At 64.4% G+C, this 86352-nt stretch carries 80 protein-coding genes and 2 pseudogenes; 26 read left to right on the top strand and 56 right to left on the bottom strand.

What is annotated here, in order from left to right:
* The coding region (locus tag AXW67_RS32765; RefSeq protein ID WP_245315713.1) for a reverse transcriptase domain-containing protein at positions 1 to 581 on the bottom strand (581 nt) is incomplete at its 3' end.
* 977 nt (positions 582 to 1558) lie between these two features.
* On the opposite strand from AXW67_RS32765, the gene AXW67_RS32760 reads away from it, so the two are divergent.
* On the top strand, positions 1559 to 2884 hold the full coding sequence (locus AXW67_RS32760) for an ABC transporter substrate-binding protein (RefSeq protein WP_245315797.1): 1326 nt from the start codon (positions 1559 to 1561) through the stop codon (positions 2882 to 2884).
* A gap of 399 nt (positions 2885 to 3283) precedes the next feature.
* On the opposite strand, the gene AXW67_RS32755 is transcribed toward AXW67_RS32760, so the two are convergent.
* The 3 genes from AXW67_RS32755 to AXW67_RS32740 form a co-directional block, all read right to left on the bottom strand.
* On the bottom strand, positions 3284 to 3877 hold the full coding sequence (locus tag AXW67_RS32755; protein WP_082908122.1) for a histidine phosphatase family protein: 594 nt from the start codon (positions 3875 to 3877) through the stop codon (positions 3284 to 3286).
* Between the two features lie 189 nt (positions 3878 to 4066).
* A complete protein-coding gene (locus tag AXW67_RS32750) occupies positions 4067 to 4354 on the bottom strand; it encodes a hypothetical protein (RefSeq protein WP_063681251.1) in 288 nt (95 codons plus the stop codon).
* A gap of 596 nt (positions 4355 to 4950) precedes the next feature.
* Positions 4951 to 5892, bottom strand: coding sequence for a LysR family transcriptional regulator (locus AXW67_RS32740; protein ID WP_051310931.1), 942 nt, complete (start codon positions 5890 to 5892; stop codon positions 4951 to 4953).
* Positions 5893 to 6020: 128 nt separating this feature from the next.
* On the opposite strand from AXW67_RS32740, the gene AXW67_RS32735 reads away from it, so the two are divergent.
* Together AXW67_RS32735 and AXW67_RS32730 are read left to right on the top strand one after the other, a co-directional pair.
* Positions 6021 to 6959: a ring-cleaving dioxygenase gene (locus AXW67_RS32735; RefSeq protein ID WP_063681255.1), complete on the top strand. Its 939-nt coding sequence runs from the start codon at positions 6021 to 6023 to the stop codon at positions 6957 to 6959.
* Positions 6956 to 7582, top strand: a complete 627-nt coding sequence (locus AXW67_RS32730; protein WP_063681249.1) for an alpha/beta hydrolase — start codon at positions 6956 to 6958, stop codon at positions 7580 to 7582. The genes AXW67_RS32735 and AXW67_RS32730 overlap by 4 nt, the downstream gene beginning before the upstream one ends.
* 331 nt (positions 7583 to 7913) lie before the next feature.
* Here the strand turns inward: AXW67_RS32730 and AXW67_RS32725 are convergent, their stop codons facing one another.
* The 7 genes and pseudogenes from AXW67_RS32725 to AXW67_RS32700 all read right to left on the bottom strand — a co-directional run bounded on the left by AXW67_RS32725 (position 7914) and on the right by AXW67_RS32700 (position 14838).
* Positions 7914 to 9410 (bottom strand): ABC transporter substrate-binding protein, encoded by a 1497-nt coding sequence (locus AXW67_RS32725; RefSeq protein ID WP_063681248.1) that lies wholly within the window; start codon positions 9408 to 9410, stop codon positions 7914 to 7916.
* Positions 9411 to 9464: 54 nt separating this feature from the next.
* A pseudogene (locus tag AXW67_RS32720) lies at positions 9465 to 10194 on the bottom strand (oligopeptide/dipeptide ABC transporter ATP-binding protein); the annotation flags it as partial.
* Between the two features lies 1 nt (position 10195).
* Positions 10196 to 10474: ATP-binding cassette domain-containing protein (locus AXW67_RS44510; protein ID WP_245315798.1), on the bottom strand; the 279-nt coding region annotated here is incomplete at its 3' end.
* Complete coding sequence (locus AXW67_RS32715; protein WP_027554847.1) at positions 10474 to 11487, bottom strand: ABC transporter ATP-binding protein; 1014 nt, start codon at positions 11485 to 11487, stop codon at positions 10474 to 10476. The genes AXW67_RS32715 and AXW67_RS44510, both read right to left, overlap by 1 nt.
* 2 nt (positions 11488 to 11489) lie before the next feature.
* Entirely contained in the window at positions 11490 to 12383 is an 894-nt protein-coding gene (locus tag AXW67_RS32710) for an ABC transporter permease (RefSeq protein WP_063681247.1), read from the bottom strand.
* On the bottom strand, positions 12380 to 13330 hold the full coding sequence (locus AXW67_RS32705) for an ABC transporter permease (protein WP_027554845.1): 951 nt from the start codon (positions 13328 to 13330) through the stop codon (positions 12380 to 12382). Before AXW67_RS32705 ends, AXW67_RS32710 begins: the two co-directional genes overlap by 4 nt.
* An 86-nt stretch (positions 13331 to 13416) precedes the next feature.
* Positions 13417 to 14838: an amidase gene (locus tag AXW67_RS32700; protein WP_063681246.1), complete on the bottom strand. Its 1422-nt coding sequence runs from the start codon at positions 14836 to 14838 to the stop codon at positions 13417 to 13419.
* Between the two features lie 121 nt (positions 14839 to 14959).
* Between AXW67_RS32700 and AXW67_RS32695 the strand changes: the two genes are divergently transcribed.
* On the top strand, positions 14960 to 15847 hold the full coding sequence (locus tag AXW67_RS32695) for a LysR substrate-binding domain-containing protein (protein WP_063681245.1): 888 nt from the start codon (positions 14960 to 14962) through the stop codon (positions 15845 to 15847).
* A gap of 12 nt (positions 15848 to 15859) precedes the next feature.
* Here the strand turns inward: AXW67_RS32695 and AXW67_RS32690 are convergent, their stop codons facing one another.
* The 15 genes from AXW67_RS32690 to AXW67_RS32620 all read right to left on the bottom strand — a co-directional run bounded on the left by AXW67_RS32690 (position 15860) and on the right by AXW67_RS32620 (position 31038).
* A complete protein-coding gene (locus AXW67_RS32690) occupies positions 15860 to 16795 on the bottom strand; it encodes a carbohydrate kinase family protein (RefSeq protein WP_063681244.1) in 936 nt (311 codons plus the stop codon).
* A 5-nt stretch (positions 16796 to 16800) separates the two neighbouring features.
* The gene (locus AXW67_RS32685) at positions 16801 to 18453 is read right to left on the bottom strand and encodes an FGGY-family carbohydrate kinase (protein WP_063681243.1); all 1653 of its coding nucleotides are present in this window, start codon (positions 18451 to 18453) and stop codon (positions 16801 to 16803) included.
* Positions 18454 to 18491: 38 nt separating this feature from the next.
* The gene (locus tag AXW67_RS32680; RefSeq protein WP_063681242.1) at positions 18492 to 19265 is read right to left on the bottom strand and encodes an SDR family NAD(P)-dependent oxidoreductase; all 774 of its coding nucleotides are present in this window, start codon (positions 19263 to 19265) and stop codon (positions 18492 to 18494) included.
* Between the two features lie 34 nt (positions 19266 to 19299).
* Positions 19300 to 20307 (bottom strand): ABC transporter ATP-binding protein, encoded by a 1008-nt coding sequence (locus AXW67_RS32675; RefSeq protein ID WP_063681241.1) that lies wholly within the window; start codon positions 20305 to 20307, stop codon positions 19300 to 19302.
* A gap of 15 nt (positions 20308 to 20322) precedes the next feature.
* The gene (locus AXW67_RS32670; protein ID WP_027554838.1) at positions 20323 to 21153 is read right to left on the bottom strand and encodes a carbohydrate ABC transporter permease; all 831 of its coding nucleotides are present in this window, start codon (positions 21151 to 21153) and stop codon (positions 20323 to 20325) included.
* Between the two features lie 3 nt (positions 21154 to 21156).
* Positions 21157 to 22029 carry a carbohydrate ABC transporter permease gene (locus AXW67_RS32665; RefSeq protein WP_063681240.1) on the bottom strand — a complete coding sequence of 291 codons (873 nt, stop codon included), beginning with the start codon at positions 22027 to 22029 and terminating at the stop codon, positions 21157 to 21159.
* Between the two features lie 96 nt (positions 22030 to 22125).
* Positions 22126 to 23439 carry an ABC transporter substrate-binding protein gene (locus AXW67_RS32660; protein WP_145928024.1) on the bottom strand — a complete coding sequence of 438 codons (1314 nt, stop codon included), beginning with the start codon at positions 23437 to 23439 and terminating at the stop codon, positions 22126 to 22128.
* Positions 23440 to 23759: 320 nt separating this feature from the next.
* The gene (locus tag AXW67_RS32655; protein ID WP_027554835.1) at positions 23760 to 24710 is read right to left on the bottom strand and encodes a sugar-binding transcriptional regulator; all 951 of its coding nucleotides are present in this window, start codon (positions 24708 to 24710) and stop codon (positions 23760 to 23762) included.
* Between the two features lie 8 nt (positions 24711 to 24718).
* Positions 24719 to 25384 (bottom strand): HAD family hydrolase, encoded by a 666-nt coding sequence (locus AXW67_RS32650; protein ID WP_063681238.1) that lies wholly within the window; start codon positions 25382 to 25384, stop codon positions 24719 to 24721.
* Positions 25385 to 25459: 75 nt separating this feature from the next.
* Positions 25460 to 27373, bottom strand: coding sequence for a nitric oxide reductase activation protein NorD (locus AXW67_RS32645; protein ID WP_063681237.1), 1914 nt, complete (start codon positions 27371 to 27373; stop codon positions 25460 to 25462).
* 8 nt (positions 27374 to 27381) lie between these two features.
* On the bottom strand, positions 27382 to 28194 hold the full coding sequence (locus AXW67_RS32640; RefSeq protein WP_063681236.1) for a CbbQ/NirQ/NorQ/GpvN family protein: 813 nt from the start codon (positions 28192 to 28194) through the stop codon (positions 27382 to 27384).
* Between the two features lie 60 nt (positions 28195 to 28254).
* Complete coding sequence (locus AXW67_RS32635) at positions 28255 to 29601, bottom strand: cbb3-type cytochrome c oxidase subunit I (RefSeq protein ID WP_063681234.1); 1347 nt, start codon at positions 29599 to 29601, stop codon at positions 28255 to 28257.
* Positions 29602 to 29638: 37 nt separating this feature from the next.
* Positions 29639 to 30091, bottom strand: coding sequence for a c-type cytochrome (locus tag AXW67_RS32630; RefSeq protein ID WP_063681233.1), 453 nt, complete (start codon positions 30089 to 30091; stop codon positions 29639 to 29641).
* A 111-nt stretch (positions 30092 to 30202) separates the two neighbouring features.
* Positions 30203 to 30463, bottom strand: a complete 261-nt coding sequence (locus AXW67_RS32625) for a cytochrome C oxidase subunit IV family protein (RefSeq protein WP_082908123.1) — start codon at positions 30461 to 30463, stop codon at positions 30203 to 30205.
* The gene (locus AXW67_RS32620) at positions 30463 to 31038 is read right to left on the bottom strand and encodes a cytochrome c oxidase subunit 3 family protein (protein ID WP_063681232.1); all 576 of its coding nucleotides are present in this window, start codon (positions 31036 to 31038) and stop codon (positions 30463 to 30465) included. The genes AXW67_RS32625 and AXW67_RS32620 overlap by 1 nt, the downstream gene beginning before the upstream one ends.
* Positions 31039 to 31215: 177 nt before the next feature.
* On the opposite strand from AXW67_RS32620, the gene AXW67_RS43370 reads away from it, so the two are divergent.
* Both AXW67_RS43370 and AXW67_RS32615 read left to right on the top strand, forming a co-directional pair.
* Positions 31216 to 31371 (top strand): hypothetical protein, encoded by a 156-nt coding sequence (locus tag AXW67_RS43370; protein WP_198024794.1) that lies wholly within the window; start codon positions 31216 to 31218, stop codon positions 31369 to 31371.
* Between the two features lie 107 nt (positions 31372 to 31478).
* On the top strand, positions 31479 to 31904 hold the full coding sequence (locus tag AXW67_RS32615; protein WP_063681230.1) for a cupin domain-containing protein: 426 nt from the start codon (positions 31479 to 31481) through the stop codon (positions 31902 to 31904).
* 27 nt (positions 31905 to 31931) lie between these two features.
* Here AXW67_RS32615 and AXW67_RS32610 read toward each other — a convergent pair whose 3' ends face one another.
* The 20 genes from AXW67_RS32610 to AXW67_RS32515 form a co-directional block, all read right to left on the bottom strand.
* Positions 31932 to 33194, bottom strand: a complete 1263-nt coding sequence (locus tag AXW67_RS32610; RefSeq protein WP_245315796.1) for a sensor histidine kinase — start codon at positions 33192 to 33194, stop codon at positions 31932 to 31934.
* Positions 33195 to 33408: 214 nt separating this feature from the next.
* Entirely contained in the window at positions 33409 to 34599 is a 1191-nt protein-coding gene (gene mmsB / locus AXW67_RS32605) for a multiple monosaccharide ABC transporter permease (RefSeq protein WP_027554825.1), read from the bottom strand.
* Entirely contained in the window at positions 34596 to 36173 is a 1578-nt protein-coding gene (gene mmsA, locus AXW67_RS32600) for a multiple monosaccharide ABC transporter ATP-binding protein (RefSeq protein ID WP_063681229.1), read from the bottom strand. The genes mmsB and mmsA overlap by 4 nt, the downstream gene beginning before the upstream one ends.
* 170 nt (positions 36174 to 36343) lie before the next feature.
* A complete protein-coding gene (gene chvE, locus AXW67_RS32595) occupies positions 36344 to 37417 on the bottom strand; it encodes a multiple monosaccharide ABC transporter substrate-binding protein (RefSeq protein ID WP_027554823.1) in 1074 nt (357 codons plus the stop codon).
* Between the two features lie 70 nt (positions 37418 to 37487).
* Positions 37488 to 38366 carry an SMP-30/gluconolactonase/LRE family protein gene (locus tag AXW67_RS32590; RefSeq protein ID WP_063681228.1) on the bottom strand — a complete coding sequence of 293 codons (879 nt, stop codon included), beginning with the start codon at positions 38364 to 38366 and terminating at the stop codon, positions 37488 to 37490.
* Positions 38366 to 39442 carry an aldose epimerase family protein gene (locus tag AXW67_RS32585; protein WP_063681227.1) on the bottom strand — a complete coding sequence of 359 codons (1077 nt, stop codon included), beginning with the start codon at positions 39440 to 39442 and terminating at the stop codon, positions 38366 to 38368. The genes AXW67_RS32590 and AXW67_RS32585 overlap by 1 nt, the downstream gene beginning before the upstream one ends.
* Before the next feature lie 2 nt (positions 39443 to 39444).
* On the bottom strand, positions 39445 to 40371 hold the full coding sequence (locus AXW67_RS32580; protein WP_063681226.1) for a Gfo/Idh/MocA family protein: 927 nt from the start codon (positions 40369 to 40371) through the stop codon (positions 39445 to 39447).
* Positions 40368 to 41144, bottom strand: a complete 777-nt coding sequence (locus AXW67_RS32575; RefSeq protein ID WP_027554819.1) for a FadR/GntR family transcriptional regulator — start codon at positions 41142 to 41144, stop codon at positions 40368 to 40370. Before AXW67_RS32575 ends, AXW67_RS32580 begins: the two co-directional genes overlap by 4 nt.
* On the bottom strand, positions 41141 to 42121 hold the full coding sequence (gene yjfF / locus AXW67_RS32570) for a galactofuranose ABC transporter, permease protein YjfF (RefSeq protein WP_063681225.1): 981 nt from the start codon (positions 42119 to 42121) through the stop codon (positions 41141 to 41143). The genes AXW67_RS32575 and yjfF overlap by 4 nt, the downstream gene beginning before the upstream one ends.
* Positions 42118 to 43110, bottom strand: a complete 993-nt coding sequence (locus tag AXW67_RS32565) for an ABC transporter permease (protein ID WP_063681224.1) — start codon at positions 43108 to 43110, stop codon at positions 42118 to 42120. The genes yjfF and AXW67_RS32565 overlap by 4 nt, the downstream gene beginning before the upstream one ends.
* Positions 43107 to 44651, bottom strand: a complete 1545-nt coding sequence (locus AXW67_RS32560) for a sugar ABC transporter ATP-binding protein (protein ID WP_063681223.1) — start codon at positions 44649 to 44651, stop codon at positions 43107 to 43109. The genes AXW67_RS32565 and AXW67_RS32560 overlap by 4 nt, the downstream gene beginning before the upstream one ends.
* A 115-nt stretch (positions 44652 to 44766) precedes the next feature.
* Entirely contained in the window at positions 44767 to 45732 is a 966-nt protein-coding gene (ytfQ, locus tag AXW67_RS32555; protein WP_063681222.1) for a galactofuranose ABC transporter, galactofuranose-binding protein YtfQ, read from the bottom strand.
* 407 nt (positions 45733 to 46139) lie between these two features.
* A complete protein-coding gene (locus tag AXW67_RS32550; RefSeq protein WP_027554813.1) occupies positions 46140 to 47312 on the bottom strand; it encodes a fumarylacetoacetate hydrolase family protein in 1173 nt (390 codons plus the stop codon).
* A 123-nt stretch (positions 47313 to 47435) separates the two neighbouring features.
* Positions 47436 to 48494, bottom strand: a complete 1059-nt coding sequence (locus AXW67_RS32545; RefSeq protein ID WP_063681221.1) for a YeiH family protein — start codon at positions 48492 to 48494, stop codon at positions 47436 to 47438.
* A gap of 127 nt (positions 48495 to 48621) precedes the next feature.
* On the bottom strand, positions 48622 to 48840 hold the full coding sequence (locus tag AXW67_RS32540; protein WP_063681220.1) for a hypothetical protein: 219 nt from the start codon (positions 48838 to 48840) through the stop codon (positions 48622 to 48624).
* 164 nt (positions 48841 to 49004) lie between these two features.
* Positions 49005 to 49718: an ABC transporter ATP-binding protein gene (locus AXW67_RS32535; RefSeq protein WP_063681219.1), complete on the bottom strand. Its 714-nt coding sequence runs from the start codon at positions 49716 to 49718 to the stop codon at positions 49005 to 49007.
* On the bottom strand, positions 49715 to 50470 hold the full coding sequence (locus AXW67_RS32530; RefSeq protein ID WP_063681218.1) for an ABC transporter ATP-binding protein: 756 nt from the start codon (positions 50468 to 50470) through the stop codon (positions 49715 to 49717). Before AXW67_RS32530 ends, AXW67_RS32535 begins: the two co-directional genes overlap by 4 nt.
* Before the next feature lie 2 nt (positions 50471 to 50472).
* Positions 50473 to 51495 (bottom strand): branched-chain amino acid ABC transporter permease, encoded by a 1023-nt coding sequence (locus tag AXW67_RS32525; protein ID WP_063681217.1) that lies wholly within the window; start codon positions 51493 to 51495, stop codon positions 50473 to 50475.
* Complete coding sequence (locus AXW67_RS32520; protein ID WP_063681216.1) at positions 51492 to 52394, bottom strand: branched-chain amino acid ABC transporter permease; 903 nt, start codon at positions 52392 to 52394, stop codon at positions 51492 to 51494. Before AXW67_RS32520 ends, AXW67_RS32525 begins: the two co-directional genes overlap by 4 nt.
* A gap of 90 nt (positions 52395 to 52484) precedes the next feature.
* Entirely contained in the window at positions 52485 to 53744 is a 1260-nt protein-coding gene (locus AXW67_RS32515) for an ABC transporter substrate-binding protein (protein ID WP_063681215.1), read from the bottom strand.
* Positions 53745 to 53917: 173 nt separating this feature from the next.
* Between AXW67_RS32515 and AXW67_RS32510 the strand changes: the two genes are divergently transcribed.
* The 4 genes from AXW67_RS32510 (at position 53918) to AXW67_RS32495 (ending at position 58791) form a co-directional block, all read left to right on the top strand.
* Entirely contained in the window at positions 53918 to 55411 is a 1494-nt protein-coding gene (locus tag AXW67_RS32510) for an AMP-binding protein (RefSeq protein ID WP_063681253.1), read from the top strand.
* Positions 55408 to 56055, top strand: a complete 648-nt coding sequence (locus AXW67_RS32505; protein WP_063681214.1) for a TetR/AcrR family transcriptional regulator — start codon at positions 55408 to 55410, stop codon at positions 56053 to 56055. Before AXW67_RS32510 ends, AXW67_RS32505 begins: the two co-directional genes overlap by 4 nt.
* Positions 56052 to 57962, top strand: a complete 1911-nt coding sequence (locus tag AXW67_RS32500; protein ID WP_063681213.1) for a flavin-containing monooxygenase — start codon at positions 56052 to 56054, stop codon at positions 57960 to 57962. Before AXW67_RS32505 ends, AXW67_RS32500 begins: the two co-directional genes overlap by 4 nt.
* Positions 57963 to 58155: 193 nt before the next feature.
* Positions 58156 to 58791, top strand: coding sequence for a 2-hydroxychromene-2-carboxylate isomerase (locus AXW67_RS32495; protein ID WP_063681212.1), 636 nt, complete (start codon positions 58156 to 58158; stop codon positions 58789 to 58791).
* A gap of 9 nt (positions 58792 to 58800) precedes the next feature.
* On the opposite strand, the gene ald is transcribed toward AXW67_RS32495, so the two are convergent.
* Positions 58801 to 59916 carry an alanine dehydrogenase gene (ald, locus tag AXW67_RS32490; RefSeq protein WP_063681252.1) on the bottom strand — a complete coding sequence of 372 codons (1116 nt, stop codon included), beginning with the start codon at positions 59914 to 59916 and terminating at the stop codon, positions 58801 to 58803.
* A 143-nt stretch (positions 59917 to 60059) separates the two neighbouring features.
* On the opposite strand from ald, the gene AXW67_RS32485 reads away from it, so the two are divergent.
* The 3 genes from AXW67_RS32485 to AXW67_RS32475 all read left to right on the top strand — a co-directional run bounded on the left by AXW67_RS32485 (position 60060) and on the right by AXW67_RS32475 (position 63594).
* Positions 60060 to 60539 carry an Lrp/AsnC family transcriptional regulator gene (locus AXW67_RS32485; protein WP_027554801.1) on the top strand — a complete coding sequence of 160 codons (480 nt, stop codon included), beginning with the start codon at positions 60060 to 60062 and terminating at the stop codon, positions 60537 to 60539.
* Positions 60540 to 60651: 112 nt separating this feature from the next.
* Positions 60652 to 63009 (top strand): Orn/Lys/Arg family decarboxylase, encoded by a 2358-nt coding sequence (locus AXW67_RS32480; protein ID WP_063681211.1) that lies wholly within the window; start codon positions 60652 to 60654, stop codon positions 63007 to 63009.
* A 6-nt stretch (positions 63010 to 63015) separates the two neighbouring features.
* On the top strand, positions 63016 to 63594 hold the full coding sequence (locus AXW67_RS32475; RefSeq protein WP_063681210.1) for a GNAT family N-acetyltransferase: 579 nt from the start codon (positions 63016 to 63018) through the stop codon (positions 63592 to 63594).
* Positions 63595 to 63608: 14 nt separating this feature from the next.
* Here AXW67_RS32475 and AXW67_RS43365 read toward each other — a convergent pair whose 3' ends face one another.
* Together AXW67_RS43365 and AXW67_RS32465 are read right to left on the bottom strand one after the other, a co-directional pair.
* Positions 63609 to 63821: a hypothetical protein gene (locus tag AXW67_RS43365; protein ID WP_063681209.1), complete on the bottom strand. Its 213-nt coding sequence runs from the start codon at positions 63819 to 63821 to the stop codon at positions 63609 to 63611.
* A 165-nt stretch (positions 63822 to 63986) separates the two neighbouring features.
* Positions 63987 to 65036, bottom strand: coding sequence for a hydroxyacid dehydrogenase (locus tag AXW67_RS32465; protein ID WP_063681208.1), 1050 nt, complete (start codon positions 65034 to 65036; stop codon positions 63987 to 63989).
* Between the two features lie 252 nt (positions 65037 to 65288).
* Here AXW67_RS32465 and AXW67_RS32460 point away from each other — a divergent pair, with 252 nt between their 5' ends.
* From AXW67_RS32460 to AXW67_RS32450, 3 genes are all read left to right on the top strand, one after another.
* Positions 65289 to 65864, top strand: coding sequence for a thiamine pyrophosphate-binding protein (locus tag AXW67_RS32460; RefSeq protein WP_063681207.1), 576 nt, complete (start codon positions 65289 to 65291; stop codon positions 65862 to 65864).
* Between the two features lie 8 nt (positions 65865 to 65872).
* A complete protein-coding gene (locus tag AXW67_RS32455) occupies positions 65873 to 66469 on the top strand; it encodes a thiamine pyrophosphate-dependent enzyme (RefSeq protein ID WP_027554795.1) in 597 nt (198 codons plus the stop codon).
* A 77-nt stretch (positions 66470 to 66546) separates the two neighbouring features.
* Positions 66547 to 66921: a VanZ family protein gene (locus AXW67_RS32450; RefSeq protein WP_063681206.1), complete on the top strand. Its 375-nt coding sequence runs from the start codon at positions 66547 to 66549 to the stop codon at positions 66919 to 66921.
* Between the two features lie 42 nt (positions 66922 to 66963).
* Here AXW67_RS32450 and AXW67_RS32445 read toward each other — a convergent pair whose 3' ends face one another.
* From AXW67_RS32445 to gcl, 4 genes are all read right to left on the bottom strand, one after another.
* Positions 66964 to 67350 (bottom strand): DUF1236 domain-containing protein, encoded by a 387-nt coding sequence (locus AXW67_RS32445; protein WP_027554793.1) that lies wholly within the window; start codon positions 67348 to 67350, stop codon positions 66964 to 66966.
* A 113-nt stretch (positions 67351 to 67463) separates the two neighbouring features.
* On the bottom strand, positions 67464 to 68351 hold the full coding sequence (locus AXW67_RS32440) for a 2-hydroxy-3-oxopropionate reductase (RefSeq protein ID WP_063681205.1): 888 nt from the start codon (positions 68349 to 68351) through the stop codon (positions 67464 to 67466).
* 216 nt (positions 68352 to 68567) lie between these two features.
* Positions 68568 to 69353: a hydroxypyruvate isomerase gene (hyi, locus tag AXW67_RS32435; RefSeq protein ID WP_063681204.1), complete on the bottom strand. Its 786-nt coding sequence runs from the start codon at positions 69351 to 69353 to the stop codon at positions 68568 to 68570.
* A 13-nt stretch (positions 69354 to 69366) separates the two neighbouring features.
* Complete coding sequence (gene gcl / locus AXW67_RS32430; RefSeq protein ID WP_063681203.1) at positions 69367 to 71157, bottom strand: glyoxylate carboligase; 1791 nt, start codon at positions 71155 to 71157, stop codon at positions 69367 to 69369.
* A gap of 307 nt (positions 71158 to 71464) precedes the next feature.
* Between gcl and AXW67_RS32425 the strand changes: the two genes are divergently transcribed.
* Entirely contained in the window at positions 71465 to 72679 is a 1215-nt protein-coding gene (locus AXW67_RS32425) for a metalloprotease (RefSeq protein WP_063681202.1), read from the top strand.
* A gap of 16 nt (positions 72680 to 72695) precedes the next feature.
* On the opposite strand, the gene AXW67_RS32420 is transcribed toward AXW67_RS32425, so the two are convergent.
* Positions 72696 to 73541 carry an IclR family transcriptional regulator gene (locus AXW67_RS32420; protein ID WP_063681201.1) on the bottom strand — a complete coding sequence of 282 codons (846 nt, stop codon included), beginning with the start codon at positions 73539 to 73541 and terminating at the stop codon, positions 72696 to 72698.
* Positions 73542 to 73764: 223 nt separating this feature from the next.
* Complete coding sequence (locus AXW67_RS32415) at positions 73765 to 75894, bottom strand: acetate--CoA ligase family protein (RefSeq protein WP_063681200.1); 2130 nt, start codon at positions 75892 to 75894, stop codon at positions 73765 to 73767.
* Between the two features lie 12 nt (positions 75895 to 75906).
* On the opposite strand from AXW67_RS32415, the gene AXW67_RS42915 reads away from it, so the two are divergent.
* The 8 genes and pseudogenes from AXW67_RS42915 to AXW67_RS45185 form a co-directional block, all read left to right on the top strand.
* Positions 75907 to 76179: a hypothetical protein gene (locus AXW67_RS42915; protein WP_161491316.1), complete on the top strand. Its 273-nt coding sequence runs from the start codon at positions 75907 to 75909 to the stop codon at positions 76177 to 76179.
* 65 nt (positions 76180 to 76244) lie between these two features.
* Entirely contained in the window at positions 76245 to 76940 is a 696-nt protein-coding gene (locus tag AXW67_RS32410; RefSeq protein ID WP_198024795.1) for a GntR family transcriptional regulator, read from the top strand.
* A gap of 88 nt (positions 76941 to 77028) precedes the next feature.
* Positions 77029 to 78762, top strand: a complete 1734-nt coding sequence (gene oxc / locus AXW67_RS32405; protein ID WP_063681199.1) for an oxalyl-CoA decarboxylase — start codon at positions 77029 to 77031, stop codon at positions 78760 to 78762.
* Positions 78763 to 78826: 64 nt separating this feature from the next.
* Positions 78827 to 80104, top strand: coding sequence for a formyl-CoA transferase (gene frc / locus AXW67_RS32400; protein WP_027554784.1), 1278 nt, complete (start codon positions 78827 to 78829; stop codon positions 80102 to 80104).
* Positions 80105 to 80799: 695 nt separating this feature from the next.
* Positions 80800 to 81123 carry a hypothetical protein gene (locus AXW67_RS32395; protein ID WP_063681198.1) on the top strand — a complete coding sequence of 108 codons (324 nt, stop codon included), beginning with the start codon at positions 80800 to 80802 and terminating at the stop codon, positions 81121 to 81123.
* The gene (locus tag AXW67_RS32390; RefSeq protein ID WP_161491315.1) at positions 81069 to 81650 is read left to right on the top strand and encodes a hypothetical protein; all 582 of its coding nucleotides are present in this window, start codon (positions 81069 to 81071) and stop codon (positions 81648 to 81650) included. Before AXW67_RS32395 ends, AXW67_RS32390 begins: the two co-directional genes overlap by 55 nt.
* A 14-nt stretch (positions 81651 to 81664) precedes the next feature.
* Complete coding sequence (locus tag AXW67_RS43360) at positions 81665 to 81952, top strand: RHS repeat domain-containing protein (protein ID WP_201723745.1); 288 nt, start codon at positions 81665 to 81667, stop codon at positions 81950 to 81952.
* A 71-nt stretch (positions 81953 to 82023) separates the two neighbouring features.
* Positions 82024 to 84867, top strand: a pseudogene (locus AXW67_RS45185) (cysteine peptidase family C39 domain-containing protein); the annotation flags it as partial.
* A 23-nt stretch (positions 84868 to 84890) separates the two neighbouring features.
* On the opposite strand, the gene AXW67_RS42350 reads toward AXW67_RS45185, so the two are convergent.
* Positions 84891 to 85097: a LexA family protein gene (locus AXW67_RS42350; RefSeq protein WP_347336765.1), complete on the bottom strand. Its 207-nt coding sequence runs from the start codon at positions 85095 to 85097 to the stop codon at positions 84891 to 84893.
* 113 nt (positions 85098 to 85210) lie between these two features.
* On the opposite strand from AXW67_RS42350, the gene AXW67_RS32375 reads away from it, so the two are divergent.
* Positions 85211 to 86341, top strand: coding sequence for an IS630 family transposase (locus tag AXW67_RS32375; RefSeq protein WP_063675747.1), 1131 nt, complete (start codon positions 85211 to 85213; stop codon positions 86339 to 86341).
* Positions 86342 to 86352: the final 11 nt, after the last annotated feature.

Genomic DNA, 86352 nt, shown 5'->3' with positions numbered 1-86352 from the left:
TCTTCCACGGGACATTCCAGCCACATCTTGATCAGATGCAGCACGCGCCGATCAACAATCCGGCGCGCCACCGATTTTAATAGCTCGGCGTGCGGAATGCTTCCGAAGTAGTCCGCGAGGTCGGCGTCAACGACTTCCGGGTGGCCACGGAACAGCTGCGCTTCCACCTCGACCACCGCCTGTTGGGCATTTCGCCCGGGACGGTACGCGTACTGTTCGGGTGGAAGATCGGCCTCGAAGATCGGTTCTAGCACCAGCATCGCTGCCGTCATGCAGACTCGATCACGCAAGGTCGAGATGCCCAATGGCCTGAGTTTGCCATTGGCCTTCGGTATGTACACTCTTCTGATAGGATCCGGTCGATACGTCTCCTGCCTGAGCGCAAGCGCCAGTTCGCCAAGCCACCGCTGCACCCCGTACGCTTCGATGTCCGAGAAGTCCTGACCGTCCACACCCGGTGCGCCCTTGTTGGAGCGGCATTGAGCATAGGCATGGGCCAGGATGTCTTCTCGGCAGATCTTGTCGTACAGGGCGTAGAAACGGTAGCCGGCTTCTGCCTTCGCTTTCGCGTGCAACGCCATCTGAAGTTTCTGAACACTCTTCGGAGTTGATAGGTTGCCCAATCTCCAGGTCCCTCACTACGTCTTGCGTTCGTCTTGAACTAAGGTCCCTTCCCTCCCCCGGCGTTACCCGGCTTCAGCGGTACTGCGAACCTCTCCGCATCCCCACGGCGCCCGGCCTGTCCCTCGCGGGCGTCCGGTTGGTCATCCCTGACCACGTCGTGGGGCCTCCCGTGTTGCGTACGCTTTCCTTGTGTACATGCTGTCGCCACTACCCCGGCGCAGCAGCTGGGCGGATCGTTTTCGCTCATTCCTCCAGCCGTATCAGCCTTCCCCGAAAGGGTCGTCGGGTCGGCCTGCGCATCGTCCTTTTCGAGGCTTGCTCGGCGTTCACTCGCGTTACGGCCTGCACACTCGCGCTGTCACCAATTCGTGACACGCTAATCGAAGGCTTCAGCCACTTCGTTACCTCCATGACTGCTCCGATTGCTTCCGGCTGGAGCGTTCGCCGGGTGGGACTTGCACCCACTGGAAAGCGCCGCCTTCTCACGGCGCACACCCGGAGGTGACATTGCGCGGCCCCTGAAGCTGTGATCCCGGTCCGGCCGAAGACCGGGGACAGTGTGGCTGCAGCGTGGTATCATTCCCATTCGTTGGCGGCTTTTGGGCGGCCACGGTCGGACGGCGGGAATTGATAGCCGCGCTTGCGCCGCCGTCACTTGGCCCGTGATTGCCCGGGGGCAGCAACTATGCCAGTGATCGGTGTTGTGCGTATCCCTACGCGTGGGAAGCACGCATTCTGATGATGCATTTCGTAAAGGCCTGATGGAAATCGGCTACCTCGAAAATCAGAATGTCCTCATAGAACGGCGTTTGGCAGAAGGCCATTGCTGCCACTTACCGCACGCGGGACCACCCGTTGCAGGCGACCTTGCAGAGGCGGGAAGGTCCAAGGTGCTTCCTCATTGAAGTTTATCGGGCAGAGAGAGGAGGGCGTCGTGGCGGGCATCAGTCGGCGAGGACTATTCAAGGTTTCCGGCGCTGGTCTTATGGAGGCAAGGTTCGGCGGCCTCGCAGCGATCCTGGCTTCGGGAGGCGGGCCCGCCTACGCGCAGGCGACGACCGTCCATTGGCTTCGCGGGTCCAGTTTCGTGCCGGCGTCGGATGTTCTTTTAAAAGGTGAAATCACGAGGGAATGTCAGAAGGCGCTTGGGATCAAACTCGCGGTCGAAACGATCAACCCCAATGACGTGCAGGCGCGCATCACTTCGTCGATCCAATCGGGATCGGGCCCCGATATCGTAAACGTCGTTAACAATTGGGCGCATTTGTATTCGGAGAGCTTGGCCGAAGTCGACGACGTGGCGGAGGAACTTGGCAGCTCTCAAGGCGGCTTTTACGAGACCTCTCGCTTAGCTGCATACGACGGTAAGCGCTGGCTCGCCGTTCCTTTCAACATCACCGGCATTCAAATAGCCTACCGGAGATCGTGGTTTGCCGAAGTCGGTTATGCGAAGTTCCCAGAAACGTGGAAGCAGTATCGCGAAGCCGGCAAGAAGCTCAAGGCTAAGGGCCGTCCCATCGGTCAGACGCTCGGTCACACCTTCGCTGACGCGCCGAATTTTGTCTATCCATATCTCTGGTCTTGGGGTGGCATGGAGGTCGAGCCGGACGGCAAGACGGTCGCGCTCAATAGCAGGGAGACGGTCGAAGCTGTCAAGTTCATGGTGGCGTTCTGGAAGGACGCCCACGAGGAAGGTGGACTTGCCTGGGACGACACGAACAACAACCGCGCCTTCCTGGCTGGCACAATCTGCGCGACCAATAATGCTTCTTCCATTTACCTTGAAGCTTTACGCAAACCGGATGCGTATCAGACTGAGGCCGGCGGGCCAATCAAGGACGACATCCAGCACGCCCCTCTGCCGGCAGGTCCAGCTGGGCAGTTCAGCTTCCATATCCCCACGTCCAACATCGTTCTGCGTTATTCGAACAACCAGAGGCCGGCCAAAGAGTTCATGCGCTGGATGAGCTCCAAACCGATCTTTGAAAAGTACTTCGTTACGCTGCAGGGCTTCAGTGTCGGCCCCACGACTGATTGGGAGAAGCATCCGCTGTGGGGCAAGGATCCGGTCATGCTTCCTTTCCGGTCGGCGGCACGGACTGGGCGGCTCATGGGCTATGCGGGGCCATCCAGCCGTCAGGCTGCGGAGGTGCTGACCAAGCACATCATCGTCGATATGTTCGCGAAGGCCGTGCAAGGCATGCCAGCCGAAGATGCCGTGAAGTGGGCTGAAGCTGAATGCCTGAAAGCATATGCCTAGCCGTTGATTACACTGCTTACCTGAAATGCCCGCTTCTGATTGCGCTGTCCCGGCGCTCCTCTGCTTGGCAGCTCTAGTGTGGCTCAACAAGCCGCGGCACGATGTCCGCGTTTTGGGGGTGGTCGCGTTCTGCTCCGTGTCGCTTATGGTGGCCGCTTCTTTGGCTTGGAAGATTGCCCGCAGAAGAGTTTGATGCTTTTCGACTTCCGCCACGGCAGCTATTGGCCCCTCGCGACGTATTGCACCGCCGCACGACCTCGGTCGCTAACGGGCCATAGCGGAAATCGACAGGCCGCCGTCTATCGCAGAGGACGACGCTCGTGACCCAGAGCGGTAGTTGATCCTGGCTTCGCGACGGCCCGCGATGCCAAGCGCAAAACGCGTATTGAGGGAGATGTGCTACTTGTCGCCCATTCGTATCTTGCCGATGACGTCGAAATCCGCCCCATTGGGCTGGAGGACGAAAAAATCACCCATGGCAATGGATGGCTCAAGAACGACGTTAGAGATGTTAAGATCGTGGGTGATCATCACTAAATTTGAGGAAGAGCGGTGGTTTCGAATGTCTTGCAAGACCCGCTCCTGATTTATTGTGACCTGACCGTCGGATAAGACACCCGGAGGCATCAGATATTGAACCGGCGTCGCGCGACCGAACGCAAGGTTGCCGGTGTCGATGCAACGACAGTAAGGGCTGGTCAGGACCTCCCCGACCGGAATGCTATGAGCGCGGAAGGCTTCTCCGATGCTTTTGGCCTGCTCAATACCGCGGGAGGAGAGGTTCACTTCCTCCGCGCAGTTTCCGGGCGCGAGATGCCCTATCCCTTCTCGCATATCGACAAGAGCGTGACGCATCAGGACAACCTTGCCGCCTGTCTTTAATGCCGCCCAGACCTCCTCGTCGCTGGCAAAGGCTCGTCCGGCTGACAGCGTCAGCAAAAACACGAAGAAGAGGAGGAAGGGGCCTCTCCGGCTGCTCAGGTTTGTAAGCATGGCGTCGCACTTGCCTGGTGGTGCAACAGAGTTCAACGATACTACGGATGATTGGCGATGTCGCCTTTTGGCCCATCAGCGAAGTGGCGGCACGTCCCGTCGAGGTCCGGATAGTGGGGCATTGCGGACTCGATTTGCTCAAGTTGAGTTCTTCGCGTTTTGACCCATCGCGGCCATGGCGCTCATGATCTAGGAACCGTCCTTAGCTGATGCAATTGCGGCGCGAACAGCGTCGCCCACGTCTATGCTGAGACGCGCTCTTGATTCATTTTTGTCTTCTGCTTGCGCGACGAATGGCACCTTGGGCAGGACAATGGTGAGAACTCTTACGATGGCTCCCAGCTCTGCTTCTTGCTCATCGTCAAACGGATCTGTGATCGAGGCCGATTTCTTCATCCTCTCGAAGATACCCGGAGTATGGGCCTCCATGGCCGCAATCGCTTCCTGTATCTGCTCGTCGGTATAGAACGTACCCATGAGACTATCTCAGCGTCGTTTAGCTGCTCCGCCGACCGCTTTTCGGCGCAAAGAGGATCAGGAGAGGATACGCTAGAGCGAGAGCGAAGATAGCGTCGAACAAGTAGAGCAAAAGCGCGAAGTCTCGACTGAACGGTGCGCTGGCCCCGAAGAGAGTGAACGTTTGCGCATAGGAGAATAGTATCGGCAAGTTGAGGACAATTGCCGTGAAATGACCGACCCAACCATCCCCGCAGGTGAAGCCCTGCGGTCCCTCGGTCCAACTGCACCCGGTTGATTTCAATAGAATGGGATGAGCGACAAGCTCCAGGAGTGCGATGATGACGGCAACTCCCAGGATGCATAAGCAAGTCAGGCACACACCTCGAAATGTCCTGAGCATTACCGACCTAGTCATCCACTAAGAGTACCATGTTGATATCGACTCGCGACCATTGCCAGTTGGCTTACGAAGCGACACCGAGATGCTGGTAAACGGACCCTTTCACAGGCTGGGCTTCCGGCCCAAGGTCGACATGCAGCCATGTCGGCTTCAACGTCGCCTTCCGAGAGAACAGCGGGCGCGACGAGTTCATGAGTACACGTCTAGCCTGCACTCACTTGGTCCGCCGCCTTGCACCGGATGCGATCGACGCGTGCACAGGCATCTCCTCGTCGCGACCGAAGCGCTCGACCAGGAAATCGATGAAGAGCCTCACCTTGAGCGAAAGGTGCCGCGTCGGCGGATAGACCGCGTAGAGCGCGAGCGGCGGCGCCGAATAGTCTTCGAGCACGGCATGCAGCGCGCCTTTCTTCAGCGCGTCGGCGGCGATGAATTCCGGCAGCAGCGCAACGCCCCTGCCCCGGATCGCGACATCGCGCAGCACTTCCGCATTGTTGACACAGAGCGACCAAGCCGGCTGGATCCAGTGGTCGCCGTCCGCGCCGGTCAGCTTCCATTGATTGCCGGTGAGCAGGAAACCGTAGGTCAGCGAGGCGTGGTTGCGCAGGTCCTGCGGATGCTTCGGCGTGCCGTGACGTGCGAGGTAATCCGGCGAGGCGCAGACCAGCCGCGCAACGGGCACGATCTTGCGCGCGATCAGGCTGGAGGATTCCAGCTCGGCGATCCGCAGCGTCACGTCAAAGCCGTCCTGGACGGGATCGAGCAGATCGTCGCTGAGCACGAGCTGGAGCTGAAGCTCCGGATATTTGTCCATGAAGTCGGCGAGCACCGGCCCGAGCCGCATGGTGCCGAAGGACATCGGCGCGTTGACGCGCAGCAGGCCACGCGGGGCCGATTGCAACTGCGTCACCGCCTGATCGGCGGCCTCGATCTCCGACAGGATCACGACCGCGCGCTCGAAATATTGCTGGCCGTTTTCGGTCGGGCTCGCATGCCGCGTCGTGCGGTTCAGCAATTGAACGCCGAGACTCTCCTCGAGGTCGGCGATGTATTTGCTGATGGCGGAGCGCGAAAGCCGCAACTGGCGGCCGGCCTCGGCGAAGCTGCCGCTTTCGACCACCTTCACGAAGGCGCGCAGGCTTGCGACCTTATCCACCAGCCGGCCCTGGCGATTGTTTCCAAATCGTAGACATAGCAGTCATAATTGCATGGATTGTCTCCAATTCAAAGCGGCACGATATTTCCTGCCAGAGCAAGACCGCTCACGCGTTTTTGGAGGATGAGATGTCTGGACTGCACCACGTCACCGCAATTGCCGGCGACCCCATCAGGAACTTCGGCTTCTACACCCGTGATCTCGGGCTGCGGTTCGTCAAGAAGACCGTCAATTTCGACGATCCCGGCACCTATCACTTCTATTACGGCGACGAGACCGGCCGCCCCGGCACCATCCTGACCTTCTTCCCCTGGCAGGGCGTGTCCACGGGGCGCCGCGGCGTCGGCGAGACCCATCAGACTGCCTTCCGTGTGCCGCAGCGCTCGCTCGGCTACTGGACACAGCGTTTTACCGAGAAGGGCATCCCCTACGAGGCGCTGGAGAAGCGGTTCGGCGAGTCCGTGCTGCCGTTCACCGACCCGGACGGGATGGCGCTGGCGCTCGTCGGCGTGCCCGGCGCCGAGAACGAGCCGGGCTGGAGCAATGGCGACGTGCCGGCCGAGCATGCGATCCGCGGCTTCCATGGCGTGACGCTGCTGCTCGACAGTGCGGCGAAGACGGCCGCCGTCCTCACCGACGTGTTCGGCTTTGCGGAGACAGCACGCGAGGGCTCCGTGATCCGCTTCAAGGCGCCCGGTGATGCGCAAGGCAGCGTCGTCGACATCTACGAGGCCAAGGGCTTTCTGCGCGGACATCAGGGTGGTGGCTCCGTGCACCATATCGCCTTCCGCGCGGCCGATGATGCCGAGCAAGGCAAGATGGCCGAGAGGCTCGTCAGCAATCATGGCCTGCACCCGACCGAGCAGCGCGACCGCAACTACTTCCGCTCGATCTACTTCCGCGAGCCCGGCGGCGTGCTGTTCGAGATCGCGACCGACATTCCCGGCTTCGCCGTCGATGAGCCCGTCGCGACGCTGGGACGTGACCTGAAGTTGCCGGGCTTCCTCGAATCGCATCGCAAGCAGATCGAGGGCGTCCTGCCCAAGCTGGAAGAGACCGTGTCATGACCGAGAGTTCATTCATCCATCGCTTCGAACCGGCGAGCAGAGCGGGCACCACCCCGCTCCTGCTTCTCCACGGCACCGGCGGCGACGAGAACGACCTGCTCGGTCTCGGCCGGATGATCTCGCCCGGCTCCGCCCTGCTCTCGCCGCGCGGTCGCGTGCTCGAGCACGGCATGCCGCGCTTCTTCCGCCGTCTCGCCGAAGGCGTCTTCGACGAGGAGGACGTGCAACGGCGTGCACTCGAGCTTGGCGCCTTCGTCGATGAGGCCCGGGAGCGGTACGGCATCGCGGCGCCGGTGGCGGTCGGCTTCTCCAACGGCGCCAACATCGCCGCGGCGCTGTTACTGTTGAAGCCTGACGTGCTGGCCGGCGCGGTGCTGCTTCGCGCCATGGTGCCGCTGTCGGATCCGCCCAGGGCCGCACTCACGGGCAAGCCGATCCTGCTCCTGTCCGGACAGGACGACCCGATCGTACCGGCCAGCAACTCGGCACGTCTCGCCGCGCTGCTGTCGGAAGCGGGCGCGAATGTGAGCCACAAGGTTCTGCCGGCGGGCCACCAGCTGACCCAGGCAGACGTCGCGCTGGCGAGCGACTGGATCGGCAACGTCGCCGCCGAAGCGGCGTGATTCGATGGGCGGCGCGCGGTCGGGAACGGCGCGCCGCTCGCTTCTTTGCCTCAGTAGAACCAGCCGCGCTGCTTGAACCAGATCAGAGGCAATCGAAACGGCGCAAGCCGAGCGTCAGTCTTGTGATTTTCTCCGATGATGGCATCGTGCCGGTGTTTTGCCCGACGTGTCAACGGCTTCACGGGATGCTCAAGCCATCGTTCCGGCCATCACCGGCTACTTTGCATGGGGTTGTTTTTCAGATTTTTGTTTGGAGCTGCTACGTGACCACCTCTCCCCGCCGGGGAGAGGTAGACGTCGAGGCAACAGGCTCGACCTGATTGGCCGGGCCCTACTCCCAGGACCAGGTCGAAAAATCGTTCTCGTACTGCGGGACTTCCTTCCAGACGCCTTTCAGCTTCTTGTTGCTGATGGTGATCAGCTGCGGCTGGTACAGGAAGCCGGCGACCGCATCGGTTGCCAGCATGCGCTGGGCGTCGCCGAGCAGTTTTGCGCGGCCAGCTTCATCCGGCGTCGACACGATCTGCTTGTAGAGCGCGTTGAACGCCTCGTTGTTGTAGCCGAGGTAGTAGTCCGGCTCGGTGATCTTGACGAGGTCGAACGGCTCGACATGGCTGACGATGGTGAGGTCGAAATTGTGTGGGCCGTTGGCCGCGAACACCTGCGACAGCCACTGCGCCCATTCGACGTTCTCGATCTTGGCGATGATGCCGACCTTGGCAAGCTGCGCCGCGAGGATCTCGCCGCCCTGCCGCGCATAGGACGGCGGCGGCAGCTTAAGCGAAAGCTCGAGCGGCGTGGTGACGCCGGCCTCGGCAAGCAACTTCTTGGCCTTCTCGGGATCGTACGGATTGACGCCGGTGGTGTCGACGTAGCCGAGAGCGCCAGGTACGTAGAAGCTGCCGATCGGCGTACCGAACCCGTCGACCGCGCCGTCGATCATCGCCTTGCGATCGATCGCGGCAAGGATGGCACGGCGCACACGGACGTCGTCGAGCGGCTTCTTGCGCTCGTTGATGCCAACGATGGTCTTGGCGCGGGAGCCGCCGACCTGGACGTTGAAACGCGGATCGGCCTTGAACTGCGCGATGGTGCGCTGGGCCGAGACGCGCGGGAACGCATCGACGTCGCCCGAGAGCAGCGCCGCGGTCTGCGCGGCCGGATCGGAGATGAAGCGGATCGTGACCTTCGAGAGCTTGATCGCGGCGGCGTTGCGGTAGTCCGCCCACTTGCTCAGCGTGATCGAGGAGCCCTTGGCCCAGGCGCCAAGCTGATAGGGACCGGTGCCGACCGGTTGCGTCGCATCGGTCGGTGCGCTCTTCGGCTCGACGATCGACCCGCTCGCCTGCCCGAGCAGGAACGGCAGGTTCGGCTCGGCATATTTGAGAGTGATCACGACCGTGTCGGCATCGGGCGCGTCGACCTTCTCGAAGCTCTGGAACAGGCTCTTGTCCTTGTTCGTGCTGGTCGCGACCGCGTTGCGTTCGAACGAGAACTTCACGGCGGCGGAGTCGAACGGCTCGCCGTTGTGGAATTTAACGCCCTTGCGCAGCTTGAACGTATAGGACTTCAGGTCGGGCGAAGCAGTCCAGCTTTCGGCCAGCAGGGGCGAAGTCGAACCGTCCTCGTTGATCTTGGTCAGGGTCTCGTAGATGTTGTAGAGCGTGACTTCGGCGATCGCCGCGGCGGCCGCGGTGGTGGGGTCGAGCCCCGGCGGCTCCAGCGCCATCGCCATCACGACGCTGTCCTTCTTGCTCTGCGCCATAACCGGCAGCGGCGCCGCGGCGAACGCGGCGGCAAATGCGACGATCGTTAGTTTCTTGAACATGCGTTACTCCCCGGCCTTCTTTCTTTCAGCCCACGCCGATCCTGCCCCGAAACACTAACCTTCCATGGCAGCTTGCGGCAACGCCATCACGGCCTCCGCCTTGTGGCAGGCGGCTAGATGCGCCTCGCCGACCCTGCGTAGCCGAGGCGGAACGTCACGGCAATGCTGATCGGCGAGCCGACAACGCGAGACATACGGACATCCGGCCGCGACCGCCGATTGCGAGGCGATCGCCTGGGCGCCACGCCGCCTCCGGCCCCCGCCGGCGCGCGCGCGCGGCACCGCGTCCAGCAGGGCGCGGGTATACGGGTGGGCGCAGTGCTCGAACAGGTCTTCGGGACGCCCCTGCTCCACGATGCGGCCGAGATACATCACGGCGACCTCGTCGCAGAGATAGTCGACGACCGCGAGGTCGTGGCTGATCAGGATGTAGCTCAGGCCGAACTGCTCCTGCAGATCCTGCATCAGGTTGAGCACCTGAGCCTGCACGGACACGTCGAGCGCGGAGACCGGCTCGTCGGCCACGATCAGCTTCGGCTGGGTGATCAAGGCGCGCGCAATCGCGATGCGCTGGCGCTGGCCGCCGGAGAATTCGTGCGGATATTTGTCCATGTCGGCATCGCGCAGGCCGACCTGCCGCAGCACCGCGGACACCCGCGCGCGAAGCGTGCTTCGATCGGTCTCCTCCAGCACGGTCAGGGGCTCGGCGACGATGCGCGCGATTGTCTGGCGCGGATCGAGCGATCCATAAGGGTCCTGGAACACCATCTGGAAATCGCGGCGGNGCGGGCGCGGCGCAGTTGGTCAGCCGGGATGCGATTGAGGTCGCGCCCGAGCAGCGCAACCTGCCCCGACGTCGGCCGCTCCAGCGCCATCACGACCCGTGCGAACGTCGACTTGCCGGAGCCGGATTCGCCGACGATGCCGAGGCTCTTGCCCGCCTCGACCTGCACACTCACGCCGTTGAGTGCGTGCACCTGCGCCGGCGGCCGGAACAGGCTTTCGCGCGGCAGCGTGTAGCGCTGCACCAAGTCCTTCACGTCGAGGAGCGGCTGCGAAGCAATCATGCGGACAGCGCTCCGACGTGATCGGCCATCGAGACATCCGTGCGCAGGCAGCGCACGTCATGACCGGGGCCGACCTCGATCATCGGCGGCAGCGCCGCGCGGCATCTGTCCTCGACCAGCGGGCAACGATCGCCGAAGGCGCAGCCCGCCGGCAAGTCGGCAAGCTCCGGCACGGTACCCGAGATGGTTTTCAGCCGCGTCCCCTTGCGCGCGCCAAGACGCGGGCGGGCGCGAAACAAGCCTTGCGTATAGGGATGTCCCATGCGCCTGAACACCTCGTCAGTGGGGCCGCTCTCGACCACGGTGCCGCCGTACATCACCATCATGCGCTGCACATTCTCGGCGATGACGCCGAGATCGTGCGAGATCAGGATCATCGACATGCCGCGCTCTTCGACGAGATCGGCAATGAGATCGAGGATCTGCCCCTGGATGGTGACGTCGAGCGCGGTGGTCGGCTCGTCCGCGATCAAGAGGTCCGGCTCGCAGGCGAGCGCCATCGCGATGGTGATGCGCTGACGCTGGCCACCGGAGAACTGGTGCGGATAGGCATCGATGCGCTTTGCCGCATCGGGAAGGCCGACGCGGTCGAGCAAGGCGATCGCTTCCTTTCGCGCCTGTGCCGCCGCGTACTTCTTGTGGCGCCGCAGCGGCTCGGCCACCTGGTGTCCGATCGTGTGCATCGGATTGAGCGCGGTCATCGGCTCCTGAAAAATCATGCTGATGCGGTTGCCGCGCAAGCGGCAGTAGTCCGCATCGGAGAGACCGACCAGCTCGCTGCCATCGAGCCTGATGCTGCCGCTGACGACCGCGCTGTCCGGCAACAGTCCCATCAGCGACAGCGCGGTGACCGACTTGCCGCAGCCGGATTCGCCGACCAGCCCCAGCGTCTCACCGCGCTTCAAAGAAAAACTGACGCCGCGCACGGCCTGCGCCGGGCCGCGACTGGTGTTGAGGCGGACGGCAAGGTTCTCGACCTCGATCAGCGGCGTGGTTGCGGGATTACTCATCATCATCGCTCCCGCGCCAGCCGCGGATCGAGCAGATCGCGCAATCCGTCACCGAGAAGATTGAGGCCGAGCACTGCGATCGCAATCGCCGCGCCCGGATAGACCGCGAGCATCGGCGACTGGAACAGCAGCGTCTGCGCGTCGTTCAACATCCGGCCCCAGGACGGCTGCGGCGGCTGCGTGCCGAGGCCGAGATAGGACAAGGCCGCTTCGGCGAGAATCGCGAGCGCGAACTGGATCGTCGCCTGCACGATCAGGATCGAGAGGATGTTCGGCAGCACGTGCTCGATGGTGATGCGGAAAGACCCCTTCCCTGCGACGCGCGCGGCCAGCACGAACTCGCGCGCCCAGATCGCGTTGGCCGAGCCACGCGTCAGCCGGGTCAGCGTCGGGATCTGGAAAATGCCGATCGCGACGATCGACGTCACCATGCCCGGACCCACGACCGCGGCGAGCATGATCGCGGACAGCACCGCCGGAAACGCGAAGGTGAAGTCGGAAAAGCGCATGATGATCTCTTCGGTCCAGCCCCGGCGCGCCGACGCGATCAGGCCGAGGCAGACGCCGAAGGTGAGACCGATGCTGACCGCGATGATGCCGACCAAAATGGTCGAGCGGGCTCCGGCGAGCAGCAGTGAAACGATGTCACGGCCGAAGGAATCGGTGCCGAGCCAATGCGCCGCCGACGGCGGCTTGAGCTTTGCGGCGATGTCGATCTCGTAGGGCGACCATGGCGTCCACACGAGCGACGACAGCGCGGAGGCGAGAACCAGCAGGCTGAGAACGCCACCGACCACGAAGCTGCGATGGCGCAGCGCGCGGCGCCAGAACGTCCGGGCCGGGAGCGGACGCGCGGCAACCGGCGCGTCAAGCGGGGCGGCCAACGGCGCGCTCACAGATCGTGGACCTTGATGCGGGGATCGATGAAGGCATAGAGCACATCGACCACGAAATTGACGATGACGACCATGGCCGCGAGCAGCATCACGCAGTTGCGCACGACGATCAGGTCGCGGTTGGCGATCGACTGGAAGATCAGACGGCCGAGGCCCGGTAGATAGAACACGTTCTCGATCACGATGGTGCCGGCGAGCAGGTTGGCGAACTGCAGGCCCATCACCGTCATCACCGGGATCATGGCGTTGCGCAGCACGTGACTCCACAGCACCTCGCGCTTGCCGAGCCCTTTCGCGCGCGCGGTGCGGACAAAATCCTCGCGCAACACTTCCAGCACCGCCGAGCGCGTGACGCGTGCGAGAATCGCGGCCTGCACCACCGCGAGCGAGATCGCCGGCAGCAGCAGCGACTTGATGCCGGGCCAGGCACCGTCGTCCCAGCCGGCAAAGCCGCCGGCCGACAGCCATTGCAGCCGCACCGAGAACAAGAGGATCAGGAGAATCGCGAACCAGAAGTTCGGCAGCGCGAGGCCCACCTGCGTCAGCGACATCACGCCGACGTCGCCGAGCTTGTTGTGGTTGGCGGCGGTGTAGATGCCGGCGGAGAGCGCCAGCACCACCGTGATCAGCATGGACATGATCGCGAGCGGGATGGTCAGCACCAGCCGCTCCGCGATCAGGCCCGCCACCGGCGTGCCGTAGACATAGCTGTTGCCGAGATCGCCCGAGAGAAGCCCCTTGATCCATTGCAGGTAGCGGATCGCCAGTGGCTGGTCGAGCCCGAGCTTGACGGTGAGCGCGCGCACCGCGTCCGGCGAGGCATCGGCGCCCATCAGCATCTGCGCGGCGTTGCCGGGCAAGGCATCCAGCACCAGGAAAATGATCAGGGATGCGCCGATCAGCGTCGCCAGCAAGGTCAGGAGACGTCGAAGGACAAATACGCTCATGGACGCTCGGTTTCAGGGCTCATGCGGAGCACGATCAACATGTCCAGACGCCGGACGCAAGCCCCTTGCGGCACGCCATCAACGTCTCACGCGGGCCAGCGGGACAGGAGGTCGTGCGAAGCCTCGAACAGCGCGCTCGCACGCAGCAATTCCGCGTCAGCACGAAAGCGGCCGACGAGTTGCAGTCCGATCGGCAGGCCATCGCGGCCGAAGCCGCAGGGCAGGCTCACCGCGGGGTGCCCGGTCATGTTGAACAGCATGGTCCAGGGGAACCAGTGCGGCCGCACGCTGTCGAACTGCTGGCCGTCGATTTCGATGGTGCCGAACAGGTCCTGGTCGATCGGCAGCGCGGTGCGGGTGATGGTCGGCATTGCCAAGAGATGTCCCCGCGCAAGCAAGGATTGCACCCGGCGGAACAGCGCGGTGCGCGCGAACATCGCCTCCTGATAGTCGACGCCACTGACCTCAGTCGCAAGCGCGAGCTGCTTGAGGAAGGCTTCGCTCAGCTCGTCCTTGTGCTCCGCCGCGAGCTTGGCGAAGCGCGTGCGCCAGACCGTGTGGTTGATGGCGCGCCAGATCGGCTCGATGTCGAAGCCCTCGCCGGAAAACGCCTCGAACTCGGCACCCAGGGTTGCGAGCCGATCGAGGCTCGCCTTGAAGCTGGCCGCCACGTCGGCGGATACGGGCCGGCCCGGCGGCGACAGGCAGTAAAGGATCTTCTGCCCGCGCAGATCGCCGCGCGGCGGTGCCGCGCCGATGAAATCGGGGACGGGAACGCCGATCGACCAGGGGTCGGAGGCGTCCTCGCCCGCCATCGCCTGCATCATCAGGGCGGTGTCGGCGACGGTGCGCGTGGTCGGCGTGACATAGGTCTGGTTGCCGAAGGCGTCCTGCACCTGGCTGTGCGGAATGACGCCATTGCTCTGCTTGATTCCGACCACGCCGTTGCAGGCGGCGGGAATCCGCGTCGAGCCGCCGCCGTCGGTCGCGATCGCGAGCGGCGCGATGCCGCTGGCGACGGCCACCGCCGCGCCGCCGCTGGAGCCGCCCGACGAACGCTCGGCACTCCAAGCATTGCGGGTGCGGCCGAACAGCGGCGAGTCGGTCAGGCACTTGCTACCGAATTCGGGCGTCGTGGTCTTGCCGATCAGGATCGCGCCCTGCGCGCGCAGCCGTGCGACGGCGACGGCATCCTCGTTCGGAACATTGTCCTTATAGGGCACGGCGCCGAAGGTGGTCTTCACGCCCCTGGTGTTGACGATGTCCTTGACGGTGACGGGAAGGCCATGCAGCAGGCCGAGCGGCTCGCCCGCCATCACTTTGCGCTCGGCCTCGCGCGCCTGCGCCATCGCCTCGTCGCCGCACAGCGTGATGAAGCAGTTCAGCTCGGGCTGCAGCGCCTCGGCGCGCGCCAGCACCGCGCGGGTGATCTCGACCGGCGAAATCCGTCTTGCCGCGATGAGACCACGCAATTCGGTTGCGGACAGCAAGCAAGGATCGCCGCTCATCGTCAGATCACTCCGAAGCCGGCCCCCGTTGGCCGATGGCATTGACAGTCAGAATGACACCCATGTTAACTCGCCGTCCAATACGATTTTGGTGGTCAACCCATACGTTTTCGGTATGCCCATGGATCTTCGCCGGCTTCGCTACTTCGTTGCCGTGGCCGAGGCGCGCAGCGTCGGCAAGGCCGCCGAGCGGCTGCGGATGGCGCAGCCGCCGCTCTCGGTCCAGATCCGCAAGCTCGAAGCCGAGGTGGGCGCCCCCTTGTTCCGTCGCGGCACGCGCGGGATGGATCTGACCGAGGCCGGCCAGGCACTGCTCGCGCGCGCCGGCGAGGCGCTCGCGCTTGCGGCCGACGGCGTCGAAGCCGCGCGCGTGGTTGCCGCCGGACGGCGCGGACGGCTCTCCGTCGGCTACATGTTCGTGCTGGCCAATGCGGTGCTGCCGCGCCTGATACCCGAGCTGCGGCGGTCCATTCCCGGCGTCGAGCTCGATTTCGCCGAGCTCAGCGCATCGACGCGCGAGGCGAGGCTGCTCGACCGCAGCGTCACCGTCGCGCTGTGCATGCCGGCGATCCATCATCCCGAGATCCAGGTGGCGAGGGTCGGCACGCAGCCCTTCGTGCTGGCGATGCCGATCCGCTCGCCGCTCGCGCGCCTTGCCGCCGTGCCGATGGCGAAACTGCAGGGACGTCCGCTGATCGCGCTGCCGCGACCGGACGAGGACCCCGCCTCCTCCGCCGTTGCAGCCCTGCTGCGGCGGCATCAGGTGGTGATGCCGATCGTCAGCCGGGTCGAGACGGTGCATGCGGCCATGAGTCTGGTGCTTGCCGGTGAAGGCCTCGCGATCCTGCCCGCTTGCGCCAAGCTCGGCGCGCCGCCCGGCGTCGTGTTCCGGCCCTTGCGTGGCGCGACAGATTCGATCGAGATCGCGGTGTGCTGGCGGCGGGATTCGCGCAGCCCTCTCATCAGCAGCTTTCTCAAATGCGCGGAGAAAGTGGTCGCGCGGCTGTGAGGCCGCGTGGGGCTACCAGCTCCACGTCGCCTCGCGGCTCCACGGCGGATCGGCGCCGGGGCGGGTGCAGGTGAGACCGGCGCAATTGGCGGCGAAGGAGAGCGCGCGGCGCAGTTCGTCGGCGCCGATGTCCCTCAGCTTCTCCCGCGCGAGCCGCCCCTGCTTGTACAGGGCAAAGAGCAGTGCCGCCTGAAAGCTGTCGCCTGCACCTATGGTGTCGACAACCTCGACCTTCGGCGCGGCGACTTCGATCTGCCCAGCTTTCGTGTGCCACGCCATGGCGCCATTGTTGCCCCGGGTGATGACGACGAGGCTGGTGCCCTGCCCCAGCAGCACACTTGCCCGCTGCTGATGGGGCTCATCTCCGAACAGATAATTGAAATCGACGTCGGACATCTTGATGAGGTCCGCGCTCGCCGCGAACTCCGCCATGCGTACGAGATAGGCCGGCTTGTCCTTCACCAGATTGGGCCGGCAGTTCGGATCAAAAGAGATCGTTGACGTCGCCCGCGCGTCCGCGATCAGCGCCCTCGTCTCGGCCGCGCCCTTGTCGTTGACCAGCGTGGTCGATCCGACATGGACGGCCATGACCGTCTCGAACGGAACCATCCCGCGCCGGTACGTCCAATTCCCTGTCGCGGTCTCGGCGTCATAGAAGGCATAATGCGACTCGCCCGCGACGATGCGCACGAAGGCAAGCGTGGTCTGGTGATCGCTGCGCGTCGCAAGACCAAGCTCGACATTCGAGGCCGTCGCGTGACCGGCGATCATCTGCCCGAACATATCGGTCGAGATGCCGCCGACGAAGCCGGTCGGCGCGCCCAGCCGCGCGATACCGATCGCGACGTTGAGGCAGGAGCCGCCGACGACCGGCATCACCGCCTCGCGCCCTTCGGCGTTGCGCGTGGGCACGAAATCGATCAGCGCATCGCCGCAAGCAATCAGCATCCGTTTCAAGCTCCGGCCATTCCGACGCCGCGCATCGCGGCGCGGCTACTGCGGTCGACCTCGCGCAGCAGCTTGTAGACGTCCCGCTTGCGGCTGTGAAACGCGGCCATTTCAGGCGCGGTCGGCTCGCTGAGACGTCCCAGCGCCGACATTTTTGCCATGGTCTCGCCGATCGAAGCATAGGCGCCGCCGGCCACCGCCCCGAGCATCGCGGCGCCCAGCAGCACGGGCTCCTTGGTCTGCGGCAGCGCGACGGTGAGGCCTGTCGTATCGGCCATGATCTGGCGCACCAAAGGGCTGCGGCTCGCACCGCCGCCCATGATCATGATGCTGGAATGCACGCCGTGCGCGGCAAAGGCCTCGATCACCTCGGCAAGCCCATAAGCGAGCCCGCAGAGACCGGCGACGAACAGCCGTTCCATCGAACCAATATCGGTGTCGAGGTCGAGGCCTGCGATCACCGCGCGCGTATCGGGGTCGGCATAAGGCGAGCGGTTGCCGATGAATTCCGGAAGAATATGGACGTCGCGCGCGAGCAGAGCGGCACGGCTGGCATCGCCGGCGCGCGCGATGATGCGGCGTTCGAGGAATTCGATGATGTCGATGCCGTCCTTGCGCGCCGCCGCGCTCGCCTCGGCGTGGGTGGGATGCGACTTGAGCAGATGGTCGATCGCGGCGCCCGCGGCCGACTGCCCGCCCTCGTTGAGCCAGAAGTCCGGCACCATGCCGGAATAATAAGGCCCCCATACGCCGGGCACGAAGCAGGGGTCCTTGGTCGTCGCCATGATGCAGGCCGACGTTCCCATGATGTAGGCGAGCCGATTGCAGACATCCGTCGCCCCGCCCGATCCGTCGCGGCCGCCGATCGCGCCGATACCACCGGCATGCGCATCGATCAGCGACGCGCCGACCGGCGTGCCGGGTGACAGGCCGAGGTCGCTAGCCGCCGCGCGGGTCAGACCCGCGCCGAGCCGCGTGCCGGGCGCGACGATCTCGGTGCCGATCCGGGCGTACTTCTCCCCGACGAAGTCCGAGAGGCCAATGCGCTGGAAGAACGGCGCGCTCCAGCCGCCGCCATCATGCGCGAGATAATTCCACTTGCAGGTGACCGTGCAGGTCGAGCGCTGCAGCGAGCCAGTCGCGCGCCAGGTCAGATAGTCTGCCAGATCGAAGAAATGGCCGGCAGCGTCGAAACTCGCGCGCAGGTGCCGCTTCAGCCACAACAGCTTCGGCATTTCCATCTCGGGCGAGATCGAGCCGCCGACATAGCGCAGCACCGCATCCTCGGTCTCGTTGATGAGCCGCGCCTCGGTCGTGGCACGATGGTCCATCCAGACGATGACGTTGCGCTGCGGCTCGCCGGAGGCGCTGACGGTGACCGGCTCGCCCTGCCGATCGAGCACCACCAGCGAACAGGTGGCGTCGAAGCCGATGCCGCCGATGCTGTCCGGCGCAATGCCGGCTTCCGCCATCGCCGCCCGCACGGATTTCGCACAGGCCTCCCAGATATCGGACGAGGACTGTTCGACGATGTCGCCGGCCTCATGCCAGATCCGGATCGGATGCCGCGCGGTCGCGAGCAGAGTTCCGGCTGCGTCAAAGACTCCTGCCCGCGTGCTCGTGGTCCCCACGTCGACGCCAATATACGCCTGCGGCATTGTTACTCCCGGTCGCTCTCGTCAGTTTTGACGCAAGCCTACCAGCAAGTATAGCCGCCATCCACCAGCACGATGCTGCCGGTCATCAGGCTCGCGGCCTCGGACGAGAGGAACAAGACGACAGAGGCGATCTCCTCCACCTGGCCCATCCGCGCCATCGGGGTTCCGCCGATCCAGGCGTCGTACATTTTGGGATTGCTCTTCACGAAGGCGTTGAGCGGCGTCTCGATATAGGTCGGCGCCACCGCATTGACGCGGATTCCGCGCGCGCCCCATTCGGCGGCCAGCGATTTGGTCAGATGATGCACCCCGGCCTTGGAGGCATTGTAGAAGCACTGCTCTTGCGGCTTGTTGACGATGAAGCCCGACATCGACCCGACATTGACGATGGCGCCGCTCTTGGCCTTCAGCATGTGCTTGCCGAACTCGCGGCAGCACCAGAAGGTGCCGTTGAGGTTCACGTCGATGACGTTGAGCCAGTGCTCGTCGGTCACGGTCTCGGCCGGCGTCTCGCTGCGGGCGATGCCGGCATTGTTGACGAGGATGTCGACCTTGCCGTGGCGCGCGACGAGGTCATTGGCAACCTCCGCCACACGCCTGGTGTCGGTCACGTCCATGATCGCGGTCTCGGTGTCGTAGCCCTTGGCCTTCAGGCTGGCTTTCGCGCTGTCGGCGACCTTGCTGTCGCGATCGCCGATGATGACGTTGGCGCCGGCTTCCGCCAGCGCCTCGGCGCAGGCGAGGCCAATGCCCTGCCCGCCGCCGGTGATGAACGCGGTCTTGCCGCTCAGCTTGAATTTTTCCAGGTACATGTTGCTTTTCCCGTTTCTTGTCTGCCCCAGTTGGTCAGGACCGGATCGCGTTGCCGCCATTGTCGAAGCGGTGGATGCGCGCGGGATCCGGCACCAGCGATACGCGATCACCGGCGCTCAAGCTGAGCTCGCCGATGTAGCGCGCGGTCAGCATGCCGAGCGGACCGGCATCGACATAAAGGAAGGTGTCGCTGCCGAGATGCTCGGCGACCGCGATCGTGCCCGGCCAGCCGCCGGCGCCGTCGCGCTCGATCTTCAGGTGCTCTGGCCGCACGCCGATCGTTGCCGCCCCCTTCTGCAAAGCGGGGTCGCCGGTGACGAAATTCATCTTCGGCGAGCCGATGAAGCCGGCGACGAAGAGATTGGCGGGCTTTTCATAGAGCTCGAGCGGCGAGCCATATTGCTCGATCTTGCCGCCGTTGAGCACGACGATCTTGTCGGCCATGGTCATGGCCTCGACCTGGTCGTGGGTGACGTAGATCGCGGTGGTGCCGAGCTGCTTCTGGAGCCGTGTGACCTCGATCCGCATCTGCACGCGCAGCGCCGCGTCCAGGTTCGACAACGGCTCGTCGAACAAGAACGCTTTGGGCTCGCGCACGATGGCGCGGCCGATCGCGACGCGCTGGCGCTGGCCGCCGGACAGCTCGCGCGGCTTGCGGTCGAGATAGGGCGTCAGATTCAGCGTCGCGGCGGCCGCCTCGACCTTGCGGTTGATCTCGTCCCTGGCGAGGCCCGCCATCTTCAAACCGAAGCCGATATTGCCGCGCACGCTCATATGCGGATACAGCGCGTAGGACTGGAACACCATGGACAGCCCGCGCTTGGCAGGCGGCGTATCGACGACGTTCTTGCCGTCGATCAGGATGCTGCCGCCGCTGACGTCCTCGAGCCCGGCGATCAGCCGCAGCAGCGTGGTCTTGCCGCAGCCCGACGGTCCCACGAACACCACGAAGGAGCCGTCCGCGATGTCGAGATCGGCGCCCTTGATGATGTGCACGGGCCCGAAGGATTTCTGCACGCCCTGAAGTGTAATCCGACCCATGATCCGGCAGCCCTTCTACTTCACAGCGCCAAAGGTGAGCCCGCGGACGAGCTGCTTCTGGCTGAACCAACCGAGGACGAGAATGGGCGCGATCGCCAGCGTCGAGGCCGCCGACAATTTCGCCCAGAACAGCCCTTCCGGACTCGAATAGGAGGCGATGAACACGGTGAGCGGCGCGGCATTCGAGGTCGACAGGTTCAAGGTCCAGAACGCCTCGTTCCAGGCGAGGATCAGGTTGAGCAGGAGCGTCGAGGCGAGGCCCGGGATCGCCATCGGCGTCAGCACATAGACGAGTTCGCGGCCGACGGTGGCGCCGTCCATGCGCGCGGCTTCCAGGATGTCGCGCGGGATCTCCTTGAAATAGGTGAAGAGCATCCAGATCACGATCGGCAGATTGCCGAGGCACAGGATGAAGACGAGGCCGATGCGGGAATCGAGCAGGCCGACGGTCTTGAAGATCAGGTAGATCGGCACCAGCACGCCGACCGGCGGCATCATCTTGGTCGAGAGCATCCAGAGCAGGATGTCCTTGGTGCGCTTGGTCGGCGAAAACGCCATCGACCAGGCGGCAGGGATCGCGATCAGCAGCGCGATCAGCGTTGAGCCGCCGGCAATGATGATCGAGTTCAGCGCGTGGTGGAAATAGTCGCTGCGCTCCTGCACGGTCGCATAGTTTTCCGTGGTCCAGTGGAAGAACAGGAAGGACGGCGGAACCGCAAAGGCCTCGAGCTCCGTCTTGAAGCTCGCCAGCACCATCCACAGGATCGGGAAGAAGATCAGGAAGCCGCACAGCCATGCGGCGATCGTCGATACCGCCACCCGCCGTGTCGTTGCCATCCGTGCCATGGCTTAGGCCTCCAGGTTCCGGCCGACGATACGGACGAGGAAGAAGGCGACGATGTTGGCGATCACCACCGCGACGAGGCCGCCGGCGGAGGCGCTGCCGACGTCGAACTGGATCAGCGCCTGCGAGTAGATCAGGAATGCGATGTTGGTGGTCTGCAGACCCGGGCCGCCGCCGGTGGTGACGAAGATCTCCGCGAACACGGTGAGCAGGAAGATGGTCTCGATCAGGATCACCACCGTGATGGGACGCGCCAGATGCGGCAGCGTGATGTAGATGAAGGTGGAGACCGCGCTGGCGCCGTCCATCTCGGCGGCCTCCTTCTGCTCCTCGTCCAGCGATTGCAGCGCCGTCAGCAGGATCAGCGTTGCGAACGGCAGCCATTGCCATGCGACGATCAGGATCACCGAGAACAGCGGCACATCGTTGAACCAGTCGATCGGCGTCAGGCCGACCAGAGAGGCGAGCCAGGCGAACAGCCCGGACACCGGATGCATCAGCAGGTTCTTCCAGACCAGCGCGCTCACCGTCGGCATCACGAAGAACGGTGCGATCACCATCAGCCGCACGATGTTGCGGCCGATCACGGGCTGATCGAGCAGCAGCGCCAGGGGGATACCGAGCAGGATCGTCAGCGCCAGCACCGAGCCGACCAGCACCAGCGTGTTCTGGAGCGAGGCGAGAAAGGCAGGGTCGGTGAGGAAGTAGCGAAAATTGTCCAGCCCGACGAACTCTTCGGAGCCGGGATCGAGCAGGCTGTAACGCAGCGTCGAGAAATAGATCGTCAGCGCGAGCGGGACGATCATCCAGATGAACAAGAGCCCGACCGCCGGCGTCAGGAGCGAGCGCGCAAGAAACTGCGTCTGCCGGGTTGCCATCAACGCTTCTCCTCGGGCGGGAAGAAGGCGGCCATCCATCCGGGGCTGGAGGTGATGGATGGCCGCTAGTTTGAGCTCAGGAGGGAGAGCTCGGGTTCACTTGATGTAGCCGGCGCGCTTCATCTCGCGCTCGGTCGAGGATTGCGCAGCGGAGAGCGCCGCATCGACGGTCGTCGATCCGGCAAGGGCGGCCGAGAATTGCTGGCCCACTTGCGTACCGATGCCCTGGAATTCGGGGATCGCGGCGTATTGTACCCCGACATAGGGCACGGGCTTCACGGTCGGCTTGTTCGGATCGGCAGCATCGATCGAGGCCAGCGTCAGCTTGGCGAACGGCGCGACCTTCACGTACTCGGGATTCTGGTAGAGCGAGGTCCGCGTGCCCGGCGGCACGTTGGCCCAGCCATCCTTCGACGCCACGAGCTTGGTATAGTCCTTGCTGGTGGCCCAGGCGATGAACTTCTCGGCGGCTTCGGTCTTCTTGGAGCCGGCGGGGATCGCAAGGTTCCAGGCCCACAGCCAGTTGGCGTTCTTGCCGAGCCCGGTGTTGGGCGCCAGCGCGAAGCCGACCTTGTCGGCGACCTTGGAATCCTTCGGATTGGTGACGAAGGACGCCGCGACCGTGGCGTCGATCCACATCGCGCACTTGCCGGCGTTGAACAGCGCCAGATTCTCGTTGAAGCCGTTCGAGCTCGCGCCGGGAGGGCCGGCCTGCTTCATCAGGTCGACATAGGTCGCCAGCGTCTTCTTCCATTCCGGCGTGTTGAACTGCGGCTCCCACTTCTCGTCGAACCAGCGTGCACCGTAGGAATTGGCCATGGCCGAGAGGAAGGCCATGTTCTCGCCCCAGCCGGCCTTGCCGCGCAGGCAGATGCCGTAGATGCCGGCGCTCTTGTCGGTGAGCTTCTTGGCCGCGTCGATGACGAAATCCCAGGTCGGGCTTTCGGGCATCTTGAGGCCAGCCTTCTCGAACAGGTCGGTGCGATACATCACCATCGAGCTCTCGCCGTAGAACGGCGCGGCAAAGAGCTTGCCGTCGACGGAGACCGCATCCCGGATCTTCGGCAGGAGGTCGGCGACGTCGTAATCGGCGCCGAGATTGGCCAGCGGCACCAGCCATCCCTTCTTGGCCCAGATCGGCACCTCATAGGTGCCGATGGTCAGCACGTCGAACTGGCCGCCCTTGGTTGCGATGTCGGTGGTGACGCGCTGGCGCAGCACGTTCTCCTCCAGCGTCACCCATTTGACTGATATGTCGGGGTTCTTCGCGGTGAAGTCGCTGGTCAGCCCCTGCATGCGGATCATGTCGCCGTTGTTCACCGTGGCGATCGTCAGGGTGGTTTCGGCCATCGCGGGGACGGCCAGCAACAGGCAAGACGCGCCGCAGACGGCGCCGAGGACGTTTTTCACGATGACCTCCCTAGCTCGCGTTTTGAGCATATGCCCACGCGTTGGGCGTATGTTCAGCCCAAGGCGGGAGCTTGTCAAGCAGGCGCACGAGCGATCCCGCAACTTATGAGTGCTGCGGTGCGGGAGGGATAGGAGTTGTTTCAAACAGGCGGCGGCTTGCCCGACCTCTCCCGCTTGCGGGAGAGGTCGCATCGCATCGAAAGATGCGATGCGGGTGAGGGCTTTCTCCTCTCGGGGAGTCTTGCCAGTGGAGAGACTCTCTCCCCACCCCTCTCCCGCAAGCGGGAGAGGAAGCCGAATCCCGCTGAGGCTAGAGCGGCCTAGCGCTCCAGGATCGCCCGTGCCGTCGCTTCGTCGGTGATCAGGCCGTTGATCAGGCGTCCGTTCAGCGCGGCCGCGATCGCGGGAACTTTTGCCGTGCCGACCGCGGCGCCGATCGTCGAGGTTTTGGCCGGCACGTCGGGAGGAATGCTGGTCAGGCGCTTGTTGGTGCCGGCCTTCAGCAGGCGACCCTTGGCGTCATACGCCCAGCCGGTGATTTCGCCGATGGCGCCGAGCCGCATCATCTCGAACAATTCGTCGCGGGTGACGAAGCCGTCGACATGGACCTGCGCCTTCTGGTCCATCTGGCCGATGCCGACGAGACGCATGTCGGCCTTGGCTGCGATCGCCTTGACCTTCGCGATCGGCTCGATGCGGACCATCTTGTTGCGCTCGTCCTCCGACGACATCAGGAACGGCAGCGGCATCGGATAGTGCCGCGCGCCGGTGCGATCGGCGAGCCGGCCGACGGTGTCGTAGAAGCTCGCTGAGCCATCCGCCGAGATGTTGCCGACCAGCGAGACGATCTGGTGATTGGGCCGGTCGATCGGCGTGACGCGCTCGACCGCGGCGCGCACCGCGCGCCCGGTGCCGAGCGCGACGATGACTGGCGTTTCCGAGCGCAGCGTTGCGTCCAGCAAATTGGCGCAGCGTTCAGCGATTCCTGCCGTTGCCTGCGGCGCCGCGGGATCGGCCGGCACCACCTCGCAATGGGCGAGGTCGAACCGCTCCTTCAATCGCGCCGCCAACTCCATGCAGGCGGCAATGGGATGCTCGAGACGGAAGGTGATGAGCCGTTCCGCGAGGCACAGCGAGACGAGGCGCTGAGCCGACGCACGCGAGACCTGGAGCATTTTTGCGATCTCGTCCTGCGTATGGCCGGCGATGAAATAGAGCCAGCCCGCGCGCGCGGCGTCATCGAGCCTGGATTTTTCATTCTCGGCGGCCATGGCGGGCGTCAGACGTCCTTCCAGAAATCGGTCATGTGCGCGAAGACCCGATCAGCCCCGGCAGCGGACAATATAGCCCGGCCATCACGGCCGCGATAATGGCTGCCGCCGACAAATCCCCAGACGGTCATGCCGGCGGCCTTCGCCGCCTGCACGCCGCTAACGCTGTCCTCGATCACCAGCGTGCGCGCCGGATCGGTTTTCATTCTCGCCGCCGCGTGAAGGAAGAGGTCGGGCGCCGGTTTGCCGTGCTTCACCATCTGCGCGGTATAGAGGCGGTCGTCGAAATGCGGCCGGAGGCCGGTGACATCGAGCGAGAGCGAGACGCGGTCGATGTCGCTCGACGACGCCACGCAAAACGGCGCCGTCAGTTCGGACACCACGGCCCTCACCCCCGGGATCGGCGCGAGCGAAGCGGTAAACGTCTTCAGGACACGCGACTTCAGCCGCGGCCAAAATCCTTCCGGAATGATCTGCCCGAGATCACCGTAGTGCTGCGCGACCGCCTTCGTGCTGCGTCCAAGAAACAGCTCGAGCGCCTGCTCCTCGCTGAGTGCGATGCCGAATTCGGCCAGCACGTCGGACAGACATCGGCAACTCAAGAGCTCGCTGTCGACGAGCACGCCGTCGCAGTCGAAGATGATCAGATCGGGCTTCGGCCGGCCGTTTTCCATCCGGCCATTCGATCATATACCCAAACGATGGGCAATAGCTCACCGGGGGCACGTCGTCGCGGGCTTATCCGCGCCTTAATGCGCCACCTGGCGGTAAATCGCCGGCAGCGCGGAGGGCAAGCGGCGGATGTTACCGACGATCGCATAGCCGCCGCGCCCGAACAGCGTCGGAAAATAGCACTGCGCCGTCGCATCGATCGTCACGCCGAACACGGCGATGCCGAGCCGCCGCGTCTCCTGCACGGATTTGCGGGTGTCCTCGATGGCAAAGCGTCCCTCGTAATGATCGACATCGTTGGGCTTGCCGTCGGTCAGAACCAGGAGCAGCTTCTTGCGCTGGGGCTGCCGCGCGAGCTCGGCCGAGGCGTGACGCACCGCCGCGCCGATCCTCGTGTAATAGCCGGGCTTCAGCGCGCCGATCCGGCGCTCCACCGTCCCGCTCATCGGCTCGCCGAAGGCCTTGATGGTCTCTAACCGCACCCAGGACCGACGGCGCGAGGTGAAGGTCAGAATGCTGTGGTGATCGCCACAGGCAGAGAGCCCATGGGCGAGCACCAGCAGCGCCTCCTTCTCGACATCCAGCACGCGGTGATTATCGACCCACGCATCGGTCGAGAGCGAGACGTCGACCAGCAGGGTGACGGCGAGATCGTGGCCCTGGGGCCGCATCGCCAGATGAACGCGATCGAGCCCGCCGCTGCCGGCCCGCAGATCGCAGCGTGCGCGCACCAGCGCGTCGAGATCGAGCTCGTGTCCGTCCGCCTGCGCCCGCATCAGCTCGTGACGCGGTCGCAACACCTCGAACCTCCGCCGCACCTGGCGGATGTGACGGCGCATGCTCTCATCCGGCAGCCAGCTCTCGCCGGTCTCGGACGCATCGCCCGCGAGCACGCGGCAATGATCCGGCAGATAGGTTCCGCTGCGATAATCCCATTCCGGATAGGTCAGGCCCGCCGCGAGCCGCGAAGCATCAATGGCCTCCGGCGGCAGGTCGAGATCGAATTTGAGCCTGGTTGCGGGCTTGCCGCTCCGGCGTCCGAGTGTGATCTCGTCGAGATCGTCGGCCGCCTTCTGCGCGTCCTCATCTTCACTGTCGTCGGCGGGACGGTCGACATTGACCATCTCGGCCATCGCTAGAATCTTCTCGAAGCGGTTGAGCACGAAAGGATCGCGGCGGTTGGCACCATCGTCGCCCTCGCGGACCGCGAAGCGTTTGCGGTCATCCGACGGCGCGGCCGCCGCGCTATCGCCAGCCTCGTCGTCGCACATCCCCGCCGGCGCGAGGTCGCGCGTCCAGCAATCGCCCCACAGCGGACATGGCAGGATGGCGCGATATCCCGGCGGCGCCCTCTCCGGCAGTGACCCCGTCCCCATCATGGCCGGCCATAGCTTGCCTGCCGGCGGCGCATCAGCGCCAAGCAGGGCGAGCACGATCTGCTCCATCTCCTGTTCGATGCGCGGCAATGGTCGGCGCGGCCGGGCCATGGCCGTTGCTGCGGCGAGCCGTGCGTAATCGTCGAACAGGCCCGGGCACTCCGTCAGCACAAGGACCGCAATCTCGCTGGCCCGCCGCAACATCAGGAGATCGCGCCGCAACGGATCGACTTCCTCGATCGCTTCGGCCGGAGCGAATGCGAACCACGCGGCGAGCCATCGGTACAGCGCAGCGTTCAGCGCGCGATCGGCGAAGATCGCGATCCGGTCCGGCAGGAAGATGGACACGGCATCGCGCCCCGGCTGCTCGATGCGTTCGTCGCCGAGCCCGATGCGCTGGCGCCATCCGAGCCGATGCCCCGCGCGGCGGGCACTGGCGCTGGCGATCTGGACGCCGCCCTCGCCGCCGAGCGCGCGGAACATCACCGCGATCCGTGGGCGGACGTCCGCAAGCGTTACCGCATGCTCGGCATGGACCGGGTAGCTCGCGGTGCCGCCGACCAGGCGATGCCAGGCGCGACCGACGGTTTCTTCAAGCTCGAGGAAATCGAGCATCGTCCACCTCAGGAGATCACGGCGCGCGCAACGTCGAGCAGCGCCGCCTTGACGTCGGCATCGTCGGTCAGCGGCTCGATCATGCCCGCCAGCACAGCATCGGCAATCGAGACGCCGGCCGCGATCAGCGTCGCGCAATAGACGACGAGCCGTGTCGAGACGCCCTCCTCCAGGTCATGCCCCTTCAGTGCCCGCAGACGACCGGCAAGCACGACCAGCGGCCGCACGCGCTCCGCTGCGAGCCCGCTCTCGGCCGCCACCACCGCGACCTCCTGCTCCGGCGGCAGGAAGCCGAACTCGATGGCGACGAAGCGCTGCCGCGTCGACGGCTTCAGCGCCTTGAGCAGCGTCTGGTAGCCGGGATTGTAGGAGACCACGAGCATGAAGCCCGCGGGCGCCGCGAGCTCCTCGCCGGTGCGCTCCAGCGGCAGGATGCGGCGGTCGTCGGTGAGCGGATGCAGGACGACGGTCACGTCCTTGCGCGCCTCCACCACCTCGTCGAGATAGCAGATGCCGCCCTCCCGCACCGCGCGCGTCAAGGGACCATCGGTCCACACGGTATCACCGCCCCTCAGCAGATAGCGGCCGGTGAGATCGGCGGCGGTGAGATCGTCGTGGCAGGCGACGGTGTGGAGCGGCAAGCCCAGCCGCGCCGCCATGTGCGCGACGAAGCGCGTCTTGCCGCACCCGGTCGGCCCCTTCAAAAGAACCGGCAGGCGATGCCGCCACGCATGCTCGAACAGCGCGCATTCGTTGCCGCTTGCGACATAGGCCGGAAGCTCGGGTGCTGGCGCCATCACGGCGTGAAGTGCAGATTTCATGATCAGTCTCCGGAATTCCTGAGAAGACGGCCGCACTTTCCTTGCGCGGCCGCCTCGCGCCTATTCGGCGGGTTGCAGCGCGGCGGGGATGACCGCCTGCTTCTCGCGGCCGGGCACCAGCACCGCCCAGACGAACATCAGAGCGGCGATCGCGACGAACACGCCGGAGCCGAGGCGGACCCAGTAGAACATCGCGAGCTGGTCCTGCACGTCCATGTAGCTCTGGCCGAGCACGCGCTGGAGATGGACCTGGATCACGCCGGCGAAGGTCAGCGCAAAAGTCATGGTCATCATGGCCGTGCACATGATCCAGAAGCTCGTCATGCTGAGCCACTGGTTATAGGGCGCACGTCCCTTGAGCTGCGGGATCGCATAGGCCATCACCGCGAGATTCAGCATCACATACGCACCGAAGAAAGCGAGATGTCCGTGCGCGGCCGTCACCTGCGTGCCGTGGGTGTAGTAGTTCACGGATGACAGCGTGTGCAGGAAGCCCCAGACGCCGGCCCCGAGGAACGCCATCACCGAACAGCCGACCGACCACAGCAGAGCCGCGCGGTTCGGATGCTTGCGTCCCGCCTTCCAGGTCATCTGCACGGTGAAGATCACCATGGTGAAGAACGGTGCGACCTCAAGCGTGGAGAACAGCGAGCCGATCCACTGCCAGTAGCCGGGGGCGCCGATCCAGTAGAAGTGATGGCCGGTGCCGAGAATGCCGGAGAACAGCGCGAGCCCGATGATGACGTAGAGCCACTTCTCGACCACCTCGCGGTCGATGCCGTTGAGCTTGATCATCAGGAAGGCGAGCACGGACGCCATGATCAGCTCCCAGACGCCTTCGACCCAGAGGTGAACGACGTACCACCAGTACATCTTGTCGACGGCGAGATTGGCCGGGTTGTAGAAGGCGAACAGGAAGAAGATCGCGACGCCCCACAGGCCGAACAGCAGAATATTCGTGACCGTGGTCTTGCGTCCCTTGAGCGCCGTCATCGTCACGTTGAACAGGAACATCAGGCAGACGACGACGATGCCGACCTTGATGATGAAGGGCTGCTCGAGGAACTCGCGGCCCTCGTGGTAGTGGAAGAGATAGCCGACCACGGCGATACCGGCTGCGCCAAAGAACATCCAGAACTGGATCTTTGCCAGCAACGGGCTGAACAGCTCGTTCTCGGTTTCCTCCGGCAGCAGGTAGTAGGTCGCGCCCATGAAGCCGATCAGGGACCACACGATCAGCGCATTGGTGTGGATCATCCTGACGATGTTGAACGGCAGGAGGACCGACAGGGTGTTGGGCAGGACGTAGATGGTCCCGGCGAGGAGGCCGAAGGCGACCTGGGCGAGGAACAACGTCAGCGCGCCGTAGAAATACAGCATCGCGACTTTCTGGGTCTGATATTTCATCGAAGTGCTCTCTGTCTTGAGATCTGGTCGCGGGTGCTCAGCCGGCCTTGTTCGGCGGCCAGTTCTGGCGCTTGATCGTGCTCGTCCACTGCAGGAAGTCGGCGAGATCATTGAGCTCCTGGTCGGTGAGATTGAACTGCGGCATCTGCCGCCGGCCCGGCGCACCGGACGGCTGCGCCTGCATCCAGGCCTTCAGCGTCTCACGCGCGCCGTCGGGATCCTCCTTGCCGCCCCAGCGATCCCAGACATTGCCGACTTCGGGCGCGAAATAGGCGCCCTCGCCGAGCAGGGTATGGCAGTTGATGCAGGAGTTCCTCTCCCAGACATGCTTGCCGCGCGCGACCGACGCCGTCAGCGTCGGCGCGTCGGTCGAGCTCGTGACCATGTAGTAGTGGCTGTGCGCGGTCAGCCCTATGAAGATGGCGAAGAAAAAGGCCGATCCGCCGTAGAAGACGTTTCGTGCCGCCGACTTGGTCAGGCGTTCAGCCATTGCCAATCCTTTCCGATTTGAGTCCGAGAGAACGATGATGGTTTTTATTGCCGGTCGGCACGGCCGGTTCTTTGTCTGGGCGCAATGAGTGCGACGATGGCGCGCTCGTCGTCAGATCAAGGCGACGGCGGCGGAGCCGAGCCATGCCAACAGAACGAGGATGACGATCCACGCAGTCACGAGGCCGCGCCACAGCGCCGGCGCAGCGCGCAGATCGAGATAATCGAGCACGATCCGCCGCCCCTTCATAGCTGCGAGCGCAAGCAGCAGAGCGTTGGCGAGCAGCGGACGCGGCACGAGCGATGGCACCAAAATGGTCGCGAGCGCGAGGCCGATCAGCACGATCCACGTCATGTCGAGACGGTCGGGCATCATCGCACCAGATAGAGAAGCGGGAACATGACGATCCAGATCAGATCGACCATGTGCCAGAACGCGGATCCGGTTTCGACGCCGACCACCTCCGCGCGGCGGCAGACCACGGCAAGGATGACGATGCCGAGGCAGACATGCAGGAGGTGAAAGCCGGTCAGGAGAAAGTACAGCGTGAAGAACGTGCTGGTTTCCAGGCCAATGCCGCTGCCGATCTCTCCGCCATATTCCACGAGCTTGATCGCCACGAAGAGCCCGCCGAGCGCCATCGCCCCCACGAGCCAGCCGCGCGAAACCCGCTTCTTGCCTAGGCGTGCGGCAGCCGTGCCGTGCGCGGCCGCCCAGCCGCTTGTCACCAGGACGACCGTATTGAGTCCGGCAAGGCGAGAATCAAGGGCCGCCTGCCCTGCCGCGAACACCGCAGGATGGATCAGCCGAGCGACCACGAAGGCGCCGAGGAACAAACCGAAGGCGGCAAGCTCGCTGAAGATCAGCACCCAGATCATGGGATCGCCGGGGAGATCTTCCAAGATGCCCCAGCCGGCTTCCTGTTGTTCGCAATCAGCTGTCGACATCTGCTCTCCGGATCAGGACACCGGTCAGCCTTAGCCCACACGTCCCAATCCGGATTTGATCCCCGACAAACAAGGCAGCCGAGATGAAGTTGTTTGCCCCGGCGCAACGTCCGATCGGCGGCACGGCCGTAGGAACAGTCTCAGCCTCGAAGTTCCAGGGAACGGCGGACGACGATCATGAGCGAAGCACAATTCGGGCTGGTGACCGCCACCCCCATCATCATCCTGTTCGCGGTGGCGCTCAGGAGAATGGGCGTGCTGTCGACCGTGGCAACCGTATCCGCGGTCGGCCTGTCCGTCGCAATCGCGGTGGTGCTCTTCACGACGCAATGATCGCAGGATGAGCTAGGCGTCCGCTGCCGCCCCCTATGAGAGAGCCCTTTGGCTTATGGCCGCAGCGCGCTAGTATTGGTGATCGCCCTCTACCCCACGAGTTCGCCATGCCTGAGATCATCAATCTTGGCGCCGTGCAGCTGACCTTTCTGCAGACGAAGTACGACACCGCCGGCAGCCTCGATCTGTTCGAGATGACGCTCCAGCCGAACGCCCGCATGCCGATCCCGCATTATCACGACCGCTGGGACGAGACGATCTACGGACTGAGCGGGATCTCGACCTGGCGGATCGATGGAAACGACATCGACGTGGCCCCGGGCGAAACCGTGTTTATCAAGCGCGGCGCGGTGCACGGCTTCACCAACCGTTCGCCCCGCCCGGCGACCTGCCTGTGCATCCTCAGCCCGGGCGTGCTTGGCCCACGATACTTCAAGGAAATGGCGGCTCTGCTCTTGTCCGGTACGCCCGACCCGGCAAAGCTGAAGGAAACGATGCTCCGCTACGGGCTGGTTCCCGTGCTGCAATCCTGAAGATAAGCGCTCAAGCCCAGGACGCCATCAATCGTCGATGTCACCCGCGCGTCGATCGGGGGCCACTCTCGGCAAGATGAGTTGAAACGAGGTGCCCGCGCCGGGCTGGCTCTCGAGACGGAGCTGTCCGCCCAATCGATCCACGACGATGCTGTGGACGATATGCAGCCCGAGGCCGCTCGCCCCGTCATGCCGGCGCGTCGTGAAGAACGGATCGAAGGCTCGCCGCTCCACGTCCGGAGCCATGCCACAGCCGTCGTCAGCGAACAGGAGCTCGACATGTTCGCGGTCAGCCGCGCGCAACGAGACATTGATGCTCCCGGTACGGCCGCCGGAAAAGGCATGCGTCATCGAATTGACGGCGAGATTGGTCAGGACCTGACCGAAGGGCCCGGGGTAACTGTCCATGGCAAGATCAGACTCGCAGCGGAAGCTGAGCGCGATGTCGTGCGTTCGCAGCTGCCGCTCGAATTGAGAGAGAACCTGGCCCGTCAGCTCGCCAGCGTCAAAGTGCCGTCGATAGGATTCGGTTTGGTCGGCCGCCACCTGCTTGAAGGATTGAACGCGCTCGGCCGCCCGGCCGAGATTGGTAACCAGCTGCGCAGAAGCATCGCTGACCAGCTCCAGAAACCCGGTCAGGGTTGAACGCTTGAGACTGCCCCGCGCAACTTCTGCCGCGAACTGCTCGGCCTTGCGCTGGAGCGTCGAGGCAACCGTCAGGCTGCTGCCGAGCGGCGTGTTGATCTCGTGGGCGACACCCGCAACCATCCGCCCGAGCGCAGCAAGCTTTTCCGCCTCGATCAAGGAATCCTGGATGTCGCGCAAATGGCGAAGAGCCCTCTCGGCTGCATCCTTGGCGCTGCGGATCTCCCGCTCGGCGCGCTTGCGTTCGGTAATCTCCTCGGCCGCGACGTTGACCGCAACGACTTCACCATTGGGCATTCGCAGCGGATGCCAATAGGTGACCCAGGAGCGCTCCTCGACCTGATCGGCCCGCTGCCCCGCGACCTCGATGCCGATGACCGGGTCGCCGGTCTCCATGATCGAGCGCACGATCTCTTCGACGGAATCCGCCAGGGCCGGCACGCAGTCCCTGACGGAGTGCCCGAGATGCCCCTCGACGGATATGCCGCAGATTTCGGTGAGACGCTGGTTGATCAGGAGATATCGGCAGTCCGGCGACAGACAGGCAAGCCCGATCGGGGCGGTATCGTAGATCAGTTGCAACGCCGGCAATGTCGAGACCAGCAACACCTCCGAAGCCGGCGATGATCTCAGTGTACTCGTCACTCAAGTTCCCCGCGATCCCTTGCGTCAGCCGCATGAAATTAGCACGGACTTGCCTGTTGGTTGATCTAGATCAATGGTACACGCCGGCGTGGTTCCGTCTCGTTCCGAGACGCTCTGCGTGTTCGAAGGCGAAAATGTGTCCACCGGTTGGCCGGCGAAAGATGGTGGGCACGGCGTTTTGTCGCCTCCGCCCACCCTGCGTGAGTCCTTGCCCTCACCGCCGCTGATTATACACGTCGATGCAGACGGCCCCGAGCAGCACCAGGCCCTTGATGACCTGCTGGTAGTCGATGCCGATGCCGAGGATCGACATGCCGTTGTTCATCACGCCCATGATCATGGCGCCGACCACGGCACCGCCGACGCGCCCCACCCCGCCATAGGCCGAGGCACCGCCGATGAAGCAGGCGGCGATGACGTCGAGCTCGAAGCCGAGACCTGCCTTCGGGGTCGCGGTGTTGAGACGCGCGGCAAAGACCAGGCCGGCAAGCGCGGCAAGCACGCCCATGTTGACGAAGGTGAAGAAGGTCAGCCGTTCGGTCTTGATGCCCGACAGCTTTGCCGCCTTGGCATTGCCGCCGACGGCATAGATCTGGCGCCCGATCACGGTGCGACGGGTGACGAAACCGTAGAGCGCGATCAGGGCGCTCATGATCACCAGCACGTTCGGCAGGCCGCGATAGGTCGCGATCAGATAGGTGAAATAGAGCACGGCACAGGCGAGCACGACGCTCTTGCCGAGGAAGAACGCGTAAGGCTCGACCTCGATGCCATGCGACTGCTCGCGCGAGCGGCTCTTGGCGCTGGCATAGACCAGCGCCAGGGCCAGCACCGCACCGATCAGCATCGAAGTCGGATGCAGCGTGCCGGTCTCGGGCAGAAGTTCCGGGATGAAGCCCGACGACAGCTTCTGGAAGGTCGGCGGGAACGGCCCGAGCGACTGGCCCTGCAACACCGCCAGCGCAAGGCCCTTGAACACGAGCATGCCGGCCAGCGTCACGATGAAGGACGGTATCTTGAAGTAAGCTACCCAATAGCCCTGCGCCGCACCGATGGCAGCGCCGACCAGGAGGCAGGCGATGAAGGCGAGCGTGTAGTCCACCTTGTACGTCACCATGAGCACGGCGGCCACGGCGCCGATGAAGCCTGCGACCGAGCCGACCGAGAGGTCGATATGGCCGGTCACGATCACCAGCAGCATGCCCAGCGCCATGATGACGATGTAGCTGTTCTGCAGCACGAGGTTGGTCAGGTTGAGCGGCTGGAGCAGCGTTCCGCCGGTGACGACCTGGAAGAACAGCATGATCGCAACCAGCGATATCAGCATGCCGTAGTTGCGTAAGTTGTTCTTGATGAAACTGCCGTGCCGGCGCTCCTCGGGCAGCGAAACCGTCTTGTCGGTCATGGCTGCGATCCTCCCATCTCCGCGGCCTCAGGCTCGCCGCTCTCATAGTTTCTGTCGTTGCGCATGATGGCGCGCATGATCTTCTCCTGCGTCGCCTCGGTTGCCGGAAACTCGCCGACGAAAGCACCGTCGTTCATGACGCAGATGCGATCGCAGATGCCGAGCAACTCGGGCATTTCCGAGGAGATCACCACGACGCCACGCCCGGCTTCCGCGAGCTCGTTGATGATACAGTAAATCTCGTATTTCGCACCGACGTCGATGCCCCTGGTAGGCTCGTCCAGGATCAGTACCTTGGGGTCGGTCATCAGCCATTTCGACAGCACGACCTTCTGCTGGTTGCCGCCGGAGAGCTGGCCGGTCTCCTGGTAGACGTCGGAGCAGCGGATCCGCATCCGGTTCCGATAGTCGCTGGCGACCTTCAGCTCGGCGATATCGTCGATCACCCGGCCGGGCGCGACCTGATCGAGGCTTGCCAGCGTGATGTTCTTTCGCACGTCGTCGGCAAGGATCAGCCCGAGCTGCTTTCGGTCCTCGGTGACATAGGCAAGGCCCGCGTCGATCGCGGCCGCCACGCTCGGCAACACCATGTCCCCGCCCTCGAGCCGGAGACTGCCACTGACATTGGTGCCCCAGGAACGGCCGAACAGGCTCATGGCGAACTCGGTGCGGCCCGCGCCCATCAGCCCGGCGATGCCCACGACCTCACCGCGCTTGACGCTGAAACCGACGTTCTTGATCACCTGCCGTTCGGGATGGATCGGATGGTAGACCGACCAGTTCGAGACCTCGAGCACGGGCTCGCCGATCGTCGCGCTGCGCTCGGGAAAGCGATGGGCGAGATCGCGGTTGACCATGCTGCGAATGATGCGGTCTTCCTCGACCGGTTCGGCGCGGCAATCGATACTGTCGACGGTGCGGCCGTCACGCAGGACGGTGATGTGGTCGGCGACGCGGGCGACCTCGTTCAGCTTGTGCGAGATCAGGATCGAACCGATGCCCTGCTCCCGGAATTGCATCAGGCGCTCCAGCAGCGCCGCACTATCGGCTTCGTTGAGGCTCGCGGTCGGCTCGTCCAGGATCAGCATCCGCACCCGCTTGGACAGCGCCTTTGCGATTTCGACGAGCTGCTGCTTGCCGACGCCAAGATCGGTGATCAGCGTGTCGGGCGATTCTCTCAAGCCGACTTGTGCGAGAAGCTCCCGCGTGCGCCGGTATACCTCGTCGCGATCGATGACGCCGAGCTTCGAGGGCGGATGCGACAGGAAGATGTTCTCCGCGATCGACATCAGCGGGATCAGCGCCAGCTCCTGGTGGATGATGATGATGCCGAGCGCTTCGGAATCGTTGATGTCGCGGAAGCGGCGCTCCTCATCGTCGAAGACGATGGTGCCCTCGTAGCTGCCGTGCGGATAGACCCCGCTCAGCACCTTCATCAGCGTGGACTTGCCGGCGCCGTTCTCGCCGACCAGGGCATGGATCTGCCCGGCCTCGACCGAGAAATTGACGTCGCGCAGCGCCTGCACACCGGCAAAACTCTTGCTGACGTTGCGCATTTCCAGCATTGCAGTCATTGCGTCGTGTCCCTTACTTCGCGTCTCCCCGCGCGCGGAGAGGCCGAAATGCGCGCGCCGCGCGGATTTCTGGTGAGGGGGAGTCTCCGCGAGTCCCTTTGCCACCTCCCTTGCGGAGGCTCCCCCTCACCCCGACCCTCTCCCGCAAGCGGGGAGAGGGAGAGTGACTCCTACTGGAATTGCGACTTCTTGTAGTAGCCGCTGTCAACCAGGATCTTCTCCCAATTGTCCTTGTAGACCACGACCGGCTTCAGCAGGTAGGACGGCACCGTCTTGGCGCCGTTCTCATAGGTCTTGGTGTCGTTGACGGTGACCTGCTTGCCGGCGAGCGCCGCGTCGACCATGTCGGCGGTCACCTTGGCGAGGTCGCGGGTGTCCTTGAAGATGGTCGAGTACTGATCGCCGCGCAGCATCGCCTTGATCGAGGGCACTTCGGCGTCCTGGCCGCTGATGATCGGCATCGGCTGATCGGCGCTGCCGTAGCCGACGCCCTTGAGCGACGAGATGATGCCGATCGAGAGGCCGTCATAGGGCGACAGCACTGCATTGACCTTCTTGTTGCCGTAGTAGGCGCTGAGCAGATTGTCCATGCGGGCCTGCGCGGTGGCGCCATCCCAACGCAGAGTCGCGACCTTGTCCATGCCCATCTGGCCGGAGACGACGACGAGCTTGCCGCTGTCGATATACGGCTTCAGCACACTCATCGCGCCGTTGTAGAAGAAGTAGGCGTTGTTGTCGTCCGGCGAGCCGCCGAACAGCTCGATGTTGAAGGGACCCTTGCCCTCCTTGAGGCCAAGTCCCTGCACGATCGACTCCGCCTGGAGCACCCCGACCTGGAAATTGTCGAAGGTCGCGTAGTAGTCGACATTCGGCGTACCGCGGATCAGGCGGTCATAGGCGATCACGGTGATGCCCTTGGCCTTGGCCTGCTTGAGCACGTCGGAGAGCGTGGTGCCGTCGATCGCGGCGATCACCAGCGCCTTGGCGCCCTTCGTCACCATGTTCTCGACCTGCGAGAGCTGGTTCGGAATGTCGTCCTCGGCATATTGCAGGTCGGTGTTGTAGCCGCGCTCCTTCAGCACCTTGACCATGTTGTTGCCGTCATCGATCCATCGCGCGGAGGATTTGGTCGGCATGGCGATGCCCACGGTCGCCTTGTCCTGGGCGGACGCGGGGGTGCCCGTGGCCATCGCGGCGGCACTCGCAAACGCAAGCGCAAGGAACGTCGTCTTCAGTTTCTGCATGTTTCACTCCCTTGGGTGTCAGACTGTTGTCGTGTGGTCGAGAACGCGGTGTGTCCTGGTTCGAAATCTCCTATGCGAGCTTGACGTCGGGCTCCGCGCGACCGCGCGCGGATGCCTCGAGCAGAAAGGTGCGGCCAGCTTGCGGATCGGCGACACGCGCGGCCGCGTCCATGTCCTGCCAGGCGGAGGTGACGAGCAGGCGCGACAGATCGGGCCCGACGAAGGCGGGACAGCTCGCCTGCCTTGCCGGCACGTGCAACGAGCGCAGGCGCTCGCCCTGCGGACTGTAGATGTCGATGCGGCCAGCGCCCCAGCAGGCGTTCCAGATCTGACCCTCGGCGTCGCACACCGAGCCATCGAGCCCGCCGATGCCGGTGTGGCGCAGCAGCACCTCGGGCTCGGCGCGCGGCAATCCCGTGGCCGGATTGAGCGGAACGGTATAGAGCACGGCGCGCGCGGTGTCGGCGAAGTAGCCGATGGCGCCATCCGGCGAGAAGCAGATCGAATTGGGGATGCTGATGCGAGGGAACAGCATCGAGATCTTGCCGCGATGGAAAGCATAGATTGCGCCGGCCCCCGGTTCGGCCTTGCGGCCCATGGTGCCGATCCAGAACGTGCCGGACTGGTGCACACGAGCATCGTTGGAGCGCGTGGCAGGATTGTCGGCTTCGAGCGGACAAAGCAGCGTCATTGCGCCGTCGGCGATCTGGCGGATGTAGAGCCCGTCTTCCGCGACGATCAACTGGCGTTCGGCATCGACGCGCCCGAGTGCGCTCGCCATCCGGCCGAGCGCGTGGACGCGGATCTCGCCGCTCCCGAGCTGCGCCTCGAACAGCCGCCCTTCGCGGATGTCGAACCACCAGGCGGTGTCAGTGGTCACATCATAGGTCGGCCCTTCGCCGAGATGGCAAGGCTCGGGAGAGAGAACGGACGTCGGCACCTGTTCCATCATGGCGACCTCACAGCAAACCGATAGACCGTGTGATGCCGATAGACTTCGTCCGGCGCAAGGCGCGGGCTCGGAAAATCCGGCCGGTTCGGCGCGTCCGGCCAGATGTGCGGCTCGAGACACATGGCGTCCGACTGCCGGTAGAGCTTGCCGTCCTTCCCCGCAATCGTGCCGTCGAGATAGTTGCCGGAATAGACCTGAAGACCGGGCTGATCGGTGAAGAGCTCCATGACACGCCCCGAGCGAGGCGCCTCCAGCCGTGCCGCAAGACGAAGCTTGCCGTCGCGCGTAAGGCAGTAGGTGTGGTCGTAGCCCTTGCCGTTGCGCAGTTGCTGATCGTTCTCGCGGATGCGCTCGCCCACCGGTCTTGCCGTGCGAAAGTCGAAGGGCGTTCCGGCGACCGCCCGCGGCGGCTCGGGCAGCGGAATTGCGGTCGGATCGATCGCGAGAAAATGCTCGGCCGCGACCGTCAGCAGGTGGTCGAGGATCGGCGTGCCCGACGTCGCGCCTTCCAGATTGAAGAAGCTGTGATTGGTCAGGTTGACGATGGTCGGCCGGTCCGTCCGCGCCTCCATGCTCAGCGACAGCTCGGTCGGGCCGGTGACGCGATAGGTCAGGCGCACATCGAGCCGTCCGGGATAGTTCTCCTCGCCAGGCGCGCTGACATAGGTGAGCGTAACCGCGGGCTCCGCGCCCTCGTCGATCTCGGCAATCTCCCAGAGCTTCCGATCAAATCCGTCCAAGCCGCCATGCAGCGCATTCGGACCGTTGTTGACGGGAAGCTGCACCGTTTCGCCGTCAAGCGAAAAACGTCCCTTGGCGATACGGTTGGCATAGCGGCCGACCGTCGCGCCAAAAAACTTCCGTTCGACGAGATAACCGGCGAACGCGTCATGGCCGAGCACGACGTCGTCGTGACCGCCCGTCGCGTCCGGCGCGATCAGCGCCTGCAGCACCGCGCCGTGGGTGATAATGCGCGCCTCGAACCCGCCAGCCCCGCGCAGCACGATGCGTTCGACGTTGCGGCCATCCGGCAGCGCTCCGAAAACGTCTTTTGCGATTTTTGAGGCCGCCATGTTCAATCCACAAACGGTTCGACGATGGTGCGCTTGCCGAGCAGGAAGGCGTCGGCGACGAGACGAAGCGGCGCCAGGTCGACGTCGCTTGCGCCGATCGCTGTGAGATCGACGAAGCGCCGGTAGAGTCCGCGATATTCCTCATCGGGCGCCTCGGCAATGACCTTGCCGTCGACGACCATACGCGCGCCACCGCCGGACAATGTCATCCGGCCCTGGTCTGTTTCCACGACGATATCCCAGCTCTGCGGTCCGGTCTGGCGAAAGTCGAACTCGGCGGTAACCGGCAGGCCGCGGATGTCGGTCAGCGTCAGGTTCGCAGCGATCGGCGCCTGGCAGTTGGCCGGGAAGGCAAGCTCGGCCGCCGTCACGAACACAGGCTTGGGCAGGATGCGGGTCAGGATCGACAGCGCGTTGATGCCGGGATCGAACACGCCGAGCCCCCCCGGTTCCCAGATCCAGCCCTGCCCGGGATGCCAGACGCGCACGTCTTCTTTCCAACTGATGTGGACGGAGGTGATGCGGCGCGCGGCGAGCCATTGCCGCGCCGGTTCGACCGCCGGGGCATAGCGCGAGTGCCAGGTCGCAAACAGCGTTCGCTTTGCCTCCGCAGCCATCGCGATCAGCGGATCGAGCTCGGCAACGCCGGTGCCGGGTGGCTTTTCCAGCATCACGTGCTTGCCGGCGGCGAGCGCCGCGGCGGCCTGGGCGCGCCGGACCTGCGGCGGGGTGCAGAGCGACACCGCGTCGATCGGCGGTCCCTTCTCCAGCAATTCCTCGATGGTGGCAAAATGCGGCAGACCAGGCAGCGAGGCGTTGCGGCTCGCGATGGCGGCAAGCGTCGCGCCCGGGGTGGCCGAGATCGCGCCGACATGCTGGTCACGCGCGATCTTGCCGAAGCCGACGATGGCGATACGAAGTTCGGTCACGATCTCTCTCCGGATTCCTCGGATGGCAGCGCCTCGGCCGGTGCGGTCTCGATCACCGTGCCCTCGTGGCGATGCATGCCGTTGTGAATGACGAAGATCATCGCCTCCGAGGCGGCGTCGGCATCGCCCGCCGCGATCGCATCGACGATCTTCTGGTGCCAGAGCAGCACGGTGTCGCGGTCTTCCGGCTCGACCGGCGCGCTCAGGAGGAACGAGGCGCGCAGAGCGGCCTCGATGACGTGGCCGATCGAGCGCATGAACAGATTGCCCGATGCGCGCGCCACCGCGACGTGCAGCGCGAGGTCGGCGTCGGCGAAGCCGACGGAATCGGAGGCTTCAATCCGCATGCGCTCCATGCTGCGCCTGAGATCGGCGATGTCCTGCTCCGACCGCTGCGCGGCCGCGAGCATCGCCGCCCGCGGCTCGACCGCGAGACGAATTTCGGCGAGGTCGTTCAGGAAACGCTTGTCGATGCCGGCGTCGAGATGCCAGGCCAGCACGTCGGCGTCGAACATGTTCCAGGCGCCGCGCTCGCGCACGACGGTTCCGACCCGCGCCTTGGTGGTGAGCAGACCCTTGGCGACCAACGTCTTCACGCTCTCCCGCAGCACCGGCCGCGATACGCCGAACATTGCGATCATCTCAGCATCGCCCGGCAGCCGCGTCCCCTCCGCGTAGCGGCCGGCGATGATGTCGACGCCGATCGAGCGGGCCACTTCCGCATGGTTGGAATGCGCCCGCCGCGTCGGGATCACCACGATGCGCGAAGTCATGAGGCAGCTCCTGCACTCCTGGCGACCGGCCGGCGCGCGAGCGCGACCAATCCCTGCTGCAAGGCGATGAACGCGAACAGCAGCACGCCGGTCGCGATCTTGGTCCACCAGCTCGACAGCGTCCCGTCGAAATTGATGTAGGTCTGGATCAGGCCCTGGATCAGCACGCCGAGAAAGGTGCCGATCACCGAGCCCTGCCCGCCCGTGAGCAGCGTGCCGCCGATCACCACCGCCGCGATGGTGTCGAGCTCGACACCGACGGCGGAGAGCGAATAGCCGGCGCTGGTGTAGAAGGAGAAGACGATACCGGCAATCCCTGCAAGGAGGCTCGACAGCATGTAGATCTTCACCGTCATCTTGCCCACGGCAACGCCCATCAGGCTCGCGGTCGACCGGCTGCCGCCGAGCGCGTAGACATTGGCGCCGAACCGGGTGAGATGCAGCAGCAGCGCGCCGCCGAGCACGATCACCAGCATGATGATCGCGATCGCCGTCAACCGCCCGCCGCCGGGCAATCGCAGTGCGAAGTCCGACACGGTCGAGTAGATCGGCGCGGTGATCGGCACCGATTCCGTCGAGAGCAGAAAGCTTGCACCGCGGGCCAGGAACATCCCAGCCAGCGTCACGATGAAAGGCGGCAGATCAAAGACATGAATGACGGCGCCCATCGCCGCACCGAACGCGGCGGAGAGCGCGAGGACAGCGACGAAGGCGACCAGCGGCGGCACGCCCCAACGCTCGATCGCGAGCGCAACGAACACGGTGGTGAAGCCGATCACCGAACCGACCGAGAGATCGATGCCGCCGGAGATGATGACGAAGGTCATGCCGATCGCGACGATGCCGAGGAAGGCATTGTCAGTGAGGAGATTGCCGACCACGCGGGTCGAGGCAATGTTGGGAAACTGAACGGCGCAGAGCGCAAAGCCTGCGACGAGCACGATCGCCGTGATGAGGACGGGCGGCAGGCCTCTCATGCTTTCGTCCTCCGCAGCCGCGCGACGATGCTGCCAAAGCCCGACAGTTTCGGCGATTGCAGCAGCAGTACCGCGAGCACCACCACCGCCTTGACCAGCAAATTGAACTCCGGCGGGTAACCGGACAGCAGGATGCCCGTGTTCATAGTCTGGATGATCAGTGCGCCGAGCACGGCGAGCACCAGACTGAAGCGGCCCCCGAACAGCGAGGTGCCGCCGATCACCACCGCGAGGATGGCGTCGAGCTCGAGCCAGAGGCCGGCATTGTTGGCATCCGCCCCCATGATGTCGGCAGCCGCGATCACGCCGGCGAGCGCGGCGCAGATGCTGCACCAGACATAGACGGCCATGATCATCGCGCGCGTGCCGACGCCGGCAAGCTCGCTCGCCCGCGCATTGCCACCGGTCGCCTCGATCAGGAGCCCGAGCGCCGAGCCGCGTACCACCGCGCCGGTGAGGATGAGCATGCCGAGCGCGATTGCGACCGGCACCGGCACGCCGAGCACCGCGCCATTGCCGAGCCAGACCAAGTCGGGCGAGCTGAACGTCACGATGCGGCCTTCGGTGATGAGCTGGGCGATGCCGCGGCCGGCCACCATCAGGATCAGCGTCGCGACGATCGGCTGCATCCCGAGCACGCTGACGAGAAAGCCGTTCCAGAGGCCGCAGAGAAGGCCCGCGCCGAGCGCAGCCGCGAGCACGATCGGCAGGCCGTGACTGTCGGCGAGGCTCGCCGCGATCGCGCCCGAGATCGCCATGACCGCACCGACCGACAGATCGATGCCGCGGGTCGCGATCACCAGCACCATGCCGAGCGAGAGCAGCGCCACCGGCGTACCGCGATTGAGCACGTCGATCAGGCTGCCGAACAGCCGCCCGTCCTGGAGGCGCAGGTCGAAGAATTGCGGCGACACCGCGCGATCGACCGCCAAGATGACGATCAGCGCAAGGATCTGGGCAAGGCCGCGGCGCGGCAGGAGCGCTGTCATGCCCTGCCCTCATGCGCAACAGTGGCACCGTCGGCCGCAATCGCCGCGAGAATGTTGCTGACGTCGATCGCCTCGCCCGTGAGCTCGTCGACATGGGCGCGGTCGCGCAGGACCACCACGCGGTCGGAATAGGTCACGATCTCATCGAGCTCGGAGGAGATCACGAGCAGCGCGAGACCATCGTCGCAGAGCTCGCGGATCAGGCGGATGATCTCGGCATGTGCGCCGACGTCGATGCCGCGCGTCGGCTCGTCCAGCACCAGGAGCCGCGGCGAGGTCGCGAGCCAGCGCGCGAGCAGCACCTTCTGCTGATTGCCGCCGGACAACAGGCCGACTGGGCGCTCGGGATCGGCCGGGCGGATGTCGAGCATCTTGATGTAGCGGCGCGCGATCTCGTCCTGCTCGCGGCGCGACAGCGGCAGATAGAGGCCGCGCTTGGCCTGGAGTGCCAGCACGATGTTCTCGCGCACGGTGAGATCGGCGACGATGCCGTCGGTCTTGCGCTCCTCAGGGCAATAGCCAAAGCCGAGGCGCACGCCGTCGCGCGGCGTCTGCAGCCGCACTGAGGCGCCCTCCACCTTCGCCTGCCCGCGATCGGCGCGTTCGGCGCCGAACACCAGCCGCGCCGTCTCGGTCCGGCCCGATCCGAGCAGGCCGGCGAGACCAACGACCTCGCCATGACGCAGCTCGAGATTGAACGGCGCGACATAGCCGGCCTTGCCGTAATTCTCGAAGCTCGCGCAGACCTCGCGCGCTTTATGCTCACCTGCCGACGCTCGCTCACTGGTCGTCTCCGCAAGCTCGCGGCCGAGCATCATCCGGATCAGCTCGAGGCGCGGCAGCGATGCGGTCTCGCGCTCGCCGACGAGGCGCCCGTTGCGCAGCACCGTGATGCGGTCTGAAATCTCGTAGACCTGGTCGAGGAAATGGCTGACGAAAACGATGCCGATGCCGCGGCCGGCAAGCTGGCGCATGATGCCAAAGAGGATATCGACCTCGTGGCGGTCGAGGCTCGCAGTCGGCTCGTCAAGGATCAGCACGCGCGCGGACAGATCGACGGCGCGCGCGATGGCCGTGACATGCTGCACGGCGACGGAATAGCTGCCGAGCGGCGCGGCGACGTCGATATCGAGGCCGAATCCCGCAAGCAGTGCTTTCGCGCGCCGCCGCATTTCGGCCTCGCGCACGATGCCGAAGCGCATCGGCTGGCGGTCGAGGAACAGGTTCTGTGCCACCGAAAGGTTCGGCAGCAGATTGACCTCTTGGTAGACGGTGGCGATGCCGGCCTGTAGCGCCGCCTTGGCCGAGCGCGGCGCAACCTCTTCGCCACCGAGCCGGACGATGCCGCCATCGCGCGGGAACACGCCAGTGATGACCTTGATCAGCGTGGATTTGCCAGCGCCATTCTCGCCGAGCAACGCATGGATCTCACCGGCACGCAGCGTGAAGTCGACCTCCTGCAACGCGCGCACCGCACCAAAACTCTTGCTGATCCCGCACACCTCCAGGAGCGGCGGAGCAGGATCGAGGCTGTTCTCCATAGCGACGTCACTCCCGCGGGGGCCCGCTTATGACGCGGACACCCAGCCTATTCGTTCGCACAGCGGATTCGAAGGGGGCGCCGTCGGATGTTTTATCCCGACGGCGCGTCCCGCCTCAGTAACCGAGGCCCTTCTTGCTGTCGTAGATCTTCTGCGGATCGTCGGCGGCGGTATAGAGCTTCGACTCGGTTTGGATCCACTTCTGCGGAACGGTGCCCTTGTCCTTGAAGGCGGCGACGGCATCGAGCGCGGGGCCCGCCATGTTCGGCGTCAGCTCCACGGTGGCGTTCGCTTCGCCGGCGACCATCGCCTTGAAGATGTCGGGAACCGCGTCGATCGAGACGGTGAGGATGTCCTTGCCGGGCTTCAGGCCGGCCTCCTTCATCGCCTGGATCGCGCCGACCATCATGTCGTCGTTGTGCGCATAGACCGCGCAGATCGACTTGCCGCCGCCTTCAGCCTTGATGAAGCTTTCCATCACCTCCTTGCCTTTGGCGCGGGTGAAGTCGCCGGTCTGGCTGCGCACCACCTTCAGGTTCGGATGCTTGGCGATCGCGGTGTCAAAGCCCTTCTTGCGGTTGGTGGCGACGCTGGCGCCGACCGTGCCCTGCAGTTCGACAATGTTGCAGGCCTTCGCGCCGACGGTTTTGGCCAGCCAGTCGCCGGCGACCTCGCCTTCGTGCACGCTGTCCGAGGTCACGGCGGTGAGATAGAGGTCCTTGCCGGAGGGATCGATATCGCGGTCGAGCAGCACGACCGGGATCTTCGCCTCCTTGGCTTCCTTCAGCACCGCGTCCCAGCCGGTCGAGACCACGGGCGCAAGGAAGATCGCATCGACGTTCTGCGCGATGAAGGAGCGGATCGCCTTGATCTGGTTCTCCTGCTTCTGCTGGGCGTCGGCGATCTTGAGATTGACCTTTCGCTTGGCGGCTTCCTGCTTGGAGACCGAGGTCTCGGCCGCGCGCCAGCCGGATTCCGATCCGATCTGCGAGAAGCCGATGGTGAGCTGGGCGGCGCTGGCTGGCAGCGCGAGCAGCAGCGCACCGGTGGCAGTTGCCGCAAAGAGGGCTTTAAGGGTCATCAGGCGTGTCTCCCAAAAGTTTATCCCGGGCGCCTATTTGGTAACATGGCACCGCAGGGCGCCCCTTGAGGGCGACGGAAGGCACTATTTCATGGAAGTTTGGTTCCGTATAGTCATATTATTTGACTATTTGCTTGGATGCGCGCGAGAGCCCGATGGACGGTCATATGACACGCTCAGCGCGATTTTGTTCCGCGGATACAACGGGGAGATGAAGAAAATACGCGTGCGGGCCGGCGGCCACATCGTCATGGCCGGGCATAGCCGTCCGAAGGACGGCGTCGCTTCCGCTCGCCTATGTCCCGGCCATCCACGCCTTGCCACGCCGGCACAAAGAATGTGGATGCCCGGGACAAGCCCGGGCATGACGGCCTTCTGCAAATTCGCTTTGGCGCAGAGATGCAGCGCTAGATCAGCTTCCGCTGCGCGAGGTTCTTCATGAGCGCGCCGATGCCGAAGGTCCAGGGCTCGCACTCGTCGCTGCCGCGCATGCGGTTGACGAGCTTGCCGAGTTGAGGCGCTGCGATCGTGACGATGTCGTCGGGCTTGTGGGTGAAGCCCTGCCCCGGCGCATCGCGATCCTCGACCGGCGCGAACATCGTCCCGAGGAACAGCACGAAGCCATCGGGATATTGATGGACCTTGCCGATCGTCTGCGCGACGAGATCGGTCGGATCACGGCTGATCTTGCTGATCGAGGAATGGCCGTTGAGGACAAAGCCGTCCTGGCCCTTCACGTTGAGGCTGATGTCGAGCTTGCGCGCGTCGTCAAGCGAGAAGCTGTCGTCGAACAGGCGCAGCAACGGCCCGATCGAACAGGACGCGTTGTTGTCCTTGGCTTTCGACAAGAGCAGCGCCGAGCGTCCCTCGAAGTCGCGCAGATTGACGTCGTTGCCGAGCGATCCGCCGACAATCTTGCCGCGGCTGGAGACGAACAGCACCAGCTCCGGCTCGGGATTGTTCCAGGTCGACTTCGGATGCAGCCCGGCATCCATGCCGGTGCCAACCGAAGACAACGTCGGCGCTTTGGTGAAGACCTCTGCATCGGGGCCGATACCGACTTCGAGATACTGGCTCCAGGCGTTCTGCTCGATCAGCACCTGCTTCAAGTGCATCGCCTGGTCCGAGCCCGGCTTGAGCTTGGACAGATCGTCTCCGATCAGCCGTGTCACTTCTTTCCGGATCGCTTCGGCCGAGGCCGGATTGCCCTTCGCCCGCTCCTCGATGACGCGCTCCAGCATCGAGATGGCGAAGGTGACACCGGCGGCCTTCAGCGTCTGGAGATCGACCGGCGCGAGCAGCCACGGCTTCTGCCGATCGCGCTGATCCGGCGGCGTGTTGGCCACGATCGCGTCGAGATCGCCGATGCGCTCGCCCTTGGTCGCGCTGAGCGCCTTGGCGGGATCGTCCTCCTCGCAGAGCGCGCTGATGGTCGGAAATCTGGCGGTGACATCGAAGACGCCGTCGCCGCGCACGGCGACCACGGCCGGACCGTTCGCCTGCGGCAGCCAGACGCGACCTGCCAGCGTCCCCCGCGTTCCATCCTCAGGCAGAAGGTCCCGGGAAGTCAGTGTCGTCATGGCCGCGTCCTCGCTGTTTCTTCGATCGGCCGCGCTCACTCGGCGTCGCGGGCCAGTCTGGTTGGCGAACACAAATAAACGTCTGGCAGTGGAAGTCCAGCCGCTCGCGGCCGCAGCTCAATCTTACTTGAACCAGTGCACCAATCCGATGCTGATCCCGAGCAGCAGCATCAGCGACAGCGTCACAGCCGCCGTCACCCGTCCCCCGACATTGGCGAGCACGCGCACGTCGACGCCGAGGCCGAGGGCAGCCATCGACACCACGGTGAGAAAGCTCGTGATCTTCGTCACCGGTCCCACCACCGTCACCGGCACGATCTCCAGCGAGCGCAAGGTGGCGAGCGCGAGGAAGCCGAGGATGAACCAGGGCACGAGGCGGAAGAAGCCGACATTGGCGTTCTTGGCGCCGCTCTGCCAGCGCGAGGCGACGAGCGACAGGCTGACGACGACGGGCCCGAGCATCAGGACGCGCATCAGCTTCACCAGCGTGCCGATCTGCGTAGAGACGAGGCCGGCCGGCACTGTCGCCGCCAACACCTGCGGCACGGCATAGACGGTCAGGCCGGCAAGGATGCCGTACTGCGTGGCCGACAGTTGCAACAGCGGGATCAGCAGCGGCAGGCCGAGCACCATCATCACGCCGAGGATCGCGGTAAAGGAGATCGAGGACGCGATCTCGTCATTGTTGGCGCCGATGATCGGCGCGACGGCCGCGATCGCCGAATTGCCGCAGATCGAGTTGCCGCAGGCGATCAGGATCGACAGCCGCGTCGATAGACCAAGCAGACGGCTGAGGCCAAAGGAGGCGCAGAGTGCGACAATTACCACCGCTGCGATCGAGGCCAGCAGCGCGATGCCCGAGGCCGCAATCGCCGCAAAGCTGATGGAGGCCCCGAGCAGCATCACCGCGACTTCGAGGAGCTGCTTGGCGCTGAAGGCGATGCCGGCCTGCCAGCGCGGCGCAGGCTTCCAGAAGCTGCGCAGGGCCATGCCGAGCAGGATCGCCATCACCAGCGCTTCGACATAGGGATGCTCCAACAAGCCAAGTTCCGCCCGCTCCAGCAGAGCCGAAGCGCCGGCCACGGCGATACAGAGGAGAATACCGGGAATCAGCGCAACGGTACGGCCTACGGCCGTCGTCGGCTTGGCGTCGACCGGGCCGGATGCTTGATTCTGCGACACAAATCTCTCCCCGAGGAGAAGGATTTATACGCAGGGGCAGGAAATAGGGAAATAAGTTTTCGACATATCAGGGCCGAGGGAAGTTCTGTCCTCAGGCCGTGACGGAGCCTCAGAAGATCAGGCTCTCTCAGAAGATCAAGCTCTTGGCGAGCGAGGCGATGCGGCTGAAGCCGTCATAGACGCCGGGCTCGAAGAAGGCCGCGCGCGCGAACACGATGGCGGCAACCAGCGTCCAGAACAGGCCGGTGCCGGCCCGCAGCAGGTACTTTGACGCACGCGACTGCGGCTGGGCGTCCGTCGCGGACACCAGGCGCTCGCCGAAGGGTTCAAATCCAGTGCGTTCCATGGCTCGGCCAATCCATCAAATTCTGACGGAAATGTCGTCGTTTCGGCCCAAAACGGCAATGGAAGCGATTGGCTTTTTTGCCCCTCGGAGGGGAAACTCCTTTCGCCCGGAGAAGGTGCGGCGATAGTTTTTTTCTTCTCGCCGGCTTGGGCCCCACGCCCCGGCTAAAGCGCCAGGTAGCGGCGCCGGATCGTATCGTTCGCCTTGAGATCGTCGATACCGGCCGCATAGACGATCTGGCCCTTGTCGATCACCGTGGCGTGGCTCGCAAGGCCCAAACAGAAATGCATGTTCTGCTCGGCGATCAGCACGGTCGATCCGATGCTGCGAAGCTGCCGCAGCAGCTCGCCGATGCGCTGCACGATGATTGGGGCAAGCCCCTCGCTCGGTTCGTCCAGCAGCAGCAGCGCCGGATTGCCCATCAGCGTGCGCGCGATCGCGAGCATCTGCTGCTCGCCGCCCGACAGGCGTCCGGCGATGCGATGACGCAGCGGCTCGAGGAGCGGAAAGACCTCGTAGATCCGCTTGATCGGCCATTCGTCCTGGCCGTCGGGCCCGCGCTTCTTGCCGATGACGAGATTGTCCTCGACCGTGTGCTCCGGAAAGATCTGGCGATCCTCCGGCACGAAGCCGAGGCCGGCGCGCGCAATCGCGTGCGGCTTGCGGCCGGAGATCACCACGCCGCGGAGGCTGACCTTGCCGCGCCGCGGCGGCGCCAGACCCATGATCGCCTTCATGGTCGTCGACTTGCCGGCGCCGTTGCGCCCAAGCAGCGCCATGGTCTCGCCCTGTCGCACCGACAGGCCGACGCCGAACAGGATCTGGCTCGTGCCGTAGTAGACGTCGAGATCAGCGACTTCGATGACGGCGGCGCTCATGCGGCGGCTCCCGCATGTTCGGTGCCGAGATAAGCGTCGATCACGGCACTATTGTTGCGGATCTCGTCCGGTGTGCCGGTCGCGAGGATGCGGCCGTAGCAGAGCACGACGATCTTCGGTGCGATCTTGAACACGATGTCCATGTCGTGCTCGATGAACACGACGGTGATCTTCTGTGTCTCCCAGAGCTCGCGCACCTTGTCGATCATGCGCCAGCGCTCCTCCGGGCCCATGCCGGCGGTCGGCTCGTCCAGCAGCAGCACTTTTGGTTCGAGCACCAATGCCAGGGCAATGTCGAGGAGCTTCTGGTCGCCATGCGAGAGCGTCGCCGCGGTGCGCTTGCGCTTGCCGGCGAGGCCCAGGAGCTCCATCACGTGTTCGGCGCGGTCGCGCGTCTCGGGCAGCGGAAAGCGCTTGTGCAGCACCGCGGAGGTGCGCTGGTCGGCGCTGACGGCGGCGAGCATTGTCTCCTCGACCGTCAGCGAGCGAAAGATGCTGGCGACCTGGAAGGCGCGGCCGATGCCGTGACGGACGATCTCCGGCGGCGAGCGTCCGGCCAGGTCGACGCCGTCGAGCAGCACCTGCCCCGCATCGGGCTTCAGCGCGCCGGTGATCAGGTTGAAGAAGGTGCTCTTGCCGGCGCCGTTCGGGCCGATCACGGCGGTCAGCGAGCCATCGGGGAAGTCGAATGTGACGTCGTTGGTGGCTTTCACGCCGCCGAAGGATTTTGCGAGGTTGCGTATCTCGAGCATGGCTAGCGCCCCTCGCCTGCCTCGCGCCGGTGCGCGAACCACTCGGCGACGAAATCCAGAAGGCCTTTGCGTAGACCCAGCGCGAAGAACAGGATGACGATTCCGAGCACGATGCCATGATACTCGGTAAACCGCGTGACGGTGTCGTTGAGGAGCAGCAGCAGCACCGTGCCGACCATCGGGCCGAGGAAGGTCGAGACGCCGCCGAGCATGTTGATGAAGATGCCCTCGCCCGAGATCGTCCAATAGGCGAATTCCGGATAGGCGCCGGAGACGAACAGCGCCATCACCATGCCGCCCATCGAGGCGAACAGCGCCGCCAGCACGAAGACGGTGAGCTTCGCGCGCCAGACGTCGATGCCGAGGAAGCTCGCGCGCCCGGCATTGTCGCGGATCATGCGCAGCGTGTAGCCGAACGGCGACTGCGCGATCTGGCGCATCGCGAGCAGGCCGAGGATCAGGAGCGCACAGCTCGCGACATAGAGATGGACGTGATTGGAGAGATCGACGCCGAGGAAGACGGGGCGTGGAATGCCGCCGCGCAGGCCCTGGTCGCCGCCGGTGAAGGAGGCCCATGACAGAATGGTCGAATGAATCAGCATCTGGAAGGCGAGCGTGACGAAGGCGAAATAGATCTCCTTCAGCCGCACGCAGATCGCGCCGATGATCGCGGCCACTACCCCGGTGATCGCCAGCGTCGCGACGAAGGCGATCGGGATCGGCACGCCAAGCTTCTGCATGATCAGGCCAAAACTGTAGGCGCCCAAGCCAAAGAACATGCCGTGGCCGAACGAGGTCAGGCCGGTATAGCCGACGAGAAGATTGAGCGAGGTCGCGAACAGGCCATAGGCCGAGCAGCGGATGACGAAATCGAGCAGCGCCTTGCTGCCGGTGAACAGCGGCAAGCTTGCCAGCACGGCGAAGGCGATCAGCGCGATGAGCACATCGCGATAGCGGGCCCAGACGGTCGTGGCGCCGCGCGCCGGCACCAGCGTCTCCGCGCGTCGGGCCTCGAGCTCGGTCATGCCGCCTCCTTGCCGAACAGGCCGGTGGGCTTTGAGACCAGCACGATCACCATGAAGAGGTACATCAGCCCTTCGGTGAACAGCGGAAAGCCGAGCGAGCCGAACGAGCGGATCAGGCCGAGCAGCAGCGCCCCGATCAACGCACCCAGGATCGAGCCCATGCCGCCGATCACCGTGACGATGAAGGATTCGATCAGCACCGAAAATCCCATGCCGGGGGTCAGCGAGCGCACCGGCGCGGCGAGCGCGCCGGCCAGCCCCGCCAGCATGCCACCGAGCGCAAACACGCCGCCATAGATCAGGCCGGTGTTGATGCCGAGCGCGGACACCATGCCGGGATTATGCGCGGCAGCGCGGATCACCTTGCCGATGCGGCTGCGCGACAGGCCGATGCCGAGCACGATCGCCGCGGCGAGCGCGACACCGATCAGCAGCAGGTAATAAGGCGGCACCACGCCGCCGGCGATGAACAGCGGCATCACCTGGAATGCGGCCGGCATCCCCATCGATTTGAATTCCGGCCCCCAGATGATCCGCACGACATCATCGAAGATCAGCACGAAGGCGTAGCAGACGAGAAGCTGCATCAAGACGTCCGCGCCATAGACGCGGCTCATGAACACGCGCTCGAAGATCAGGCCGAGGACCGCGGTGCCGGCCGCGCCCGCGAGCACCGCGAGCGCAAAGCTTCCCGTGAGCTGATAGGCGGTCATCGCGAAATAGGCACCGAACATATAGAAGGCGCCGTGGCTGAAATTGACGACCTTGAGCACGCCGAAGATCAGGGTCAGCCCGACCGCGACCAGGAACAGCAGCATGCCGATGATGAGGCCGCTGGTGGTTTGCGTCACCAGGCAGGCGGAACTGGAGAGGCAGCCGACGAGCGCGTCGAGGTCCACGGGAGCACTTTCATTGCGGCGCGCCTGATACGGCGCGGAAAACCAGACGAATCCGGCGGAGACGGACGGCCGTCTCCGCCGTGCGCGCGATCAGGTGTAGCCCTTGCTCTTCTTCCACTCGGCTTCGAGCTCGAAGATGGTCTTCCAGTCGCCGGCCTTGACCTCCGGCACGTAGGGCTCCTGCGGGATCGTGGTGCCCCAGCCGATGGCGTAGCCGACCAACGTGTGGTCCTCGGCGCGCATCGTCACCGTGCCGTCGGCGCCGAACGGGCACTTGATCGTAAGACCCGCCAGTGCTTCCGCAAGCTTCTTGCCGTCGGCGGCGTTCGCCTTCTTCGCGGCTTCTGCCATCAGCATGACCGCGGTCGCGTTCTCCCACGACCAGTTGGTCGGATATTCGTTGTACTTCGCCTTGTAGGCATCGCCCCAGGCGGCGTTCTCCGGCGTCGCCGGGAAGGTCTTGATGTAGCGGTTGCCGGAGTGGATGCCCTTGGGCAGGTTCTTCACCACGGTGAGCGCGGTGTAATCGGCCATGTTGACCGCGAACACCTCCATCTGGCCGAACATCGCGTAGATGTTGGCCTGGTCGATGTAGGAGGTGAGATCGCCGCCCCACAGGCAGGAGTACAGTGCCTGCGGCTTCGCCTGCAGGATCTTCGTCACCACCTCGGTGTAGTCGGGCTGGAACAGCTTTGGCCAGGACTCGCTGATGATCTCGACGTCAGGCGCAAAGCGCTTCAGGTACAGCGTGAACTCTGCGGTGGTGTCGCGACCATAGGCATAGTCGGGTGAGCAGGTCGCCCATTTCTTCAGGCCCTTGGCCTTGGCGATCGCCGCAGCATAGCTGCCGCCGACGATCGAGTCGTGCACGCCCTGCCGCGCGGTGCGGAAGGCGTTGGGAATATGCTGCTTGGGGTCCGCGGTCAGCGCCGAGGTCTCCGAATTGGTGTGGATGCAGAACACGCCGAGATCGCGCGCGACCTCGTGCACCGCGAAGGCGCCGGACGAGGCTTCGGCATCGATCAGCAGCTCGCAGCCGTCGGTGTTGACGAGCTCGCGCGCGACGCGCGCGGCTTCCTGCGGCTGTCCCTTGGAGTCGCGGATCACCATCTCGATCTGGCGGCCGGCAAGGCCGCCGGCGGCGTTGACCTTCTCGACCTCGAGCATCACCGCGTTGCGCGACGACGTGCCGAGCTGCGCCACGCGGCCCGACAGAATCGTCGGCATGCCGATCTTGATGGTCTTGGCCTGGGCGCGCGCCACCCAGGGTGCGGCAACAGTCATCGCACCGGCGCCCATCAGCGCCAACGTTGAACGGCGGCTGATGCCCGGCCTGCGGGTTCTCGTCATCTTTTCCCTCCCTCTGTCGGGTCGGCGTTTCCAGTCCCTTGCCGGAGATCGTCTCGTCTCCGTGTTCCCAACAATTTCAGAGCAAGGGGGGTGACGTCAAGCCAAAGATGAATTACGAGTCAGAATTCATCGAAGGAGGAAGCGAGGCCGGCAAGCGGCCCGAAACCGGGAAAATGATCAATCTTTCGAGCTTCATCGCCTTTCATGCCCGGCGGACGCCGGCGCGGCCCGCACTGAAATATCGCGGCGAGGAGATCTCCTACGCGACGTTCGATGCGCGCATCCAGCAAGTGGCCGGCTGGCTCGCCGCGCAGGGCATCGGCGCTGGCGATGTCGTGGCCGTGCTGATGAAGAACAGCGCGGCCTTCCTCGAGCTTGTCTTCGCCACCAGCCATCTCGGCGGGGTGTTCCTGCCGATCAACTTCCGCCTCTCCCGCGACGAGGTCGGCTACATCGCCGGCAATGCCGGCGCACGCATCCTGATCGTCGATGAGGAATTGGTTGCGAATGCCACAGGGGCGGCGATCGTCGTGCTCAATGAGGTAGCTCAGCAGAGCGTCACGCGCCTTGCGGGTGACGCGCCGGCCGCGCCGATGCATATCCGCGCGCCGTCCGACCTGATGCGGCTGATGTACACCTCGGGCACCACCGACCGTCCCAAGGGGGTGATGCTCACCTACGAAAATTTCTACTGGAAATCGGCCGACCAGACGATCGCACTCGGCCTCAGCGCCAACACGCGGCTTCTCGTCGTCGGCCCGCTCTATCATGTCGGCGCGCTCGACCTGCCCGGCATCGCCGTGCTCTGGCATGGCGGCTTCATCTCGATCCAGCGCAACTTCGAGCCGGAGACGGCGCTCGCGGCCATCGCCGAGGACAGGCTCAACGCAGCCTGGTTGGCGCCGGTCATGACCACCGCGATCCTCACCTGCCCCACTCGCGAACGCTACGACGTCTCAACTCTGAAATGGGCGATCGGCGGCGGCGAGAAGACGCCGGAGGTTCGCATCCGCGCCTTCTCCGATTACTTCCGCAATGCGCGCTACATCGATGCCTATGGCCTCACCGAGACGGTGGGTGGCGATACCTTCATGGACGCTGGCCGCGAGATCGAGAAGATCGGCTCCACGGGCCGCGCCATCGCTCACGTCGAGATCGAGATCCGCGACGAGGCCGGCAATGAGCTGCCGCCGAACGTCGACGGCGAGATCTGCCTGCGCGGGCCGAAGATCACGCGCGGCTACTGGAAGGATCCGGAGAAGACCGCCGCAGCCTTCTTCGGCGACTGGTTCCGCAGCGGCGATGTCGGCTATCTCGACGACGAGGGCTTTCTGTATCTGACCGACCGCAAGAAGGACATGATCATCTCCGGCGGCGAGAACATCGCTTCCTCAGAGGTCGAGCGCGTCATCTACGAACTGTCAGAGGTGCGCGAGGTCGCGGTGATCGGCCTGCGCGATGCGCGCTGGGGCGAGAAGCCGGTCGCAATCGTCGTGCTGGCCGAAGGCGCGAGCCTCGAACTCCCTGCCCTCACCGAACACTGCCGCGCGCGGCTCGCGAGCTTCAAGGTGCCGAAACAGCTCATCATCCGCGACAGCCTGCCGCGCAATCCCAGCGGCAAGATCCTCAAGCGCGTGCTGCGCGCCGAGCTGGAGACCTCCGAATGACGCAGGTAGACACGACCGCAAAGGTGACGAAGCTCAACCGGGTCGAGCGCAACGCCTGGACCAAGCAGAAGATCTTTGATGCCGCGACCAAGGTCGTCGGCAAATATGGCTATGCCGAAGCCTCCGTCGCCCGCATCACCGAGCAGGCCGGCGTCGCCCAAGGCACCTTCTACAATCATTTCGAGAACCGCCAGGAGCTGCTCGACCAGCTCCTACCCAAGATCGGCCTCGACATGGTCGAGTTCATCCGCGCCCGCACCGGCACGGCGGATGCGGCGCGGCAGGAGATCGAGCGCTTCGCCGCCTTCTTCGATTTCATCCGCGAGGTGCCCGAATTCCTGCGCATCCTCAACGAGGCCGAGTTCTTCGCGCCCACGGGTTACCTGAAACATCTCGACAACATTTCGACCGCCTATGTGCGCATCCTGCGCCGCGCGCGGCTTGCCGGCGCGATCGAGGACTATAGCGACGAGGAGTTCGAAGCCATCGTCCATATGCTGATGGGCTCGCGCGGCTATCTCAGCCGGCGCTATTCCTATTCGGCCGAGGGCGTCACCGCCGTGCCCGAGCACGTCATCTCCGCCTATCGCAAGCTGATGACGCGCGGCCTCTTCAATGCACCCGGAGATCAGGACAAGCCATGAATATCGAATCTCCGCACAGGCCGCTCGATCTCGCCTCGACCATCGCCGAGGGCGATATCCGCTGCCTGCTGATGGTGCTCGTGCACATGACGGGCGATGAGCGCTGGCTCGAGCCGCCCTATCTGCCCAAGCGCGACATCCGCCTCATTCCCGATCCCGACGCCGGCGTGCCCGGGGAGGTCCAGGACGAAATCCGCGCCGCGGTCGTCAAACTCTTCGCCGATGGCACGCCGAAGCCTGTCATCACCGACCCCGGCGAGGAACTGCTGTTGAAGATGATGCGCGCCTGCCTTGGCGAAAACGTCGCGCCGGAATATGCGCCCTTGATGCGCGAGGAGATGGGTTTTGTGCCGCGCGAGGCGCGCTGGACCGAACGTCCCTCCGGCGACAAGCTTGCGCAGCAGCACATCCTAATCGTCGGCGCCGGTGTCTGCGCCATCGCGCTCGGCGTGGCGCTCGGCCACCTCGGCATCCCCTACACCATCGTCGAGAAGAACGACGAGCTCGGCGGCACCTGGTGGATCAACCGCTATCCCGGCTGCGGCGTCGATACGCCGAACCACTCCTATTCCTACTCCTTCGGTTCCCGCAATGCGTGGACACGCTATTTCTGCCAGCGCGAGGAGCTACTCGGATATCTCAAAAAGGTCGCCGATGAATACGGCATTCGCAAGCATTTGCGCGTCAACACCGAGCTGACGTCATCACGCTGGGATGAGGGCAAGCGACGCTGGATCTCCACGCTCAAGACCAGGAACGGCGAGGAGACCTTGGAATCCACCGCGCTGGTCTCAGCCATCGGCCAGCTCAACGATCCTTCCCGCGCCCGCTTCAAGGGCGAGAACGACTTCAAGGGAACGATCCTGCATTCGGCGCTGTGGTCGGGTGACATCAAGCTCGACGGCAAGCATGTCGCCGTGATCGGCACCGGCGCGACCTCGATGCAGCTGGTGCCGTCGATCGCCGGCCGCGTCGCTTCCGTCACGGTCTATCAGCGCACGGCGCAATGGGCGCGGCCGGTCAACGGCTATTCCGACCCGATCACCGAGGGCGCACGCTGGCTGCTCGCCCATCTGCCGTTCTACGTGCAGTGGTACCGCTTCAACATGTTCTGGCGTTACGGCGACGGACTGTTGCCCTTCCTGCGCAAGGACCCGGCCTGGCCCCATCCGGAGCGCGCCGTCAACAAGGGCAACGACCGGCACCGCCAGGAGCTGACCGACTTCATCCTGTCCGAGTTGCAGGATCGCCCCGACCTGATCGCGAAATGCGTGCCGACCTATCCGCCCTATGGCAAGCGCATCCTGCTCGACAATAGCTGGTTCAAGACGCTGACACGCGACAATGTCGAGCTCGTCACCGACGCGATCGATCATTTCGACCACGACGGCATCGTCACCGCCGACGGCGAGCACCGCCCTGCCGACATCATCGTGATCGCGACCGGTTTCAAGGTCACGGAGATGGCCGCGCGTCTCAACATCACCGGTCGCGACGGCAAGGATTTGCGGGCCGCCTGGAGCAACGACAATCCAACCGCGTTCCTCGGCCTCACCGTGCCCGGCTTTCCAAACTTCTTCTGCATGCTCGGTCCGAACTCCGGCCCCGCCCATGGCGGCAGCGTCATCTTCCAGTCGGAATGCCAGAGCCGCTACATCTCGGCCTGTCTGGTCGACATGATCGAGCACGACGTCGCCGCCATCGACGTCCACCAGGACGTGCTCGACGATTACGTCCGCAAGGTCGACGCCGAGCACGAGGCGATGATCTGGACCCATCCGGGGATGACCACCTACTACCGCAACAGCAGCGGTCGCGTGTTCTCGGCCATGCCATGGCGCTTCGTCGACTACTGGCGCATGACGCATGACCCGGATCTCGGCCAATACAAGCTGACGAAGGAGTGAAGCACCTATCCCACGCAGAATTACCGAAGTAGCAGCGTTCGCTCTCACCCATCGTCATTGCGAGCGCAGCGAAGCAATCCAGTACCTTTCCGCGGCGGCACTCTGGATTGCTTCGCTGTGCTCGCAATGACGGAGCTTGCGGCACTCACCTTCACCTTGCTGATAGCGCCGTGCGTTCGAAAGGAAGCCGCCCATGCCCAAGCCGCGCGTCCGTATCTATACCGACTACAAGAGCCCCTACGCATTCGTGGCCAACAAGCGCCTGTTCGAGCTCGAGGAGATGCACGGCGTCGAGTCGGAATGGCTGCCCTACACGCTGCGGGTTGCCGAATTCATGGGGACGGTCGAGGAGCGCACGCCGCATTTCTGGCGCAAGGTGCGTTACGCCTATATGGACGCGCGGCGCTTTGCCAATGCGCAAGGCCTGATCATGAAAGGTCCGCGGAGGATCTACGATGCCTTCTATTCCAGCGTCGGCATGCTGTTCGCGCAAGCCCACGGCTTCTTCCGCCCCTACCACGAAACGGTATTCCGCCGCTTCTGGAGCCATGAGCTCGAGATCGACGACCTCTCGGAAATTACGGGCATCATTACCGCGTGCGGCGGCTCGGCGAGCGAATTCGAAAGTTACGTCCGCGGCCCCGCACGCGCCGAGCACGACCGCATCATCGACGAGGCCGAAGCGCTCGGCGTGTTCGGCGTTCCCACCATGGTATTCAACGGCGAGCTATTCTGGGGCGGCGACCGCATCGACATGCTGATCGAGCGCATCAGGCGGCCGGAGACGATCGAAGCCGCGCTCGGCAGCCGCTACCGCAAGCCGGCGTAAGCGGCGTCTCTACGCCGCCAGCCCGCTCTCCACCGGTGCGAAGTCCAGCCCGAGACTCTCCGCGACCGCCTTGTTGGTGATGCGGCCGCGATGCACGTTGAGACCGTTGCGAAGGTGCGGATTCTCCAACACCGCGGCAAAGCCCTTGTTGGCGAGCATCAGTCCGAACGGCAGCGTCGCATTGTTCAGCGCCTGGCTCGAGGTCACCGGCACCGCGCCCGGCATGTTGGCGACGCAATAATGCACGATGCCGTCGACCTCGTAGGTCGGATCAGCGTGCGTGGTCGGATGCGAGGTCTCGAAGCAGCCGCCCTGGTCGATCGCAACGTCGACCAGCACGGCGCCCGGCTTCATCGATTTCAGCATCGCGCGCGTCACGAGTTTTGGCGCACTGGCACCGGGCACCAGCACCGCGCCGATCACGACGTCGGCGGCGAACACCTCCTCCTCGACCGCCTCGATGGTCGAAAAGCGAGTACGCACCCGCCCGAGAAAAACATCATCCAGTTGGCGCAGACGAGGAACTGAGCGATCGATCACCGTGACTTCGGCACCAAGCCCCGCCGCCATGCGGGCGGCCTGCGTTCCCACCACGCCGCCGCCGAGCACGACGAGCCGCGCCGGCTGCACACCGGGCACGCCGCCCAGGAGCAAGCCGCGGCCGCCGGCCGAACGCTTGAGCGCAGCGCCGGCGGCCTCGATGGCGAGGCGGCCGGCGACTTCGCTCATCGGCGCGAGCAGGGGGAGGTGCCCATTCGCGTCCGTGACCGTTTCATAGGCGATCGCGGTGCAACCGGAAGCGAGCAAGCCCTTGGCCTGTTCGGGATCCGGCGCGAGATGGAGATAAGTAAAAAGGATCTGGCTTTCACGGAGCTGGGCCCATTCGCTTCGTTGCGGCTCCTTCACCTTCACGATCATGTCGGACTTGGCGAATATCTCGCGGGCGCTCGCGGCGATCGTGGCCCCTGCCCGCTGGTAGACCTCGTCGGAGGCGCCGATGCCGCCACCGGCGCCGGTTTCGACCGTGACATGGTGCCCCGCCGCGACATATTCGCGAACGGCGCCCGGGGTGAGCCCGACGCGATATTCCTGCACCTTGATCTCCCTGGGGACACCGACGCGCATCGCGAGCTCCTCTGCCAACCTGTTGATTCTTTTGTTGATCGTAGCGGCAGGCGCGGTTTGGTTTCAGGCGAATATCCGCTAGTTTCGTGGTCCCGGCGCCGGTTTCCGGCGCGGAAGCGCCCTTTCACGCTGGAAACGAAACCTTGGCCCTCGACCGGAAAGACCTCGCGATCCTTGCGGAACTCACCACCAATGCGCGGGCCAGCCACACCGAGCTGGCCAACAAAGTCGGCCTGTCGAGCACGGCGCTGGCGCGGCGACAGAAGGCGTTGGAGGACGATGGCTATATCCAGGCCTATCAGGCCGCGCTCGATCTGACCCAATTCGGCCTTACCATTACGGTGCTGGTCCGCATCGCGCTGGAGAGCCAGAGCGATGACGCGCTGAAGGCCTTCGAGGCGGAGGTGGTGAAGTGCCCCTCCGTCGTGCGCTGCTTCCTGATGTCCGGCACCGACGACTACATCCTCATCGTGCTTGCCCGCGACATCCAGGATTTCGAGCGCATCCACCGCACCGAGCTGTCACGGCTGCCGCGCGTGGCGCGGGTGCAATCGAGCTTCGCGCTGCGCGAGATCGTCAATCGCGCTGTGCCGACGGTGGTGTTCGGCGAGGCGAAGCGCTAGCGGACGCCTCTCTCCGCGTCGTGACTGGCAAAAACGCCGGCCGGCCGCCGTTGTCATAGAACTGTCATCGAATGTGCCGAGACCTGTCGCTCTGGCACATTCGGGACCTGACATGGACTATTTCAAGCGCTTCAACTTCCTCTTCGCCGCGCCGGTGTTCGACGCCGACGACCTCGAAGGCATCCGCTTCAACCAGATCATCGAGGAGATCCAGCGCTCCGGCTTCGAAGTGGTCCGGGCCCGCAAGCTGGAGGACGCCGAGATCGCGGTGCAGACAGATGCCGCGATCGGCTGCATGGTGGTCGACTGGGGCAAGAAGGGCCTCGAGGGCAAGACGTCGGCGCTGATCAACCTGATGCGTCGCCGCGGTCTCGACTTCCCGATCATCCTCCTGATTCGGCGCAAGCGGTTCGAGGACCTTCCGGTCGAGGTGCTCGACTTCATCGACGGCTACGTCTTCCTCTCCGAGGAGACCCCGCCCTTCATCGCCAAGAACCTGATCAGCCGGCTCAAGCAATATGCGGAGACATTGAAGACGCCGTTCTTCGGCGCGCTGGTCGACTATGCCGAGGAAGGCAACCAGCTCTGGACCTGCCCGGGCCACAATGGCGGCATGTTCTACAGCCGCAGCCCGATCGGCCGCGTCTTCGTCGAGCATCTCGGCGAGTCCGTGTTCCGCGACGACCTCGACAATTCGGTGCTCGACCTCGGCGACCTCCTCACCCATGAAGGCCCGGCGCTGAAGGCGCAGAAGGAGGCCGCCCAGATCTTCGGCGCGGAGAAGACCTATTTCGTGCTCAACGGCACCTCGACCTCCAACAAGGTCGCGCTCGGCGCGCTCGTCACCGACGGCGATCTCGTGCTGTTCGACCGCAACAACCACAAGGCCGCCCATCACGGCGCGCTGATGATCAACGGCGGCATTCCCGTCTATATCCCGACCATCCGCAACGCCTGGGGCCTGATCGGCCCGATGCGCTGGGACGCGCTGGACGAGAAGGCCCTGCGCGAGGCGATCCGCAACCATCCGCTGGTCGAGGACCGCGACGCCTGGCGCAAGGAACGGCCGTTCCGCGTCGCCGTGGTCGAGCAGTGCACCTATGACGGCACGATCCACAGCGCCGAGATGATCCTGAAGCGCATCGGCCATCTCTGCGAGTACATCCTGTTCGACGAGGCTTGGGCCGGCTTCATGAAGTTCCACCCGCTCTATGCCGGCCGCTTCGCGATGGGGCTGTCGAACCTTTCGCCCGATGCCCCCGGCATCATCGCGACGCAGTCGACCCACAAGCAGCTTGCCAGTTTCTCGCAGGCCTCGCAGATCCACATCCGCGACCGTCATATCCGCGGCCAGAAGCGGCGCGTCGAGCACCGCCGCTTCAACGAGAGCTTCATGCAGCACGCCTCGACCTCGCCGTTCTATCCGCTGTTTGCCTCCCTCGACGTCGGCGCGCAGATGATGAAGGGCCGCTCCGGCGAAGTGTTGTGGGACGACACGATCCGGCTCGGCATCGAGCTGCGCAAGAAGATCCGCGCCATGGGCCGCGAGTTCGAGGAGAAGGAGCAGAACCCGGAACGGCGCTGGTTCTTCGAACCCTTCGTCCCCGATCGCATTGCCATTCCCGATGTCAGCCGCCCCGGCGCCGTGCACAACGTCGCCTGGGAGACGCTCTCGACCGATGAGCTCGCCACCAATCCCGCTCTGTGGCAGCTCTCCCCCGACAACACCTGGCACGGCTTTCCGGGCATGACCGAAGGCTTTGCCATGACCGATCCGAACAAGCTGACGCTGCTCACCCCCGGCTTCGACCGCACCACCGGCGCCTATGCGGAACATGGCATACCCGCCCCGGTCGTCGCGCAATTCCTGCGCGAGAACCGCATCGTCCCCGAGAAGAACGACCTCAACTCCCTGCTCTTCCTGCTCACGCCGGGCGTCGAGGCGAGCAAGGCCGGCACGCTGATCTCAGGCCTAGTCGCCTTCAAGAAGCTGCACGACGACAATGCGCTGCTGGCCGATGCCATTCCGGAATTCTATCAGCGGCGGCAGGCGCGCTATGCCGGCGTGCGGCTGCGCGATCTCTGCGCCGAGATGCACCGCTTCTTCCGCAAGGCCGACGTCAGCGCGCTGCAGGCACGGCAGTTCCTGCCCGAGCATCTGCCGGAGATCGCAATGTCGCCGCGCGACGCGGCGCGACGCCTGATCCGCAACGACGTCGACTATCTGCCGATCGAGGCGATCGCGGGGCGCATCGCGACCACGCCCTTCGTGGTCTATCCGCCCGGCATCGCCACCATCGTGCCCGGCGAGCGGCTGACGGAACGGGCCAAGCCCATGATCGATTATCTCAAGATGTTCGAGACCTGCTTCAACACGTTTCCGGGTTTCGAGGTCGAGATCCAGGGCGTCTACAAGGAGATCGATGCCGCCGGCCGCATCGGACTCTATACCTACGTCGTCGCCGAGTAGCCGCCGATGAACGGAACGAGCGTGATGCGCGCGGATGACGAGCCGGTCCTGGTCCGGCCCTCACGCGAGGGCGATGTCGAGGCGATGCTGGCGATCTACCGCCATCACGTCCGCCACGGCGTGCCGCGCGATGTCGAGGGAACCGGCGCGCCCGAGCCCGACGATCTGCGCGACCGGCGCAAAAACCTGAAGCAGACCCGCCTGCCGCACCTCGTCGCGACCTTTCGCGGCGAGGTCGTCGGCTACGCCTATGCGGTGCTGTTCCGCAAGCGCCCGGCCTATCGCTACACGGCGAAACACTCGATCTACGTCCACCACGAGCATCTCGGACGCGGCGTCGGGCGGCTGTTGCTCCAGGAGTTGATCGACGCCTGCGCAGCGGCCGGATTCCGCCAGATGATCGGCTATATCGATGCCGACAACGCGCCCTCGCTGACGCTGCACGAAAGGTTTGGCTTTGGCCGCGTTGGCCTCCTCTGCGGCGTCGCGTATCGCAACGGCCGCTGGTCAGACACTGTCATGGTGCAGCGCTCGCTCGGCGCCGGCGCGACCGCGCCGCCGCCGGCAACGTCCAGTGGACGCTAGACGGGCTCGCGCCCTTACGACGGAAAGTCAGCCGCTTTCACCTGGATCCGGTCGGCATGCAGGGACCAGTGATGCAAGGCCTGATCCTTGCAGAATTTTGCCTTCGCCCGCTCTCTGGCTTCGTCCTCATCGGAGGCGTCGATCTCGAGCGTGCCCTGGCAAACCTCGATCTGCCGGCCGTATTGGCCGAGCACGTCCTTCATGAACCTGACGACATAAGTTGACATGAGACCTCCTGCCGCCCCGGCGGCACTCTAATCCCATTTAGCCCGCACAGGGAAAGGAGATTTTGACGCGGATCAAGTTGAGTCGCGGTTCCCTGATTGCTCCGTCATTCCGGGGCGGCTCGAAGAGCCGAACCCGGCATGACGAGTGGACAGTGTGCCTGTCAGCTACCCCGGCAGCACCCCAAACGCCTGCCGGAATCGCTCCACATAGCGTGGCCAGACCTCGGGATTGATGATGCGCGGCGGCCGCTTGCCGTCGAGCGTATCCAGGACCTGCTCGGCCGCGATCCGGCCCATGTTCTGGCGCGCCTCCTTGGTGACGCCGGCAGTATGCGGGCTCGCCAGCACATTGTCGAACTGGAGCAGCGGATGCTCCGGCGGGGGCGGCTCCTTGGACCAGACGTCGAGGCCGGCACCCGCGATGCGCTGGTCGCGCAGCGCCTGGAGCAGCGCATCCTCGTCGTGGATGAAGCCGCGCGCGGTGGTGATGAAATATGCGTGCGGCTGCATCAATCCGAATTCGCGCACGCTGATCATGCCGCGGCTGCCTTTGTTCAGCGGACAGGAGATCGAGACAAAGTCGGCACGGCGCAGAAGTTCGTCGAGCTCGACCTTCTCCCCGCCCCGCTCGGCCATCACCTCGGCCGACAGATACGGATCGTAGGCCAGCACCTTCATGCCGAGCAGCCCCTTGCACAGCGCGGCGATGCGGCGGCCGACATTGCCGAGGCCGACGATGCCGACGGTCTTGCCCTCGACCTCGTTGCCGACGAGATCGTTGCGGTTGACGTCGCGCTCGCGACGCAGACGGCGGTCGGACTGGATGATGCGCTTGGACAGCGTCAGCATCATCGCCAGCGCATGCTCGGCGACGGAATGCGCGTTGCCGCCGGACTGGTTGACGACCAGCACGCCCGCCGCGGTGCAGGCCTCGACGTCGACGGGGTCAAAGCCCGCGCCGTTGCTGGAGACGAGCAACAGGTTCGGTGTCCGCTTCAGGAGGGCGGCATCGACGTGGAAGTGCGGCGCGAGCTCGTCGCGGGCCGCGCCGATCTGGTAGACATGCGCCGCACTGAGGATCGGGGCATAGAAGTCTTCGGGGCTTTCGTTCTCGATGCGGTCGAGCCGGACGTCAGGGCGCGCCTTCAGGATGTCGATGTAGATCGGATGGGCCAGGTATTTGACGTAGAAGACGCGCTTGTTGTTGACGGACATCAGGACCCTTCCGGCTCTACAAGGGAGGTCGTCAAGGCCGGCGCGGCACGCGCTCTTCCATGCTGTCCTCCCGCTTTTCTCGTTGTCGTTCCTTATGACATGGCGGTGCCAGCCGCGGCAGGCCGTCTGGCGCAGATCACGGTGCCGGCCGGGACATGTTGACAATCCCGCCCGCGGCGTCAAGTTCGGCACCAAGGCGGCCGCGACAGCCAGAGACCAAGAAACATGGAGCGGGGCCCAAGGGAGAACGCAATGGCGATTGCGGAGCAGCATAACTCGCCGGCCCAGGCGTCGAGCGACAAGGCATCCGCCGACACGACCTGGCACGGCATCATCCTGCAAACCCTGAAGCGGAACGAGATCAGCCTCGTGCCTTACGTGCCGGACCGCGTACTGACGCCGCTGATCAAGAGCCTGCACGCCGATCCCTTCTTCACGACCTTTGCCACCGCCCGCGAGGAGGAAGCCGTCGGAATCGTCTCCGGCGCCTGGATGGGTGGCCGGCGTGGGGCGGTGCTGATGCAGACGTCGGGCTTTGCCACACTCGCCAACGTGCTCGCCTCACTTGCCGTGCCCTACCAGATCCCGCTGATCATGTTCGTCTCCGAGCGCGGCACGCTCGGCGAGTTCAACTACGGCCAGTCGCTGGTCTGCCGCACCATGCGCCCGGTGCTGGACTCGCTGGCGCTCGAGCACCACACTATCACTCGGCTCGACGAGCTCGAATTCATCGTCGACCGCTCGATCAAGCAGGCCGTGACCACCCAGGCGCCAGTGGCGCTGATCCTCAACCCGCTGCTGACCGGCGGCAAGGTATTCGACAAGTGAGGCCGGCCATGGACACGCGCAACACCAAGGTGATGAACCGTTTCGATGTCACCTCGCGCCTGATCGCGAAGCTCAAGAACGAAGAGGCCGTGATCGGCGGCATCGGCAACACCAATTTCGACCTCTGGGCCGCCGGCCATCGCCCACAGAATTTCTACATGCTGGGCAGCATGGGCCTCGCCTTTCCGATCGCGCTCGGCGTGGCGCTTGCGCAGCCCGACCGCCGCGTGTTCGCGCTCGAAGGCGACGGATCGCTTTTGATGCAGCTCGGCACGCTCTCGACCATCGCGACCTTGAAGCCGAAGAACCTCACCATGATCGTGATGGACAACGGCATCTACCAGATCACCGGCGCGCAGCCGACGCCGGCCGCTGGCATCGCCGACCTCGTCGCCATCGCCGCCGGCTCGGGGCTCACCAACAGCAGCTGGGCCGCGGACGAGGACGATTTCGAGCGCCTGATCGACGAGGCACTCGAAGCCTCCGGACCGAGCCTGATCGCGGCCCGGATCGACGACAAGCCGGGCGTCGGCACCACGCGCCGCGATCCCGTGCAAATCAGGGAGCGTTTCATGCACGGCCTAGGCGTGCGCGAGCCACTTTAACGTTTCGTCATTAACTACACGGCGATCTGATCCCAGCATCGCAACAGCCCGTTGCAAATCCGTGCTAAGCGGCGCGGATGTCCCTTTTATTTCGTTCTTTTGCCTGGCTCCTTGCAGCCGCCGTCACCTTCGCCACCCTTGGACCGCCCGGCCTGCGGCCGCATTCCGCTCTCGGCCAGGATGGTGAACACGCCCTCGCCTTCATTCTGATCGGGCTGGCCTTCGGCCTCGCCTATCGGCGGCGGCGCCTCGCGGTCGCGGCGCTCTCAGTGGCCCTGATCGGCCTGCTCGAGCTGATGCAGTTCTGGGCGCCGGGACGGCATGCGCGGCTGGAGGACTTCTTGGTCGATGCGCTCACAGCCTGCCTCGGCTTTGCACTTGCCGCTGCGGCCGATTGGACCTTGGCGCGCTTTGGCGCAACGACTGTGGCAAGCGAAAGCCCCGCGGAGTGATGCTCCGCAGGGCCTGATTGTCTTCGCCTACTCTCGCGGCGATCAGTCGAGAATCCTGATGACGCGGCGCGTCCGCGGCTCGACGATCACGCGGCGGTCATTCACGACCGCATAGCGATATTCGGTGTAGTTCGGCACGGGACGCAGCACCACAGTCGGCGGCAGCGGCTCGCCGACCACGACGCGCTCATGCACCACGACCGACGGCTCGCCGCGCGGGATTCCGCCCAGCACCGCGTTCGGAATTTCGAGGCCGGCGCCGACGGCCGCACCCACGGTGCCGCCGACCATTGCGCCGACCGGGCCGCCGATCTCGCCGCCCGCGCGTGCGCCGTTCGCAGCGCCCTCGGCGGTCGTCGACTGTGCAAAGGCTGCGCTCGATGCCAGCAGCGACGCGGCAGCCAACGAAATCGCAAGACGGGTTTTCATGTCCTTCTCCAGTGTTGGTTGTGCGCCGTCAACCGCGCGGCCCCGGTCATAGTTCCGGTTCCACACTGATCAAAGACACGCCAAAATACTGGGAACCGTTACTGCGTAACTGTTCAGGCCGCACCGATCTCGTGACCCGCCATCAGTTCCAGCGCTCGCACCATCGCCGAATGATCCCAGGCCTTGCCGCCATGCGCGGTGCAGGCCGAGAACAATTGCTGCGCCACCGCCGTGCTCGGCAGCGAAAGCCCCAGCGAACGCGCGCCTTCGAGCGCGAGGTTGAGATCCTTCTGGTGCAGCTCGATGCGGAAGCCCGGATCGAAATTGCGCTTCACCATGCGCTCGCCATGCACTTCGAGAATCCGCGACGAGGCAAAGCCGCCCATCAACGCCTGCCGCACCAGCGCAGGATCGGCGCCGGCTTTCGACGCGAACAGCAGCGCCTCGCCCACCGCTTCGATCGTGAGGGCCACGATGATCTGGTTGGCGACCTTCGTGGTCTGGCCATCGCCGTTCGCGCCGACTCGGGTGACGTTCTTGCCCATCTTGTCGAAGACCGGCTTCATGGTGTTGAAGGCACGCTCGGGACCGCCGACCATGATGGTGAGGCTCGCCGCCTTGGCACCAACTTCGCCGCCGGAGACCGGCGCGTCGAGATAGTCCGCGCCGAGCGCCTCGATCTTCTTTGCGAACTCTTTTGTGGCCAGCGGCGAGATCGAGCTCATGTCGACGACGATCTTGCCCTTCGAGATGCCGCTCGCGACGCCGTCCTTGCCGAACAGCACCGCTTCGACATGCGGCGTATCCGGCACCATGACGATGACGGCATCCGCCTCCTCCGCCACCTGCTTTGCCGATTTGCAGGCAACGCCGCCAGCCGAGATCAGCTCCGGCGCGACCGGCGCGACGTCATGCAGGAACAGCCGATGGCCGGCGGCCTGGAGATGGCCGGCCATCGGCCGTCCCATGGTGCCAAGTCCAATGAAGCCGATATCGATCATGGTTTGACTTTCTCTCAGTTGTATTAGCGAAATTGATCACGTGCTCGGTGCACCTCTCCCGCGTGCGGGAGAGGTCGGCGCATAGCGCCGGGTGAGGGCTTTCTCCGCTTGGGGATTTTCTCGGCGCGCCTCAGAAATTCTCGTCGTTGAGACACCCTCTCCCCAACCCTCTCCCGCAAGCGGGAGAGGGAGCACACCGTCGTCGTGGCCGCGCTCTCAGGTCTCGAACGTCTGCGCCGCATGCCACGAGAGCCCTTCCAGCGTCGTGGTGCGCGGCTTGTATTCGCATCCGATCCAACCGCGATAGCCGATGGCGTCGAGGTGGCGAAACAGGAAGGGATAGTTGATCTCGCCCGTGCCGGGCTCGTGGCGGCCGGGATTGTCGGCAAGCTGGATGTGGGCGATGCGGTCGAGATATTCCTGCATGGTGCGGGCGAGATCGCCCTCCATGATCTGCATGTGATAGATGTCGTATTGGACGAAAAGATTGCTCGACCGCACCTCGGAGATGAGCTGTACCGCCTGCTCGGTACCGCTCAGGAAGAAGCCGGGAATGTCGAGCGTGTTGATCGGCTCGACCAGCAGCTTGATGTTCTCCCGCGCCAGCGTCGAAGCTGCAAAGCGCAAATTTCCGACCAGCGTCTCATTGAGCTCGCGCGGGTCTGCATCGACAGGCGCGATGCCGACGAGGCAGTTGAGCTGCTCGCAGTCGAGCGCCTTGGCATAGTCGATGGCGCGGAACACGCCGTCGCGGAATTCGCTGACGCGATCGGGCAGGATCGCGATGCCGCGCTCGCCCGCCGCCCAGTTGCCAGCCGGGAGATTGTGCAGCACCTGCGTCAGCCCGTGAGCCTCGAGCTGCTCGCGCAGCAGCGCCTTGTCGAAATCATAGGGAAAGAGATATTCGACCCCACTGAAGCCCGCCGCTTTCGCCGCTGCAAAGCGGTCGACGAACGGCATCTCGTTGAAGAGCATGGTGAGGTTGGCGGCAAATTTCGGCACGATGCTGTCCTCCCTATTCCGCCGGCTCGAGTGCGCCCGGCCGCGTGCTCTCGACCTCGTCGAGCGGCAGATCCAGCACCTCCTCGAACTCGACGATGTTGTCGATCTCCGTGCCCATCGCGATGTTGGTGACGCGTTCGAGGATGAACTCGACGACGACGGGAACGCGGTGCTTCGCCATCAGCTCGCGCGCGGTCGCGAACGCGGCCTGTGCGTCCTTCGGGTCGGTGACACGGATCGCCTTGCAGCCGAGGCCTTCGGCGACCGCGACATGGTCGACGCCGTAGACGCCGATCTCGGGCGCGTTGATGTTCTCGAAGGAGAGCTGGACGTGATAGTCCATGTCGAAGCCGCGCTGGGCCTGGCGGATCAGGCCGAGATAGGAGTTGTTCACGACGACGTGGATGTAGGGCAGATTGAACTGCGCGCCGACCGCGAGCTCCTCGATCAGGAACTGGAAGTCATAGTCGCCTGACAGCGCGACGATGTCGCGATCGGGGCACGCCGCACGCACGCCGAGGGCGGCGGGCAGCGTCCAACCAAGCGGACCCGCCTGGCCCGCATTGATCCAGTTGCGCGGCTTGTAGACGCCCAAAAACTGCGCGCCGGCGATCTGCGACAGGCCGATCACGGTGACGTAGCAGGTGTCGCGGCCGAAGGCCTTGGTCATCTCCTCATAGACGCGCTGCGGCTTGATCGGCACGTTGTCGAAATGGCTCCTGCGCAGCATCGAACGCTTGCGATCGCGGCAGGCCGCGGGCCACGCCTGGCGCTCGCGCAACCTGCCTGACCGCCGCCACTCCCTGGCGACGGTGACGAACAGCTCGAGCGCGGCCTTCGCGTCCGAGACGATGCCGAGATCGGGATTGAACACGCGCCCGATCTGCGTCGGTTCAATGTCGACATGCACGAAGGTGCGGCCCTTGGTGTACGTCTCGATCGAGCCGGTGTGGCGGTTGGCCCAGCGGTTGCCGATGCCGAGCACGAAATCGGATTCGAGCATGGTGGCGTTGCCGTAGCGGTGGCTGGTCTGCAAGCCCACCATGCCGGCCATCAGCACGTGATCGTCGGGGATCGCACCCCACCCCATCAGCGTCGGCACCACGGGCACGTTCAGGATCTCGGCGAATTCGACCAGGAGGTCCGAGGCGTCGGCGTTGATGATGCCGCCGCCCGCCACGATCAGCGGCCGCTCGGCCGCATTCAGCATCTCCAGCGCCTTCTCGACCTGCTTGCGCGTCGCGGTCGGCTTGTAGACCGGCAAGGGCTCATAGGTCTCGTCGTCGAACTCGATCTCGGCGAGCTGCACGTCGAGCGGCATGTCGATCAGCACCGGCCCGGGTCGGCCCGAGCGCATGATGTGGAAGGCCTGGCTGAACACGCGCGGCACCAGCGCGGGCTCGCGCACGGTGACCGCCCATTTGGTCACGGGCTTTGCGATCGACTCGATGTCGACGGCCTGAAAATCCTCCTTGTAGAGCCGTGCACGCGGCGCCTGCCCGGTGATGCAGAGGATCGGGATGGAATCGGCGATGGCCGAATAGAGCCCGGTGATCATGTCGGTGCCTGCCGGCCCCGACGTGCCGATGCAGACGCCGATATTGCCGGCCTTGGCGCGCGTATAGCCTTCCGCCATGTGCGAGGCGCCCTCGACATGACGCGCCAGGATGTGGCGGATCGACCCGCGCTTCTTCAGCGCCGAGTAAAGCGGATTGATCGCCGCTCCGGGAACGCCGAAGGCGGTCGAGACGCCTTCCTTCTCCAGAATTCGCACGGCTGCATCGACAGCTCGCATCTTCGCCATATCGGACCTCGCTCGGTTGCGTTAGCGCGAGCGGGATCATCAGGCGCGCGAGCCGTGATCTCAACGAGATCGGTTTTGTTTCCCGCGGAGTGGAAGGGGCGCAAGAAAATCACAACAAATCAGGCGGTTGACGAAATCACCTCATGGAAACGGGCGGCGCCTCGTGGGTGGGTAGTGTTCCTTCCCCAACCGCCGCCGCGCGGCTTTTCCGGCACAGCCTCTGCGCCGCCAAAGCCGGGGTCTCTACCGCGCTGCTCCAAATGCGTTTTCCCATGAACTTCCGCCGTCCCATTGCGACCAACAGACCATGCTCAGATTGCTCGCCATACCGATCGAATTGTTGCGCATCGCTTTCTATGCCTTGCAGGGGCTCGTGGACGCGCTGAGAGCGCGGGACCGGCTGAGTCTGGAATTCAGCGTCCTCGTCAACGCGCCGCGCGACGCCGTGTGGCGCTTCAGCACCGCCGACCGCATGGTGCTGGACGGCCCACCCGTGCTCGAGATCTCGCGCGAACCCGTGCCTGATGCCGATGACCTGTGGCTGACGCGCGTTTCGGTCAGCGGCCTGCCCAGGGCGCAAGCCGTCACGCGCGAGCTCGTACGCGACGAAGCCCAAGGCGTCTTGGTCGCGCAGGCGGTGCCACACGCGCTGTCCGTGCCGCCGGAGGGTGGCCGCAATGTCAAATCGGAGATGAGGGTGGCGGCGACGGCACAGGGAACGTCCCTCACCGTGTTCAACGAAATGACTGTGCGCTCGTTTCGCGACCGCATCATCTATCCGCTCAGCCTGCGCCGGATGGCGCTCCTGATCAAGCAGCAGTGTGAGGCAGAGGCTGGCACGCAGAGCCGCGCCGCCGTTCTCGCCAATCACGGGCTGGTGCTGTCGGCTGTGGCATTCCTCAGCTTCTGCTACCTGTTCGGCTGGAAGGAAGGACTGCTGCTGTCGATCGTCGTCGTCCTGCACGAGCTCGGACACGCCGCGGCGATGCTGATGTGCGGCGTCGGCGTCCGCGGCATCTATCTCATCCCCTTCTTCGGCGGCGCCGCCGTTCCAAAGACCGCCTACGGAAGCGAAGACCGGCTCGGCTTCGTCGCCCTGATGGGACCGGGCTTCAGCCTGATTCCGACGCTCGGCCTGTTCGCAATGTCCCCGTCGAGCGGCGGAACCGATCTCTCCCATGCCGCGCAGATGTTTGCGATCATCAACGCCGCCAACCTGCTGCCGATCTACCCGCTCGACGGCGGACAGATCCTCAACGCGCTGATCGGCTCGGTGAACCAAAGGGTAGCACAGGTCGCGAGCTGGTTGGGCTTGCTGGCAGGCCTCGGTCTTGCCGTCGAATTCGAATCATTGCTGATCGGAATTCCGTTCCTGCTGTTTGCGCTCCAGCGCTATCTGTCGGGCAACAGGACTTCCCAGCTCGAACCTCTGTCCTTCGCTGGCGGCCTTGCGCTTGCAATCGCCTCGGTCGCGACCTTCGCGTTGTATGTCTACGTCGTCATCAAGACCGGGGGCACCTGACCCCGCCCGGTTCTGCTCAGGACGCCCTCTGCGGCATCACGCCACCCAGCGCCGCCGTCAGCTCCGTTGCCGTCTCGCGCACGATGCGGCCGATCTCCGGCAAACGATCGTCGGTGATGCGGCTGGTCATGCCGGAGACGGAGATCGCGGCGAGCGGTTCGGCGCGATCGTCGTAAACCACCGCCGCAACGCAGCGCAGGCCCATCTGCGCTTCCTCGTCGTCGATGGCATAGCCTTGCTCGCGGATCCTTCCGAGCTCACGAAACAGGTCGCTCGGCCGCACGATCGACTTCTCGGTCAGCCTCGGCATGCCGTGATGGCGAATGATGGCGCCGACATCTTCGTCGGAATAGGTCGCGAGAACCGCCTTGCCGACGCCGGATGTGACCATCGCGACGCGGCCGCCGACCTTGGTCAGCGAGCGCATGATCTCGCGGCTCTCCATACGCGTCAGCACGATGATGAACTCGTCGTCGACCACAGCTAGGTTGGCGGTCTCGCGGGTCAGATCGCGCAGCTTGCGTAAATAGGGAACCGCCTGAGCCGAAAAATTGCGCCGCCGCGCGAAGCTCGCGCCCACGGTGAAGCTGCGAACGCCGACATGCCATTTCGACTGGGCGCGGTCGAACTGCACGAAGCGGCGGCTTTCCAGCGTCGCGAGCAGGCGATGCACGGTCGAGGTCGACAACCCGGTGCGGACGGCGAGATCGCTGAGGCGATAGCCCTCGTCGTCCTCGGCCAGAGTCTCCAGAATCGACAGCGCGCGGTCAACCGACTGCACGCCACCGTCACGCGCCTCGTGATCAGTCTCCACCGGCGATCTTGGCTCGGGTAATTTGCGCCGGATCACGTTCTTGCTCATCGCGACCTGACTCTTCTCCCTCGCCCCGCTTGCGGGGAGAGGGTCGGGGTGAGGGGGAGCCTCCACAAGGACGGTGAAAGATGGACTCGTGGAGAGTCCCCCTCACCCGGATTGCACCGGACGATGCTCCGCATCGCCGGGCGCAATCCGACCTCTCCCCGCAAGCGGGGGAGAGGTGAACAATCAGCCGCTTCGGATCGCTCCGAAGCGGCACATCTCCGTCTCAGAGCAGCCCTGCCCCGCGCGCCCACTTGTACTTGGCGCCGAGCACCTCGACCGGCAGCTCGGTCGAATAGGCATAGGCCGGGATGCCGTTCTGGTAGAGATATTCGGCGGCTTCCTCGACCTCGACGTCGCCGGCGAGCGAGGCGACCATCGGCTTCACAAAGCCCTTGGCCTCCATCTCCTTCTTCACCTCGACCATGTTGCGGGCGAACACCATCGGCGGCGTGACGATGGTGTGCCAATAGCCGAGGATGAGCGCGTGGATGCGATCGTCGGAGAGGCCGAGCTTCACCGTGTTGACGTAGGTGATCGGCGGCTCGCCGCCGGTGATATCCACAGGATTTCCAGCCGCGCCAAACGGCGGGATGAACTTGCGGAAGGCGGCGTCGAGATCCGGCGGCATCGACATCAGCGACAGGCCATTGTCGACGCAGGAGTCCGACAGCAGCACGCCCGAGCCACCCGCACCGGTGATGATCAGCACGTTCTCGCCCTTCGGCGTCGGCAGAACCGGCACGCCGCGGGCGAATTCGAGCAGCTGGCGCAGCGAGCGCGCACGGATCACGCCGGACTGCTTGAACACATCCTCGTAGATCCTGTCGTTGCCGGCGAGCGCGCCGGTGTGCGAGGACGCCGCCTTCGCACCGGCCGAGGTTCGGCCGGCCTTGAGCACGACGACCGGCTTCTTCTTGGAGACGCGCTTGGCGGCTTCCGCGAAGGCGCGGCCGTCCTTGAGGTCTTCGCAGTGCTGCGCGATCAGGTTGGTGTTGGGATCCTGCTCGAAGAAGGCGAGCAGATCGTCCTCGTCGATATCGGACTTGTTGCCGAGGCCGACGATGGCGGAGACGCCCATCTTGGCCGAGCGCGAGAAGCCGATGATGGCCATGCCGATGCCGCCCGACTGCGACGACAGCGCCGCGTGACCCTTGACGTCGTAGGCCGTGCAGAAGGTCGCGCAGAGATTGGCCGGCGTATAGTAGAAGCCGTAGATGTTCGGCCCCATCAGGCGGATGTCGTACTTCTTGCCGACCTCGACGATCTCGGCCTGGAGCTCGGGCGCGCCGGCTTCGGCGAAGCCCGAGGGAATCAGCACCGCGCCAGGGATTTTCTTCTCGCCGCACTCGGTCAGCGCGCCGGCGACGAATTTTGCGGGGATCGCGAACACCGCGACGTCGATCACGCCCGGCACGTCCTTGACGCTCTTATAGGCCTTGTAGCCGAGGATCTCGGCGGCCTTGGGGTGGATCGGAATGATCTCGCCCTTGTAGCCGCCGTTGATGAGGTTCTTCATCACGGAGTTGCCGATCTTGCCGTCTTCGGCCGAGGCGCCGATCACGGCAACCGCCTTCGGCTGCATGATGCGGTTCATGGCCGCGACGATCTCTTCGGTCGGGCGCGGCTTCGGCTTGGGCTTGTAGGCGAAGTCGACGACGATGCGGACATCGGCGGCGGTCGCATCCTTCGGGGTCGCGAACACCGGGTTGAGATCGAGCTCGACGATCTCGGGGAAATCCGAGACGAGCTGCGAGACCTTGACGATGACGTCGGCGAGCGCCGTGCGGTTCACCGGCTCGCCGCCGCGCACGCCCTTCAGAATCTCATGCGCCTGAATGCCGTCGAGCATCGACAGCGCATCTTCCTTGGTCGCGGGCGCGAGGCGGAAGGTGATGTCCTTCAGCACCTCGACCAGCACGCCGCCGAGACCGAAGGCGACCAGCTTGCCGAACGAGCCGTCGGTGATTGAGCCGACGATGACCTCGGTGCCGCCGGACAGCATCTGCTGCACCTGGATGCCCTCGATCTTGGCGTCGGCCTTGTACTTCCTGGCGTTGGAGAGAATGGTCTCGTAGGCCTTCTCCGCATCCTGCGCGGTCTTGACGCCGACGATGACGCCGCCGGCCTCGGTCTTGTGGAGAATGTCGGGCGAGACGATCTTCATCACGACCGGGAAGCCCATCGAGGAGGCCATCTTGCCAGCCTCGCCGGCCGACTTCGCGACCCCCTCCTTCGGAACCGGGATGCCGTAGGCGTCGCAGACCAGCTTGCCCTCCGGAGCCGTCAGGCTGGAGCGGTTGTCCGCCTTGACCTGGTCAAGCACCTTGCGGACGGCATCTTTGGAATTGGACATGTGGTTTCTCCCTTGACCTCAGTTCTTGCTTTGCAAAGCGCGCGCGTGTTGCGGCTGCCCGTGATGCTTGCCATCCGCCGCGCTCTGTTCCATGCCGCGGAACGGAGTTGGCGCAAACGCCGAGATTACTCCGCCGGCTTGGATCAAAAATGGCTGGCGATGGCATTTGGTATGCCAGAAGCCAACTTGTCAAGCCGCCGCGTCGCCCGGAACGCTGCAAAAAATAGGCAGCTTGACATTCTGGCATGTGGTATGCCAAAAACTTTCCAGTCAATATTCCTGTAAAAGACGACTCCCACTGGAGGAGAATCGTCGTGTCACTGCGGAAACCAACCAAGGCATTGCCGAACATGGCCGAGGCAGACATCGCAATCGTTCGTATTGCCCCGGAGAGCAGCTTCAAGAACAAGGCGTATGACGCCTTGAAGGAAGCCATCCTCAGGATGGACATCTATTCGACGCCCGAGCCGGTGATGCTGGACGAGCGCGCACTGTCCGAACGCCTGGGTGTCAGCCGTACGCCGATCCGCGAAGCGATCGCAATGCTCGAGCAGGACGGCTTCGTGAAGACCGTGCCGCGCCGGGGCATCATGGTGGTGCGCCGGACCAAGAGCGAGATCGTCGACATGATCCGCGCCTGGGCGGCGCTGGAGAGCATGGCGGCCCGCCTGATCACCACGACCGCGCGCAAGAAGGACATTTCGGCGCTGCGCGACTTCTTCAAGGACTTCGGCAAGGACCACCTGCCCGAGGATCACGTCGAGGAATATTCCAAGGCGAACATCGCCTTCCACCAGGCGCTGATCTCGCTGTCGGAATCGCCGGTGCTGGTCGATCTCACCAACGACCTGCTGCTGCACGTGCGCGGCTACCGGCAATTGACGATCGGACGGAAGGATCGCACCGCGACCTCGCTGCCCGAGCATCTCGGCATCATCGAGGCGCTGGAAGCGCGCGACACCGAACTCGCCGAGAAGCGCGCCCGCGATCACACCCTTGGCCTTGCGGCTTACGTCGAAGCTCACGGCCAGGAACTATTCACGTAGCTCTTCACCTAGCAACCTTCACCAGAAGGGCGAACCATTCGCCCCCAAAAGCCTAAAACGGCACCTTGAGACCAGGGAGACAAGGCCCATGCTGAATACCGCGACCAAGTCCGAAGCACCGGGCACCGAGCAGGAATTGACGGATGGCTTCCATCTCGTCATCGACGCGCTCAAGCTGAACGGCATCAACACGATCTATAATGTGCCGGGCATCCCGATCACGGACTTGGGCCGCATGGCGCAGGCCGCCGGTATTCGCGTGATCTCCTTCCGCCACGAGCAGAACGCCGGTTACGCGGCGGGCATCGCCGGCTTCCTCACCAAGAAGCCCGGCGTCTGCCTCACCGTGTCCGCACCCGGCTTCCTCAACGGTCTCACCGCGCTCGCCCACGCCACCACCAACTGCTACCCGATGATCCTGATCTCCGGCTCGTCCGAGCGCGAGATCGTCGACCTGCAGCAGGGCGACTACGAAGAAATGGACCAGCTCGCGATTGCAAAGCCTTTGTGCAAGGCGGCCTATCGCGTGCTGCACGCCCAGGACATCGGCATCGGTCTTGCCCGCGCCATCCGCGCCGCGGTCTCGGGCCGTCCGGGCGGCGTCTATCTCGACCTGCCGGCAAAGCTGTTCGGCCAGGTGATGAACGCCGACGCCGGCGAGAAGTCGCTGGTCAAGGTGATCGACGCGGCGCCCGCGCAGATCCCCTCGCCCGCGTCGGTCAAGCGCGCGCTCGATGTCTTGAAGAGCGCAAAACGCCCCCTCATCATCCTCGGCAAGGGCGCGGCCTACGCGCAAGCCGATGAAGAGATCAAGAGCTTCGTCGAGAAGAGCGGCGTGCCGTTCCTGCCGATGAGCATGGCCAAGGGCCTCCTCCCCGACACCCATCCGCAGTGCGCCGGCGCGGCCCGCTCGACGGTGCTGAAAGAATCCGACGTCGTGCTGCTGATCGGCGCGCGGCTGAACTGGCTGCTCTCGCACGGCAAGGGCAAGAGCTGGGGCGAAGCGCCCAAGAAGTTCATCCAGGTCGACATCGAGCCGAAGGAGATGGACTCCAACGTCGAGATCGTCGCGCCCGTCGTCGGCGACATCGGCTCGGTCGTCTCGGCCTTCAACCAGGCCATGGGTGCGGGCTGGACCGCCCCGCCGGCCGAATGGACCAAGGCCATTTCGACCAAGCGTGAAGAGAACGTCGCCAAGATGGCGCCGAAGCTCATGAACAACAAGTCGCCGATGGACTATCACGGCGCGCTCGGCGTGCTGAAGAACGTCATCAAGGAGTACCCCGAGGCGATCCTCGTCAACGAGGGCGCCAACACGCTCGACCTCGCCCGCGGCGTCATCGACATGTACAGGCCGCGCAAGCGTCTCGACGTCGGCACCTGGGGCGTGATGGGCATCGGCATGGGCCAGGCGATCGCCGCTGCGCTCGAGACCGGCAACCCCGTGCTGGCGGTGGAAGGCGACAGCGCCTTCGGCTTCTCCGGCATGGAGGTCGAGACCATCTGCCGCTACAATCTGCCGATCTGCGTCGTCATCTTCAACAATGACGGCATCTACCGCGGCACCGACGTCAACGGCGCCAACTCAGATCCCGCGACCACCGTGTTCGTCAAGGGCGCGCGCTACGACAAGATGATGGAAGCCTTCGGCGGCGTCGGCGTGAATGCCACTTCGCCCGACGAGCTCAAGCGCGCCGTCAACGAGGCGATGAAGTCGGGCAAGCCGACGCTGATCAACGCGGTGATCGATCCCGCCGCGGGCTCGGAGAGCGGCCGCATCGGCAACCTCAATCCGCAGAGCGTCTTGCAGAAGAAAAAGTAAGTCCTCCCCTTCAACCCATCATTCCCTGCGGGTGCAGGGGCAGACAGAGTACGGAGCAAACACGATGACAAAGGCGCTCACGGGCGTTCGCATTCTCGACTTCACCCACGTCCAATCGGGGCCGACCTGCACGCAGTTGCTCGCATGGTTCGGCGCCGACGTGATCAAGGTGGAACGCCCGGGCGTGGGTGACATCACCCGCGGCCAGCTGCAGGACATCCCGAACGTGGACAGCCTGTATTTCACCATGCTCAACCACAACAAGCGCTCGATCACGCTCGACACCAAGAACCCCAAGGGCAAGGAAGTCCTGACCGAGCTGATCAAGAAGTGCGACGTGCTGGTCGAGAACTTCGGCCCCGGCGTGCTCGACCGCATGGGCTTCCCCTGGGAGAAGATCCAGCAGATCAACCCGAAGATGATCGTCGCCTCGATCAAGGGCTTTGGCCCCGGACCGTACGAAGACTGCAAGGTCTATGAGAACGTCGCGCAGTGCACCGGCGGCGCCGCCTCCACCACCGGCTTCCGCGACGGCCTGCCGCTCGTCACCGGCGCGCAGATCGGCGATTCCGGCACCGGCCTGCACCTCGCGCTCGGCATCGTCACCGCGCTCTACCACCGCACCCATTCGGGCAAGGGCCAGCGCGTCACGGCTGCGATGCAGGATGGCGTGCTCAACCTCGCTCGCGTCAAGCTGCGCGACCAGCAGCGTCTCGCCCACGGCCCGCTCAAGGAGTACAGCCAGTTCGGCGAAGGCATTCCGTTCGGCGACGCCGTGCCGCGCGCCGGCAACGACTCCGGCGGCGGTCAGCCCGGCCGTATTCTCAAGTGCAAGGGCTGGGAGACCGATCCGAACGCCTACATCTATTTCATCACCCAGGCCCCAGTCTGGGAGAAGATCTGCGATGTGATCGGCGAGCCGACCTGGAAGACCGATCCGAACTACGCCAAGCCGCCGGCCCGCCTGCCGCGGCTCAACGAGATCTTCGCCCGCATCGAGCAGTGGACGATGACGAAGACCAAGTTCGAGGCGATGGAGATCCTCAACAAGGACGACATCCCCTGCGGCCCGATCCTGTCGATGAAGGAGATCGCCGAGGACGAGTCGCTGCGCAAGACCGGCACCGTGGTCGAGGTCGACCACCCCACCCGCGGCAAGTACATCTCGGTCGGCAACCCGATCAAGCTGTCGGACTCCCCGAGCGACGTGCAGCGCTCGCCGCTGCTCGGCGAGCACACCGACGAGATCCTGCGCCAGGTGCTGGGCTTCAGCGATCACCAGGTCGCCGATATCCACAAGTCCGGCGCGCTCGACCCGCCGCAGAAGCAGGCCGCCGAGTAAGCCGAAGCGCTTTGACGTGAGACGGAAGGGCCGCCCATCGGGGCGGCCCTTTTTGCATGAGGAACGCCGGCCGTCACAGGCACGAACTAAAAAACTGAAAAACAACCCCATGCACAGTAGCCAACCCGTTGGCAACAAAGGAATTGCTGATTTTACGAAACCACCTTTGACACGTCGGGCAAAACAGGGGCATTATGCGAAGGTCGAAAAGACGCGAAGGTCTCGCCCGGCAAAGAGCGTTGCGACACGGCTGTGCATTGCGCGACGGAGTTGCGGTGAAATCCGGCGCCTGAAGGGCGGCGGACGGGTCGGCAAGTTTCATTCACTGTCACCGTAGTTCTGTCACCGTAGCTCCAACGTGACCATTTTTAGACACGCTCGATTCAACGACAAAATTTTGCGTTGCATCTTTTTTTATTTACAACCGCAATCATCCGACTTACGTTTTTACCGGCGGATCGTCTCTGACGAAGCCAAGCGCTTCGCGGGAAATGTCCTTCGAGGGAATGTTCAATGGCAAATGTCGCAAATGAGTTTGCTGTAGGCCTCAAAGATCGTGTCACGCCTGGGCACGCCCTGATCCGCTCGGGATAATCCCGGGACTTCGCCCCCTCCACCCCTATCTCACGTCGGCCCTCGATGCGCAGCTCGGAAGCTGCCGCCTCCTGGAACGACGACCAATGCAAGGACACAGCATGCAGCGACGCATCATCCATGCGGCTTGCGCCGTTTTGGCTCTTCTGATCGCGAGTAACAGCAGCGTTCGCGCACAATGCGCGTTGCCGTATCAATTGACCAATGGTCAGCCGGCGGACGCCACGCAGGTCATGGCGAACTACAACGCGCTGCTGACCTGCCTCAACAATGCTGCGCCGACCGGCTCGACCAATGCATTGCAATACAATGCCGGCAGCGGCGCTTTCGGGGCCGTCGGGCCCCTCACGCCGCTGGCAGTGCAGGCGGCTTGTACGGTCCCGTGCTCTCCGGCCGGCCCACCGCCGCGAGCACGGGACTGCTGAACTGGCTCAATCAGGGGAGCAGTACCACCGCCGACAACGCAGTGGGATTCAGCCTCAATGTTACGACCAGCAACGGCTTGACCGGCGTCTTCCGGTCGGCACCGTCAACGCCATACACAATCACCGCGCTGATTGCCGCGACGCGCAGCAGCACCTCGTACAATGGCGTTGGCATTGGCTGGTACGACGGCACGAACAAGCTTCACGTGCTCTCATACGCCACGCAGAACGGCGGCCCCCCCTATTTTGAAGTCGAAAAATGGAACTCGCCCACGTCATTCAGCGCCAACGACCTGACGAGCGCAAACAATGGCTTTTCGCAACCGATCTGGCTTCGCGTTGCTGATGACGGCACGAACGTATCCTTCGCGTTCAGTCAGGACGGCGTCAATTTCCTGACGTTGTTCTCGACCGCCAAATCATCCGGCTTTCTTGGCACGAGCGGCTACAACAATGTGATTTTCCCCGCCAATCCAATCGCCAGTAGCCGGACGATCGGGACGATCATGTCCTGGGCGCAAAATTAGGGCTGGGGGATCGAATGAACAGTCCCCTCATGTCTTCCGCAATGAAGGCCGGTCTGGCGCTCGCCATACCAGTATTGCTCCTCATGCCCGGTTCGAGCCTGGGCGCCGCTACGGTGACCTACAGTTACGACCTGGTCGGACGCGTGACGTCGGCGGCCTACGACAATGGCCTCTGCATCATCTACGCCTACGACGCAAACGGCAACCGCACCGCGCAGAGCTATTCGATGTCCAGCGCGCCGACGTCCCAAAACTGGGGCTCGGGCGTGTGGGGCTGTTACCTGAAATGGACCCCACAGTGAACGCGAGTCCGACGTTCGAGCGATGACCGCGCATAGCGCGCCCACGGAAAATCAAGGTCTGGAGATTGACGATGACGTCAACGAGATGGCCGGCATGGCTTGTCGCGGCAATGTTTGCGCTTACACTGGTGCCAGGCCCGACACCATGCGCCGTTGCAGCTATGCAAGTAGATGCCGAGCAGGCCACGGGCGGACTCGCGGAGGCCATCCGCGCCGCCCATTTCAGCGAGCCGCTGATCAAGACCGGCCCGACGTCGGCAGCCGAAGATGATGCACTGCTGCGGGCCCTGGAGGGCCATGCACGGCGCGCGGACCACGAAGATACAAGCCAGCTCACCGGATTCCTGTCCCGCTATCCCCACTCCGCATGGGCACCGGCACTGTGGACCAATCTCGGCCTGACCTATCGTCACCAGGGCTATTTCTCGCGCGCGCTCGACGCCTGGAAGAACGCGTGGCGCGAAGGCAAGGATGCGACCGATCCGCTTGCGAAGGCGCTCGTCGACCGGGCTGTCGGCGAGCTTGCGCGACTCTACGCATCCTTCGGTCGCAATGTCGAGTTGGCAGCCCTCTTCGACGAAATCGGTGAACGCCCGATTACGGGATCGGCGACCGAGGCCGTTCAGTCGGCTCGCGAAGAGCTGGTGCTGAGCGAGAAGGATCCCGGCCACCTCTTCATCTGTGGCCCGCTGGCGCTTCAATCACTGATGATCGCAGAGGGAGGCAAGCCGGAGCAAGCCAGCTTCCTGCAGTGGTATCGAGCCGGCCGGAACGGCACCAGCCTCGATGAGGTCGGGCAACTGGCGGACAAGGCAAAGTTCGCGCATCGCCTCGTGTACCGCGACGCGAGCCAGCCGGTGCCTGTCCCCGCGATCGTGCACTGGAAGGCCGGGCATTTCGCGGCGATCGTGGGCGAAGCCGACGGCCGCTTCCACATCCACGATCCCGTGTTCGGACATCAGGATTTTTGGGTGAGCCGTGCGGCACTGGACGCCGAGGCGAGTGGATATTTCCTGACACCGGCGCGCACGACTGCGATTGCCGGTTGGCGGGAGGCCTCTGCCGTCGAGGCGGCCAATGTGAGGGGCAAGGGACCGACAACGGGGACGCCACCGGGGACAACCGGGCCGCAGGATCCAAATGCGAATCCAGCTCCGCCCCACGGCCCTCGGCCGGACGACAATGGACCACCGCCGCCGGATGGCAATGGGCCCCCACAGGAAGCCGGTGGACCGCCCCAGGGCTGCAATCCTTCGTGCTCCTGTCCGATGTGCTTCTACAACATCGGCGAAGCGACCGTGAGCCTCAACCTTTCCGACACACCCGTCGGCTACAAACCACCGATCGGGCCCTCCGCGAAGGTGCAGATCGTCTACAACCAGCGAGAAGACAGCCAACCGGCCGTCTTCAATTTCTTCAACCTCAGTCCGAAATGGACGCTGAACTGGTTGAGCTATGTCACGGACGATCCGGCGCATCCCAGTGCTTCCGTATCGAGATACATCGCCGGCGGGGGCGCCTACTTCTACAATGGCTATCAGAGCCGGACTGGGCAATTCGCCGCGCAAACTAATGACGGCTCGATCCTCGTTCTGGCGTCCCAATCTCCGATCACCTATCGGCGCCAGTTGAGCGATGGAGGCGTCGAGATCTACGCGCAATCCAACGGGAGCACGAGTTATCCGAGGAACGTGTTTCTCAGCCAAATCATCGATCCGCAGGGTAACGCGCTGACGCTCAACTATGATAACCAGCAAAGACTGGTTTCGCTGACCGATGCCGTCGGCAGGCAAACCACCTTCAGCTATGAGCTGGCAAGCCGACCGCTGCTGATCACCAAGATCACCGATCCGTTCGGACGCAGCGCGGCGCTGGCCTACGACTCTAGTTTTCGCCTTCGTTCGATCACAGACGTCATCGGCATCACGTCGAGTTTCACCTACGACGCCAATTCGCTCGTCAACTCCCTGACGACGCCCTACGGCACCACGACGTTTGCGTATACGGCGCCTGGCACGAGCGCCCCGCCCCGCTTCCTCCAGGTGACCGATCCGCTCGGCAACAGCGAGCGCGAAGAGTGGCTCGAGCCGGCGCCTATCCCGGATAGCGATCCCGCTGCCACCGTCCCCGTGGGAATGCCGATTGCACCGAAAAACCAGTACCTCACCTATCGAAACAGCTTCCACTGGGACAGGAGCGCCTATGTTGCGGCCGGTTGCACGCCCACCGGTGGATGCGACTACACCAAGGCGCGCGTCACGCACTTTGCCCACGTCGCCGGCAATGCGAACCAGAAGTCAAACGTGGTCGAGAGCATCAAATATGCCCTCGAGAACCGCATCTGGTTCAACTACCCCGGACAGACCGAAGCGATTTTCTCGGGCAACTATGTCAAACCGAGCGTGACGGCACGCGTTCTCGACGACGGCACGACGCAGCTCAGCAGCGTGTCTTACGATACAAGCGGCTATTTCAAGACGACCCAGATCACCGATCCGCTCGGACGGACGACATCCTTCGCCTATTCCAACCAGATCGATCTCGCAGCAATCAGCCAGACGACCGCCTATGGCGTTCAACACACGCTCGCGCAATTCACTTACAATACGAAACACCGTCCGATTTATTTTACCGACGCGGCTGGCCAGACCACGAGATTGACCTACAATTCGACCGGTCAGGTCGCATCCGTCACCAGTCCTCTCGGCCAGACGACCAGCTATCAGTACAACGCGGCCGGCGATCTCACCACCATCGTCAACGCCAACAATGCTACCGCCGCAAGCTTCACCTACGATGCCTACGACAGGGTCAGGACCTACACGGACTCCGAGGGCTGGACGGTCATCTACGACTACGACGCGGCCGATCGGATCACGAAGATCACTTTCCCCGATGGAACGAGCAGGATCTACACTTACGACAGGCTAGTGGTTCATCACAGTGATTTTGACGTTTTGATACCGAGCCATCCGAGGATAGGCAACTTTTCGGGTGGCAAGAGGATCTCGATGCTTCGAGCGACGCCGGGCTGGCGACGAATGAACCCGTTGCGTTCGAGGGTGAGGATCATCTGGTGGACTGACGGCGGGCTGACGCGGAAATGCCGCTGGATGTCGGCCTCGGCGGGCGGCTGTCCGAACATGTACGAGTAGGTATGGATGAAAGCGAGATAGTGTCCCTGCTTCTCGGTGAAGTGCGCGCCTGATTTTTGACTCATAGCTGGATTCGTCCCGGCCTCCGACAAGGAGGCGAAGCATGAATGTACGTTATCGGGTCGAATTGAGCCAAGCCGAGCGGGACGAACTGACGGCAATGCTCGGCGGCGGCACGCATTCCGCCCGCAAACTCAAACGGGCTCAGATTGTGCTGGCGGCCGATTCAGGCAGCTGCGACGCGGAGATTGCCCGAACCGTCCGGGTCAGCCTTTCCACCGTCGGCCGGACCAAACGCCGTTTCGTAGAAGGCAATCTGGAGCGGGCCTTGAGTGAGGAGCCGCGTCCGGGCGCGGAACGCAAGCTGACAGGCAAGGAAGAGGCCCTGCTGGTGGCGACGGCATGCGCCAAGCCGCCCGCCGGCCGCAAACGCTGGACGCTGACATTGCTGGCCGACGCGATGGTCAAGCTCACCGATCACGCCAGCCTGTCGGGCGAGACCGTGCGCCGCCGGCTGGCCGACAACGACCTCAAGCCGTGGCGCCGGGATATGTGGTGCATTCCTCATGTCGACGGCGAATACGTCGCCCGGATGGAGGATGTGCTCGATCTCTACGCCGAGGCGCCGGATCCCGAGCGGCCCCTGGTTTGCTTCGACGAGACCCCAGTCCAGCTGATCGGCGAGGTACGCCAGCCGATCCCTGCCCAACCGGGACAGCGCGAGCGCTACGATTACGAATATCGCCGCAACGGTACCGTCAATCTCTTCGTCACCTTCGATCCGCATCGCGGCTGGCGCAATGTCAAGGTTACAGACCACCGCGCCGCGGTCGACTACGCGCACTGCATGCGCGAACTCGTCGACGTCCACTATCCCAATGCCGCCTGCATCCGTGTGGTGCAGGACAATCTGTCGATTCATACGGCCGGCGCGCTATATCAGGCATTTGCGCCTGCCGAGGCCCGTCGCATCCTGCGCCGCCTCGAGTTCCACTACACCCCGAAACACGCCAGCTGGCTCAATATGGTCGAGTGCGAGATCAGCGTGCTGCAGCGCCAGTGTCTCGGCCGTCGCATCGACGATCCCAAAAGGCTTCGAAAAGAAATCGCAGCATGGCAACGGCAGCGAAACAAGGCGCGAGACCGCATCAAATGGATGTTCACAACCGACAAAGCCCGCGCCAAACTCGGTCGCGCCTATCCAGTTGCCGCCAAAGAGTCAAAACCACTGTGATGAACCACTAG

Source organism: Bradyrhizobium neotropicale (assembly GCF_001641695.1).
Lineage (GTDB): Bacteria > Pseudomonadota > Alphaproteobacteria > Rhizobiales > Xanthobacteraceae > Bradyrhizobium > Bradyrhizobium neotropicale.
The sequence above is the reverse complement of the archived record's forward strand: the minus strand, read 5'-3'. Positions and strand labels throughout refer to the sequence as shown.

What these genes read in the sequence shown, in the direction of transcription:
- AXW67_RS32755 (WP_082908122.1), bottom strand. Translation starts at nt 3,877, where the DNA reads ATGCTTACAAACCTGAGCAGCCGGAGAGGCCCCTTCCTCCTCTTCTTC.
- AXW67_RS32750 (WP_063681251.1), bottom strand. Translation starts at nt 4,354, where the DNA reads ATGGGTACGTTCTATACCGACGAGCAGATACAGGAAGCGATTGCGGCC.
- AXW67_RS32735 (WP_063681255.1), top strand. Translation starts at nt 6,021, where the DNA reads ATGTCTGGACTGCACCACGTCACCGCAATTGCCGGCGACCCCATCAGG.
- AXW67_RS32730 (WP_063681249.1), top strand. Translation starts at nt 6,956, where the DNA reads ATGACCGAGAGTTCATTCATCCATCGCTTCGAACCGGCGAGCAGAGCG.
- AXW67_RS32725 (WP_063681248.1), bottom strand. Translation starts at nt 9,410, where the DNA reads ATGTTCAAGAAACTAACGATCGTCGCATTTGCCGCCGCGTTCGCCGCG.
- AXW67_RS32715 (WP_027554847.1), bottom strand. Translation starts at nt 11,487, where the DNA reads ATGAGTAATCCCGCAACCACGCCGCTGATCGAGGTCGAGAACCTTGCC.
- AXW67_RS32705 (WP_027554845.1), bottom strand. Translation starts at nt 13,330, where the DNA reads ATGAGCGTATTTGTCCTTCGACGTCTCCTGACCTTGCTGGCGACGCTG.
- AXW67_RS32700 (WP_063681246.1), bottom strand. Translation starts at nt 14,838, where the DNA reads ATGAGCGGCGATCCTTGCTTGCTGTCCGCAACCGAATTGCGTGGTCTC.
- AXW67_RS32695 (WP_063681245.1), top strand. Translation starts at nt 14,960, where the DNA reads ATGGATCTTCGCCGGCTTCGCTACTTCGTTGCCGTGGCCGAGGCGCGC.
- AXW67_RS32690 (WP_063681244.1), bottom strand. Translation starts at nt 16,795, where the DNA reads ATGCTGATTGCTTGCGGCGATGCGCTGATCGATTTCGTGCCCACGCGC.
- AXW67_RS32685 (WP_063681243.1), bottom strand. Translation starts at nt 18,453, where the DNA reads ATGCCGCAGGCGTATATTGGCGTCGACGTGGGGACCACGAGCACGCGG.
- AXW67_RS32680 (WP_063681242.1), bottom strand. Translation starts at nt 19,265, where the DNA reads ATGTACCTGGAAAAATTCAAGCTGAGCGGCAAGACCGCGTTCATCACC.
- AXW67_RS32675 (WP_063681241.1), bottom strand. Translation starts at nt 20,307, where the DNA reads ATGGGTCGGATTACACTTCAGGGCGTGCAGAAATCCTTCGGGCCCGTG.
- AXW67_RS32670 (WP_027554838.1), bottom strand. Translation starts at nt 21,153, where the DNA reads ATGGCACGGATGGCAACGACACGGCGGGTGGCGGTATCGACGATCGCC.
- AXW67_RS32665 (WP_063681240.1), bottom strand. Translation starts at nt 22,029, where the DNA reads ATGGCAACCCGGCAGACGCAGTTTCTTGCGCGCTCGCTCCTGACGCCG.
- AXW67_RS32655 (WP_027554835.1), bottom strand. Translation starts at nt 24,710, where the DNA reads ATGGCCGCCGAGAATGAAAAATCCAGGCTCGATGACGCCGCGCGCGCG.
- AXW67_RS32650 (WP_063681238.1), bottom strand. Translation starts at nt 25,384, where the DNA reads ATGGAAAACGGCCGGCCGAAGCCCGATCTGATCATCTTCGACTGCGAC.
- AXW67_RS32645 (WP_063681237.1), bottom strand. Translation starts at nt 27,373, where the DNA reads ATGCTCGATTTCCTCGAGCTTGAAGAAACCGTCGGTCGCGCCTGGCAT.
- AXW67_RS32640 (WP_063681236.1), bottom strand. Translation starts at nt 28,194, where the DNA reads ATGAAATCTGCACTTCACGCCGTGATGGCGCCAGCACCCGAGCTTCCG.
- AXW67_RS32635 (WP_063681234.1), bottom strand. Translation starts at nt 29,601, where the DNA reads ATGAAATATCAGACCCAGAAAGTCGCGATGCTGTATTTCTACGGCGCG.
- AXW67_RS32630 (WP_063681233.1), bottom strand. Translation starts at nt 30,091, where the DNA reads ATGGCTGAACGCCTGACCAAGTCGGCGGCACGAAACGTCTTCTACGGC.
- AXW67_RS32625 (WP_082908123.1), bottom strand. Translation starts at nt 30,463, where the DNA reads ATGCCCGACCGTCTCGACATGACGTGGATCGTGCTGATCGGCCTCGCG.
- AXW67_RS32620 (WP_063681232.1), bottom strand. Translation starts at nt 31,038, where the DNA reads ATGTCGACAGCTGATTGCGAACAACAGGAAGCCGGCTGGGGCATCTTG.
- AXW67_RS43370 (WP_198024794.1), top strand. Translation starts at nt 31,216, where the DNA reads ATGAGCGAAGCACAATTCGGGCTGGTGACCGCCACCCCCATCATCATC.
- AXW67_RS32615 (WP_063681230.1), top strand. Translation starts at nt 31,479, where the DNA reads ATGCCTGAGATCATCAATCTTGGCGCCGTGCAGCTGACCTTTCTGCAG.
- mmsB (WP_027554825.1), bottom strand. Translation starts at nt 34,599, where the DNA reads ATGACCGACAAGACGGTTTCGCTGCCCGAGGAGCGCCGGCACGGCAGT.
- mmsA (WP_063681229.1), bottom strand. Translation starts at nt 36,173, where the DNA reads ATGACTGCAATGCTGGAAATGCGCAACGTCAGCAAGAGTTTTGCCGGT.
- chvE (WP_027554823.1), bottom strand. Translation starts at nt 37,417, where the DNA reads ATGCAGAAACTGAAGACGACGTTCCTTGCGCTTGCGTTTGCGAGTGCC.
- AXW67_RS32590 (WP_063681228.1), bottom strand. Translation starts at nt 38,366, where the DNA reads ATGGAACAGGTGCCGACGTCCGTTCTCTCTCCCGAGCCTTGCCATCTC.
- AXW67_RS32585 (WP_063681227.1), bottom strand. Translation starts at nt 39,442, where the DNA reads ATGGCGGCCTCAAAAATCGCAAAAGACGTTTTCGGAGCGCTGCCGGAT.
- AXW67_RS32575 (WP_027554819.1), bottom strand. Translation starts at nt 41,144, where the DNA reads ATGACTTCGCGCATCGTGGTGATCCCGACGCGGCGGGCGCATTCCAAC.
- yjfF (WP_063681225.1), bottom strand. Translation starts at nt 42,121, where the DNA reads ATGAGAGGCCTGCCGCCCGTCCTCATCACGGCGATCGTGCTCGTCGCA.
- AXW67_RS32565 (WP_063681224.1), bottom strand. Translation starts at nt 43,110, where the DNA reads ATGACAGCGCTCCTGCCGCGCCGCGGCCTTGCCCAGATCCTTGCGCTG.
- AXW67_RS32560 (WP_063681223.1), bottom strand. Translation starts at nt 44,651, where the DNA reads ATGGAGAACAGCCTCGATCCTGCTCCGCCGCTCCTGGAGGTGTGCGGG.
- ytfQ (WP_063681222.1), bottom strand. Translation starts at nt 45,732, where the DNA reads ATGACCCTTAAAGCCCTCTTTGCGGCAACTGCCACCGGTGCGCTGCTG.
- AXW67_RS32550 (WP_027554813.1), bottom strand. Translation starts at nt 47,312, where the DNA reads ATGACGACACTGACTTCCCGGGACCTTCTGCCTGAGGATGGAACGCGG.
- AXW67_RS32540 (WP_063681220.1), bottom strand. Translation starts at nt 48,840, where the DNA reads ATGGAACGCACTGGATTTGAACCCTTCGGCGAGCGCCTGGTGTCCGCG.
- AXW67_RS32535 (WP_063681219.1), bottom strand. Translation starts at nt 49,718, where the DNA reads ATGAGCGCCGCCGTCATCGAAGTCGCTGATCTCGACGTCTACTACGGC.
- AXW67_RS32530 (WP_063681218.1), bottom strand. Translation starts at nt 50,470, where the DNA reads ATGCTCGAGATACGCAACCTCGCAAAATCCTTCGGCGGCGTGAAAGCC.
- AXW67_RS32525 (WP_063681217.1), bottom strand. Translation starts at nt 51,495, where the DNA reads ATGACCGAGCTCGAGGCCCGACGCGCGGAGACGCTGGTGCCGGCGCGC.
- AXW67_RS32515 (WP_063681215.1), bottom strand. Translation starts at nt 53,744, where the DNA reads ATGACGAGAACCCGCAGGCCGGGCATCAGCCGCCGTTCAACGTTGGCG.
- AXW67_RS32510 (WP_063681253.1), top strand. Translation starts at nt 53,918, where the DNA reads ATGATCAATCTTTCGAGCTTCATCGCCTTTCATGCCCGGCGGACGCCG.
- AXW67_RS32505 (WP_063681214.1), top strand. Translation starts at nt 55,408, where the DNA reads ATGACGCAGGTAGACACGACCGCAAAGGTGACGAAGCTCAACCGGGTC.
- AXW67_RS32500 (WP_063681213.1), top strand. Translation starts at nt 56,052, where the DNA reads ATGAATATCGAATCTCCGCACAGGCCGCTCGATCTCGCCTCGACCATC.
- AXW67_RS32495 (WP_063681212.1), top strand. Translation starts at nt 58,156, where the DNA reads ATGCCCAAGCCGCGCGTCCGTATCTATACCGACTACAAGAGCCCCTAC.
- ald (WP_063681252.1), bottom strand. Translation starts at nt 59,916, where the DNA reads ATGCGCGTCGGTGTCCCCAGGGAGATCAAGGTGCAGGAATATCGCGTC.
- AXW67_RS32480 (WP_063681211.1), top strand. Translation starts at nt 60,652, where the DNA reads ATGGACTATTTCAAGCGCTTCAACTTCCTCTTCGCCGCGCCGGTGTTC.
- AXW67_RS32475 (WP_063681210.1), top strand. Translation starts at nt 63,016, where the DNA reads ATGAACGGAACGAGCGTGATGCGCGCGGATGACGAGCCGGTCCTGGTC.
- AXW67_RS43365 (WP_063681209.1), bottom strand. Translation starts at nt 63,821, where the DNA reads ATGTCAACTTATGTCGTCAGGTTCATGAAGGACGTGCTCGGCCAATAC.
- AXW67_RS32465 (WP_063681208.1), bottom strand. Translation starts at nt 65,036, where the DNA reads ATGTCCGTCAACAACAAGCGCGTCTTCTACGTCAAATACCTGGCCCAT.
- AXW67_RS32460 (WP_063681207.1), top strand. Translation starts at nt 65,289, where the DNA reads ATGGCGATTGCGGAGCAGCATAACTCGCCGGCCCAGGCGTCGAGCGAC.
- AXW67_RS32455 (WP_027554795.1), top strand. Translation starts at nt 65,873, where the DNA reads ATGGACACGCGCAACACCAAGGTGATGAACCGTTTCGATGTCACCTCG.
- AXW67_RS32450 (WP_063681206.1), top strand. Translation starts at nt 66,547, where the DNA reads ATGTCCCTTTTATTTCGTTCTTTTGCCTGGCTCCTTGCAGCCGCCGTC.
- AXW67_RS32445 (WP_027554793.1), bottom strand. Translation starts at nt 67,350, where the DNA reads ATGAAAACCCGTCTTGCGATTTCGTTGGCTGCCGCGTCGCTGCTGGCA.
- AXW67_RS32440 (WP_063681205.1), bottom strand. Translation starts at nt 68,351, where the DNA reads ATGATCGATATCGGCTTCATTGGACTTGGCACCATGGGACGGCCGATG.
- gcl (WP_063681203.1), bottom strand. Translation starts at nt 71,157, where the DNA reads ATGGCGAAGATGCGAGCTGTCGATGCAGCCGTGCGAATTCTGGAGAAG.
- AXW67_RS32425 (WP_063681202.1), top strand. Translation starts at nt 71,465, where the DNA reads ATGCTCAGATTGCTCGCCATACCGATCGAATTGTTGCGCATCGCTTTC.
- AXW67_RS32420 (WP_063681201.1), bottom strand. Translation starts at nt 73,541, where the DNA reads ATGAGCAAGAACGTGATCCGGCGCAAATTACCCGAGCCAAGATCGCCG.
- AXW67_RS32415 (WP_063681200.1), bottom strand. Translation starts at nt 75,894, where the DNA reads ATGTCCAATTCCAAAGATGCCGTCCGCAAGGTGCTTGACCAGGTCAAG.
- AXW67_RS32410 (WP_198024795.1), top strand. Translation starts at nt 76,245, where the DNA reads ATGGCCGAGGCAGACATCGCAATCGTTCGTATTGCCCCGGAGAGCAGC.
- oxc (WP_063681199.1), top strand. Translation starts at nt 77,029, where the DNA reads ATGCTGAATACCGCGACCAAGTCCGAAGCACCGGGCACCGAGCAGGAA.
- frc (WP_027554784.1), top strand. Translation starts at nt 78,827, where the DNA reads ATGACAAAGGCGCTCACGGGCGTTCGCATTCTCGACTTCACCCACGTC.
- AXW67_RS32395 (WP_063681198.1), top strand. Translation starts at nt 80,800, where the DNA reads ATGCAGCGACGCATCATCCATGCGGCTTGCGCCGTTTTGGCTCTTCTG.
- AXW67_RS43360 (WP_201723745.1), top strand. Translation starts at nt 81,665, where the DNA reads ATGAACAGTCCCCTCATGTCTTCCGCAATGAAGGCCGGTCTGGCGCTC.
- AXW67_RS42350 (WP_347336765.1), bottom strand. Translation starts at nt 85,097, where the DNA reads ATGTTCGGACAGCCGCCCGCCGAGGCCGACATCCAGCGGCATTTCCGC.
- AXW67_RS32375 (WP_063675747.1), top strand. Translation starts at nt 85,211, where the DNA reads ATGAATGTACGTTATCGGGTCGAATTGAGCCAAGCCGAGCGGGACGAA.